The 115343-nt window shown below is 51.2% G+C and carries 104 protein-coding genes, 3 tRNA genes and 1 other RNA gene (2 of these 108 cut by a window edge); 45 read left to right on the forward strand and 63 right to left on the reverse strand.

The window, feature by feature from the left end; all coding sequences use genetic code 11:
* Nucleotides 1-136, forward strand: the 3' portion of a protein-coding gene (locus tag CPA45_RS01375) for a helix-turn-helix domain-containing protein (protein WP_096649625.1). 452 nt of this gene lie to the left of the window's left edge; only the last 136 of its 588 coding nucleotides appear in the window; its start codon lies beyond the left edge, outside the window; the stop codon is at nt 134-136.
* Here CPA45_RS01375 and nfo read toward each other — a convergent pair.
* Both nfo and CPA45_RS01385 read right to left on the reverse strand, forming a co-directional pair.
* Nucleotides 106-966, reverse strand: coding sequence for a deoxyribonuclease IV (nfo, locus tag CPA45_RS01380; protein ID WP_096649627.1), 861 nt, complete (start codon nt 964-966; stop codon nt 106-108). The two genes, CPA45_RS01375 and nfo, sit on opposite strands and share 31 nt — an antisense overlap.
* 40 nt (nt 967-1006) lie before the next feature.
* Nucleotides 1007-1774, reverse strand: coding sequence for a glycerophosphodiester phosphodiesterase family protein (locus CPA45_RS01385; protein WP_096649629.1), 768 nt, complete (start codon nt 1772-1774; stop codon nt 1007-1009).
* Nucleotides 1775-1932: 158 nt separating this feature from the next.
* On the opposite strand from CPA45_RS01385, the gene CPA45_RS01390 reads away from it, so the two are divergent.
* From CPA45_RS01390 to CPA45_RS01415, 6 genes are all read left to right on the forward strand, one after another.
* Nucleotides 1933-2910: an NADPH:quinone reductase gene (locus tag CPA45_RS01390; RefSeq protein ID WP_096649631.1), complete on the forward strand. Its 978-nt coding sequence runs from the start codon at nt 1933-1935 to the stop codon at nt 2908-2910.
* A gap of 208 nt (nt 2911-3118) precedes the next feature.
* Nucleotides 3119-3310: a Clp protease/crotonase-like domain-containing protein gene (locus CPA45_RS01395; protein ID WP_244287509.1), complete on the forward strand. Its 192-nt coding sequence runs from the start codon at nt 3119-3121 to the stop codon at nt 3308-3310.
* 171 nt (nt 3311-3481) lie between these two features.
* Nucleotides 3482-5344, forward strand: a complete 1863-nt coding sequence (locus CPA45_RS01400; RefSeq protein ID WP_096649633.1) for an SLC13 family permease — start codon at nt 3482-3484, stop codon at nt 5342-5344.
* 158 nt (nt 5345-5502) lie between these two features.
* On the forward strand, nt 5503-6261 hold the full coding sequence (locus CPA45_RS01405; RefSeq protein ID WP_078090264.1) for a DeoR/GlpR family transcriptional regulator: 759 nt from the start codon (nt 5503-5505) through the stop codon (nt 6259-6261).
* A 233-nt stretch (nt 6262-6494) separates the two neighbouring features.
* Complete coding sequence (glpK, locus tag CPA45_RS01410; RefSeq protein WP_096649635.1) at nt 6495-7979, forward strand: glycerol kinase GlpK; 1485 nt, start codon at nt 6495-6497, stop codon at nt 7977-7979.
* 646 nt (nt 7980-8625) lie between these two features.
* Nucleotides 8626-8850: a hypothetical protein gene (locus CPA45_RS01415; protein ID WP_096649637.1), complete on the forward strand. Its 225-nt coding sequence runs from the start codon at nt 8626-8628 to the stop codon at nt 8848-8850.
* Nucleotides 8851-8949: 99 nt separating this feature from the next.
* Here the strand turns inward: CPA45_RS01415 and CPA45_RS01420 are convergent, their stop codons facing one another.
* The 11 genes from CPA45_RS01420 to betI form a co-directional block, all read right to left on the reverse strand.
* Entirely contained in the window at nt 8950-10599 is a 1650-nt protein-coding gene (locus tag CPA45_RS01420; RefSeq protein ID WP_096649639.1) for a glycerol-3-phosphate dehydrogenase/oxidase, read from the reverse strand.
* Between the two features lie 127 nt (nt 10600-10726).
* Nucleotides 10727-12466, reverse strand: a complete 1740-nt coding sequence (locus tag CPA45_RS01425) for an ABC transporter substrate-binding protein (protein WP_096649641.1) — start codon at nt 12464-12466, stop codon at nt 10727-10729.
* An 80-nt stretch (nt 12467-12546) separates the two neighbouring features.
* Nucleotides 12547-12819 (reverse strand): DUF2160 domain-containing protein, encoded by a 273-nt coding sequence (locus CPA45_RS01430; RefSeq protein ID WP_096649643.1) that lies wholly within the window; start codon nt 12817-12819, stop codon nt 12547-12549.
* A 12-nt stretch (nt 12820-12831) separates the two neighbouring features.
* On the reverse strand, nt 12832-13725 hold the full coding sequence (locus tag CPA45_RS01435; RefSeq protein WP_096649645.1) for a carbohydrate ABC transporter permease: 894 nt from the start codon (nt 13723-13725) through the stop codon (nt 12832-12834).
* 1 nt (nt 13726) lies between these two features.
* On the reverse strand, nt 13727-14614 hold the full coding sequence (locus tag CPA45_RS01440) for a carbohydrate ABC transporter permease (protein WP_096649647.1): 888 nt from the start codon (nt 14612-14614) through the stop codon (nt 13727-13729).
* A complete protein-coding gene (locus tag CPA45_RS01445) occupies nt 14607-15707 on the reverse strand; it encodes an ABC transporter ATP-binding protein (RefSeq protein ID WP_096649649.1) in 1101 nt (366 codons plus the stop codon). Before CPA45_RS01445 ends, CPA45_RS01440 begins: the two co-directional genes overlap by 8 nt.
* Nucleotides 15700-16797 carry an ABC transporter ATP-binding protein gene (locus tag CPA45_RS01450; protein ID WP_096649651.1) on the reverse strand — a complete coding sequence of 366 codons (1098 nt, stop codon included), beginning with the start codon at nt 16795-16797 and terminating at the stop codon, nt 15700-15702. The genes CPA45_RS01445 and CPA45_RS01450 overlap by 8 nt, the downstream gene beginning before the upstream one ends.
* Before the next feature lie 582 nt (nt 16798-17379).
* Nucleotides 17380-19866 carry an acyl-CoA dehydrogenase gene (locus tag CPA45_RS01455; RefSeq protein WP_096649653.1) on the reverse strand — a complete coding sequence of 829 codons (2487 nt, stop codon included), beginning with the start codon at nt 19864-19866 and terminating at the stop codon, nt 17380-17382.
* 342 nt (nt 19867-20208) lie between these two features.
* On the reverse strand, nt 20209-21882 hold the full coding sequence (gene betA, locus CPA45_RS01460) for a choline dehydrogenase (protein WP_096649655.1): 1674 nt from the start codon (nt 21880-21882) through the stop codon (nt 20209-20211).
* 74 nt (nt 21883-21956) lie between these two features.
* A complete protein-coding gene (gene betB, locus CPA45_RS01465; protein WP_096649657.1) occupies nt 21957-23426 on the reverse strand; it encodes a betaine-aldehyde dehydrogenase in 1470 nt (489 codons plus the stop codon).
* 10 nt (nt 23427-23436) lie between these two features.
* Nucleotides 23437-24060, reverse strand: a complete 624-nt coding sequence (gene betI / locus CPA45_RS01470) for a transcriptional regulator BetI (protein ID WP_208858445.1) — start codon at nt 24058-24060, stop codon at nt 23437-23439.
* A gap of 386 nt (nt 24061-24446) precedes the next feature.
* Between betI and CPA45_RS01475 the strand changes: the two genes are divergently transcribed.
* From CPA45_RS01475 to CPA45_RS01495, 5 genes are all read left to right on the forward strand, one after another.
* Nucleotides 24447-24523 (forward strand) — tRNA-Met (locus tag CPA45_RS01475).
* A gap of 46 nt (nt 24524-24569) precedes the next feature.
* Nucleotides 24570-24666: signal recognition particle sRNA small type (gene ffs, locus CPA45_RS01480), an RNA gene on the forward strand.
* 139 nt (nt 24667-24805) lie between these two features.
* Nucleotides 24806-25564 (forward strand): DUF3750 domain-containing protein, encoded by a 759-nt coding sequence (locus CPA45_RS01485; protein WP_096649661.1) that lies wholly within the window; start codon nt 24806-24808, stop codon nt 25562-25564.
* Between the two features lie 80 nt (nt 25565-25644).
* Nucleotides 25645-26043: an antitoxin Xre-like helix-turn-helix domain-containing protein gene (locus CPA45_RS01490; RefSeq protein WP_096649663.1), complete on the forward strand. Its 399-nt coding sequence runs from the start codon at nt 25645-25647 to the stop codon at nt 26041-26043.
* An 11-nt stretch (nt 26044-26054) separates the two neighbouring features.
* Nucleotides 26055-26732 (forward strand): RES family NAD+ phosphorylase, encoded by a 678-nt coding sequence (locus CPA45_RS01495; RefSeq protein ID WP_244287510.1) that lies wholly within the window; start codon nt 26055-26057, stop codon nt 26730-26732.
* Nucleotides 26733-26744: 12 nt separating this feature from the next.
* Here the strand turns inward: CPA45_RS01495 and mntR are convergent, their stop codons facing one another.
* Complete coding sequence (gene mntR / locus CPA45_RS01500; protein WP_096649667.1) at nt 26745-27221, reverse strand: manganese-binding transcriptional regulator MntR; 477 nt, start codon at nt 27219-27221, stop codon at nt 26745-26747.
* A gap of 153 nt (nt 27222-27374) precedes the next feature.
* Between mntR and CPA45_RS01505 the strand changes: the two genes are divergently transcribed.
* The 3 genes from CPA45_RS01505 to CPA45_RS01515 are packed head-to-tail and all read left to right on the forward strand — an operon-like array spanning nt 27375 to nt 30062.
* Nucleotides 27375-28289 (forward strand): metal ABC transporter substrate-binding protein, encoded by a 915-nt coding sequence (locus tag CPA45_RS01505; protein ID WP_096649669.1) that lies wholly within the window; start codon nt 27375-27377, stop codon nt 28287-28289.
* Between the two features lie 6 nt (nt 28290-28295).
* Entirely contained in the window at nt 28296-29114 is an 819-nt protein-coding gene (locus CPA45_RS01510; protein WP_096649671.1) for a metal ABC transporter ATP-binding protein, read from the forward strand.
* A 9-nt stretch (nt 29115-29123) separates the two neighbouring features.
* The gene (locus CPA45_RS01515) at nt 29124-30062 is read left to right on the forward strand and encodes a metal ABC transporter permease (protein ID WP_096649673.1); all 939 of its coding nucleotides are present in this window, start codon (nt 29124-29126) and stop codon (nt 30060-30062) included.
* A gap of 16 nt (nt 30063-30078) precedes the next feature.
* Here the strand turns inward: CPA45_RS01515 and CPA45_RS01520 are convergent, their stop codons facing one another.
* Nucleotides 30079-32064, reverse strand: a complete 1986-nt coding sequence (locus CPA45_RS01520; RefSeq protein ID WP_096649675.1) for a monovalent cation:proton antiporter family protein — start codon at nt 32062-32064, stop codon at nt 30079-30081.
* A 273-nt stretch (nt 32065-32337) separates the two neighbouring features.
* On the opposite strand from CPA45_RS01520, the gene CPA45_RS01525 reads away from it, so the two are divergent.
* Both CPA45_RS01525 and CPA45_RS01530 read left to right on the forward strand, forming a co-directional pair.
* Nucleotides 32338-33759, forward strand: a complete 1422-nt coding sequence (locus CPA45_RS01525) for a bifunctional enoyl-CoA hydratase/phosphate acetyltransferase (RefSeq protein WP_096649677.1) — start codon at nt 32338-32340, stop codon at nt 33757-33759.
* A 6-nt stretch (nt 33760-33765) separates the two neighbouring features.
* Entirely contained in the window at nt 33766-35028 is a 1263-nt protein-coding gene (locus CPA45_RS01530) for an acetate/propionate family kinase (RefSeq protein ID WP_096649679.1), read from the forward strand.
* A 37-nt stretch (nt 35029-35065) separates the two neighbouring features.
* Here CPA45_RS01530 and CPA45_RS01535 read toward each other — a convergent pair whose 3' ends face one another.
* The gene (locus CPA45_RS01535) at nt 35066-36460 is read right to left on the reverse strand and encodes a GntP family permease (RefSeq protein WP_096649681.1); all 1395 of its coding nucleotides are present in this window, start codon (nt 36458-36460) and stop codon (nt 35066-35068) included.
* A gap of 207 nt (nt 36461-36667) precedes the next feature.
* Between CPA45_RS01535 and CPA45_RS01540 the strand changes: the two genes are divergently transcribed.
* Nucleotides 36668-38014: a Na+/H+ antiporter family protein gene (locus tag CPA45_RS01540; RefSeq protein WP_096649683.1), complete on the forward strand. Its 1347-nt coding sequence runs from the start codon at nt 36668-36670 to the stop codon at nt 38012-38014.
* 75 nt (nt 38015-38089) lie between these two features.
* Here the strand turns inward: CPA45_RS01540 and CPA45_RS01545 are convergent, their stop codons facing one another.
* The 4 genes from CPA45_RS01545 to CPA45_RS01560 form a co-directional block, all read right to left on the reverse strand.
* Entirely contained in the window at nt 38090-38818 is a 729-nt protein-coding gene (locus CPA45_RS01545) for an RNA methyltransferase (protein WP_096649686.1), read from the reverse strand.
* Between the two features lie 168 nt (nt 38819-38986).
* Nucleotides 38987-40630 carry a chaperonin GroEL gene (groL, locus tag CPA45_RS01550; protein WP_096649688.1) on the reverse strand — a complete coding sequence of 548 codons (1644 nt, stop codon included), beginning with the start codon at nt 40628-40630 and terminating at the stop codon, nt 38987-38989.
* Nucleotides 40631-40688: 58 nt separating this feature from the next.
* On the reverse strand, nt 40689-40982 hold the full coding sequence (locus tag CPA45_RS01555) for a co-chaperone GroES (RefSeq protein WP_016913703.1): 294 nt from the start codon (nt 40980-40982) through the stop codon (nt 40689-40691).
* A gap of 229 nt (nt 40983-41211) precedes the next feature.
* Entirely contained in the window at nt 41212-41712 is a 501-nt protein-coding gene (locus CPA45_RS01560; RefSeq protein WP_096649689.1) for an FxsA family protein, read from the reverse strand.
* Between the two features lie 272 nt (nt 41713-41984).
* On the opposite strand from CPA45_RS01560, the gene CPA45_RS01565 reads away from it, so the two are divergent.
* The gene (locus CPA45_RS01565) at nt 41985-42746 is read left to right on the forward strand and encodes an SDR family NAD(P)-dependent oxidoreductase (protein WP_096649691.1); all 762 of its coding nucleotides are present in this window, start codon (nt 41985-41987) and stop codon (nt 42744-42746) included.
* Nucleotides 42747-42930: 184 nt separating this feature from the next.
* Here CPA45_RS01565 and CPA45_RS01570 read toward each other — a convergent pair whose 3' ends face one another.
* Together CPA45_RS01570 and CPA45_RS01575 are read right to left on the reverse strand one after the other, a co-directional pair.
* Complete coding sequence (locus CPA45_RS01570) at nt 42931-43923, reverse strand: hypothetical protein (RefSeq protein ID WP_096649694.1); 993 nt, start codon at nt 43921-43923, stop codon at nt 42931-42933.
* 283 nt (nt 43924-44206) lie between these two features.
* Nucleotides 44207-44291 (reverse strand) — tRNA-Leu (locus CPA45_RS01575).
* 365 nt (nt 44292-44656) lie between these two features.
* On the opposite strand from CPA45_RS01575, the gene CPA45_RS01580 reads away from it, so the two are divergent.
* Nucleotides 44657-45157, forward strand: coding sequence for a ComF family protein (locus CPA45_RS01580; RefSeq protein WP_096649696.1), 501 nt, complete (start codon nt 44657-44659; stop codon nt 45155-45157).
* 32 nt (nt 45158-45189) lie between these two features.
* Nucleotides 45190-46164 carry a serine/threonine protein kinase gene (locus CPA45_RS01585; RefSeq protein ID WP_096649698.1) on the forward strand — a complete coding sequence of 325 codons (975 nt, stop codon included), beginning with the start codon at nt 45190-45192 and terminating at the stop codon, nt 46162-46164.
* A gap of 111 nt (nt 46165-46275) precedes the next feature.
* On the opposite strand, the gene CPA45_RS01590 is transcribed toward CPA45_RS01585, so the two are convergent.
* Entirely contained in the window at nt 46276-46863 is a 588-nt protein-coding gene (locus CPA45_RS01590; protein WP_096649700.1) for a hypothetical protein, read from the reverse strand.
* Nucleotides 46864-47198: 335 nt separating this feature from the next.
* On the opposite strand from CPA45_RS01590, the gene folE reads away from it, so the two are divergent.
* On the forward strand, nt 47199-47750 hold the full coding sequence (folE, locus tag CPA45_RS01595) for a GTP cyclohydrolase I FolE (RefSeq protein ID WP_096649702.1): 552 nt from the start codon (nt 47199-47201) through the stop codon (nt 47748-47750).
* Between the two features lie 153 nt (nt 47751-47903).
* Nucleotides 47904-49361 (forward strand): NAD-dependent succinate-semialdehyde dehydrogenase, encoded by a 1458-nt coding sequence (locus CPA45_RS01600; RefSeq protein ID WP_096649704.1) that lies wholly within the window; start codon nt 47904-47906, stop codon nt 49359-49361.
* 89 nt (nt 49362-49450) lie between these two features.
* Here the strand turns inward: CPA45_RS01600 and purH are convergent, their stop codons facing one another.
* The 8 genes from purH to ppa all read right to left on the reverse strand — a co-directional run bounded on the left by purH (nt 49451) and on the right by ppa (nt 58351).
* Nucleotides 49451-51031, reverse strand: a complete 1581-nt coding sequence (purH, locus tag CPA45_RS01605; protein WP_096649706.1) for a bifunctional phosphoribosylaminoimidazolecarboxamide formyltransferase/IMP cyclohydrolase — start codon at nt 51029-51031, stop codon at nt 49451-49453.
* Nucleotides 51032-51079: 48 nt separating this feature from the next.
* Nucleotides 51080-51403 (reverse strand): DNA-binding transcriptional regulator Fis, encoded by a 324-nt coding sequence (gene fis / locus CPA45_RS01610; RefSeq protein WP_096649708.1) that lies wholly within the window; start codon nt 51401-51403, stop codon nt 51080-51082.
* Nucleotides 51400-52440 carry a tRNA dihydrouridine synthase DusB gene (dusB, locus tag CPA45_RS01615; RefSeq protein ID WP_096650205.1) on the reverse strand — a complete coding sequence of 347 codons (1041 nt, stop codon included), beginning with the start codon at nt 52438-52440 and terminating at the stop codon, nt 51400-51402. The genes fis and dusB overlap by 4 nt, the downstream gene beginning before the upstream one ends.
* 98 nt (nt 52441-52538) lie before the next feature.
* Entirely contained in the window at nt 52539-53450 is a 912-nt protein-coding gene (gene prmA / locus CPA45_RS01620) for a 50S ribosomal protein L11 methyltransferase (protein WP_096649710.1), read from the reverse strand.
* A gap of 144 nt (nt 53451-53594) precedes the next feature.
* Entirely contained in the window at nt 53595-54935 is a 1341-nt protein-coding gene (accC, locus tag CPA45_RS01625; RefSeq protein ID WP_096649711.1) for an acetyl-CoA carboxylase biotin carboxylase subunit, read from the reverse strand.
* A 30-nt stretch (nt 54936-54965) separates the two neighbouring features.
* The gene (gene accB / locus CPA45_RS01630; protein WP_096649713.1) at nt 54966-55427 is read right to left on the reverse strand and encodes an acetyl-CoA carboxylase biotin carboxyl carrier protein; all 462 of its coding nucleotides are present in this window, start codon (nt 55425-55427) and stop codon (nt 54966-54968) included.
* A gap of 322 nt (nt 55428-55749) precedes the next feature.
* Nucleotides 55750-57648, reverse strand: coding sequence for a protein-disulfide reductase DsbD (dsbD, locus tag CPA45_RS01635; RefSeq protein ID WP_244287511.1), 1899 nt, complete (start codon nt 57646-57648; stop codon nt 55750-55752).
* Between the two features lie 172 nt (nt 57649-57820).
* Nucleotides 57821-58351 (reverse strand): inorganic diphosphatase, encoded by a 531-nt coding sequence (ppa, locus tag CPA45_RS01640; protein WP_044627994.1) that lies wholly within the window; start codon nt 58349-58351, stop codon nt 57821-57823.
* A gap of 243 nt (nt 58352-58594) precedes the next feature.
* Between ppa and CPA45_RS01645 the strand changes: the two genes are divergently transcribed.
* Complete coding sequence (locus tag CPA45_RS01645; RefSeq protein ID WP_096649717.1) at nt 58595-60310, forward strand: bifunctional protein-serine/threonine kinase/phosphatase; 1716 nt, start codon at nt 58595-58597, stop codon at nt 60308-60310.
* 137 nt (nt 60311-60447) lie between these two features.
* On the opposite strand, the gene CPA45_RS01650 is transcribed toward CPA45_RS01645, so the two are convergent.
* Nucleotides 60448-61707 carry a 6-phosphofructokinase gene (locus tag CPA45_RS01650; protein WP_096649719.1) on the reverse strand — a complete coding sequence of 420 codons (1260 nt, stop codon included), beginning with the start codon at nt 61705-61707 and terminating at the stop codon, nt 60448-60450.
* A 166-nt stretch (nt 61708-61873) separates the two neighbouring features.
* Nucleotides 61874-62542, reverse strand: a complete 669-nt coding sequence (gene rnt / locus CPA45_RS01655) for a ribonuclease T (protein WP_078087459.1) — start codon at nt 62540-62542, stop codon at nt 61874-61876.
* Nucleotides 62543-62733: 191 nt separating this feature from the next.
* Here rnt and CPA45_RS01660 point away from each other — a divergent pair, with 191 nt between their 5' ends.
* From CPA45_RS01660 to CPA45_RS01670, 3 genes are all read left to right on the forward strand, one after another.
* The gene (locus CPA45_RS01660; RefSeq protein WP_096649721.1) at nt 62734-63954 is read left to right on the forward strand and encodes an argininosuccinate synthase; all 1221 of its coding nucleotides are present in this window, start codon (nt 62734-62736) and stop codon (nt 63952-63954) included.
* A 52-nt stretch (nt 63955-64006) separates the two neighbouring features.
* Nucleotides 64007-64327, forward strand: coding sequence for an HlyU family transcriptional regulator (locus tag CPA45_RS01665; RefSeq protein WP_096649723.1), 321 nt, complete (start codon nt 64007-64009; stop codon nt 64325-64327).
* 96 nt (nt 64328-64423) lie between these two features.
* Entirely contained in the window at nt 64424-65557 is a 1134-nt protein-coding gene (locus CPA45_RS01670; RefSeq protein WP_096649725.1) for a DUF294 nucleotidyltransferase-like domain-containing protein, read from the forward strand.
* 40 nt (nt 65558-65597) lie between these two features.
* On the opposite strand, the gene CPA45_RS01675 is transcribed toward CPA45_RS01670, so the two are convergent.
* From CPA45_RS01675 to CPA45_RS01690, 4 genes are read right to left on the reverse strand one after another with little or no spacing between them, the layout of a single operon-like run.
* Nucleotides 65598-68375 carry a sensor histidine kinase gene (locus CPA45_RS01675; RefSeq protein ID WP_096649727.1) on the reverse strand — a complete coding sequence of 926 codons (2778 nt, stop codon included), beginning with the start codon at nt 68373-68375 and terminating at the stop codon, nt 65598-65600.
* Nucleotides 68376-68377: 2 nt separating this feature from the next.
* Nucleotides 68378-68587, reverse strand: coding sequence for a hypothetical protein (locus CPA45_RS01680; RefSeq protein ID WP_096649729.1), 210 nt, complete (start codon nt 68585-68587; stop codon nt 68378-68380).
* Entirely contained in the window at nt 68584-70647 is a 2064-nt protein-coding gene (locus CPA45_RS01685) for a 3'-5' exonuclease (RefSeq protein ID WP_096649731.1), read from the reverse strand. Before CPA45_RS01685 ends, CPA45_RS01680 begins: the two co-directional genes overlap by 4 nt.
* Complete coding sequence (locus CPA45_RS01690) at nt 70644-71018, reverse strand: response regulator transcription factor (protein WP_096649733.1); 375 nt, start codon at nt 71016-71018, stop codon at nt 70644-70646. The genes CPA45_RS01685 and CPA45_RS01690 overlap by 4 nt, the downstream gene beginning before the upstream one ends.
* A 607-nt stretch (nt 71019-71625) precedes the next feature.
* Here CPA45_RS01690 and CPA45_RS01700 point away from each other — a divergent pair.
* Genes CPA45_RS01700 through CPA45_RS01715 form a run of 4 tightly spaced genes read left to right on the forward strand, consistent with a single transcriptional unit; the run spans nt 71626 to nt 75765 of the window.
* A complete protein-coding gene (locus tag CPA45_RS01700) occupies nt 71626-73302 on the forward strand; it encodes a carbon starvation CstA family protein (RefSeq protein ID WP_096649737.1) in 1677 nt (558 codons plus the stop codon).
* Nucleotides 73303-73346: 44 nt separating this feature from the next.
* On the forward strand, nt 73347-73649 hold the full coding sequence (locus CPA45_RS01705) for a cory-CC-star protein (protein ID WP_096649739.1): 303 nt from the start codon (nt 73347-73349) through the stop codon (nt 73647-73649).
* 50 nt (nt 73650-73699) lie between these two features.
* Nucleotides 73700-74707, forward strand: a complete 1008-nt coding sequence (locus tag CPA45_RS01710) for an ArsA family ATPase (RefSeq protein WP_096649741.1) — start codon at nt 73700-73702, stop codon at nt 74705-74707.
* Nucleotides 74707-75765 carry a tRNA-queuosine alpha-mannosyltransferase domain-containing protein gene (locus tag CPA45_RS01715; RefSeq protein WP_096649743.1) on the forward strand — a complete coding sequence of 353 codons (1059 nt, stop codon included), beginning with the start codon at nt 74707-74709 and terminating at the stop codon, nt 75763-75765. The genes CPA45_RS01710 and CPA45_RS01715 overlap by 1 nt, the downstream gene beginning before the upstream one ends.
* A 52-nt stretch (nt 75766-75817) precedes the next feature.
* Here CPA45_RS01715 and CPA45_RS01720 read toward each other — a convergent pair whose 3' ends face one another.
* From CPA45_RS01720 to CPA45_RS01780, 13 genes are all read right to left on the reverse strand, one after another.
* Nucleotides 75818-76888, reverse strand: a complete 1071-nt coding sequence (locus tag CPA45_RS01720; RefSeq protein WP_096650206.1) for a carboxysome shell carbonic anhydrase domain-containg protein — start codon at nt 76886-76888, stop codon at nt 75818-75820.
* Between the two features lie 29 nt (nt 76889-76917).
* Nucleotides 76918-77556, reverse strand: coding sequence for an endonuclease III (gene nth, locus CPA45_RS01725; protein WP_096649745.1), 639 nt, complete (start codon nt 77554-77556; stop codon nt 76918-76920).
* Nucleotides 77557-77587: 31 nt separating this feature from the next.
* Complete coding sequence (locus tag CPA45_RS01730) at nt 77588-78289, reverse strand: electron transport complex subunit E (protein ID WP_096649747.1); 702 nt, start codon at nt 78287-78289, stop codon at nt 77588-77590.
* Nucleotides 78286-78921 (reverse strand): electron transport complex subunit RsxG, encoded by a 636-nt coding sequence (rsxG, locus tag CPA45_RS01735; RefSeq protein WP_096649749.1) that lies wholly within the window; start codon nt 78919-78921, stop codon nt 78286-78288. The genes CPA45_RS01730 and rsxG overlap by 4 nt, the downstream gene beginning before the upstream one ends.
* Complete coding sequence (locus CPA45_RS01740; protein ID WP_096649751.1) at nt 78918-79967, reverse strand: RnfABCDGE type electron transport complex subunit D; 1050 nt, start codon at nt 79965-79967, stop codon at nt 78918-78920. The genes rsxG and CPA45_RS01740 overlap by 4 nt, the downstream gene beginning before the upstream one ends.
* A complete protein-coding gene (rsxC, locus tag CPA45_RS01745; RefSeq protein WP_096649752.1) occupies nt 79964-81625 on the reverse strand; it encodes an electron transport complex subunit RsxC in 1662 nt (553 codons plus the stop codon). The genes CPA45_RS01740 and rsxC overlap by 4 nt, the downstream gene beginning before the upstream one ends.
* Nucleotides 81612-82214, reverse strand: coding sequence for an electron transport complex subunit RsxB (gene rsxB / locus CPA45_RS01750; protein WP_096649754.1), 603 nt, complete (start codon nt 82212-82214; stop codon nt 81612-81614). Before rsxB ends, rsxC begins: the two co-directional genes overlap by 14 nt.
* A 5-nt stretch (nt 82215-82219) precedes the next feature.
* A complete protein-coding gene (rsxA, locus tag CPA45_RS01755; RefSeq protein WP_096649756.1) occupies nt 82220-82801 on the reverse strand; it encodes an electron transport complex subunit RsxA in 582 nt (193 codons plus the stop codon).
* Nucleotides 82798-84405, reverse strand: a complete 1608-nt coding sequence (locus CPA45_RS01760) for a sensor domain-containing diguanylate cyclase (RefSeq protein ID WP_096649757.1) — start codon at nt 84403-84405, stop codon at nt 82798-82800. Before CPA45_RS01760 ends, rsxA begins: the two co-directional genes overlap by 4 nt.
* Nucleotides 84406-84512: 107 nt before the next feature.
* Nucleotides 84513-86549, reverse strand: coding sequence for a methionine--tRNA ligase (gene metG, locus CPA45_RS01765; RefSeq protein ID WP_096649759.1), 2037 nt, complete (start codon nt 86547-86549; stop codon nt 84513-84515).
* A gap of 152 nt (nt 86550-86701) precedes the next feature.
* Nucleotides 86702-86983, reverse strand: coding sequence for a hypothetical protein (locus tag CPA45_RS01770; RefSeq protein ID WP_078087484.1), 282 nt, complete (start codon nt 86981-86983; stop codon nt 86702-86704).
* A 127-nt stretch (nt 86984-87110) separates the two neighbouring features.
* Nucleotides 87111-88292: a 1-acyl-sn-glycerol-3-phosphate acyltransferase gene (locus CPA45_RS01775; protein WP_096649761.1), complete on the reverse strand. Its 1182-nt coding sequence runs from the start codon at nt 88290-88292 to the stop codon at nt 87111-87113.
* Between the two features lie 59 nt (nt 88293-88351).
* Complete coding sequence (locus tag CPA45_RS01780) at nt 88352-89290, reverse strand: recombination-associated protein RdgC (protein ID WP_096649763.1); 939 nt, start codon at nt 89288-89290, stop codon at nt 88352-88354.
* Nucleotides 89291-89477: 187 nt separating this feature from the next.
* Here CPA45_RS01780 and CPA45_RS01785 point away from each other — a divergent pair, with 187 nt between their 5' ends.
* The 8 genes from CPA45_RS01785 (at nt 89478) to CPA45_RS01820 (ending at nt 100493) form a co-directional block, all read left to right on the forward strand.
* Nucleotides 89478-89933 carry an acyl-CoA thioesterase gene (locus CPA45_RS01785; protein ID WP_096649765.1) on the forward strand — a complete coding sequence of 152 codons (456 nt, stop codon included), beginning with the start codon at nt 89478-89480 and terminating at the stop codon, nt 89931-89933.
* Nucleotides 89934-90083: 150 nt separating this feature from the next.
* Complete coding sequence (gene gyrA, locus CPA45_RS01790; protein ID WP_096649767.1) at nt 90084-92789, forward strand: DNA gyrase subunit A; 2706 nt, start codon at nt 90084-90086, stop codon at nt 92787-92789.
* Nucleotides 92773-93876 carry a 3-phosphoserine/phosphohydroxythreonine transaminase gene (gene serC, locus CPA45_RS01795; protein ID WP_096649769.1) on the forward strand — a complete coding sequence of 368 codons (1104 nt, stop codon included), beginning with the start codon at nt 92773-92775 and terminating at the stop codon, nt 93874-93876. Before gyrA ends, serC begins: the two co-directional genes overlap by 17 nt.
* 5 nt (nt 93877-93881) lie before the next feature.
* Entirely contained in the window at nt 93882-94973 is a 1092-nt protein-coding gene (gene pheA, locus CPA45_RS01800) for a prephenate dehydratase (RefSeq protein WP_096649771.1), read from the forward strand.
* On the forward strand, nt 94970-97261 hold the full coding sequence (locus tag CPA45_RS01805; RefSeq protein ID WP_422821995.1) for a bifunctional prephenate dehydrogenase/3-phosphoshikimate 1-carboxyvinyltransferase: 2292 nt from the start codon (nt 94970-94972) through the stop codon (nt 97259-97261). Before pheA ends, CPA45_RS01805 begins: the two co-directional genes overlap by 4 nt.
* Nucleotides 97251-97940, forward strand: coding sequence for a (d)CMP kinase (gene cmk / locus CPA45_RS01810; protein ID WP_096649773.1), 690 nt, complete (start codon nt 97251-97253; stop codon nt 97938-97940). Before CPA45_RS01805 ends, cmk begins: the two co-directional genes overlap by 11 nt.
* A 183-nt stretch (nt 97941-98123) precedes the next feature.
* A complete protein-coding gene (rpsA, locus tag CPA45_RS01815) occupies nt 98124-99800 on the forward strand; it encodes a 30S ribosomal protein S1 (RefSeq protein ID WP_078087492.1) in 1677 nt (558 codons plus the stop codon).
* A 321-nt stretch (nt 99801-100121) separates the two neighbouring features.
* Nucleotides 100122-100493 carry a histone-like nucleoid-structuring protein, MvaT/MvaU family gene (locus tag CPA45_RS01820; protein WP_078087493.1) on the forward strand — a complete coding sequence of 124 codons (372 nt, stop codon included), beginning with the start codon at nt 100122-100124 and terminating at the stop codon, nt 100491-100493.
* 80 nt (nt 100494-100573) lie between these two features.
* Here CPA45_RS01820 and CPA45_RS01825 read toward each other — a convergent pair whose 3' ends face one another.
* The gene (locus CPA45_RS01825) at nt 100574-101407 is read right to left on the reverse strand and encodes a helix-turn-helix transcriptional regulator (protein WP_096649775.1); all 834 of its coding nucleotides are present in this window, start codon (nt 101405-101407) and stop codon (nt 100574-100576) included.
* A gap of 370 nt (nt 101408-101777) precedes the next feature.
* On the opposite strand from CPA45_RS01825, the gene CPA45_RS01830 reads away from it, so the two are divergent.
* Nucleotides 101778-102113 carry a hypothetical protein gene (locus CPA45_RS01830; protein WP_096649777.1) on the forward strand — a complete coding sequence of 112 codons (336 nt, stop codon included), beginning with the start codon at nt 101778-101780 and terminating at the stop codon, nt 102111-102113.
* A 46-nt stretch (nt 102114-102159) separates the two neighbouring features.
* Here CPA45_RS01830 and CPA45_RS01835 read toward each other — a convergent pair whose 3' ends face one another.
* The 6 genes from CPA45_RS01835 to pilB form a co-directional block, all read right to left on the reverse strand.
* Nucleotides 102160-103032 (reverse strand): DNA replication terminus site-binding protein, encoded by an 873-nt coding sequence (locus CPA45_RS01835; RefSeq protein ID WP_096649779.1) that lies wholly within the window; start codon nt 103030-103032, stop codon nt 102160-102162.
* Nucleotides 103033-103048: 16 nt separating this feature from the next.
* Nucleotides 103049-103282 (reverse strand): DNA gyrase inhibitor YacG, encoded by a 234-nt coding sequence (yacG, locus tag CPA45_RS01840; protein ID WP_078087497.1) that lies wholly within the window; start codon nt 103280-103282, stop codon nt 103049-103051.
* Between the two features lie 15 nt (nt 103283-103297).
* On the reverse strand, nt 103298-103894 hold the full coding sequence (coaE, locus tag CPA45_RS01845; protein WP_096649781.1) for a dephospho-CoA kinase: 597 nt from the start codon (nt 103892-103894) through the stop codon (nt 103298-103300).
* Nucleotides 103895-104003: 109 nt separating this feature from the next.
* Complete coding sequence (locus CPA45_RS01850; protein ID WP_096649783.1) at nt 104004-104849, reverse strand: prepilin peptidase; 846 nt, start codon at nt 104847-104849, stop codon at nt 104004-104006.
* Nucleotides 104850-104904: 55 nt separating this feature from the next.
* A complete protein-coding gene (locus CPA45_RS01855; RefSeq protein WP_096649785.1) occupies nt 104905-106131 on the reverse strand; it encodes a type II secretion system F family protein in 1227 nt (408 codons plus the stop codon).
* Nucleotides 106132-106139: 8 nt separating this feature from the next.
* Nucleotides 106140-107897: a type IV-A pilus assembly ATPase PilB gene (pilB, locus tag CPA45_RS01860; RefSeq protein ID WP_096649787.1), complete on the reverse strand. Its 1758-nt coding sequence runs from the start codon at nt 107895-107897 to the stop codon at nt 106140-106142.
* 233 nt (nt 107898-108130) lie between these two features.
* Here pilB and CPA45_RS23135 point away from each other — a divergent pair, with 233 nt between their 5' ends.
* The 4 genes from CPA45_RS23135 to CPA45_RS01880 all read left to right on the forward strand — a co-directional run bounded on the left by CPA45_RS23135 (nt 108131) and on the right by CPA45_RS01880 (nt 110268).
* Nucleotides 108131-108535, forward strand: coding sequence for a pilin (locus tag CPA45_RS23135; RefSeq protein ID WP_279628785.1), 405 nt, complete (start codon nt 108131-108133; stop codon nt 108533-108535).
* Between the two features lie 167 nt (nt 108536-108702).
* A complete protein-coding gene (locus CPA45_RS01870; protein ID WP_096649788.1) occupies nt 108703-109170 on the forward strand; it encodes an anti-virulence regulator CigR family protein in 468 nt (155 codons plus the stop codon).
* 90 nt (nt 109171-109260) lie between these two features.
* Nucleotides 109261-110076 (forward strand): inositol monophosphatase family protein, encoded by an 816-nt coding sequence (locus CPA45_RS01875; RefSeq protein ID WP_096649790.1) that lies wholly within the window; start codon nt 109261-109263, stop codon nt 110074-110076.
* Nucleotides 110077-110191: 115 nt separating this feature from the next.
* Nucleotides 110192-110268, forward strand: a tRNA-Pro gene (locus CPA45_RS01880).
* A gap of 169 nt (nt 110269-110437) precedes the next feature.
* On the opposite strand, the gene CPA45_RS01885 is transcribed toward CPA45_RS01880, so the two are convergent.
* The 5 genes from CPA45_RS01885 to ppnN all read right to left on the reverse strand — a co-directional run bounded on the left by CPA45_RS01885 (nt 110438) and on the right by ppnN (nt 114113).
* On the reverse strand, nt 110438-110848 hold the full coding sequence (locus tag CPA45_RS01885; protein ID WP_096649792.1) for a hypothetical protein: 411 nt from the start codon (nt 110846-110848) through the stop codon (nt 110438-110440).
* 233 nt (nt 110849-111081) lie between these two features.
* Nucleotides 111082-111384, reverse strand: a complete 303-nt coding sequence (locus CPA45_RS01890) for a hypothetical protein (RefSeq protein WP_096649794.1) — start codon at nt 111382-111384, stop codon at nt 111082-111084.
* A gap of 202 nt (nt 111385-111586) precedes the next feature.
* Nucleotides 111587-111790, reverse strand: coding sequence for a hypothetical protein (locus tag CPA45_RS01895; protein ID WP_096649796.1), 204 nt, complete (start codon nt 111788-111790; stop codon nt 111587-111589).
* Nucleotides 111791-111904: 114 nt separating this feature from the next.
* Nucleotides 111905-112630: a sulfite exporter TauE/SafE family protein gene (locus tag CPA45_RS01900; protein WP_096649798.1), complete on the reverse strand. Its 726-nt coding sequence runs from the start codon at nt 112628-112630 to the stop codon at nt 111905-111907.
* Between the two features lie 100 nt (nt 112631-112730).
* Nucleotides 112731-114113 (reverse strand): nucleotide 5'-monophosphate nucleosidase PpnN, encoded by a 1383-nt coding sequence (gene ppnN / locus CPA45_RS01905; RefSeq protein ID WP_096649800.1) that lies wholly within the window; start codon nt 114111-114113, stop codon nt 112731-112733.
* A 159-nt stretch (nt 114114-114272) separates the two neighbouring features.
* Here ppnN and CPA45_RS01910 point away from each other — a divergent pair, with 159 nt between their 5' ends.
* Entirely contained in the window at nt 114273-115175 is a 903-nt protein-coding gene (locus CPA45_RS01910) for a LysR family transcriptional regulator (protein WP_096649802.1), read from the forward strand.
* A 62-nt stretch (nt 115176-115237) separates the two neighbouring features.
* Here CPA45_RS01910 and gcvP read toward each other — a convergent pair whose 3' ends face one another.
* Nucleotides 115238-115343, reverse strand: partial view of an aminomethyl-transferring glycine dehydrogenase gene (gene gcvP / locus CPA45_RS01915; protein ID WP_096649804.1) — the 3' portion only. It continues 2789 nt past the right edge of the window; the window shows 106 of its 2895 coding nt (coding positions 2790-2895); its start codon lies off the right edge, out of view — the gene reads right to left on this strand; the stop codon is at nt 115238-115240.

Consider the following 115343-nt stretch of genomic DNA (forward strand, 5'->3'; position numbering starts at 1 on the left):
TTGGCAAACGCTGCGCGTAGGCGAGGGGCTGCGTTTTTTCGCTGACAGACCCCACGCTATGCGCAATAGCTCTGCAACCCGGCTACGTTTTCACGATGTGATTCACTATCTGCCTGGGGCGACTTCCGGTGCTTGAGTACGCAGCCAGTTAATTTCATCAGCCCATATGTCGGGCTCAATGGTTTCTAAAATCATGGGAATGCCGCTAATGCGCGTATCCTGCATGATGGTGGTAAACGCATCTAACCCGATATTGCCTTTGCCCAGGCTGTGGTGGCGGTCAACACGGCTGGCAAATGCGCTTTTGGCATCGTTTAAATGCATGCCACGTAAAAATTCAAAGCCGACGACACTGTTAAGTTCATTTAAAGTGGCTTGGGTTGCTTCAACGGTGCGCAAGTCATACCCAGCAGCAAAGGCGTGACAGGTATCAATACACACGCCAACGCGGGTTTTGTCATCGACCTGTTCAATAATTTCCGCCAAGTGCTCAAAACGCCAGCCAAGGTTAGTGCCTTGGCCAGCGGTGTTTTCAATCACTGCTGTAACGCCACTGGTGTGTGTTAATGCCTCGTTAAGCGACTCGGCAATTCGTTTGAGGCAGTCAGACTCGCTGATCTTATTTAAATGGCTGCCAGGGTGAAAATTTAGCAGCGTAAGGCCCAGTTGCTCGCAGCGCTGCATTTCGTCTAAAAACGCTGCACGGGACTTTTCTAGCCCCTCTGCTTCTGGGTGGCCCAGGTTTATCAGATAGCTGTCGTGGGGCAAAATTTGATGAGGCCCAAAACCGTAGGTTTTACAGGCCTGTTTAAACGCTAAAATGGCCTCGTCGGTCAGTGGTTTACCTTTCCACTGGCGCTGGTTCTTAGTGAACAGAGCAAACGCGGTTGCACCGATTTCCACGGCGCGAGTAACGGCTTGGTCTGCACCACCCGCTGCACTGACATGGGCGCCAAGATATTTCATCGTTTTCCTTACTTTCATGGGCTGCAGGTTTATTGAGCCATTAACCGTTCTGACGCCGGTGCCCCAGGTAACGTAAGAAGGCCTCGGGTTCATCGGTGATAGCGCTGCTAACTCCCCACGTCCAGTGGCTATCAAAGGCGCTGGGATCGTTGGGGGTATAACACAAAATCTGGTAACCATCCCGGCGCATAGCATCTGCCTGGGTGCGCTTTAAGCGCGGCCAATGTGAATGAATGCTATAGGCCCCTACAGCTTCACACTGATTTCGCCAGTCTTTAGGCGTACTACCAAATAGCACACCAAGAGCGAGTGATTCTTGGGGGGCAAAGTGGCGGCAGTGGGCAAGGGCAGTGCGATCAAATGACGATACTATCAGTCTTTCGGCAGGCAGGGCCGATAACACTTGTGGCATCACGGTATCGACAAGAGCGATGGGGTCGCGGCCTTTGTTTACCTTGATTTCTAGATTTACCCCCATGTCCAACTCATTAAGCAGTGCAAGCATCGCTTCTAGGCTTGCCATCCTTTCGCCTGTAAAGGAATCACCAAACCAGCTGCCGACATCTAAGCATTGGGCTTGTTGCCAAGTCATTGTAGCAAGCTCGCCACGGCCGTCGGAGCAGCGGTTAACATCGCTATCGTGCCAAATGACCGGGGTGCCATCGCCTAGTAACTGCACATCTAGCTCTACCCAAGTTGTGCCCGCTTCATAGGCAGCTCTAACCGCAGTTAACGTGTTTTCTGGCGCAGCCGCCGAATAGCCACGATGTGCTATCAGCGCGGGTAAGGTGATTGCTGGGTGCGTCATGCCACAACCTTTTAAGGGATTAGTAAAGTGCTAAAAGTTTAGCATGAGTGCATGACACGAATATTGCCTCCTCATATTGGCTACTGCTTGATTTATCGCGCGTGAAGCGGTTGGATAGCGGTACAAGACATGTCCAATAAGTCACAGGAGCTTTGAGTATGGCTAAGCGCATTGAATTTTCAAAAACTGGCGATTCAGATGTACTGGAGTGGGTCGATGTTGAGCCAGTAGCGCCAAGTGCCGGTGAGGTGCGCATTGCCAATAAGGCAGTGGGGCTGAACTTTATTGATATCTATGTCCGTACTGGGCTTTACCCGGCCCCTTCAATGCCTTCAGGCTTAGGCACTGAAGGGGCGGGTGTAGTAGATAGCGTGGGCGAGGGTGTTACTCACTTAAAAGTTGGCGACCGCGTGGCCTACGCTCAAGGCCCTCTGGGGGCGTACGCTGAGCTGCATACATTGCCTGCTTCCAAAGTGGTCAAGCTGCCTGACTTTATTGATTTTGATACCGCCGCTGCCAGTATGCTGAAAGGGTTAACGGTGCAATACCTACTACGCCAGACCTATGAATTAAAAGGTGGTGAAACCATTTTGTTCCACGCCGCGGCCGGCGGTGTTGGTTCTATTGCCTGCCAGTGGGCTAAAGCGCTCGGCGTTAAGTTAATCGGTACCGTTAGCTCCCAGGAAAAAGCTGACCTGGCCATGGCGAACGGTGCCTGGGCAACAATTAATTACACAAAAGAGAACGTCGTAGAGCGGGTACGTGAGCTAACCAATGGTGAGATGTGCGATGTGGTCTACGACTCTGTGGGTAAAGATACCTGGGAGACGTCACTGGACTGCTTAAAGCCACGGGCGTTGATGGTGAGTTTTGGTAATGCCTCTGGCCCTGTAGAAGGTGTGAATATCGGTATTCTTAACCAGAAAGGAGCGCTGTTTGTGACAAGGCCGAGCCTGAATGGCTACGCTGATACCCGCGAACGCCTGGAGATGATGTGCCAAGACTTCTTCGCCATGATTGAGAGTGGTAAGCTGAAAATTGATGTTGCAAACCGCTATCCGCTGAAAGAGGCGGGTAATGCTCAAGATGCGCTACAGAGCCGCAAGACTACTGGCTCAACCATTCTTCTTCCCTAGCTGGGGCACTCCTTCTGGCATTCAGTGGCACCCGCTTCCTCATTGGCGCGGGTGCTCTGACGCTATTATCAGATGATGGTTGATCTGCTGTGCCAAACAGGAGCTCGCGTGGTGCAGTCGGCGGTATGACCCCAGCTTGTCGATGATATTGTCAGCCACCGCTGAGTGAGCGAACCGCTGCCAGCCGGATGCGTTAATGAATGCGGCCATGACTCACGCAGCACGCATTGCTGCCCAACCGCCAAAAGCAGCCCGTTTAACCAAGCGGTTGATGAAAATAGCGGCGAATATGGCGCTAAAAGGCTTTTTGGATGCTTGCGCAGTTTTCCAGGGCATGTGCCATAACGAGCCGGAACATCTTGAGGCGGTGGAGCGATTGTTGGCTAGTATGAAAAAATAATTTAGCTATCTTGCCCAACGTTGTTGAAGCCTGGCTATGCCAGGCTTTTTGTTTACTGCTTGGCAGGTGTAATTGTTTTCCGCAGCTTTCCGGTCGTATAGTCGTTGTCTACTGCGTGGCTGAATGCAGGGTGTGTTCAGTGAGCTGCGTAACATATGGAGATGGCAATAGATGGCAATGGAAAATATAGGGCTCACCCCCAGCACGCTCGTGTTTATTGTATTGGGTTTAACCTTAGCCGCCTTTATGTGGGGGCGCTTCCGCTATGATTTAGTGGCACTCACGGCACTGCTTGGCTCCGTGATGCTTGGATTAGTGCCCTCCGAGTCTGCGTTTATGGGCTTTGGGCATCCTGCCGTTATTACAGTGGCCGCTGTGTTAGTGATTAGTCGCGGTTTTGAACGCTCAGGCGTCGTGGATATTATTGCCAATCAAGTGCTGAAAGTAGGCGAACGGCTGCTGCTGCAGCTTTTAGTACTGGTAGGTACCGTTGTGGTGCTTTCCGGGGTAATGAATAACGTAGGTGCCTTAGCGCTATTACTACCGGTGGCAATGCGCCTTGCCCGAGAGCACAACACCTCACCCTCACTGCTGTTAATGCCTCTAGCATTTGGTTCACTATTGGGAGGGTTAACTACGCTAATTGGCACGCCGCCAAATATTATTATTTCCGCTTACCGTGGCAGTGTGACGGGCGAGAGTTTTGGTATGTTTAGCTTTTCACCGGTGGGGATTGTCGTAGCGCTGGTCGGCTTGGTTTTTATTGTACTGGTAGGCTGGCGCTTAACCCCAGCGCGCAGTGGACAGGCCTCAACCGATGAGATGTTTGATACCGCGAATTACTTAGTGGAATTAAAGGTGCCCGAAGCGTCAAAAGCCAATGGGCTAACACTTCAACAATTACGCGATGAGCTGGAAGAGACCATACCGATATTGGCTGTAGTGCGCGATGACGATCGGCGGGCGGGCTATAACTTCCATAGCGTGCTTCAGGAGGGCGATATCTTACTTCTCGAAGCTGGCCCTGATGAGTTGAAATTACTCGAAGATAAGGTGGGGTTAAGTGTTGTTGCTGAACCAGAAGAGGATCCCGAGGAAGAAAACGAGGCCGCTAATCGTGACCAGTTGAATGAGCAGAGTGGGAGCGATAAAAAAGCAGCAAAGCCCGTAGATACAGAAGGCCTACAACTGATCGAAGCCGTTGTGCGTAGCGATTCGAGAATGGTCAATCGCAGTGTTCGCCAACTGAGGTTACACCATCAATTTGGGCTGCATTTAGTCGCCGTAGCGCGGGATGGTGGACGCCTAAAGCAGCGTTTAAAGGATATTCGCTTTCAAACCGGTGATGTACTGCTACTACAGGGCAGTGAGAATGAAATTTCAGAAAGTTTGTCATCCCTCGGGTGTTTACCGCTGGCCAATCGTGAGCTGCATTTAGGCCAACCCCGCAAGTTGGCAATGTCGATAGGCATTTTTGCGTTAGCCATTGTGGCCATGCTGTTCGACTTATTGCCAGCGGCGGTTGCGATGAGTACGGCGGCATTAATCTCGTTACTCATCGGCGTGCTGCCGCTGCGGGAGGGTTATCAGGCAATTGATGGCCCGGTGATTGTGCTACTAGCTGCAATGCTGCCAGTGGGAGAGGCGCTGGAAACCAGCGGTGGTGCCGCGATTATTGCCAGTGGGCTGCTTAAGTTTGGCGTTGAGTGGCCGATTATCGTTTCGCTCGCAGGACTGTTTATTCTCTCTATGTTGCTCTCCAACGTGGTGAATAATGCAGCTGCTGCGCTGTTAATGGCACCTATAGCGGCCAGTTTGGCAAGTGGCTTTGAGGTGTCGTTGGATCCCTTTTTGATGGTCGTTGCGGTAAGCGCATCCTGTGCTTTTTTAACACCTATTGGTCATCAGTCGAACACGCTGGTACTGGGTCCCGGTGGTTATCGGTTTGGCGATTACTGGAAATTGGGGCTGCCGCTGTCTTTAGTGGTTCTGGTGGTCGCGATCCCAATGATTCTGTTCATATGGCCGCTTTGATGCTGACGTTAGAAGCCTGATACGGGCGGTACTACATTCAGCGTCCTATCTATATGTGCGGTGTTTTACTCAGTGCTGTGATTTTCGCATTAGTAGCTAGCGAAAATTTTGCTACTCTAGACGCGCAAAGATTAACAAATAAAGAACAGGCCGGGCTTATGAATCAACAATTTCGTCAGGATGCTATTGTCGAGCTAGTTCGCCAGCACGGCTATATGAGTATCGAGCAGCTCACAGACCATTTCTCTGTAACACCACAGACAATTCGTCGTGACTTGAACACACTTGCCGACGATGGGCGTGTGCGGCGGGTTCATGGCGGGGTGGGTATTGAATCAAGCACCGTCAATACCGCCTACAGCACGCGTAAAACCCTTCATCTTGAAGAAAAAGAGCGTATTGCCCGCTGTTTGGCGCAGCATATACCTAACCACTCCTCCTTGTTTATTAACATTGGCACCAGTAATGAAGTCATTGCTCAAGCGCTATTGGAGCACCAAGGCTTGGAAATTATCACCAATAACCTGAATGTGGCTGCCATTCTTCAGCATAAAGAAGATTTCACGGTAATTATTGCCGGTGGGCAGGTGCGTTCCAGGGATGGCGGTATTATCGGCGAGGCAACCATCGACTTCATCAATCAGTTTAAAGTGGATTACGGCATCATTGGTATTAGCGGCATTGATGAAGATGGCTCGCTGCTGGAATTTGACTACCAGGAAGTACGTGTTGCTCAAGCTATTATCGCCAATTCCCGGCGTATCTATTTAGCGGCCGATTACTCTAAGTTTCACCGTAACCCAGTGGTGCGCCAGGGCAATATTTCTCAACTGGATGCTCTGTTCACGGACCGTAAGCCACCTGAGGCTATTCTGCGGCTGCTTACCCAGCACGATGTGGCACTGCATATTGCATAGTGCTTATCTAGCGTACTTATATTCACAGTGCTTGTTCATAGCAGCTATGCAGAGCTATTCGCTTGTGGATTACGGTGGTGTTCGCTAACGACCTTGTAGCCCGGTTGTGTAAGAAAGATTGTGATACGAGATTCGCACTTGAGCCTGAGATGCGGCTGGAGTAGCCTTGGATGATAACAAAGCGAAAGTAAAAAAATAAATTCGAAAGAACCCTACAACAAAGCGAATATGATATGACCTCTTTTATTCTCGCCATCGACCAAGGTACGACCAGCTCTCGCGCTATTCTCTTTGACCGCCAAGGGCAAATTGCCGCTGTTTCACAGCAGGAGTTTCCCCAGCATTTTCCGCAAGATGGTTGGATTGAGCATAACCCAGAAGATATTTGGGACTCTGTTTTAGCAACCTGTAAAGACGTGTTAGTGAAAGCGAATGTGAGCGCTTTGCAGGTTGATGGCGTAGGCATCACCAATCAGCGGGAAACAACGGTGGTGTGGGATCGCAAGACGGGTAAACCTCTCTACAATGCTATCGTGTGGCAAGACCGGCGTACCTCTGAACTATGCCAGTCGCTGCGTGACCAAGGCCATACGGAAGGCGTTCAGGCTAAAACAGGATTGCTCATTGACCCTTACTTTTCGGCTACCAAACTCGCTTGGATATTGGACAATGTAGAGGGTGCCCGAGAGCGTGCTGATCGCGGCGAATTAGCTTTTGGTACGGTCGATAGCTTTCTGATTTGGCGTTTAACCTGTGGTAAACGGCACGTTACGGATGCCACTAATGCGTCACGCACCGCACTATTTAATATACACACCCAGCAGTGGGATGAGTCTCTGCTGAAGCTGTTTAATGTACCAGCGAACATGCTGCCGGAGGTGAAGGACTCAAGTGACGATTTTGGTACACTGGATGCGTGTTGGCTGGGAGAGCCGTTGCCCATTGCCGGGGTTGCTGGCGATCAGCAAGCTGCACTGGTAGGGCAGGCCTGTTTTCGGCCAGGTATGGGTAAAAGCACTTATGGCACCGGGTGCTTTATGATCGTTAACACTGGTGAAACGCCTTCTCTATCGCGCAATCGTCTATTAACGACGATTGGCTACCGAATAAACGGTAAGCCCACCTATGCAATGGAGGGCAGCATTTTTGTAGCTGGTGCTACAGTGCAGTGGCTGCGTGATGGCTTGAACCTATTTGCAGATGCCTCCGAAACAGAAGCACTCGCTCGGGGAACCCGTAGTGGGCATAGCGTGTATCTGGTGCCAGCGTTTACTGGCTTGGGGGCTCCCCACTGGGACCCGAAAGCCCGAGGGGCTATCTTTGGGCTTACCCGAGATACTGGTATTGCTGAAATTGTAGCAGCGGGGCTACAAGCAGTCTGTTATCAAACCCGTGATCTTCAGCACTGTATGAATGATGATATGGATGCTTCACCGGGTAAGCTACGTGTCGATGGTGGCATGGTAAAAAACAGCTGGGTGATGCAGTTTTTGGCCGATATGCTTAATGTGCAGGTAGACAGGCCTACCATTCTTGAAACAACAGCGCTGGGGGCGGCGTATCTTGCTGGCTTACGTCTGGGCTGGTACGAGACTCTCGAAGAGATTGAGCAGCTCTGGCGGTGCGAGAGAAGCTTTACGCCGAAAATGGATGAGGTCAACCGGGAACAGCTCTACCAAGGCTGGCTAGATGCTGTATCACGGGTGCGTTCCAGTTAATTATTTAATTAATTACTGCTAACTACTTGGTTTAACGACAGGTCGTGGCTCTTTGTTGCGGCCTTTTTACATCTTTTGTCGAGTAGATGAATAATTGATTGGCTGTATAATCTCAGCAGTTTTTACTGGTGTAGAGTTATTTTCCAACTAATAAATTTAATTTTTAAATTTATTTCTCTTCTGGCAATTTCTTTTCTTTTGGCGCTTACCGATTTAACTCGCCAAAATGCACTAAAATGTAACAAAAGATAGGCGTCTGGCTAGTCTCCTGAAAGTATTTAACATCAATGACGCTTAATCTTTGTTGATGTAGTCGAGCTACAACCCCACCTGCTGCCAATGACGCATTGTTAGCTTTGCTGCAGTGAACCATAGTGGAGTCATGGATCAGGGAGGTGTGTCGTTATCCCGATATAACTACCTGGCCCCTTGCTACAACCGAGGCACTACCGTTTTACCCAGGTGCCAAAGGCGAAGGTCTTGCAACGCTTGTGACCGTTTCGCAGTTACCGAACTGAGCACTTACCCGGCTCAGCATGAGTAGCAACGTCACCATTCGTCGTTAAATAAGATGGCTGCTTGATTATTGACTAAACGAGTTTCAACAATAGCAAGCAGCGGCTGACCATACCATGAGGGATTGACCATGAACTGCACAGAATTGAGCCAACAAGCCGACCGTATCGCTAGCACATTCAGTAAGCAGGACTTAGCCAAGCTGGTTCTAGCCCTGAAAAGCAATCGTGAGTCGCTTCAACATGCGGTTGAAGTTATCGATACCATCGATAGCCGTATGGGCTACACATTAGAAGAAGCGTGGGATGAAGTATTGGCAGGCGACTCTCAACTGCTAATTGAAAACGAAGAGTAGCGTACGAACTAACTTGTTATACTTATTGCCCCCTCATTATTAATGAGGGGGCTTTTTATGGTTAATTTATAGTGTCTGTAACGTTAACTCTATTGTCGTTTAATCAATTTCTACCGGCGGCGAGCTATAGGGGCGAGAGGTATCGCGGTTCTCAGCAAAGTAGGTGTCAAAGTATGTTTCTGCATCGTCGCCAAACAGCACTCGGCATGCTTCTTTTAAGCCTTTGGAGTGCCTGAGCTGTTCATGATGAACCACCAGTGAGACCTTGGCTCTGCGACGTAGAAAGTCCTCTAGCTGTGTGATCATCTCATGATCTCTAGCATGTTCCAGTTCGCATCGAATGTACTCCGTGCCTTCGATAAGGATATCTGCTTCCGCGGGATCCTGACGAATTTTTTCTAACATGGGCATCGCTTGTTCAGCGTAGCGTCGCCACAGCCTTGAAGAGAGGGGCTCGGTAGATGTAGGTGCGGTCATCGCATCTAAATTCATTCGTCTGGCCTGGTCCATAAACTGTTGCTTAACAGGTTCAGGTGGCTCGCCATACCAGCGGTAGTCAATATCAGTTAAGTGGACGCCTAGCCGAACCACCTCGTCGGCAATTTCATCGCCCACGTTCAAACAGTCAGTCAGTTTGCCGCCAAAAATACTGATGTGGGCGCTATCAGGGTTGGTATCGATGACGTGTTTGCGAGATAGTTGAAGAAAATCGCGGTCACTGCCTTGGTCTGCCTTGATGGCCAGTGGGCGAACGCCGCAACGTGTTGAAATAATATCGTCTTGGGTAAGCGGTTTTTCTAGCGTTAGCCGCTTATTGATATTTTCCAATACGAAGGCTGTGTCCTCCGCTGTGACATCCACTTCTGGGTGCTCCATATGGGTATCTGTGGTACCGATACAGGTGCGGTTACCCATGGGGATAACAAAAAATAGCCGCCCATCGTCGGCGAAAAATGCCAATACGCGCTTGGTACTTGTTAATTGAGGGACAATTAAGTGGATGCCCTTGGAGTACATGTGTTGGTGAGTGGTTTTCTGCCCTGTTAACGCATTGTGTTGATCTACCCAGGGGCCAGCAGCATTAATAAGTACTTTTGAGCGTATGCTAAACGTGCTGCCATCCATAACATTGCGTGCTTGTGTTAGCCAATACTCCCCCTCACGCTCGGCCCCAAGTGACTCAACATAGTTAGCGGCAACGGCGCCGTAGTTAAGCGCATGGCGAACAAAGTTAAACACAAAGCGGGCGTCATTATCGTGCAGATAGGCATCGGAATACTCAAACCCACCCACTGAGCCATTAATGTCAATAATGGGCTCTTCTTGCTTGATCTTTTTAGGAGAAAGCAGACGAGGAAGCTTGGTAAAGCCATTCCCCATCAGCCAGTAAAGCCAAGTTCCCGCCCATAAGTAGCGTGGGGAGTGACGAAAACCTTTAGTAATCGTAGTGAGAAAACGTATTTCTTGAACGGTAGATGGGTAGCTTTTTATGAGATGGTTGCGGCTTTTGCACAGTTTTCTCACCAGTGCAAAATCTTTACTTTCCATATACTTAATGCCACCCCAAACTAAATTTGAGGAGTGCATGCTGGTGCTGCCTGCGAAGTCACCACGATCAATAAGGGCAACTTTAGCGCCTTTGCCAGCCAGTGCTGCAGCAGTTGCAGCGCCATTGATGCCGCCACCAATAATTAGTGCGTCAAATTCGTCAGTGTGCAATTTCTCAATATTGCGGTTACGCAGTTTCATAGCGGTTCCAATTAACAAAGAAAAAGCCCCGTGTTGGATGCGGTCTCAACAAATGCATAGGCACAATGCCCGCTTACCGCTGATGAAACCCTCCAGAAGAGGCGGGCCTTAGCCCGCCCAGCATAGGTTAGCGTGTGCCTGCTTCCATCCATGCTTCCATCATTTCATCGTAAGGAACGGTGGTTCCCTGCGGCATTTCATTGTCGAGCTTAGGTTTCGGTGAACCTTCCTGGTCAAGCCAGTATTGGGGATCGCGCTCTTCGTTTAGCACGGGAGCGTAGCTATCGAAGACGTTTGCGCGGGCGAGGCGGTTCATGGTGTTATCCATATCGGCTGCCAGCTTATCCAGGCCTTCTTGCGGGCTAACTTCGCCACTCATTACAGGGGCTAGGTTTTGCCACCATAGCGGTGCCATGCGCGGGTAGTCGGGGACGTTAGTGCCGGTAGGGGTCCAGTTGGATTCGTTAGGGCTACGGTAAAACTCTACTAAGCCACCTAGTTTGGGCGCCATTTCACTCATTTGATCAGAAAAGATATCGGATTCACGGATCGGCGTAAGACCAGCCATCAGCTTCTCTAGCGATGTCGTCTTAGCAACAGTGAACTGGGCAAACAGCCAAGCGGCTGACCGGCGATCTTCTGGAGTTGAGTCAAAGAATGTCCACGATCCCACATCCTGATAGCCGACCTTCATGCCTTCTTCCCAGTAAGGCCCGGTGGGGGAAGGGGCCATACGCCACAGCGGATTACCTTCATCGTCGGTCACAGCAACTGCAGGGTCGGTCATGTCAGCGGTGAACGCGGTATACCAGAAAATTTGCTGCGCAATGTGGCCTTGGGCAGGCACCGGGCCCGCTTCACCAAAGGTCATGCCTTGTGCTTCTTCAGGGGCATAATCACGTAGCCAGTCTACGGCCTTTTGCATGGCGAAGACGGATGCTGGAGAGTTAGTGGCACCACCACGGCTAACGCTAGCACCTACTGGTTGGCTGTCCTCATTTACGCGAATACCCCAGTCATCCACTGGATTGCCAAAGGGCACTCCGGGGCTACCCATACCAGCCATGGAAAGCCAAGAATCGTGGAAGCGCCAGCCAAGAGATGGGTCACGGCGGCCATAGTCCATATGACCATATACCCGGGTACCATCAATTTCACCGACGTGTTCAGTAAAGAATTCGGCGATATCTTCATACGCCGTCCAATTAGTTGGGACACCTAAGTCATAGCCGTAAATATCACGAAACTGCTCCTGCAGGTCTTCACGTTGGAACCAGTCGTAGCGGAACCAGTATAAGTTGGCGAATTGCTGTGCAGGTAGTTGATAAATATTGCCGTCTGGCCCTGTGGTGTATTGCAGGCCAATGAAATCGTCGAGATCCAATGTGGGAAGGGTAAGATCAGCCCACTCGTTATCCATCGCTTCAGAGAGGTTAATCGTTGTGCCGTAGCGAATATGGGTGCCGATAGAGTCAGAATCATTGATGTAACCATCGTAGATACTGTTACCGGACTGCATCTGATTCTGCATCGTATCGACTAAGTCACCTTCGCCGATAATATTGTGGGTGATGTTGATACCCGTAAGCTCGCTAAATGCAGGTGCCAGCACTTCGCTTTCATATACGTGGGTTGTGAGACCTTCAGCAACGGTCTGGATATTCATGCCACGAAATGGCTCGGCTGCTTGGGCAAACCATAGTAGCTCTTCAATCTGCTCTTCCCGGCTAAGCGTCGAGTTCTGGAAGTGTTCATCAACCAGACGCTCGGCAATAGCCCGTGCATCGTGCTCGTCGGCAAGTAGCGTGCCCGAGGCGAGCATAAGGCTAGCGGCGAGGGTAGTGAGTTTGAATGTTTTATTACGCATGTTGACCTCGTTTTATTGTGGTCTTCCCTGGTGTTGTAACCGTCCCTGATACCGTCGTAACGCTGGGGCTTGCGTGACTGCTAGCCCCAGCGCATTAACACCAGCAGCCATAAAGCTGATAGTGCTAGTGCAATCCAGATTGAAAGCGTCGTAAAACCGATAACGCCTAAGTGAATAAATGCGGCGGATAACAGGCCAATAAATAGCCGGTCACCCCGGGTAGTGCTAATTGGCAGGAAGCCTTTACGCTCAATAGTGGGCGATAAGATTTCCCATAGCGTCATACCCGCTAGCATCGCTGCAATAGATGAAAAGAAAATGGCAGTTGGGGTTGTCCATACCATCCACGTCATAGCAGCTACTCCTTAGGTGCGGCCCAGGGCAAAGCCCTTGGCAATATGATTACGAACGAAATAGACCACCAAAATACCGGGCACAATAGTAAGCACCCCAGCCGCTGCTAACGTTCCCCAGTCGATGCCCGATGCCGTTGAGGTGCGGGTCATAATCATTCCTATTGGCTGGGCGTTAGTGGCGGTTAATGTTCGTGCGAGCAGAAGCTCTACCCATGAGAACATGAACAAGAAAAACAGCGTGACGCCGATGCCTGAGCGAATCATAGGAATGAAAATTTTGATAAAGAAGTGCGGAAAGCTATAGCCGTCGATGTAGGCGGTCTCGTCAATTTCTTTAGGCACGCTGCTCATAAAGCCTTCTAAAATCCAGATAGCTAGCGGGATGTTGAACAGGCAGTGGGCGAGCGCCACTGCAATATGGGTATCAAACAAGCCGACTGAGTAATAGAGCTGGAAATAGGGCAGCAAAAACACGGCGGGCGGTGCCATTAGGTTGGTCAGCAGCCAGAAGAAAAGATGCTTGTCGCCGATAAAACGGTAGCGACTGAAGGCGTAGGCCGCGGGTAGTGCGACACAGATAGTGATGAGCATGTTCATGGAGACATACATCATTGAATTGACGTAGCCCATGTACCAACTGGGGTTGTTGAAGATGCGCAGGTAGTTGTCGAAGGTTAAGTTCTGAGGCCACAGCGTCATGGAGCCAAGAATTTCGCTATTTGTCTGGAGTGACATGTTGATCAGCCAGTAAATTGGCAGAATCATCAAGAACAGGTACAAACTTAGCAGCACTCGCGAGCGTAACCTGCTGCGAGCATTTCGCTTGCGTCGCTGTGCTGGGGTAGTGCGGCTGAAAATGGTGTTGTATTTTTCACCTTGCTGGGTGTTTTCAATACGGTACATATCATGCTCCCCCGTGCGGGTTTTTGTCTTTTTGCATGTGCATGATGGTGGTGTAGAACACCCAGCTCACTAGCAATATGACTAGGAAGTAGATGATCGAGAATGCGGCCGAAGGTCCTAAATCCTGCTGTCCGATAGCCATAGTTGCCAAAGATTGGCTTAGAAACGTGGTGGAGCTTCCTGGGCCGCCGCCGGTTAGTACAAAGGGCTCGGCGTAAATCATGAACGAGTGCATAAACCGCAATAGCACGGCGATCACCAACACATTGGTAAGCTTTGGTAACTGGATATAGCGGAATACGGCCCATTTTGAAGCGCGATCAATACGTGCTGCCTGGTAGTAGGCCTCTGGAATAGAGCGTAGGCCGCTGTAGCAGAGCATGGCCACCAGCGGCGTCCAGTGCCAAACATCCATTAAAATGATGGTTGCCCAAGCATCGCCGGCATTGCGGGTAATATTGTAATTAATGCCTAGCTCTCGAAGGCCCCAGCCCATTAGCCCAATATCGCCCCGAGTGAAAATTTGCCAAATACTACCGACCACGTTCCAGGGAATAAGTAATGGCAGGGTAATTAAGATCAGGACCGCCGACGCTTGCCAGCCGCGTTTGGGCATAATTAACGCAATACCAATACCCAGTGGTACCTGAATGGCCAATATCGTTAGCGAAAAAAGTATTTGCCGAGCAAATGCAGCGCGTAGAGCAGAGTCGTTCAAGATACTTTCAAACCACTCGGTGCCAGTAAAGAAACGTGCGTTTGGCCCTAGTACGTCCTGTACTGAGTAGTTAACCACGGTCATCAGCGGAATGATGGCGGAAAATGCGACGAGCACCAGCATGGGGAGTACCAGCAGCCATGCACGGTTATTTTGTACCTTGTTATTCATAACCGGTCTCCACCAAGTATTCGTCGATATAGAGGCTTATATGCTGGATGGGAAATTCAGCAAAGGCGTTGCTACCCAACGGAGCATGCCCTTCGGGAAGGCGCGCTTTGAATAGCTGACCTGCTAATGTGAAGCTCAGTAACGAGTAAGTCCCCAGGTCCTGCAGAGTAACGATCTGTATGGGCAGGGCATTTCGCGACGGGGTATCGGACACCACGATAAATTCAGGGCGGATACCAAGTTTGATATTGCTAGACGATGCTGAGGCCACATGCCGGGTTATCGCACTCTCAACAGGCAGTGGTTGATCACCAAACATAACGCTCCCGGCTTGGTGAGAAACCTCCATAAAGTTCATGCCGGGGCTACCAATGAAGTAGCCAACAAAGGTGTGAGCCGGTTTTTCAAATAGCTCGCGGGGAGTACCAAATTGCACCACTTGACCGTCATACATCACCGCTATTTTGTCGGCGAAGGTAGAGGCCTCAAGCTGGTCATGGGTGACGTAGATCATCGTGATATTGAAGCGCTCATGAATCTCTTTTAGCTTGCGGCGTAGTTTCCACTTGAGCTGTGGGTCTATCACCGTAAGTGGCTCGTCAAAGAGAATTGCTGAAACGTCGTCACGTACTAAACCGCGGCCCATGGATACTTTCTGTTTTTCATCGGCGGTGAGGTTTTTGGCTTTGCGTGATAGTAGGGGGGTCAATTCCAGAATATCTGCGACTTCCCGAACTTTGGTGTCTAGACGGTATTCAGGAGTGTTCATGTTGCGTAGGGGGAAAGCTAAGTTGTCGTACACCGTCATAGTGTCGTAGATGACAGGGAACTGAAACACCTGTGCGATATTGCGCTCTTCAGGGGGGAGTTCGTTAACCCGTTGGCCATCAAATAAGACATCACCCTCTGAAGGTTCAAGCAGTCCCGAAATAATATTTAGTAGCGTTGACTTACCGCAGCCTGATGGGCCAAGCAACGCATATGCCCCCCCTTGGTGCCATACATGATCCATCTGGCGAATGGCGTAGTCGCCGTGGCTGGCTGGGGTTTTACTATAGCTATGGGCAAGCCCTTTTAGGGTAATTTCAGCCATGGGCAGCACCTCCTTGACTGGCAGGCACATGCACAGTGCTACCCTGCTTATCGAAGGCATAAAGCTGATGGCTGGGAAAATAGATCTTAATCGGATCGTTAACGCTAAATGTGTGAATTCCCGCTAAGTGAAGGACAAGCGGAAAACTTTCATGCCGAACATGCAAGAAGGTTTCAGAGCCACTTATTTCCGCAACATCGACGTTAACTGGCAGCTCAATATCACTAGCTGATTTAGGCGAAAGGCTAATATGTGATGCACGGACGCCAAAATCATACGCTCCTGCTGCCAAGCTCTGTAAACCACTATCACAAGGGAAGCTTAAAGACGAATCGAAGGAGATAGCTGCTGCATTCAGTGTTCCTGGCACAATATTGATGGGAGGCTCTGAGAACATTTCTGCGCTGTGGCGACTCTTAGGGATACGATAAACCTGGTCGGTGGGGCCGTATTGCAGAAGCCTTCCTTCGTGTAGCACAGCTGTATTACCGCCGAGTGCCAGCGCTTCGTTCGGCTCTGTGGTGGCGTAAACGGCAATGCAATTACGTGCTTTGAATAGCTCGCGAAGCTCGTCACGCAGCTCCTCACGCAGCTTGTAGTCTAGGTTGACTAATGGCTCATCGAACAGGATGAGGTCGGCGTCCTTGACTAGGGCGCGGCCCATAGCAGTACGCTGCTGTTGCCCACCCGATAATTCTTGCGGGTAACGGTCGAGTAAATGCTCAATGTGAAGCATCTCAGCAATTTGGCCTACACGCTGTTCAATCTCCTTTTTCGGTGCTTTCGCAAGCTTGAGAGGTGAGGCGATATTGTCTCGCACGGTGAGGCTTGGGTAGTTGATGAACTGCTGATACACCATAGAGACGTTTCGCTTGCGTACGGAAACACCGGTGACATCTTTGCCATCCATAAAAATTTTGCCCTGTGAAGGCTGTTCCAAGCCTGCCATTAAGCGCATTAGCGTGGTTTTACCCGCTAATGTGCGCCCCAATAGCACGTTGAAGGAACCCGGCTCAAGCGAAAGGTCAATCCCACTTATATGGGGTACCCCGCCAACGACGTGGTCGATATTTTGCAGGTGTAAGGACATGCCGATCTCGCTAGCGTCATTGTTATTGGATAAAAGCTGCTGATGAATACGCGCGTATAAACGGTTATTGTCAATCGCAGCGAAGGTTGGAGAGCCAAGTAGTGGCGTCTACCATGGTGCTGCCAGTTAGCGTTTATTGGTTTTGAGCGGTGTTCGTTTGTTTTCAATAACGAAAGGCTAGTTGATCACTTTCGAACTCGCAACGCTTTTTTTTCGATTTTTATACGCTTTTAGGCGTATGCGAGCTTAGCGTTGGGTATATGAACGTAATGTGATAGTGAAATGAAGCCGGAGTAGGTACCTAAAATATAGATAACACACGCAGGTAGAAAAGTGCTCGTAGGCAGAGAGTAGCGCAAAGGTTGCTAGTGAGGGCTGCTTTGATCAAAGTGCTTTAGCCACAAACCCTAGCCACAAGCCCCAACAAAGAACTTTAACAAAGCCTTCTGAAGAAAAGTGTTATGAAGCAAAGCGCATGAATTGTGTGTTGTGTAGAGGGGGCTCGTCGTGCATTTTTTCGTTTTAGAAAGTTTAGACATAAAAAACCGGCCTCGAAAGGCCGGTTTGTTGCTTACTAGCGGATTACTTGATGCCAGCTTCCTCTGAGGTCGGCTTGGCAACTGGCTTTACGTTATGATCAATCAGGGTTGATTTATCTGTCGCAAAAGCATCGTAAGCGAAGTCATCTACCGTCAACATTTCAAGCACTTCAGCTTCAAAGGTGCGCATGAACTGAGCATCTTCTTCGCTAATTAGGCCTTTTTCCAGGCCAGCTTCTACACGTGCTTCTGGGTGTAGCGCGGTCTGTGGCAACTCGCCTTTGGCATAGGCTTTATTGACGGTGCGGTAGATTTTTTCTGCGCGCTCGTACTCTACCAGCAGGGCGTTGTAGCGGGCCAGTGGGTTACGCTGCTCGCCGTCATCTTTATCCCAGGTATTAACAAGCAGTTTGGTACGCAGAGCGCTATGGCTAGAGACGCGTTGTGCAATATCTCTTGCTAAGTCGTCATTTGGCTTATCCCAACGACGACCGGTGGGCATGGTAATAGCATTCAGTACTTTACCCAGGGCACGATTTGGCAGGTTATCAAAAATTTCAACAAACGCCTGTTCCGCACGATGGAGCAGGAAGCGGCAGCTGTAGTGCAACAGTGCTTCTTCGCCTTCTACTTTGTCACCTTCTTTCCACTGCTTGAGCACCATGGATGCCAAGTAGAGGTTGGAAAGCACGTCGCCCAGGCGGGCAGAGAGCATCTCACGCTTTTTAAGTTCAGAGCCAAGACTTGCCATGGCTGCGTCGGCACATAGCCCAAAGCTAGCGGAGAGCCGGGCAATATCCTGCGCATAGATGGCAGCTGGGCCATCGAAAGGCACGCTGGCTTTACCCAAACCAAGCCCTAAGGTGAAGGCGCGCGCAGCATTGCCGAAAATAAGACCTGCATGGCCAAAGAAAGCCTTATCAAACGCTTTAATGTCGTTAGCATCTTTTGCTGCTAGCTCTTCAAGCACGTAAGGATGGCAGCGAATAGCGCCCTGACCAAAGATCATCAGGTTGCGGGTCATGATGTTGGCGCCTTCCACTGTGATCGCTACTGGGTTGGCACTGTAGCCGATGCCCAGATAGTTGCGCGGCCCCAGGGTCACCGCTTTACCGCCGTGTACATCCATTGCATCGCTTAGCAGCACGCGTTGGAATTCGGTTAGCTGGCTTTTCAAAATGGCTGAAGGAACGGCTGGTTTCTCGCCATGGTCAATCAGGTTAGCGGTTTGATAAACAGTGGCTGCAGAGATGTAAGCCAGCGAGGCCATACGGGCTAGTGGCTCTTGGACACCTTCCATTTCAGCTACGGGCACGTTGAACTGACGGCGTACACGGGTGAAACCACCGCTCCAGCCCAGCGCATAACGGGCGGTGCCGGTAGCGCCGGATGGCAGGGTAATGCAGCGACCAATGGAGAGACACTCCACCAGCATTCTCCAGCCTTGGCCGATCATATCAGGGCCACCGATAATGGTATCCAGCGGTACAAAGACATCGTTGCCTTTAATCGGGCCGTTCATGAACGGGCTGCCGATGGGGTGATGGCGACGACCAATCTCCATACCTTGGGTGTCGCGGGGAATGAGCGCTAGAGTAATGCCGCGGTCTTCCTCATCACCCAGTAGTTTTTCAGGGTCAAATAGACGAAACGCTAAGCCAACAACAGTCGCGATAGGCGCTAGCGTAATCCAGCGTTTTTCGAAGTTAAGGCGTAAACCTAACACTTCCTCGCCGTTAACAACCTGTTTGCAGACTACGCCGGTATCCGGCAGCGACGTGGCATCAGAGCCAGCGCGAGGACCTGTTAAGCCAAAGCAGGGGATTTCACGACCATCTGCCAAGCGGGGTAGGTAGTGGTCTTTCTGTTCTTGGGTACCATATTTAAGTAGCAGTTCGCCTGGGCCAAGCGAGTTAGGTACGCCTACGGTGACCATCAGGGTTTCATTGGCAGACAGTTTCTGTAGCACCATGGACTGCGCTTTGGCGGAAAAGCCAAGGCCGCCGTACTCTTTCGGAATAATCATCCCGAAGAAGCCCTCTTTCTTCAGGAAGTCCCAAAGTTCCTGGGGCAAGTCGGCGCGCTCTTTAGCAATATCCCAGGCATTGCACATGCCAGTGGCTTTGGCGCACTGGTTATCTAAAAAGGCTTGCTCATCTTCGCGTAGGCCGTCGTCTTTAAAGTTGAGCAGTTTATTCCACTGGGGCTTGCCCGAAAAAAGCTCGCCATCCCATGAAACGCTGCCAGCTTCCAACGCAGTACGTTCGGTGGCTGAGACTTTTGGTGCAACCTTTTTAAAGATGGCAAAGATTCGTGGCGTTAACCACTTGCTGCGTAAGGCGGGTAAGCCTGCAGCAGCGACCACGAGCGCGCCAATCAACAGCAGTATGCCGGTGAAAGAAGCACCGAATAGTACGCCAGCCAGGCCGAGAACGCCGAGGACGGCAAGCGCTGGTATAGCGCCTGCTTCCCGGCGCATTACGATGAGCAAGCCAACAATGGCGAGCACGATAAGCAGTAGGGGTAGCATATAACCTCTCCGTGAGTTGATCGTTCGTGTTTTGTTAGTTACTTAAGCATTTAAACGATTGTTTGAATTTTGGCAGATGCACGCTACTTAGCGCAAGCTTTTCGCTCATTAGCCGGTTGCCTTCCATGTTCTGCTCCGTCTACCTCCTTTGACGATTCTTCTAGGTCTTGTTTTAAGCTCTTTGCTAAGTTTTTTTCACAGTCTTGTGCTTAATCATGGATCTTGTAATCACTACTGTAGCGTATTGGGGTAGGGGATGTGCTCTGCACCGGTAACAAGGCAGAAAAAAACGCCACAGCAGTAGTGCGCTGTAGCGTTTTTTTGGGGGCTATAAAGGGAAGCTTATCGATGCTTTGCAGGTGCGCCGTTAGCAACGTAGTAATCGACATTGGCCCTGGGTAAGGGATCACGGCCACGAATGCAGTCAGCGATTTTTTCCGCCAGCATAATGGTCGGTGCGTTCAAGTTGCCAGTAGGAATAACGGGGAATAGCGATGCATCGACAACCCGTAAGCCTTCAAGGCCATGTACTCGGCCTTGGCCATCAGTGACGGCCATCTCATCTTCGCCCATACGGCAACTGCCGCAGGGGTGGTAGGCGGTTTCTGCATGCTGTTTAACAAAGTTGTCGAGCTCTTGGTCGCTTTGTACGTCGGGGCCAGGTGATACTTCACGGCCACGATATTTATCAAAGGCGGGCTGAGCGATGATCTCGCGGGTTAAGCGAATGGCATCCCGGAACTCTTGCCAATCCTTTTCTTTCGCCATGTAGTTAAACAGGATACTGGGTGCCGCATGGGGGTCTTTCGATGTTAGGCGAATACGCCCACGGCTTTCAGAACGCATAGAGCCAACGTGAGCTTGAAAGCCGTGGGCTTGCACCGCGCTTTTGCCGTTGTAACTAATCGCGATAGGTAGGAAGTGGTACTGTAGATTCGGCCACTCTTCTGCGTCACTACTGCGGATAAAACCGCAGGATTCGAATTGGTTGCTGGCGCCTACGCCAGTGCCTTTAAATAACCACTCGGCACCGATTTTGGGCTGGTTGTACCATTTAAGCGCCGGGTAGAGCGAAATTGGCTCTTTGCATTCGTACTGAATGTACATTTCCAGGTGGTCTTGCAGGTTCTCACCTACGCCGGGCAGTTCATGAACGACAGAGATGCCTAGCTCCTTGAGCCATTCTGGATTACCCACCCCAGAGCGTTGGAGGATTTGCGGTGAGGCAATAGCACCGCCGCACAGCACTATTTCGCGGCGGGCGCGAGCTTGCTGTATCTGACCTTTTTGCTCATAACGCACTCCGGTGGCCCGTTTTCCATCGAACTCGATCACGTCAGTAACTGCGTGGGTTTCGATGGTCAGGTTACTGCGCTGTTTGGCAGTATCCAGGTAGCCGCGAGCAGTGGAGGCACGGCGGCCCTTGGGAGTGACGAAGCGGTCCATGGGCCCAAAGCCCTCTTGCTGGTAGCCGTTCACGTCTTCGGTTTCTGGATAGCCTGCTTGTTTGCCTGCTTCGATAAAGGTGCGATAAAGAGGGTTATTACCCGCTTTTGGGGTGGTCACGCTGACTGGGCCATCACCACCATGGTAGTCATTTGGGCCAATGTCGCGTGTTTCGGATTTCTTGAAGTAGGGTAGGCAGCTTAGATAATCCCACTCCTCTAGGCCTGGCTGCTTGGCCCAGTTGTCGTAGTCCAGCGCGTTGCCACGGATATAGCACATGCCGTTGATTAGGGAGGAGCCGCCCAGGCCTTTGCCGCGCCCACACTCCATGCGGCGACCATCCATATGCGGTTCGGGGTCAGTTTCAAACGCCCAATTATAGCGTTTACCCTGTAGCGGATAGGCTAGGGCTGCTGGCATTTGTGTACGAAAGTCAAAGCGATAATCAGGGCCGCCAGCTTCTAGCAGCAGCACGCTGACATCGCTGTCTTCGGTCAGGCGAGTGGCCAGCACGTTACCTGCTGAGCCAGCGCCGATAATGATGTAGTCAAATTCACGTGCTTGAGACATGGTGATTTACCGAGACTCTTGGAGAAGGGCTGGTAGGTGCATCAGCTTCAGGGTTGCAATAAAACAGATTGAAACTAAAACACCGACGCAAACGGCCCCATCTCGATCTGTACAGACTTGGTTTGGGTATAGTGGTTGAGTGTTTCGACGCCGTTTTCACGGCCAATACCGGACTCTTTATAGCCACCCACCGGCATTTCAGAAGGGGATTCGCCCCAGGTGTTAATCCAGCAGATACCGGCTTCCAACTGGTGGATCACACGGTGAGCACGGTTCAAGCTTTCGCTGAATACACCTGCTGCCAAACCGTATTTTGTGTCATTGGCGCGACGAATAACTTCCTCTTCGTTGTTAAACGCCAGTACCGACATTACCGGGCCGAAAATCTCTTCTTTTACGATGCGCATATCATCAGTGCAGTCGGTGAAGATGGTGGGGGCTGCCCAGGCGCCATTGGCCCAGTTACCGGTGTTCCACTCCTCGCCACCAGCGAGTACCCGCGCTCCTTGCTCTTTACCTAGGGCAATGTAAGAAAGGACTTTTTGCTGATGCTCAAAGCTTACCAATGGGCCAAAGTTAACGCTTGGGTCCATAGGATCGCCTGCCTTAATACGCTTAACGCGTTCAACCAGCTTTGCCTCAAAGGCTTCTTTAACGCTGCTCTCAACGAATACACGGGTACCGTTAGTACAGATCTGGCCGCTGGAGTAGAAGTTGGCCATCATGGCGGCATCCGCAGCGCGATCAAGGTCGGCATCGGCAAACACAATAAGTGGTGACTTGCCGCCCAACTCCATGGTGACGTCTTTTAATGTAGAGCCACCGGCGGCGGCCATAACTTTTTTGCCAGTACCAACTTCACCGGTAAACGAGACTTTAGCAATGCCTTCGTGTTCTGTAAGCATTGCACCTACGCGGCCATCGCCTTGCACTACGTTAAAGACACCATTAGGTAGGCCAGCTTCAGTGAAAATTTCTGCCAGCTTAATCGCAGAGAGCGGCGTCACTTCGCTAGGTTTAAAGACAATCGCGTTACCTGCGGCTAGGGCAGGAGCGGCTTTCCAGCAAGCAATTTGGATAGGGTAGTTCCAAGCACCGATTGCGCCGATTACGCCTAGCGGCTCGCGGCGGGTGTAAACAAACGAGCTGTCACGCAGAGGGATTTGGCTTCCTTCAATCGCGGGTGCTAAACCCGCGTAGTATTCAAGCGCATCGGCACCGGTGACGATATCGACGCTAGCGGTTTCGCTGATGGGCTTGCCTGTATTACGGGTTTCAAGTTCGGCAAGTTCGTCATTGCGCTCTCTTAATAGCGCAACGGCGCGCAGCAGGATGCGCGAGCGCTCCATACCGGTCATTGCTGCCCACTCGCGTTGGCCGTGTTTAGCAGACTTAACAGCGTTGTCGACATCCTGCTGGCTAGCCTGGCCGATGGTCGCGAGCAGGCTGCCATCAAAAGGGTTGGTAACGGTAAAAGTTTCGCCGGAAGTGGCGTCTACCGGGCGACCATTAATATAAAGGGGCTGTACGTCGTGATCTGCCATGTTGGTCTCCTTAGTGAATATCGGTAGTAGATGCTTCTTCTAGGCATCCGTGATGTGTCAGTAACTGATTGAGATAGGTATGTGCAAGATGGCGCGCCTCTGCTGCGTCGAGGCCTTCTGGTGTCAGTGCCCCACGAAGCCATAGACCATCAATCATCGCGGCTAACCCTCGCGCCGCGTTGCGAGCATCGTGACGTGGCATAACACGTTGGAACTGATGGCATAAGTTGGTGTATAGGCGGCGGTCGTTAACGTATTGCAGGCGCTGGAGAATGGGCTTATGCATGCTGCTAGCCCAGAAAGCAAGCCAGGTTTTGGCCGCGGGGCCGGTTACTTGCGTCCGGTCAAAATTGCCTTCGATGATTGCCCCGATATGGGCGCGTGGCGAATTATCTTCGAGGGCGTGGCGGCGGGCTGATACGGCGCCACTAAGATCCGTTAGAATTTGGCGCATAGTGGCTTCCAGCAGGCCGTCCTTGCCTCCAAAGTAGTGGCTGATAATGCCAGCCGACACGCCGGCGTGGCGTGCAATACGCATTACGGTCGCTTCGGCGAGGCCAACCTCGTCAATGGCCGCCATAGTGGCCTTGATTAACTGCTGGCGGCGTATTGGTTCCATTCCCACCTTAGGCACAGCTATCTCCTAATGACGTTGAATGCCCTTCAGCACCTGAATCTTCAGTGTCTAAATATTGAAAAAGTATGATTGGGCATCATAGTGATGGGTTCATGATGGCACTTTTTTATTGAACGTTCAATCAATAAAAAGTTCACCAATATCTCTGCCTATTCCCCTAGGTAAGTTCTTCTAGGTAAGTTCTTCTAGGTAAGTTCTTCTGGGTAAGTTCTTCTGGGTAAGTCCCTTTAAGTAAGCGCTGTCAGTAAGTTCTTAAAGCCAGTTCTTTTAAGCAAGTGACCTGAAAAGGCTGGCGTTCAAATAACAGGTCGTGATTGCTCACCCATTCGGGCTTGCCTTTTGCATCTAATATAGGCATACTCTGCACCCGCTGATGCCGAAAAGGCTACGTAGCTCAGCTGGTTAGAGCACATCACTCATAATGATGGGGTCCCCTGTTCAAATCAGGGCGTAGCCACCAATCAGCGCCAATACGCCTATTTAAATGCGTATGACTACGGTGGCCCCTTAGGTCCTCCCGCAACGCTAAACTGCGAACCCCGCCAGGCCCGGAAGGGAGCAACGGTAGTGGTGGCTGCGTGTGCCGGGATGTGGCTTTTGGGGCCGCCTCCATTTCTAGTCTCCCAGCGTTACCTTATTACTCTCTCCTCTGGCACGTCGACCTTAACTCGTTGAGGTGTCGACTGGTGTCTGGTTATGCTATCACGTTACTAATAGATGGCTACTCGCTACGGATCATACGATGAAAACACTCCTGCGACTGCTCCTTGGCTGTGCGGCGCTTTTGGCGTTGCTATTGGCGGGCCCTGCATGGATGCTGGCGAGTGGGACAATTGCAACCGATGTGCACTGGTCTAGTCTTGATCGTTCATCTGCTGGGTTAGCGCCCACACCTGAAAGTTCGAGCGAAGCCGTGGTGCAGGTATATGCCGCTAATGCCTACAATTGGCGAGGTGCTTTTGGGGTGCATCCTTGGATCGCGATTAAGGCGGAAGGAGAACCAGATTACCGTATTCTGCAGGTGATGAGCTGGCGCCGGCCGACTGTGGTTGCTGTCATTGATACGCCTGACCGTGCTTGGTTTGGCAATGCTCCTATGCTGCTTGCAGATTATAGAGGTGATACTGCAAGTACGCTTATTCCCGAGATAATCGCTGCCACGGAGCGTTACCCTAGTGCTGAACGCTACCGCGTGTGGCCAGGGCCCAATAGCAATACTTTTATTGCTTGGATTGCTCGAGAGGTTGAAGGATTTGATGTGGCGCTACCGGCCACCGCGGTAGGTAAAGACTTCCTATTTGATGGTGTGTTTGCGCCTGCGCCCAGCGGAACGGGTTACCAGCTTTCGCTTGGTGGTATGTTTGGTTTTCTGCTGGCGAAAGAAGAGGGTGTTGAGGTTAATTTGCTAGGCTTGAGCTTTGGCATTGACGTTATGCGGCCTGCTTTGAAACTGCCCGGGATAGGGCGGCTAGGGATGTCTGCGCGCGTGTTGGGGAGCTGATTGGTTATGAGGCGGCGCCATGTGTTTGCAAACACTTATTTGTTAATCTAGTATTTATGGATAGGTGACGAGGATAGGCTATGCAAATTGCAAACGATATTTCCCAAAACAGGGCTGCTGCTGCAGCGGGCTTGAAAGCAGCAGTACGTATTCTGGATAAGTGGCGAGCAACTGGCGAGCAGGGTGAAGCGATTTTACGCGTTTCGCATAGTACCTACGCACGCGCTCGGCGGGGAGATCTTGCTGAAATCAAGCTGGATAGCGATCAGCTTACCCGGATCAGCTACTTACTTAATATCCACGCTACGCTACGGATGATATTTGATAACCCTGAAAACCTTTATGGGTTCGTCAATATGGTCAACCAAAACCCCTACTTTAATGGCCGTACACCGCTAGAAATCATGGGGTCTGGAGATTTTGCGGCGCTTTATGAAACCTTTAAGCGTATTGATAGCCTGCGGGGAAGTCAGTGGTAAAGGCTGCTGACTTGCCGACATTGTCAGCTGGGAAAGCTACCGGCTATCGCTTGGTTAACAGTAAATTCCCACCTATTGACCTGTTCGATGATGTGGCGGATGCAGAAGAATTTGCCGCACTTCACGCATTGCAGGCATTAACGAATCCACGTTTACAAAATGAAATCGGTAACTTGGCACTGTTGCCAACGGGGCAAATTCCTTTTGGAATTCGTGGCTGCTCTTATGCGGTTGCACCGTTTACACATGTGAATCCGCAGGGGTCGCGCTTTAGTGACGGCAGTTTTGGTGTGCTCTATTTTGCCGATACGTTTGAAACTGCTATTGCTGAAGTAAAGCATCATCAGCAGGTGTATTGGCAAAATGTCCCCGGTTTGCACTACGAGCGGTTTGTCTTTCGCGGCTTAAAAAGCACTTTTGATGAAGGTGGCTTTTACGATGCGCTCACGTTACCCATTGAGCATGCTATTTATGCACCCGATGATTACTCTATCTCGCAGCCATTTGGTGCTGAGGTCCGTCAATCTTCGGGTGGGTTGCGCTACCATTCTGTTCGTCAGCAGGGCGCCAGCTGTTGGGCGCTTACTACGCCAAGTGGTGTGGCTGACATCATCCAAACCACCCACTTGGAAATGATTTGGAACGGCGCTATCACCCAGGTAAACCATCTGCGCTTTTCCCGACGATGATGGTAGGCGAGATTAGCTATTCTGCTGCTCCGTAAAGCGCTGCATGATAGCCAGGGTTTCATCGCTTACGTGGTGCTCCATGCCTTCTGCGTCAATGCGCGCGGTGCTGTCATTAACGCCCAAAGCACGCAAAAAATGCAGCACGACATTGTGGCGCGCTCGAGAGGTTTCCGCCATTTTCTGCCCCTCTTCCGTTAGAAACAGAGAGCGATAAGGCTTACTGGTAACTAAGCCCAGATCATTTAAGCGGCGAATCATTTTCGATACTGTCGCTTGGCTGACTGCCATGCGACTAGCGATATCCGCCGCGCGGGCTTCTCCACGATGGCGCAGTAGGTCGCCAATCAACTCAACATAATCTTCGATTAGCTCAGTTTCATGGGCATTACGTACCGTTTCATATTGCCTTGCATGCTGCTCCAAGGGAGGCAGGGCATCGCCGCTGAGGCTCGGTGGTGAAGAAGTGCGCTGCTGTTGGTGATCACTCATTGGCAAATTTTATCAAGGTTAGTGGAAACGTTGATTGGTGATAGTAGCTTATTTTTGTGCATGATTGTTAGCCAAGGCTAAACTGTTTGCACAAAGCTTTTTTATTGAGCTAAAGTAATAGTGAGTCGAATCCTAGCATAGTGGAGGTAAGTAATGACCAAGCGGTGTATGTGGATGGTGTTGGGCGCGTCCTTGGCCTGGGGGAGCAGTAGTGCTCAGGCAGATGAGCTGCTCGAATCGCCAATTAGCGTTGCTGTTACCTTTTCTGTGCTGGGAGACTTGGTCGAGAGAGTGGCGGGCGACGATGCGCGAGTAACAGTATTAACGCCTGTTAACGCCGAGGTGCATGAGTGGGAGCTAACGCCTGATAATTTTGCGGCGTTAGAGAATGCTGACTTGGTTTTCTACAATGGCTACCAGCTTGAGCAGTGGATGCGTCAAGTAGAAGCAACGGTGAGCGACAGCGTCCCAGTGATTGCTGTGGCGGAAGCATCGGGCTACCCGACTCAGTCCATTGTGACAGGGGAAATGGAAGGCGATGTAGATCCTCATTTATGGATGGATCCCCGCGCTGCTGCCGCTTATGTACAGGTGATTGCGAATGCTATAGAGGATTTGCTACCGCACCAGGCAGAAGCGATTCAACAGCGTGCCGTATCGCTCAAAGAACAGTTGCATGAGTTGCATGTCGAGCTGCAAGAAGCGCTAGAGATTATTCCTGAAGAGCGGAGAGTACTGCTTTCAAGTGAAGCTGCCTTCCTTTACTTCTCTGATGCTTATAACTTCAAGCATGATGGTATTTGGGGCACCAACGCTGAAACCGAAGGCTCTCCACGCCAGCTGATGCGCATCATTGATATGATTAATGAGCGTCAACCGGCTGCGCTCTTTTGGGAAAGCACCATTTCTGACCGATATGTGTCCAGTGTCGCGCGTGATACAGGATTACCGGTTGCCGGGCCGCTCTATGTTGACTCATTAAGCGAACCATCCGGGGAAGCGGGTGACTATTTTGCCATGTTGCGTCATAACGTAGAGTTACTGCGCCGCCACCTTGCTGTTGAGTAAATCATCATGAAGCCCCTGTGTGAGAGTGCCCCGGCTGCTATTGATATTACGAATCTTTATGCCGCTTATCATCGTCAGCCGGTGTTAGAAAATATCAACTTATCGTTTCCAGCAGGAAAGTGGACGGCTATCGTGGGGCCTAATGGGGCTGGTAAGTCGACGCTTTTTCATGTGCTAACGGGCGGGATGTCGCCCCTACGTGGTCGTGTGAAGGCGTTTGGGGAGCCAATCGCGTTTCATAGGAAGGCCGGTAACATTGCCTATATGGCGCAGAGAGAAGCCATTGAGTGGGATTTTCCTATCTCTGTATGGGAAACCGTCATGGGGGGGCGTTATGGGCATATGCGCCACGATCCCTTATGGCGGCGGCTCCTGCCTGCTCGTTGGTATGCGGCTAGCCACCGGGACGCAGTGCACAAGGCGCTAGAGGACGTTAACATGCTGGCGCTTTCAGATCGTCCCATCGGTGCGCTTTCCGGAGGGCAAAAAAAGCGTGTGCTTTTGGCCCGCGCACTGGCGCAGCAGGCAAAAATACTACTGCTAGATGAGCCGTTGGCGGGTGTGGATCCACCTAGTGAGCAGCTTATCCTGGATGTTTTAAAGCGTGAGCGGGCTTCGGGCCGCACCGTCATTATGGTGACCCATGATATGCCTGGTGCACGTCGCTATGTTGATCATGTTGTATTAATCAATCGGTTCGTACGAGGCTCCGGCTTGCCCGAGGAGATGCTGAGCACTACCAAGCTGGCTGAACTAGCCGTTAGCGCGATTGAGCAAACGAATACTGACCAAACGCTTCGCTCCAGTGCTTTAGCGTTAAGGTAAGGATAAGGCATGACCGAGATGTTGATGGGCCTAGAGGTCTTTAGTGATGCGTTGGTCAGCGGTTTAATCGCTGCGCTGATGATGCTGGTAAACTTGCTTCCCGAAGAGATATCGAAACCATTCCAATATGCATTTATGCAGCGGGCGCTACTGACGTCTATTATGGTCGGTGCTATCTGCGGCATGCTTTCGTGTTACGTCGTATTAAAGCGGTGGTCGCTCTTGGGCGATGCTATTTCCCACGCCGTGTTACCTGGTGTTGCGTTAGCGTACTTATTAGGGCTGCCCTTTTTTATCGGCGCTTTTGTCACTGGGGCATTAACATCGCTGGGTATTGGTGCCATTGAGCGTCATACGCGGATTAAATCCGATGCGGCGATGGGGATTATGTTCACTGGAGCATTTGCGCTTGGCATTGTGCTTATTAGTAAAATCGCCTCTAGCACCCATTTAATGCATATCCTGTTTGGGAATGTGCTAGGTGTACAGCAGTCTGCGCTGTTGTTGACACTTGTAGCCAGTGTAGTTGCGCTGTTGGTGGTATGGCTCGCATTTAGGCCGTTGATGCTATACGCATTCGACCCTACCCAGGCGCAGGCGCTTGGCTTTAATACAGGCATCATTCACTACGGATTAATCCTGCTACTTACGCTGACTATAGTAGCAAGCCTGGAAACGGTTGGCATTATCTTGGTAGTGGCCATGCTAATCACTCCCGGTGCGACCGCCCATCTATTAACAGATCGGTTTAAAACGATGTTGCTACTATCGATGGGCGTAGGCGTCGGGTCTGCCGTGCTGGGCTTATACCTCTCGTTCGCGTTTGATGTGGCTTCAGGCGGTACGATTGTGCTTGTGGCAACGGGTTGCTTCTTTATGGCGCTACTCTTCTCTCCCAAGCACGGTGTGCTAATGCGTTTATGGCGCCACCGCCAAGTTGAGGGGTGACGTTGAAGGGGGCCGCTCATTTGTTCCCCGAAAGTTCAGATAAGCGGCGCTCAGCTTCCTCTAGCGCTTCGGGAGTGCCCAGTAAAACAAGTACATCCCCAGCTTTTAATTTTATTTCAGTGTCGGGATAGCGGAGACGCTCTTGGTCACGAACGAGAGCTGTAACCGTCACCGAATGTGAAAGGAAATCGTAGCTTCCCAATGTACTTCCAAGGCAGGCGCTTTCGGGCTCAAGTAGTACTGAGTGGAGGCGCTCGGTTTTTCCATCACTTTCTTCATCAAGCAGTTCTACGCTGCTTCTAAATAGCTCTTTGAGCATTGGATAGCGCTTAATACGCTGCTCCTGTAAGCGTTGAGTGACGCGCCACATTGGAACGTTAAGTGTCAGGAGCGAGTGCATGGCTATTACCATGCCACTTTCAAGTGTTTCAGGGATAACTTCGGTTGCCCCCGCTTTACGCAACTCGTCCGTACCAGTGTCGTCATAAGTACGAACCACAACGGGTAGATCAGGGCGTGTGTCCCTGGCCTGGTGTAGTGTACGTATAGTGGCGGTACGATCATCGTGGCTAATAATCAGTAGAGTTGCATTGGCTAAACCAATGCTTTCCAAGACCACTGGGTCTGATGCATCCCCATAGAATACTGGATGGCCTGCCAGCCTTGCTTCTTTGACGATAGAAGGATCCATATCAATAGCCACAAAACGAATGGATTCGCTCTCCAAAAAACGGCTAATAACCTGACCTGTGCGCCCATAGCCACAGATAATGACATGTTCACTATAAGTGGAGTGGGAGTCAGGGGTTGGGGCATCCACCTCTTGGTAGCGCGCTCTTGTTTTAAACAGCCATGCTGCCAAGGGTTGGTTGTAGCGAATTAGGAAGGGAGCCACAATCATAGAAAACAGCACAGCAGTAAGTGTGATTTGAGCTGGCTGTGTCGCGATAATAGTATGATCTAGCCCAATGGAAAGTAGAGCAAAGCCAAATTCTCCGCCAACCGCTAATGTTAAGCCGGTGCGAAAGGCAGTGTGCGAATCAATGCCGGAGTAACGCACAATTAATGTCACAATAATCGTTTTTATGATGAGGAGTGCTGCTGCTCCAAGTAAGGCCTTGTACCAAATCGAAGGGAGCAGTGCAGGCTCAACGAGCATTCCAATACTGATAAAAAAGAGGCCAAGTAATACATCACGAAATGGCCGAATTGTGGTCTCAACCTGATGCCTAAACTCCGTTTCGCCCAACACCATACCGGCCAGGAATGCACCAAAGGCCATTGATAGTCCCAATGAATTAGTTGTCCAGGCTGCAATCAGTGAGACGAATAAAACGGTTAGTGTAAAAAGCTCTGCAGAGCGGCGCTTAGCTACAATGTGAAAAAGAGGTTTTAACAAGTAGCGCCCTGAAATAAGTACTATACCCAAAGCTGCTATGGCCTTGAGTAGGGCAATGCCTAGAGCGCCACCTATTTGTGAGGCAGCAGCGGAGCCAAGTACAGGAATAACCACTACAAAAGGCACCGCGGTGATGTCTTGAAACACAGACATGGTCGTGCCAAGCCGCCCATGACGTGTTTGGCTCTCGCCTTGTTCAGCCAGCTGTTTGCTAATAATAGTGGTGGATGACTGTGTAAATACTGCCCCGACAATAAAAGCAGCCACTAATGGAAGCCCTATGGCCCACGCTAGTAAGGTGATGGCCGCTGTGGTGAGCACCACTTGAGCGGTGCCTAAGCTGAGTATCGTATGCCTGAGCGTGTATATTTGTGGCAGAGGAAAACTTAAACCAATAGTGAACAAAAGAAAGACGATACCGAACTCCGCTATCATCGGGATATAAGTTGTTTCAATAGCAGGGCCAGCAGTGTGCGATCCTAGAATGACCCCGACAAACAGATATGCCAAGCTTGGCGGAATTCTAAAACGCTGGAAAAGCAGAACAACGAAAACAGTGACCCCTAATAATATCAGTGTCTGCACCAGCGTCTGTTCAAGCATCTACGAAATATCCTTGAATAAGCAATAAATGAAAAATGTGTTCTAAGACCTACGTCTTGAGCCTACTGTTTTTACGTGAGCCATTCGCCAAGGTGGATGTAGGGGCAATGCTCTGATTATCGCATCAATATGCAGGGCTAATAAGGTCTTTGATCACTATAATCTAATGGACTATCCAGCATGGCGGTATCAGTGCCGTGCTTAACCTACTACATTGATACAGATAAACCTCTTATACAGTCTGCTTTCCATTCGAACTCAGGGAGCCAGTAAATGGCAACACATTCCACCGATATGATTGAAAATCGTACGTTTGATGAAATGAATGTGGGAGATACGGCGTTTTTGGAAAAACGCCTAACCATGGATGATATCAAGTTGTTTGCTGTTATGTCGGGGGATATTAACCCCTCGCATGTAGACGCTGACTATGCCAAAAGCAGCTATTTCCAAGAAGTAATTGCCCATGGGATGTGGGGGGCTGCGCTGATCTCAACGGTGTTGGGAACCGAGTTGCCTGGGCCGGGTACTGTTTATCTAGGCCAAACATTGCGCTTTAAGTCGCCTGTTCGCCTGGGGGATGTGCTTCATGTGGCGGTCACTATTGTTGAAAAACAGGCGCAAAATCATCACGTCACTTTTGCTTGTGAGTGCCGCAATCAAAATGGCGATATTGTGATTGCAGGTGAAGCTGAGGTACTGGCACCTACTCAAAAAGTACGCCGCCCCCGGGCAGAACTTCCCACTATCAGGCTCAATGAGCGAGGACGTTTGCATGAGATTCTTACTGCCGCTGATCATCCTTCGCCGTTGCGTATGGCGGTGGTTCACCCCGTAGACGAGGGCTCTATTCGAGGCGCCGTGGAGTCTGCAACGCTGGGGTTAATCATACCTGTGCTTGTTGGGCCGCGAGCTAAAATTGAGGCGGCAGCTGATGCCGCTAACGTGGATATTAGTGAGTTTGAGTTAATTGATACGCCGCATAGCCACGCAGCGGCTGCCAAAGCAGTTGCACTAGCGCACGCAGGTGATGTGGAGGCGCTGATGAAGGGGTCGCTACATACGAGTGAGTTACTCCGGGAGGTGGTGAAGCGCGAGGGTGGGCTACGTACAGAGCGTTGCCTAAGCCATGTGATGGCTTTTGATGTGCCCACTTACCCACGGCCACTATTTATCACTGATGCAGCAATTACTATTTATCCTACGCTGGAGCAGAAACGCGACATTATTCAAAATGCCGTAGAACTGGCTCATGCACTGGGGAATGATAACCCTAAGGTCGCTATTCTCTCTGCAGTCGAAACTATTAATCCAAAGATTGTTTCTACTCTGGATGCGGCAGCGCTCTGCAAAATGGCGGATAGGGGGCAGATTACCGGCGCTACTCTGGATGGTCCCCTTGCTTTTGATAATGCTGTATCGGAGTCTGCGGCAAAAACAAAAGGTATTAATTCACCCGTGGCAGGTTGTGCAGATATCTTGTTAGCGCCCGACCTGGAGTCGGCCAATATGCTAATGAAGCAATTAAGCTACTTGGCAGATGCGACCGGTGCTGGGCTGATTGTTGGTGCGAGAGTCCCCATTGTACTGACTAGCCGCGCTGATGATGCCTTAACGCGCATGGCATCTTGTGCATTGGCTCTGCTGTTGGCGGACTATCAGCAGCAACAGAGCAATGTTTTAAAGGGTGAGTAAGTTCGTATGCAAATAATGGTTATAAATAGTGGCTCGTCGAGTATTAAGTTTGGACTTTTTGAGGCGCCAGATGCAGGACCATTACCTCTTGAAGGGGTAGTGCTAAAGGTTGAGGGAGTCTTTTCAGGCATCGGTAGTCCTGGGCGGGAGGCGGTTAGGTTGAAAGATGGCCATGGCAATCTGATGCCGATTGATGGCTTGCTGCCAGCCTCTACCCATCTTGACGCGTTGACAGCGCTGATTGCTTGGATGGAAGCGGATAGTGCCCATCCGATAGCAGCCATAGGGCATCGGGTAGTCCATGGTGGCCGCGACTACCAAATGCCTATTAAAGTAACGTCTTCTCATCTTGCTGCGTTAAGCGAGCTAAGTAGTTTGGCGCCTTTGCATCAGCCCCATGGACTGGCTCCCATCGAGCATTTGATGCAGCGTTTTCCTGATGTTGCCCAAATTGCCTGTTTCGACACGGCGTTTCATGCTGAGCAACCTTCGGTCGCACGGCATTTTGCCTTGCCTCGTGAACTCACCCAAAAAGGGCTGATTCGTTATGGCTTTCATGGCTTGTCTTATGACTATATTAGCCGTGTGTTGGACGACTACTTGCCCTTTGACGAGTGCAAAGAGCGCGTCATTGTGGCTCATTTAGGTAATGGCGCTAGCCTATGTGCGCTGCATAATAAGCGCAGCGTAGCATCGACGATGGGGTTTACTGCTTTAGAAGGGCTGCCTATGGGGACGCGTTCTGGTAGCGTTGACCCTGGCCTAGTGTTACACCTCATCCAGCAAGAGGGTATGTCACCTGAAGAGGTGGAAGCCATGCTCTATAAGCGCTCAGGGTTACTTGGTGTTTCGGGCATTAGCGGCGATGTACGCGAATTGCTGGAAAGCGGTGCCCCTGAAGCGGAGGAGGCGCTATCTCTTTACGCCTACCGAATCGCCCGCGAGATTGGTAGTTTAGCCGCTGCTTTAGGCGGTGTTGATCAGCTGGTGTTTACTGCTGGCGTAGGCGAAAACGCCGCTTATGTGCGCGAAAAAGTTATCACCCAATGCGAATGGCTTGGGGTAGCGTTAGACCGTGATGCGAATGCTGGCAATGAGCATCGTATTTCCTCAGCTCACAGTACTTTGGGTGCCTGGGTAATTCCTACCGATGAGGCACGTATGATGGCTTGGTATTGTGCGCAGCACATACGTGAGCACTCGCAAAGACGGCCTAAAGTAGCGGTAAAGTGCCTAGCACGCTTGGTTAAGCGTGCTAGTAAAGGCTAGGTGTTTTTCATATTGAAAACCTTAGATATTGAAAACCTTAGAAGCTACCGAACAGAGTGCCCAGAGTAATAACACTAACTAGCGCCGCTATGGGAAGCACAATCGTTACCATTGCTAAATTTCCATAGGATTGTCGATGCGTTAAGCCGCAGATGGCAAGTAGAGTGATAACGGCGCCGGAGTGGGGGAGGGTGTCCATCCCCCCTGCCGATAGTGTCGCAACCCGATGCATCAACTCTGGGCTAATGCCCGCCTGTTCAGCCATCGCTAAATATTCGCTGCCCAACGTTTCTAAAGCAATGGACAGCCCGCCCGAAGATGAGCCGGTAATCCCTGCCAAAACGCTCATTGCCAGTGCCTCAGACACTAAAGGGTTGCCTGGCGAGACATTCAGGACCGCATCGCGAATAATCACGAACCCGGCAAGGCTTGCTATTACCGCTCCGTATCCCACTTCGGATGCTGTATTGAAAATAGGTAATAGCGAGCCAAAGCAGCCTTTATTAATCGTCTCTTTAAGGTTTTTCCAACGACGCCAGTGGCTAATGATCAGCCAAGCGGAAGCGCTAAGTAGGGCGATCAAAATAGCCCAAAGCCCTGTTTGCCTGCTGGGCGTGACATTTTCAAAAGTGTCACTAATGAAGCTGAGATCCATCGCGGGAAAAACACCATAGGTGAATAGTGCATTAAGGCCGATTACCAGTACTAGAGGGATTAGCGCCATGGCTAAAGGCATGCTGGGTGCTTTTTCAACCTCATCGGATGTTTCTGCTTCCCGTTCGCTATGTGTGCCGTAGCCTTCGCCGTTAGCGGCTGCCTTTTTGACGCGAGATTGCAGGTAATAAATACCTAGGCCCAACATGATTAAGCCAGCAATGATGCCTAGGCCAGGTGCCGCAAAACTGTTGGTGCCAAAGTAAGGAATGGGAATCGCATTCTGAATGGAAGGCGTGCCTGGCAAGGCTGTCATGGTAAATGTAAACGAACCGAGTGCAATAGAGGCAGGAATCAACCGTTTCGGAACGTTAGCTTGGCGAAACAGCTCACGGCTAATGGGGTAGATTGCAAATGCAACAACAAATAGTGATACCCCGCCATAGGTCAGCACAGCACAGGCTATTACTACGGTTAGCACCACATGATGGGTACCTAAGCGTTTAACAATGCCGCTTGAGATGGACTGGGCGGCGCCTGAATCTGCCATCAACTGACCAAATAGCGCGCCGAGTAAGAACAGGGGAAAGAACTGGATAACGTAGTTACCCAGGGCTTTCATAAATGTATCGGTATAGATGGGGAGTAAAAAAGCAGCATCTCCTGATAGTAGTACCGCCAGAGAGGCCATCAGCGGTGCTAAAAGCAGAACCGAGATACCTCTGTAGGCTAAAAACATCAGTAGAAGTAATGAAACAATGATCGCGAGCATGCCCATACAGGCTCCTAAGTGGCTTTGTATAAAACCTAAATTAGCGGATGTTGAAAATAATCAAGGCGTGAATAGTAGGGAGCATGTTGCAAAGCAGCAATGGGGTTGAGACTAAAGTGTTATTCCTTATCTTTAGCCTGCTTAAGTGTGTTCCATCTGTTAAAATTCGCTACTTTCAGTGGTCTCGACCTTCTAATAGCTCTGGGTATCTCCATGAATGCAGTAATTATTGCAGTGCTGGTAATGGTGGCGCTGTCACTTTTACGTGTGTCTGTTGTGTTTGCGCTAGTAGTAGGGGCGCTGGTCGGCGGTTTGGTAGGTGGTCTGTCACTCGATGAAACACTCAGCGCTTTTAATGATGGCGTGGGAGGCGGCGCACAGGTGGCGCTAGCCTATGCAACATTAGGCGCTTTCGCGGTTGCTATTTCTCGTTCGGGGTTGCCCGACATGTTGGCCAACCGGTTAATTACTATGCTGGGTAAAGAGGCATCAGCGGTTCATCAGGCACGAGTGAAAATGGCTTTACTGGCAGCAGTGCTGTTAGTGGCGATCTCCTCACAAAATGCGATTCCAGTGCATATTGCCTTTATTCCAGTGCTGATCCCGCCGCTACTTGCGGTTATGAACCGGCTTCAGCTTGACCGTCGGGCTGTTGCCTGCGCGCTCACCTTCGGTTTAACGGCACCCTATATGCTATTACCTGTAGGGTTTGGGGCGATTTTTTTGAACGATATTTTACTGGCCAATTTGAATAGTGCGGGCGAGCCTCTGGGTCTGGAAATTACCCGGGGGATGGTGCCGATGGCGATGGCGATACCGGTTGGAGGGATGGCGATTGGTTTGTTCGTGGCGCTGTTGTTTAGTTACCGTGGGCGGCGCGAGTACGCCAGTAAAGAGTTGGTGGCTAGCAATCACCAGCAGGCACCGGCGCCTGCCAAGCCACACGTGCTGGGGTTGGTGATGACGGGTGTTGCTATTGTGGCGGCGCTTGGTTTACAGCTGTACACAGGTTCGATGATCCTCGGGGGATTAGTGGGGATTGGTTTGCTATCGTTAGGTGGTATTTTTAGGTGGCGAGAGGCGGACGACCTGTTCACCAGTGGTATGCGTATGATGGCGTTGATCGGCTTTATTATGATTTCAGCGGCGGGCTTTGCAGAAGTAATGAAAGCAACGGGGGATATTGAGTCGCTGGTGTCTGGGGCCTTTGAGATATTTGGTGATAACCGTGGCTTAGCCGCTATGGTAATGCTGTTAGTGGGGCTGTTTATTACTCTAGGCATTGGCTCATCTTTTTCGACAATTCCTATTATTGCTGCCATTTTCGTACCGCTGGCTATACAGTTTGGTTTTTCACCTATGGCTACTGTTGTACTGGTGGGGACGGCGGCAGCGCTTGGGGATGCGGGTTCGCCAGCGTCTGATTCAACGCTTGGACCAACCTCTGGGTTGAACGTGGATGGTCAGCACGACCATATGTGGGACAGCGTGGTGCCGACTTTCTTACACTACAATGTACCGTTAATTGCTTTTGGTTGGCTGGCAGCGATGTCGCTGTAATTGCTTGTTGGAGGTATGCGCAGAAGGGCAGCCAATGGCTGCCCTTCTTTGTCTTCTGCGATTAGCATTTACGACTTAAGGTAGGTGCGATTCAAATGCGCTGAGCAACCCACGCAGCAAAGAAAGCTCCTTACGGCTTGGTTGGGCGCGGGAGAATAGCGCTTGAAGCTGCTCCTCTGTGCGTGCATGAGGCTGAGTTAGAAAACCGCTTTGCTGCATTAAGCGCCCGAGGTGCTCCTGGAAGTATATAAACTGCTCACGGCTAGGAGGGGTGGCTTCCAGTGGTCGTTGGTAGGTAAAGTCGTTACCATCGCGTTTGCGCCAGGCGCGATGTACTTCATAGGCTAAAATCTGTACCGCCTGGGAAAGATTTAGGATGCCGTATTCAGGATTAGCAGGAATGCTCACCTGGTGAGTGCAGCAACGTATTTCATCGTTGGTTAGCCCTGACCGCTCGCGGCCAAATACCAAGGCGACCGGTGCATGGGCAGCATTCTCAATCACCTGCTGGGCCATTTCGTCAGGCTCATCAAAGTGCGGTAACGGTAAGCTGCGTAGCCGCGCACTGGCGCCCACTACTTGAACACAGTCACTTACGGCTTCTGCAAGTGTACTCACGCAGCGGGCATTTTCCAGCACATCCGTTGCGCCTGCTGCAAGGCGGGTGGCTTCTTCGTCGGGAAAGCTACGGGGATTGACCAGAACTAGTTCGGTTAAGCCCATGGTTTTCATTGCCCGGGCAGCAGCGCCAATGTTGCCAGGATGGAAGGTTTGCACCAGCACGATGCGGATATTAGAAAGCACGGTAATGAAGACCTAGAAGCTGCCGATAAAGGCGCTGATGGTAGCATGCTTTGACGGAATGAGAAGAGGCGAGTAAGTGGCGGCTGTTGATCAGGTAATATAAAAGAACCCCGCACGTGGCGGGGTTCTTTAAGACGTTAAACGTCAGAGCGTAGGCTCAGGGGTGCATCACATCATGCCGCCCATGCCACCCATTCCACCCATACCGCCCATATCCGGAGCGGCATCTTTCTCTTCAGGGTCATCTGCGATCATGCACTCAGTGGTGATCATCAGGCCAGCAACAGAACCCGCGGACTGCAGTGCAGTACGGGTTACTTTAGCTGGGTCCAGAACACCCATTTCGAACAGGTCGCCGTACTCACCAGTTTGTGCGTTATAGCCGAAGTTACCTTCGCCATCTTTCACACGATTGATAACTACAGCTGCTTCTTCACCTGCGTTGGTAACGATCTGGCGCAACGGTGATTGCATAGCGCGCAGCGCCATGTTGATACCGTGGTTCTGGTCTTCGTTTTCGCCAGTCAAGCCTTGTACTTTGGCCATAACACGAACCAGTGCGGTACCGCCGCCAGGTACAACACCTTCTTCTACGGCAGCGCGAGTTGAGTGCAGGGCATCTTCAACGCGGGCCTTTTTCTCTTTCATTTCTACTTCAGTGGCCGCGCCAACGCGAATCACAGCAACACCACCTGCCAGTTTGGCAACGCGCTCTTGCAGCTTCTCTTTGTCGTAATCAGAAGAGGTGTCTTCGATTTGCGCACGGATTTGGTTAACACGCGCTTCGATATCGCCTTCTGCGCCAGCGCCATCAATGATGGTGGTGTTCTCTTTAGACATTGTCATGCGCTTGGCAGTACCCAGGTGATCCAGGGTGGCTTGCTCAAGTGTCAGGCCTACTTCTTCAGAGATAACGGTGCCGTTAGTCAGGATGGCAATATCCTGCAGCATCGCTTTACGACGGTCACCAAAGCCAGGTGCTTTTGCAGCAGCTACTTTAACGATGCCGCGCATGTTGTTTACAACCAATGTTGCCAGGGCTTCGCCTTCGATGTCTTCAGCGATAATGGCAAGCGGTTTACCTTGCTTGGCTACGGCTTCGAGCACCGGCAGTAATTCGCGGATATTGGAAATTTTCTTGTCGACGAGCAGGATGTAGGGATCTTCCAGCTCAACGGTCATCGTGTCTTGGTTGGTAACGAAGTAGGGCGACAGGTAGCCGCGGTCAAACTGCATACCTTCAACTACTTCCAACTCGTCTTCAAAGCCACGACCTTCATCTACGGTGATGACGCCTTCTTTACCCACTTTTTCCATCGCTTCAGCGATGATTTCACCGATGCGCTTGTCACCGTTGGCAGAGATAGTACCTACCTGGGCAATGGATTTGGTGTCGGTGCAGGGCACAGACATAGCCTGGATCTCTTTAACAGCAGCGCTCACGGCTTGGTCGATGCCGCGCTTCAGATCCATTGGGTTCATACCAGCGGTTACGCCTTTTAGGCCTTCCGCAACAATTGCTTGAGCCAGAACGGTCGCAGTAGTGGTGCCGTCGCCTGCAGCGTCAGAAGTCTTGGAAGCAACTTCCTTGACCATCTGGGCGCCCATGTTCTCGAACTTGTCTTTCAGTTCGACCTCTTTGGCAACAGAAACACCGTCTTTAGTAACGGTCGGGGCGCCAAATGACTTGTCCAGCACCACGTTGCGGCCTTTCGGGCCCAGGGTAACTTTTACGGCGTTGGCCAGTACGTCAACACCACGCGCCATACGTTTGCGGGCATCATCGGAAAATTTAACTTGCTTAGCTGACATGTTCGTTACTTCCTAAAAGTAAAATTAAAAAAATGAAGTAAGCTGCCGAGGTCGGTGATTAGCCTTCAACAACCGCCAGGATATCGGCTTCGCTCATGATCAGAACTTCTTCGCCGTCGATTTTCTGCTTCTCAACGCCGTAGCCATCTTTGAAGATGACGGTGTCGCCAACTTTAACATCCAGCGGGCGAACGTCGCCGCTTTCAAGAATACGGCCATTACCAACAGCCAGGATTTCGCCGCGAGTGGGTTTTTCCTGCGCATTACCAGGTAGCACGATGCCGCCAGCGGTTTTCTGCTCTTCTTCCACGCGGCGAATTACGACGCGATCGTGCAAAGGACGGATATTCATGCTCACGTTCTCCTGATTATCGTCAAGCCCATATGGGCAATTAGCTTAAAAATAACTCCCGTGGACTACCGTCCGCGAGAAGTGAAGGCCCATGCCTTCATGTTAATGGCGAAAGCGTCTACTTTCGCCGAATTTGTCTGCTGCCTCAAAAGTGGGGGCTGCTTAGCACCTTTCAAGGGGGGAGTAAGAAAAAATTTACGCATCAGCAGTTTTTATATCAGCTTGGTATTTAATGTCGTCGGGTAGACTCGTCGCGACTAATAAAATCACCTTCAAGAGGGCCGTCTTGACGCTCAGAGTCGTGTGCAGAATGGTGCTCATTATGCCGTTCATGTTGCTGCTGGTAGGTAGTGTTGGCTTGGTATTGAGGGTTACTGACGGTTTTGAGCCCAAGCCACTTAAGGGCTTTCAGCATAAGCTGGCGAGCGGTGGGTAGTAGACACGCGATCCCTAGCGCATCTGAAAGAAAGCCGGGAGCAACCAGAAGCGCACCACCAAAAATGAGTGCAGCACCTGTTAATAACTCTTTGGATGGGATCTCGCCAGCCTGCATGCGTTGTCTTGCGCGGGCAATGGTAGAGACACCCTCTTTGCGTACAAGATATAGTCCGACGAAACCAGTACCCAATACTAATAGTAGTGTCGTTAAAAGGCCTATATGGCTGCCTACGAAGAAAAGCAGTACAAAGTCGAATAGAGTGAATAATGATATAAACAGGAGAATGGGCATGGTGGGCTCCATGATAAACGTAATCGTTGGATATGGTGGCGGAACGGAAGATAACAAGTAGTACTGCCAACCATGACATGAGCGAGCCACTAATAAACACTCGATTTTTGCGCAGTCTTTTCTATGCTGCATTGCACAATAATGCTAGTGTTTCTATAATAACCACCGCCGGGCGCGGAGACGAACTGACAAGGCGCTGTATGAGTATTTGTGTAAGCGTTAATGTAAATGTTTATCACAAGTATTAGGTGCTGCTTATCGAGGAGAGTGACATGCAGTTGACTGATAAAGTGATTGCTATAACAGGTGGTGCGCGAGGTTTGGGATTTGCGATAGCTCAGAGGCTAGGTGCGCGGGGAGCAAAGGTGGCGCTATTGGATCAAAGTGCTGCAGCACTAGACGAAGCTGTCTCACTGCTGTCATCCCAGAGTATTGAAGCACAGGCATTTGTGGTTAACGTAGCCGATGAAGAGTCAGTCCAGACTGCCTTCGCTGATGTTGCCTCCCGTATGGGCGCCGTAAGTGGTTGTGTAAATAATGCGGGTGTCACCGATGACGCACTTCTTATCAAAGCTAAAGACGGTAGCGTCGAAAAACGCATGTCACTATCGGCCTGGCAAAGAGTATTAAATGTAAATTTAACCGGCGTTTTTCTGTGTGGCCGCGAAGCAGCTACTCAGATGGTCGAGGCTGGTCATCAGGGGGTCATCGTCAATATCTCTAGTATTTCTAGGGCTGGCAATATGGGACAAAGTAACTATGCGGCTGCTAAGGCGGGTGTGCACGCGCTCACGGTAACATGGGGTAAGGAGCTTGCACGTTATGGCATTCGTACGGGGACCGTGGCGCCAGGGTTTGTTGCAACGGATATGACGGCCTCGATGCGTCCAGATATGCTAGAAAGAATCGCTGACAGCGTACCCCTGAAGCAGTTAGGTGAGCCGGATAATATTGCGCAAAGTGTTGCTTTTATTTTTGAAAATGACTACTTCACCGCACGGATTATCGAGTGCGACGGTGGGTTACGGCTTTAAACTACTCATTTGGGCTGCTCATTTAAACTACGCAATAGAAACTGAAGCTAGAGACACGCTGGTGGTTTTGCTACCAATGTGTCTTTAACTGGTTGGCTGTTCTAGAGAGGTAGAGCTGAAAAGTAGGGCTGAAAATAAGGGCGGAGCTTAAAATGGGTGTGGGGCTTAAAATAGATGCAAGCCTCTAGAATTGCGCATAGTCTCGGCTAATTTCTCGTTGGAAATACATCTCTAGACGTAGTGTCATCGCCCAGCGAGGGTCGTAGCTTACTTCGCGCTGAAAGTGCAGCTCTGGAATTACATCGGCAAATAGAATGCCTTTGTGTATGTCTCGGCGGTAACGAGTTTGTAGGTAATAGTTGGTCATGCGGGGGTTTGAGGTACTTTCGCCGATGGCGATAGCGGAGTAGCGCAGTGCACTGCGGTTATTTAGCCGATGGTTAAGCTCTGCAGTTTCACTGTATTCAAGCGTGTCTTCCTCCTCTCGCCACTGAATCGTAGTAATAAAGCGTAAATGCTTGCTTGCTGAAACGGGGCGACCGATGTCCCACTGCGTGCGTGCTGAGTAGCCTTCATTGTTAAACCAAGAGAGCCGGTTAAGCGACTCTAGTTGCCAGGGGCCATCACCAATATCCCATAGGCGCTCGCTGGTTAAGCGGACATATGGATCGAGCGGTACTCTTAAGCGTACGCCTGCCCCAATTCGGTTACTCCAGTTTTCTCGTTTATCGCGACTCTCAAGCCAATCTAAACCAAGAGTGGATGAACGCCGATCACGCTGATCGTTATATAGCCGGCCTGACCCTTGGTCGGCTAGAGTGCCTTGAGACTCTTCCGGATCGCTCTCGATGATCAAGCGCAATCTCTCTTCGGTGGTCGGGAGGTCGATTCTGTAGCGTATGCTGATATTGTCGCTAGTTCCTTCACCCTCCATCCAGTCAATTTCCTGGCCAAGGCGAAGGTAGGAGTCATTATTGGTGGAAGTTGCCTGCTCGCCGCCAAAAAAAGCATCAATATTGCGTGACGTATTATCTACCCAACTGCCAACACGGGCACGAAACGGCTCTAGCTGCTCTTCTGCCCACGCAGGTAAATCGCTATCCTCTTCTTCGGCGTGGGATTGTAAAGATAAAGTGGTAAGTGTGCCTAAGCAGAAGAGGGTAATGATCTTTTTCATATCAACATCTCTGAGTAGAAATTTTATATTGTTGGCTAGCTTGGGCGTGTTATTAACCTCAGAAATGGGGCTAGGCAAGCATGCAGCTGAGTGGTGACAGAACCATTTCGTGGCTGAAGCCTCTTCTGTGTGTAGAAGGGGATGGTAGCTAACTTAACCTAAAAAAGGGCAGAGAGTCAGCAGGTTGCGAGAATTTAAAAAGCAAAAAAAATTCGGCTAGCCAATGGCTGCCGAATTTTTTTTGAGTTGGTACCTGAATAAGTGTTTACTCAAGTACCTAAATTGGTGCGGATGGGGAGACTCGAACTCCCACACCTTACGGCACTAGAACCTAAATCTAGCGTGTCTACCAATTCCACCACATCCGCCTGAAGACGAGGCGTATATTAACAGGATCCTGTTTAATGTCAATACTTAATGCATTGCGCTTCTTAAGCTGTACTTCTTAAATTGTGTTTCTTAAACATAGGGGTAAATCATGTCTGTGGCCTGGTGGGCGAGGAGTGTGGCGAGTGGCACAGTGAATTGGGTGAACAGTTGGCTGGGGAGGGGGCTGCCTGGCTATTGTGCTTTTTGCCTTTCCCCGGAGCCGCTAGAGAGTGGCTGGTGTCGTGAATGTTTTAATGAATTGCCTTGGAATAGGCATGCGTGCGTACAGTGCAAAGAGCCGCTTGGTAGGCATACGTCAAACCTGTCGCCAAATCTATCCAATGAACGTTGTGGTCACTGTTTAGTGAGTCCTCCTGCTTTTAAGGTGACGACAGCTGAGCTTCTATATGAAGGGCCTGTCATCGAGCTAATTTATGATTTTAAATTTAATGGTTCACCGCGAGCGGGTGCGTTACTCGTTGAGTTAATGCTAGCGAATACCCCTGCTCATTTGGGTAGTGCACTGCTACCCGTTCCTATGTTCCAGGCTCGGGCCAAAAAGCGCGGTTTTAATCAGGCAAGCTGGCTTGCAAGCCAGCTAAGTAAGCGACTAAATGTACCTGTCGTCAGTGCTCGGTGTACCAAGCAGTTGCCTTCCCAGCGCTCCTTGAACCGCCGTCAGCGCATGGTAAATATGGTCGGGGCATTTCAGGTGGTGGGTCCTCTGCCACACCACGTCACGATTATCGATGATGTTGTGACCACTGGGGCAACAGGGCATGCGTTAGCACAGGCGGCGCTGGATGCAGGGGCAATGCACGTAGATATATGGGCCGTTGCCCGTACGCCGCTGGATAGGAATTGATAGAATGGCACTTTCTTTTTAAGGAGCAGTGTATGCCCCACCCCTTTAGCGCACTTTCACCCAACATGGTGATGTCTGCCATAGAGTCCATCGGTATCTGGCCTGCTGGCGAGCCATTCGCGCTTAATAGTTACGAAAACCGAGTGTTAATGTTTCGTGATGACGAGGGTGGTCGCTGGGTGGCGAAGTTCTATCGTCCTGATCGCTGGAGTAATCAGGCAATTCAGGAGGAGCATGATTTTTTACAGGAGCTTCATCAGGCGGGGGTTCCCGTGGTGGCTCCTTGGCGAGACGAACAAAACATCTCACTGCAAGAGTTCCAGCAGTTCCGGTTTGCGCTATTCCCTCAATGCCCAGGACAAGCCCCTGAGTTGGATAACCCCTCCCATCTTTTTGCGCTAGGAGAGGTATTGGGGAGGCTTCATAACGTGTCGTGTAAGAAGGATTTTCAATACCGAGCGCGGTTATCGTTTGAGCAAGGTATTTTGGAAGCTGAAGCGCGTGTGTTGGGGAGTCAGTGGCTCAATAAGCACCAGCAGCGTGCCTATCAGCAAGTAGTGCAAAAGATACTGCGACAACCCGGGGGGCGTGATGTTGATAGCGCAAAAGTGATACGCACGCACGGAGATTGTCACTTAGGCAATGTGTTAGGCCGTGAGGAGGCTTTTACGCTAGTCGACTTTGACGACTGTATTATGGCGCCCGCCATTCAAGATATTTGGATGTTGCTACCAGTGAATGACCCCACTAGCTGGCGAGCTCAGTTAAGCGAGATTGTTGAAGGGTATGAAGAGACACGGTCATTCCCAAGCGAAGAAATATCACTCATTGAGCCGCTCAGGGCTTATCGACTAATTCGCCATACAGCGTGGCTTGTCTCCCGTTGGGATGACCCGGCTTTTCCGCGCGCATTTCCATGGCTTGCGGAAGGAGGCTATTGGGATCAGCATATCCGGCAGTTGGAGCAGCAATCTCTCCAGCTTGAAAAGCCTGTTTGGCTAGCGTAGCCACTCATTCTAGATTGACTGACCCTGAGCCTTTAAAGCCCTTATCAGTATATGAAAGGGCTTATTTAATAGGGGAAGCGTTAGAAAGAGTAACCGAGTTGAGCTGCTGGTTTATTCTGCCGTTGCTGAGGTGTCCCCACTGCTTTCGCTGGGGGCTGGTTGCTCAGATGGAATTGGGTTGGCTACCCCTTCACCATTAGCCTGCCGGCGGATGGCATTTATTTCAGCTGAAGGATTGTCTTGAGCATAAATACTGACGCTTTCGTCCAGGGTTAAAGTAAACGCATCGCCTGGAGATAGTGTGCACGCTTCGCTATCGCACGCTAGCCCATACTGACCATCTCCTGAATAGGCACTGGCATTAAAGGAGCCAGAGTAAATAGCACTTTCTGCATCGTTGGTTTCGATGCAAGTCGCGTCTTGGGTGGTGATACGGACTCGGTCGCTGCTTAGCTGAGCATTGGCCACAAGTACACAGTATTCTGGTAGCTCATGAGTGGCATCATCTGCATGAGCAGGGTGTAACAGAATATTTGTTAGGCGTGTTTGCTCCTTATCGAGGTGTAGGCTTTCAATAACTTCAACCCCGACAGTAGCGCCTGATGGTAGGCTAAAAATAGCGTCCTCTGCATACAAAGGTGCAGCCAATGTTGAGCCAACGATGGCAGTTAACCAGAAAGGTAGAGATTTAAATGACATGTAGAGTGCTCTTTAAATTTAACGCTGCGTAAGCAGAAATAGTAAATCATCATAGCACAGCTCAAATAGGAGCGAATGGGGGTGCGCGGCACTCTGCCACAGTGGAGATAGGTGCGGTAGAATAGTGCGATACGAGATTTATTATTGTGCAAAGGTTGTGGTGCGTATAGTTTTTGTAAATTAGTGACGTGCAAATCTATTACGCCAGTGAACATCTGTTTATGAATCTTTGCTTACACGCATCAGATTACAAATTTTAATTTGTACGCATTATGGCTCGCGGGCGAGAAATCACTGCTTCAAAGCGAGTACGCACAGTTTGGATGAGGCTTAACATGACCGACGACATCGCCCTGCACTACCGCCAAATTATTACTGCGCTAGGGGAGAACCCCGACCGTGAAGGGTTGCGTGATACGCCGAAACGGGCGGCAAAAGCAATGCAGTTTTTAACGGCAGGCTATCAGCAGTCGCTAGAACAGATTATTAATGGTGCGGTATTTGAATCACAGACTGATGAAATGGTGTTAGTCAAAGATATCGAGCTCTACTCGATGTGCGAACACCATTTACTGCCATTTATAGGGAAATGTCATATCGCTTACTTGCCTAGTGGCAAAGTGTTAGGACTCTCTAAATTCGCACGAATTGTTGATATGTTTGCCAGGCGTATGCAGATTCAAGAGAACCTCACTCGAGAAATTGCTGAAGCTGTACAGCAAGTAACCCAAGCAAGAGGGGTAGCTGTAGTGGTTGAAGCAAGGCACTTATGCATGATGATGCGAGGTGTGGAGAAGCAAAACTCTAGTATGACATCGTCCATGATGCTAGGCAGTTTTCGCACTAACCAAGCGACCCGGCAAGAATTCCTAACGCTGATCAGCTAATGTGGCACTTTGCAGTATAGGGGATGGTGGCTGTGCTCGATTTCTACTAGCAGTGCCTTCTTTGTTGGCAAACACTTGGTCAAATGTGCTTTTTCGTCTTAGCATGAATGAGTCAATGAGCCCACGAGGCCATCATTCGGTTAGGAGTCTGTCATGGAAGCGCTGAAAGAAACACAGCTGTATTGCCCCTTTGCCTATATCGACGGCAGTTGGGTGGCCGCCGACAGCGGTGAGCAAATCAACGTTATAAATCCGGCAACGGGGAAACCGGTTGGTGACATCCCGCGACTAGGCAAGGCTGAAACAGAGCGGGCCATTGATGCTGCAGATGCAGCCTTGCCGGCATGGCGGGCGTTAACGGCACAGGAGCGCGCTGACTTGCTGCTTAAGTGGCATGACCTAATGCTTGAGCATCAGCACGATCTAGCGCTTTTAATGACGTATGAGCAGGGAAAGCCGCTTAAAGAGTCGGCAGGGGAAATTGCCTACGCTGCAAGCTTCCTCCGTTGGTTCGCAGAAGAGGCTAGACGCGTTTATGGTGAGACGATTCCTGCTGCTAAGGCCACTCAGCGTATCGTAGTGACTAAGCAGCCGGTGGGCGTAGTGGGGGCCATCACTCCGTGGAACTTCCCAGCCGCTATGATTACACGAAAGGCGGGTGCTGCTTTGGCAGCCGGTTGCACGATAGTCGTTAAGCCCGCTAGTCAAACACCGTTTTCGGCCACGGCACTTGCGCTGCTCGCTGAGCGAGCAGGCATCCCACGTGGCGTTTTTAATGTTGTGCCGGGAAATGCGTCTGAAATAGCCAAAGCGCTTACACAGTCACCTAAAGTCCGCAAAATCACCTTTACAGGGTCAACAGAGGTGGGGCGTAAGTTGATGGCCCAAGCGGCCGAGCATGTGCAAAAAATCTCGCTGGAGCTTGGTGGTAACGCCCCATTTATTGTTTTTGAGGATGCTGACCTGGATGCCGCTGTGGAAGGCGCGATGGCTGCCAAGTTTCGCAACGCAGGCCAAACCTGTGTGTGCACCAATCGTTTTCTAGTGCAATCCAGCGTAATTAATGCCTTTTGTGAAAAGCTTGCTGTGGCCATGAATAGCGAGCTCAGGGTAGGTGATGGCACTAAATCTGATGTCAATATCGGGCCGCTGATTGATGAGAACGCTGTTAAAAAAGTAAGTGAGCATGTCCAGGATGCTATCGATAACGGCGCCGAGCTTCTGTTGGGTGGCCACCCCCATCCGCTAGGCGGTAATTTTTTCACTCCCACACTCATCAGTTTTGCCACCGATAAGATGAAAGTGGCACACGAGGAGACCTTTGGTCCCTTGGCGGCGGTGTTTCCTTTTGATGATGAAGAAACAGCCATTGAGATGGCTAATGACACCGAATATGGCTTAGCTTCCTACTTTTACTCACGTGACTTGGCGCGTGTTTGGCGTGTCGCTGAAGCGCTTGAGTACGGTATGGTAGGCATTAATACAGGACTTATTTCCAATGCGGCTGCACCTTTTGGCGGTGTAAAAGCCTCTGGGCTTGGTCGTGAGGGTGGACATCAAGGATTGGAGGAGTATTTAGAAACCAAGTACCTGTGTATTGATCTAGGTTAATTGGTTAGACCTAGTCGCCTAAAAAAGCCCTCATTGGCGCTGCGCCAATGGGGGCTGGTCTTTTAAGCAAACTGCCTAGTACCCAGTGCTTAGTGACGGAAATGACGCATTCCGGTGAACACCATGGCAATGCCAGCTTCATTGGCGGCATCAATGACTTCCTGGTCGCGCATAGAGCCTCCGGGTTGAATAACCGCAGTAATGCCGGCTGCGGCAGCTGCATCAATGCCATCACGGAAGGGGAAGAACGCATCAGATGCCATAACGGAACCAGGGACTGACAAGCCTTCATCGGCTGCTTTGATCCCAGCGATTTTGGCAGAGTAGACGCGGCTCATTTGCCCAGCGCCTACACCAATGGTTTGTCCTGCTTTTGCATATACAATGGCATTAGACTTGACGAATTTGGCGACTCGCCAAGCAAAAGCAAGATCACGTAGTTCTTGTTCTGAAGGTACTCGCTTGCTTACTACCGTTAGCTCTTCACGAGTAACCATTCCCTGATCGCGTTCCTGCACCAGTAGGCCGCCATTAACGCGTTTAAAATCAAAGGCAGGCTGCTCTTCTCCAGGCCAGTAGGCGCTGACATCCAGGAGACGCACATTTTGCTTTTCCGCCACAATGGCGGCGGCCTCATCGCTTACGCCAGGTGCGATAATTACTTCAACAAATTGACGATCAATAATGGCGCGCGCAGTCTCGGCATCTAGCGCTACATTGAAGGCGATAATGCCCCCAAAGGCGCTGGTTGGGTCTGTGGCAAATGCTTTCTCGTAGGCTTCCAAAGCACTTTCGCCAATGGCTACGCCGCAAGGGTTGGCGTGTTTGACAATAACGCAGGCGGTCTCATCGAAGGCTTTAACGCACTCAAAGGCGGCATCCGTATCGGCCACATTGTTAAAAGAGAGCGGCTTGCCTTGCAGAGTTTTTGCGGTGGCGACGCTAGGCTCGCTGGCCGTTGGGTCAATGTAAAAAGCCGCCTGTTGGTGTGGGTTTTCACCATAGCGCATGTCTTGCTTTTTCTGTAGCTGCAGGTTGAAGGTGCGTGCGAAAGAGGCATCTTCGCTACTCACTTTGCGGCCTAAATAGTCGGCGATAGCGCCGTCATAGCTTGCCGTATGCTCGAAGGCTTTGACGGCTAAATCAAAGCGTGTTGCATGGCTCACCTGACCGCTATTACTAGCGAGTTCATTAAGGACGCGCGCATAGTCATCTGCGTTCACAACAATTGTCGTATAGGCATGGTTCTTGGCGCAGGAGCGAACCATGGTGGGGCCACCGATATCTATGTTTTCGATAGCATCTTCTAGTGTGCAGTTGGGGTTGGCAACAGTAGCGGCGAAGGGGTAAAGGTTGACCACCACCATATCGATTGGCGTAATGTCATTCTCGGCCATAACTGCGTCGTCTTGGCCGCGACGGGCAAGAATGCCGCCATGGATTTTCGGATGTAAGGTCTTAACGCGTCCGTCCATGATTTCTGGAAAACCGGTATGCTCAGAAACCTCTTTCACGGGGATGTTGTTTTCTTGTAGTAGACGAAAAGTGCCGCCCGTAGAAAGCAGCTCCACGCCGTGCTGGCTCAAGCCGCGGGCAAATTCAACGATGCCGGTTTTATCAGATACGCTTAAAAGTGCGCGGCGGACGGGGTTAGCGGTGCTATCAGCCATAAGGATGCTCGTGTGCAGAGTCAATAATTAAAAAACAACAACGCCCCTTTATGGGGCGTCACCTTCAATGAGACCGTACTGTTTTAGCTTTTTACGCAGTGTGCCTCGGTTGAGGCCCAGCGCGTCGGCGGCGCGGGTTTGGTTGCCATCCGTGTGTTCCATGACGCAGGCGAGCAGAGGCGCCTCTACTTCGGCCATCACCATGGCGTACAGGTCGGTTGCCTGGCTGCCATCGAGATGCTCGAAGTAACGGCGCATAGCGGCTTCTACTGCCTCGCGTAAGGGTTGAGGAGGGGTGCTTTGTACAGGGTCAGCCAGCGTGCCGTTTAGGCGCGGGGAGAATTCACTGGAAAGCAGGTCGCGTTCGGTCATGCAGCATGGCTTCCTTTGGCTAGCAGACGCGTGGCGGCGTCATGCGTCATGGCGTTATTAATCCAATCAAACTGCGATTCGGGTGAGCTAAGCGTATTAAACTGCTGCTTGAGTGTGCGTTGTTGGATATCGGAAAAGCGCTGATCATCGCTGAGATACCAACCGACGTGTTTACGCGCAATGCGAACACCCATAATGTTGCCGTAAAAAACGTGCAGCGCTTGAACGTGATCAGTTAGCACGCGGCGTCGTTCATCCAGGGTTGGCGGTGCAAGTCGCTTGCCATGGGTTAAATAGTGGTCAATTTCTTGAAATATCCACGGGTTACCCTGAGCGCCGCGTCCAACCATGACGGCATCGGCTTTTGTATAGCTGAGCACATCGTGTGCTTTTTCTGGGTCGGTAATATCGCCATTGGCAATAACCGGTATTGTTAGCTGCGATTTGATGTTCGCAATCGTGTCGTACTCAGCCCATCCAGTATAGCGCTGCTCGCGGTGACGTCCATGCACGGCTAATGCCTGAATGCCTGCGGCTTCAGCAAGCTTGGCAATGCGCAGGCCATTATTCGACTCTGCGCACCAGCCAGTACGAATTTTAAGTGTGACTGGGATATCCACCGCTGCAACGACCGCTGTTAATATCTCTGCAACCAATTTTTCATCACGCATTAATGCAGAGCCTGCCGCTTTGTTGCACACCTTCTTTGCTGGGCAACCCATGTTGATATCGATTACCTGTGCACCTAGCTGTGCATTCAATCGAGCGGCAGTTGCTAGCATTTCTGCATCGCCACCAGCAATTTGAACTACTCGTGGAGTGGGCTCTCCCTGATGGTCCATACGTAGTTGAGATTTGCGTGTATGCCAAAGCGCTGGGTCAGCGGTGACCATCTCTCCCACTACCCAGCCAGCACCAAGCCGTCGGCAAAGCTGGCGAAAGGGGCGGTCAGTGACACCTGCCATAGGTGCTAACATTACCCGGTTAGGTAATTGGTAGGGCCCGATTTTAGGTGGGGAAGTAGTCAATAAGGTCATAGTGCTGCGCTGTGGGTCTACATAAAATCGGCGAGTAGGCATTTCAAGGGGGCGTATGATACGCCTACTCTGCAGTGTGGTGAAGGGCGTTAGCTAGATTAAGCTGGTCGCATCCCAGATAAACGTACCCAACCATCACGAATCGTCGGCTCTTCCATAATAAGCCCTTGGGCTTGATAGGCTTCTAATACGTCGTCTGCTTGGTTGGCTAGAATGCCGGATAAGGCGAGACGCCCGCCAGGGGCAACGTAGCCAGCAATCATTGGAGATAGCTCTACAAGCGGTCCTGCCAGTATGTTGGCAGTTACAATTGGATAGTGACCATCCGCTAATTGTTCAGGGTAGTAGAGTGCAAGTTGATGATCTGGAATGTGGTTGCGCTCTGCGTTATCGCGGCTTGCTTGCAGCGCCTGTGGGTCTATATCGGTAGCATCTGCGTGGTGCGCGCCTAACTTAAGGGCCGCAATGGCAAGTATGCCAGAGCCGCAGCCCACATCTAGCACGGCTCTATCTTGTAATTGGCCTGCAACAGCAAGGCTGTCTAACCATTCAAGGCAGAGTGCGGTGGTCGGATGTGTACCGGTGCCAAAAGCTAGGCCGGGGTCAAGGATCAGGTTAACGGCATCCGCTTCTGGGGGTTCATGCCAGCTGGGTACAATCCACAGCCGCTCGCCCATCCGAAGAGGCGTGAAATCGTCCATCCACTCTCTTTCCCAGTCTCTGTCAGCTAGCAGCTCATACTCAATGGTGGGGCAGGGGTCGCTAGGTAACTGTTCTGCCCATGCTGCCTCTATCCGCTCTAGCATCTCGTCAACTCTTTCCAGGTCGTCGTAGAGGCCTGTTAGGATAGTGTCTTGCCACAGCGGCGTTGTGCCACGTTCTGGCTCAAATACAGGGTTATCATGAGCGTCTTGTAAGCCAATGGCTGTTGCGCCTTCTGCCAGCAGCAGCTCTTCCAGTAGTTCGGCTTGCTCGGGGGCGACGTGGGCTTTGAGTTGAAGCCAGGGCATTATGCTCTCCGCAGCGTGGGGTGATAATTCGTACAACTGTAAGATAATTCGTACAACTATAAAAAAGTAACGGGGTGGCTGTAGCCACCCCGCTTAGCAGTACTTACCTGGTGTTATCAGCTTTAGTGGTGCCGGCTACTTATGTTAGCTGCTGAGCTTCTTCTCAAGGTAGTGGATGTTGACACCGCCTTGGCGGAAGTAGCTGTCACGTACTAAATCTTTTTGCAGATCAATATTGGTTTTAATGCCCTCAACGAGCAGTTCGTCTAGGGCATTGCGCATGCGTGTTAGCGCAATATCTCGGTCTGCCCCCCAAGTAATCAGCTTACCAATTAGAGAGTCATAGTGAGGCGGTACGGTATAGCCAGTATACAAGTGGGAGTCCATTCGTACGCCTAGGCCGCCCGGCGCATGGAAGAGCGTGACTTTGCCGGGTGAGGGCATAAAAGTACGCGAATCTTCAGCGTTAATACGGCACTCAAAGGCATGCCCATTGATCTGCACATCCTCTTGGCGAATTGACAAAGGAAGGCCTGAGGCAATGCGTAGCTGCTCTTTAACGATATCGACACCAGTCACCATTTCGGTTACCGGATGCTCTACTTGAACGCGGGTATTCATCTCTATAAAGAAGAACTCGCCATCTTCGTAGAGGAACTCAAACGTACCAGCGCCACGGTAATTAATTTCAAGGCAGGCTTGGCGACATGCCTCTAGTACCTTGGCGCGTGCAGCGGGGTCGATACCTGGGGCGGGTGCCTCCTCCAGCACCTTTTGGTGGCGACGCTGCAACGAGCAGTCGCGGTCATAAAGGTGAATGGCATTGCCCTGGCCGTCAGCAAGTACTTGGACTTCCACGTGACGTGGCTTCTCAAGGAATTTTTCCATGTACACCGTGCCGTCGCCAAAAGCGGCGTGCGCTTCGGTGCGAGTAACGGTAATTGCTGACAGCAGATGGCCTTCAGTATGTACCACGCGCATGCCGCGACCACCGCCACCTGCTGCTGCTTTGATGATGACCGGGTAGCCGATGCGGAGTGCTGTGGCCAGATTGGTGGCGTCGTCCTCACCAAGGGGGCCATCTGAGCCAGGCACGGTGGGTACCCCGGCTACTTTCATCGCTTCGATAGCGCTGACTTTATCGCCCATCAAGCGAATCGTATCGGCGCGTGGGCCGATAAAGGTGAACCCGGAGCGCTCTACTTGTTCAGCAAAATTGGCGTTTTCAGATAAAAAACCGTAGCCAGGGTGAATGGCGCTTGAGTCGGTGACTTCTGCAGCACTTATCAGCGCTGGAATATTCAGGTAAGACTGCGCAGAAGAAGCAGGGCCAATGCACACTGCTTCATCGGCCAGCCGAACGTGCATTAGTTCACGATCAGCTTTGGAATGTACTGCTACAGTCTTAATCCCTAGCTCTTTACAGGCCCGTAGAATACGTAGGGCAATCTCGCCGCGGTTCGCGATAAGTACCTTGTCCAGCATGGGAGAATCCACCCGTGTTGATATGAAAGATTAAGCGATGACGATCATAGGCTGATCGTATTCCACCGGCTCGCCATCTTCCACTAGGATGGCCTCTACCACGCCGTCGCGGTCGGCTTCGATTTGGTTCATCATTTTCATCGCTTCGACGATGCACACCGTATCACCTTTCTTAACGGTATCGCCTACTTCCACAAAGGACTTCGCGCCAGGTGCTGGGCTGCGATAGAAGGTGCCTACCATCGGGGAGTGAACGGCTTCACCGTTATAGCTGACACCTTGAGGCTCAGGAGCAGCCGGTGCAGCACTAGCGCCTGGAACTTGCTGGAAGGGGGATTGTTGAGGGTATTGAGGCATTGGCTGAGGCTGCCAAGTAACCCCGTTAGGATGACGACTGATACGCACTGACTCTTCGCCTTCCTGAATTTCTATCTCACTGATGTTGGATTCTTCGAGCAACTCAATCAATTTTTTAACTTTACGAATATCCATATCGTTAGCCCCAATATAAGTGTGTAAAAGTTTTACAAGCTCGTCAGATGAAGAAGCGATGCTTGTGCTACGGCGCTTTGAGAGCGCAGTAAACCGCATTTGAAAATGAGGAGAACGCTGCACGATGTCGAACGTTACCCTTTGCTCAGCCTAAAAAGGTGAATTTTTTAGCTAATATGGGTGCGGAGTGTGCCGAAAAAGTACAGGCATGTCTAGTAGTGGTCAAGACATGCCCTTTCATTGTGAATTAAACAACTGTTTGACGACGTTCGCGACACAACGGCAAAAAAGCGCTGCCAACGCGAGATAATGCTGCCCGTTACTAGCCTTGTTGCCAGCGCTTGAATGAATCTAAGTGGTTAGCCAGTTCTGCTGCGTTAACCTCACCCTGAATGCGTGCATCACGAATCTCTTCACCCTCAGCAAAAAACAGCAGGCTTGGTGGGCCGAAAAGGCTAAAGTTGTTCAAAAGCTCGCGACTCTTTGCATCCGTTCTAGTGACATCGACCGCGATAAGCTGAAATTCGTTCAATGCAGCGCTTACGCGAGAATCGGGATATACCTCGCGCTCCATCAGCTTGCAGGAAATACACCAGTCAGCGGTAAAGTGTACAAACGCGGGACGTTGATTTTGTTCGGCTTGGGCGATAGCGGTTTCTAAGCCGCTTAGGGAATCTACTTTTTGAAATGAGAGAGCTTGAGATATAGCGTCCGGTGAGCCACCAGAAACCATGAGTGGGCGAAGAGGATTACTACCTCCCTGAGCTGCTCCAATAACCAGTGCAACACCCCAGGCGAGTAGCATGAGACCTAGCGTTTGACGTGCTCGCGGCCACCCTAGGGGTTGGTTGGTGTTGAGTGCACCTAAGGCCAGTGCGCTTCCAATAGCAAGTGCAGCCCAGAGCAGTAGCGCTACTGAAGGCGCCACTAGTCGTTCTATCATCCAGATAGCGACACCTAGCAGTAGTAGTCCAAAGGCTATTTTTACCCCATTCATCCAAGCCCCGGTTCTAGGCAGTAAAGTAGTGCCAAAGGTACCTACTATTAATAGAGGGATACCCATGCCTAGGCCTAAAGCAAATAAAACGGCGCCTCCCATCAATGCATCACCTGTGGTGGAGATAAACACCAAAGCACCTGCTAAGGGAGCAGTAACGCAAGGGGAAACCACCAGCACTGAAAGTGCGCCTGCAAGCGCAAGCCCAGCTGGGCCACTTTGTTGGGCGCGGGCTTGCCAGGCATCCACCTGGTTTGCAATGCGGGGAGATACGCGCAAACTAAAGGCGCCAAACATAGCCAGCGCAAATAGCGTAAATAGTAGAGCGAAGCTGATTAATACCGGTGCGGACTGCAAATGTGCCTGAAGATTCAGTCCTGCTCCAAATAGTCCCATTAAAATGCCGACCACGGCATAGGTGGATGCCATACCCAGCACATAGCTTGCAGATAGTAGAAAGGCGCGCGGCTTGGTCGGGTTTTGACCGACTACAATAGATGACAGTATGGGGATCATCGGCAAGACACAGGGAGTGAAGGTAAGACCGATGCCTGCAAGGAAGAAGAGACCAAGTGCGAAAGGCAAGCTTGCCTCGCTGATGAGTGCGCTAAAACGGCTATCTTGGCTCTGCGGGGCGCTAAAGTCCGTGTTGCCATTAGTGTTGGTTGGCTCTGCTGGCTCGTTTGACTGGGCAGAAGAGTCAGCCTCCCAGTTAGCAAACGCGATCGGAGGTGATGCTTCCGGAGCTTCGAGCATAATGCGCTCAGGTGGATAACACAGCCCGGCATCGGCACAGCCTTGGAAGGTAAACTCAATATCGAGAGGGCCGCTAAACGGTGTTGAAATAGGTATTTCAAAAACTAAGCTATCACGAAAGATGTATGTATCACCCATGAACTCATCATTGGTAAAGGTACCTTGTGGTATCAAGGGGTCTTCTAGGGTAACGCTGCTGTTTTGACTGGCAACAGCAAGTTGGTGACGGTAGAGGTAATATTCATCAGCAATATTGACGCCGATGTAGAGTGACTCGCCGTTATGCCAGGCGGTAGGTTGAAAAGCCTCGAAGACAGGTAAAAAGTCGCTCTGATTGCTGGAAGATGAGAACCACTGAGCCTGGGCCAGTACAGGTAGCCAACAGAGTAACAAAAACAGGCTAAAACGTTTGATGGGTAACACGATATATCCTTGTGCAGTCTTATCGGGGTATTTGAGAGTCAGCATATCGCACCTCTCAATGCCTGCGTAGTCGCTGCGGTGTCGTGACGCGGCACTTTTATATCGAGTTAAGCAAGGATCGCTTAATGCTAAGCGCAAAAAGGGCTGCCATATGGGCAGCCCTCAGCAAAAAAAGCGCTTACCTGGAAGAAGGTTTAGGCGCTTCTTAGGCTAGCCGTTAAGCTTTTTTGTAGGCAGCTGCGGACTTTTCAATGGCTTTGCGTGCAGCTTCAACGCCTTCCCAAGACTCGACTTTCACCCATTTGCCTTTTTCTAGGTCTTTGTAGTTTTCGAAGAAGTGTGCGATCTGCTGGCGCAGTAATTCAGGAAGGTCGGTAACCTCCTGAACATCGTCATACAGCGTGCTGAGTTTCGGATGCGGTACGCAAACGAGTTTAGCGTCTTCGCCTGCTTCGTCGGTCATGTTCAAAATGCCTACGGGACGAGCGCGGATAATGCTGCCGGGTGCTACCGGATGGGGGGTTACTACTAGGGCGTCTAATGGGTCGCCATCATCGGCCAGTGTATGAGGAATAAAGCCGTAGTTGGCTGGGTAGAACATGGGGGTGGCCATAAAACGGTCAACGAGCAGGGCGCCCATGTCTTTATCGATTTCATACTTGATCGGCGCATGGTTGGCAGGAATTTCAATTGCCACATAGATATCGTTAGGCAGATCTTTTCCAGCAGGGATGTTATCGAAATTCATCATTAGTTCCTTGGCTTATGTAGTGCGGTGGCTAAGCGGCTGATGCATTGCATTAATGGCGAAGAATTATACGAACATGACTGCTGGATTACCAATGCGACATAGGTGTGTGCAACTGATTGATACTGAAAAAGACCTCATTGAAGTGCGTGCGAGACGTTTGGCGGGCATCGTTTCACTCTGTCAGCGTGTATCATAGGCGCTGGGTGGTTCCCATATAAGAGGTAAGCCTAGGAGGATGAATTGGCCCACGCCCAATTGTTAATCAGTTACGGTCAAGCCTTTGTTGCCCCAGATCGGCGTCAACACCGCAGCTCTATGTCGGTACGTTTACCTGAGAACCCCCTTTTGATTGCTAAAGGTGGCTGTGCGGTCATTAGTGACTCAATCTCGCGTAATACGATAGCGAAGCAGGCGGGGGATTTAAGTGTCCGAGGTTTTTTAGCCGACTACTACTCTACGCCTGATCACTGGGATACCAAAACCTCGGCTACACGTGTGTTGCGTGCACTAAACGGTTGGTGCTATAGCCAAAGTCAGCATGTCAAAGAGGGTAGTTTTGTCTCTTCTCTCTCAGCTATGGTGTTCCGTGGGAGAGAGGCGCATCTATTTCACATGGGCGATACACTGGTATTTCGCTTGCGTGGGGCTGAGTTTGAACAGCTAACCCGAGATCACGTGACAGACATTGGCGGCTATCGGTACCCCTCCCGGGCACTAGGGATGGATGGTAGTGTCGATATTGACTACACCCAGCTTGCACTCAAGCAGGGAGATCTTTTTTTATTCACTACCCAAGGAGTCCGGGGAACGTTACTCCCTTCGGACTATGTGCGCCTGATTCGGCAAGATGCCAGTGATTTAGATGCTGCATGTGAGCGTCTTGCCAGCGAGGCGAAGCAGCGTGCGCAGGAAAGGGGCTATGGTGGTGATCAGTTCTGCTTTCAACTTGTGCGTATTGATGAATTACCGGATGAGGCAAAAGATCACCCAGGATTAATTTATGGTGACTTGCCCATACCGCCGGAGCTTTCTGTAGGCGAGCGCCTTGATGGATTTGAAGTGCAAGCGGTGTTGTCGCGTAATGCACAATCAAGGGTGTACCGAGTGCGCGATGTGCACTCAGATCGTGACGTAGTCATGAAGGCACCAAGTCCAGAACTTTCCCTGCGCAATGCTTACTTAGAACACTTTCTGCTACAGCAGTGGGTGGTAGAACGCGTTAAATCGCCCTTTGTGGTGAAAGTCGTGGAGCCTTCGCGGCCGCGCCGCTATCTCTACTATTTAATGCAGTATATTGAGGGTGAAACACTACGTCAGTGGGCGGAGCGCCACCCCCAGGCGAGCTTGATACAGCGTTTGGACATTGCTAATCAGCTTGGCAAGGCGGTACAGGCGTTGCATCACCGCGATATTATTCACCAGCAGATTACCCCCGATAATATTCTAATCGACGCCCATGGCAAACTAGTGCTCGCTGATTTTAGCGCTTGTCATATGCGTGAAGTGGATGGGCATCGTAATTCTGGTGAATTGCTGCGTCAAATTGGTTTCAATGAGCACTCTGCCCCAGAATACGCCCTGGGTGACAGCGTGGGACGACGCAGTGACCAGTATTCGTTGGCGTCTACGGTTTACTGGTTGCTAACCGGCGCGCTGCCTTACATTTTGACGCCTAACCGCCTGCGCAGCCATACCGATTTAGAAGAGCTTAGCTATCGCAGTGCTCGGACGACCAATCCAGAGATAACCCCTGAGTTGGATGATGCCCTGCGTAGGGCGCTGGACCCGCAGCGGGCGTTGCGCTTTAGGCGGATGTCGGAGTTTCTTCACGCGTTAAGAATGCCGCTAGGGCGGCAGCCTGCTCGGGAGGAGGTTCGCCAAGAACCCCGGCGTTTCTGGCAAGGTGTGGCGGGAATATTGCTGTTATTGCTAGTGCTGTCTTGGTTGTTGAGATAATTTGTTGAGATGAATTGTTGAGATGAGCTTTTAAGATGAATTAGCCGCGATGAGCAGTACGTGGTACAAAAAAACGGGGTGATGCAGCTGGCATCACCCCGTTTTTTTGTATCGCTAGTATAAAGCCAAATAAGCCCTTACAGCGTAAATGTAGGCAGCTTTTGTTCGGCCTTGGCGAGCTTGAGCTTAGCCACTTTGGGTAGGCCATTTTCAAAGGGGGGGAAATCTTCGCCTTGGATCAAGGGTGACAGGTAGTCTCGGCATGCCTGGGTAATCTCAAAGCCGTTTTCGCTAATATAGTCGCGGGGCATGAATTTTTCCTGGTTGGCGATTTGCGCCAAGGGGGCGGAAATCACATCCCACTGGTAGGGTACTTGAGAGATGCGACGAATCGCCGGCATCATTGAGTTTTTACCCGCCAGTGCCAGGGTGACAGCTTCACGGCCAACAGCATAGGCCTGTTCTACGTCAGTTTTAGAGGCTAAATGGCGTGCCGCGCGTTGCAGGTAGTCGGCGACTGCCCAGTGGTATTTATAGCCCAGGTCTTGCTTGATCATGCCCGCTAAGGTTGGTGCAACACCACCGAGTTGACGGTGACCAAAGGCATCGGTATTGCCTGCATCGGCGAGGAAAGTACCATCTTCGTAGCGAGCGCCTTCAGATACTACGATAACGCAGTAGCCATACTTAGTGACGCTCTCTTCTACTCTCGCCATTACGGCACTGCGGTTAAAGGCGATTTCCGGAAAGATAATCAGGTGGGGTGGCTCACCCGCACCTTCTCCCGCCAGACCGCCTGCGGCTGCAATCCAGCCTGCGTGGCGTCCCATCACCTCCAACACGAAGACTTTTGTGGAGGTTGCACACATTGATGCAATATCCAGCGAGGCTTCAAGGGTAGAGGTGGCGATATATTTGGCGACACTACCAAAGCCTGGGCTGTTGTCGGTAATCGGTAAATCGTTATCCACCGTTTTAGGCACGTGGATAGCGGTCAGTGGGTAGCCAAGCTTTTCAGATAACTGTGAAACTTTTAAGCAGGTGTCAGCGCTGTCGCCGCCGCCATTATAAAAAAAGTAGCGAATATCATGGGCCTTGAAGACCTCGATCAAGCGCTCGTACTGCGCACGATGGGTGTCGATATCCTTTAGTTTGTAGCGGCAGGAGCCAAATGCACCACCGGGTGTATGACGCAGGGCAGCAATGGCTTCATCGCTTTCCTGATTTACGTCGATGAGGTCTTCCGTTAAGGCGCCGATAATGCCGTTATGTCCGGCGTATACCTTACCAATCTGATCGGGGGCCTGCCGGCATGCTTCGATAACACCGCAGGCGCTGGCATTGATGACGGCGGTAACGCCACCGGATTGGGCGTAAAAGGCATTATGCTGAGCCATGGAAACGTCTCATCTCCTGAAAAAGGATGTATGAAGCACGTGCTAGAGTGCTTAATTACTCAAATATTCGAGGTTTTTTCATGGAAAACAGAGACGCTCTCCATGAAAAACGTATAAAGAGAGTTGCGAAGTTTAGCGCAAAGCAGTCCGCGCTGCATCAGGTGGGCTAATCGCCGTCATCTAATTCCTGTTCCTGCTGGGCGAGTCGCCAGCCGCCCAAATCCTTGTAACGGTTTACCATGGCACAGAATAGCTCGGCAGTTCTCTCGGTATCGTAACGGGCAGAGTGGGCTGCTTTATTGTCGAATTCGATACCCGCCGCGCGGCATGCCCGGGCAAGCACCGTTTGGCCGTACACAAAACCAGCCAGTGTCGCCGTATCAAAGCTGGAAAATGGGTGGAAGGGGTTGCGCTTCACATTACATCGATTGGCGGCTGCGTTTAAAAAGCCGTGATCAAACGCTGCATTGTGGCCTACCAAAATAGCCCGCGAGCACCCATGTGCCTTGATCGACTTACGAATAGGGCGAAAAATTTCCCCCAGCGCTTCTGATTCTGTCAGTGCTACTTGGCGGCGCAACGGATCGTCCAGGTTAATGCCGGTAAAATCTAGCGCAGACTGCTCAACGTTCGCCCCTTCAAAAGGATGAATATGGTAGGCGTAGGTAGCATCGGGTAATAAATTACCGTCTGGGTCCATGGTGAGCGTAACGGCGGCAATCTCTAGTACGGCATCATTTTGGGCATTAAACCCACCCGTTTCTAAATCAATGACAACCGGCAGGTAACTGCGAAAACGTTGGGCCATTAATTCGCGGGCAATTGCCTCGCTCATGCAGCTCTCCTTAGTAAAGCGAGTAATCAGTCAGGATATGAATGATGTGATTCTAGCAGCTTTACCCCCAAGGCGTCGTTGACGGTATTCGCTGAGCATAGAGAGCGTTATACTCACGTTTTGTGTTAACTCATAGCGTACAGTGCGCTATGTATACTGGTGAACTGCTTTCTCTACACAAGGAGTAAAGAATGTCCGATGTCAAAAAGGTTGTGCTGGCGTATTCAGGCGGCCTGGACACATCCGTAATCGTTAAGTGGTTGCAAGAGACCTACAACTGCGAGGTAGTGACCTTTACAGCCGACATCGGTCAGGGCGAAGAAGTCGAGCCCGCCCGTGCAAAAGCGCAAGCGCTGGGCGTTAAAGAGATCTACATTGAAGACCTCCGTGAAGAGTTCGTTCGCGACTACGTCTTCCCTATGTTCCGCGCAAATACCATCTATGAAGGTGAGTACTTGCTGGGCACCTCCATTGCTCGCCCTCTGATTGCCAAGCGCTTGATCGAAATCGCCAACGAAACCGGCGCAGATGCAATTTCCCATGGCGCGACGGGTAAAGGCAACGATCAAGTGCGTTTCGAGTTGGGCGGCTACGCGTTAAAGCCAGGCGTTAAAGTGATTGCTCCTTGGCGCGAGTGGGATCTCACTTCCCGCGAGAAGCTGATGGCTTATTGCGAAGAGCACAATATTCCGGTCGATTTTTCTAATAAAAAGAAAAAATCGCCGTACTCCATGGATGCCAACCTACTGCACATCTCCTACGAGGGCGGCATTTTGGAAGACCCGTGGGCAGAAGCAGAAGAAGATATGTGGCGCTGGAGCGTTTCTCCAGAAGCCGCGCCGGAGCAGCCCACCTATGTGGAGCTTACCTTCGAGAAAGGTGACATTGTTGCCATCGATGGTGAGGCGCATAAGCCCCATGAAGTGCTTGAAAAGCTCAACAAGCTTGGCGGTGATAATGGTATTGGCCGTTTAGATATTGTTGAAAACCGTTATGTGGGTATGAAGTCTCGCGGCTGCTATGAAACACCGGGCGGCACCATTATGCTGCGTGCTCACCGCGCCATTGAATCGCTAACGCTTGACCGTGAAGAAGCTCACCTAAAAGATCAGCTGATGCCTAAGTACGCAGAAGTGATTTACAACGGTTATTGGTGGAGTCCCGAGCGTCGTATGCTGCAGGCGGCGATCGATGAGACTCAGAAGAACGTGTGCGGTGTCGTACGCATGAAGCTCTACAAAGGCAACGCGACCGTGGTTGGCCGTAAGTCTGAGCAATCGCTATTTGATGAGTCTATCGCCACCTTTGAAGATGATGCGGGTGCATACAATCAAAAAGATGCTGAAGGCTTTATTAAGTTAAATGCGCTGCGTTTACGCATCGCAGCTGGTAAAGGGCGCCAGCAGAGTTAAGTGTGTCCAGCGGCCAGTGAAGGCTGGCCGCTTTTATTGCAGGGGAGAACTTATGCTAAAAAAGTTACTTTCAGGTCTATTTGGAGGCGGGGGCAAGAATGCCGCAGAGAGTAGTGCAAAGGCCGCCGAGCCAATAGAATATAAAGAGTACTTGATTGTCTCGCAGCCTGATAACCAAAGCGGGCAATACAGAGTGAGCGGTTGGATTCGCAAGCTAGATAGTGATGGTACCGTCCAGGAGCATCGGTTTGAGCGCTCCGACATGCTGCCCGGCCGTGAAGCCTGTGACGCGATGATGGTCACAAAAGCGCAGCGTTACATTGATGAAGTGGGTGAAACAATGTTTGCTCCTGATCCGAGGCGTAAAGAGTAAATTTAGTAATTTAGTCTGCTAGCTTATTTTGCTAATTTAGTTCATTAATCTAGCCTAGCTATCTACTGAGCTTAACGACAAATTAAGGAGCGGCGAATGCGTGTTGTATACCAAGCCTCGCCCTGGCGCTCCCTGATAGATATGGATGGCCAGTTGGATACGTCGGCACTGATGGCGCCATTACAGGATGTTTTCTGCAAACTATCCTCACCGCACACCTCTCTGGCAGAAGCTCATGCCTGCCAACTGCCGCTTGTCGAGGCGTTGGTGCATTACGACATTCCTGCTTGGCGTATTAGCCAAATCATTAGCGACCACAATACGTGGCTTTATCGCCAAGCCATTGCGCTATCGTTAAATGAGATGCATGCCCAGGGGTGGGGGCCCCCTCCCGTCGACTACTGCGTGGTAATGTTGGGATCTGCCGCACGTTATGAGAGCCTGCTCGGCCCCGACCAAGACAATGCGCTTATAATTGACGACTACCCTGATGCTCGCCATGTTGAAATTGATGGCTACTTTCAAGCCCTGGGAGAGCGCTTTACCCAGCGCCTTGATGAAGCGGGTATTCCCTTGTGCCGTGGGCACGTGATGGCCCGTTGGCCTATGTGGCGGAAACGGCTCAGTGAGTGGCGCTTGCAGCTGGAGATCTGGAGTGCTGACCGCCGGGTAAAGCGTGTGCAGCAAACCAATATTTTGCTCGATTTTTGTCCAGTGGCCGGTAACCCAGCGCTTGCTGTGCAGTTGGCAGAAAATATTTCCTCCACACTGCCAAGGGCTTCGCTGTTTATGAGCGAAATGGCAGATCTGCTTGATGAGCTGCCGGTTGCCTTGGACCGTTTTGGGCGCATTGCTGCTAGCCCAAGCCTGGAAGCGGCGCCTCATGGCCATGCTATTAACCTAAAGCAGCAAGGGCTATTGCCACTCATTAGTGCGGCGCGTTTACTCTGTGTGCGACATCAGCGGCGAGAAATTGGTACTCGCGAGCGTTTGGTTGCGTTGAGTCACTTTACTGATGAGTTGGCCGTCGCTCAATCTGAGTTACTGCTAACTGCATTTGAGCGTCTTCAACAATGCTTGTTGGATCAGCAGCGTTATAACAAAGCATGTGGTCAAGCTGCTGATGGCTGGATAGACCTTCGCCGTCTGCGCGAAGATCAAAAGCTGCTCTTGAAGTTTGATCTCCAGCAGATTAGAGCGTTTGTTCAGCGTGTTAAAAGCCAGCATTGACCAGTCCGGTAGCTATTTATCTGGCCCAATAGGGACGCTGTTAGGCTGAGCCGTTATCTTTAACCAAGTGGCTATCTTTACCACTATTGTCATCTGGTGCTGCAGGCAATTCCAACGTTAAGCAGGCCCCGCCTAAATGCTTGGCATCTTCAACCCAGAGTCGCCCTCCAAGGTGGGCAATGATGCCTCGGCTAATGGGCAAACCTAAGCCACTGCCTTTGGGCCTGCCCTGGGGAATGTCGCCGTCTTGTTGTATTTGATGGAACTTCTCAAATACCCGCTCTCGCTCTTCGATGCCAATGCCCGGTCCGTTATCCTCGACACTTAAACGGAAATGACGGCGGTGGCGATAGAGCGCTAAGCGCACTTTTGGCTGCTGGCGGTCAGCGAATTTACCTGCATTATCGAGTAGATTAATAATGACTTGCTCTAATCGGTCGTGGTCGCCAATGACCATGGCAGGGTCAACCTCAATAGTGACTTCTAAAGCAATGCCATGCTCCTCATGCAGATGGGCAATAGCATTGATGCTATGACGGGCCAGTGCTGCTAGATCAAGGGGCTTTGGGTTAAGTGTTAAGCGACCGCTTTCAAGGCGGGCCAGGTCGAGGATTTCTTCGATTAAGCGGGATAGCCGCTGACTTTCATGCACGATGACGCCGAGAAAGTGCTTGCGTTTTTCATCGGGAAGTTGGCCGCTATCACGTAGGATTTCGGCAAAGGCACGGATGGAGGTCAGTGGGGTGCGCAGTTCATGACTGACCATGGCCACAAATTCATCTTTCAGCCGGTCCAGTTCGCGTAGTCGTTCATTAGCACTGCGCAGCTCTTCTCCAATTTGAGCCAACTCCTGAGACTTTTGCTCTAGGCGACGGTTGTACTCAATAGTCTGGGAGGTGGTGTCTAGAATGCTAAGAATGGCTTCTATATCCAGCGCTTCACCGCGTACCACCGAGTTAATCAGTACGCGTGCCGACGCGCTGCCTAATGCTCCCGCAAGTGCCTGCTCAGACCGTGTTATTAACTCGGGCGGAGCGGTTTCATCAGGCACAAAAGTGTGTTTGCTGCCACTGTGGCGAAATACGCGTTGAGTGGTTTGTACTCCCAAATAGCGAATAAGTAACTCTTTTAGTGCCCCTTGGGTGGTTTGCCCACGCCACAGAGAGGTAGTTTGCAAATTAGGATGCATCGCCTCGGTGAACAGTGCAGCTTGAGTCTGTTCAAGAGGTGATGGGCGTGTAAACAGGGAAACGCCGACCAGTAGCCCTATGTTGGCGAGCATACTCCATAGTAGGGAGTGGCTATAAATATCCCAATTTTCTAGCCCGAACAGCCCGTAGGGCATAAGCCAGGCAATGCCCCACGGCCCTTCGGTCAGCAGGGTAGTGCTAAGCCAGCCTGATTGGGCAAAGCCGGGCAGTAAGAGTGTGTAGCACCAGACTAGAAAGCCAGCAATTAAGCCTAGAGTAGCTCCTTGGCGAGTCGCGCCACGCCAGTAAAGACCAATCAGTAGTGCAGGGGCAAATTGTGCGGCGCCAGCAAAAGAGACGAGGCCAATAGTCACTAGGCTATAGGAGTCACCGATTAACGCATGATAGAGGTAGCCAAGCAGCAGGATTAAGACGATGGCGATGCGTCGGATGCCTAGCAGCCAACCGGCAAGTTCGCCTTTGGTGCTTAGGTGGAGGCGCTTCGAGCGAAGCAACAACGGCATAACTAGTTGATTGCTAACCATCGTAGAGAGCGCAATAGTCTCAACAATCACCATACCTGTGGCGGCGGAAAGCCCACCAATGAATACCAATAATGGCAAGCCCTCTAACCCGGCCGAGAGTGGTAGGGTAAGCACGAAGCTGTCAGGATCGCCCGCGCTTACACCTAACAGTAAACCTGCTAGAGCGATGGGAATGACGAACAGGTTAATTAGTAGCATGTAGAGGGGAAATAACCAGCTGGCTCGGGTTAAATGCTGCTCATCAACATTCTCCACCACCAACACCTGGAACTGCCGAGGTAGCGTTAAAAACGCAAGGAATGCGAGGGCCAACATGCCAACCCAACCGGTTGCTCCGCCAGGTACGCTATCCAAACTCATGCTATTCATCAAAGCTGGGGTAGCGGCCACTTCGGCAAATAGCGCCGCAGGTCCTTCAAACATGACGAAAACCACAAATATTCCAACGGCCATAAAAGCCACCAGCTTGACCAGCGACTCCAAGGCGATAGCGGCCACCATGCCTTCGTGGCGCTCGCTGGCATCAAGGTGGCGGGTACCAAATAGAATGATAAAAACTGCTAATACAAGCGCAATCCAGAGGGATTTATCCATCCAAAAACGCTCATCAATCAGGGTGGTATCGGCGGTATGGGGATAGTTAATGAGCACCGCGTGGCTAACGGTGATGGCTTTTAACTGCAAGGCAATATAAGGCGTAATACTAATAAGTGCCATGAGCGCTACAAGCGCCCCTAGGGTGGTGTTTTTACCGTAGCGGGCGCTAATAAAGTCAGCAATGGAGGTTATTCGTTGCCGTGCGGCAATGCGCACCATTTTACGAATCACCGAGGGAGCCAATAGCATCGCGAGCGTAGGGCCGAGGTAGATAAGTAAAAAGCTGGGGCCATGTTCAGCCGCCCGACCTACGCTGCCATAGAACGTCCAGGCTGTGCAGTAAACAGCAATGGAAAGCGCATAAACGGTTGGCGAGCCAATCAATGAGCGGCCCTGCTCGGCTCGCCGGTCACCCCAAGCGGCAACTACGAATAGCAGGGCTAAGTAGCCAAAAGCGGTGCCAAGAATAATGGGATCTGTGCGCATGATTAGCGTCCCGCGCGATGTTCCATTAGCCAAGCGGTTAACCCAATGACCACAGCCCAGGCGATAAACAGATAAAGTGGTAGCCAGCCCACGCTAAACGAGGGCAAGCGGTCTACCACAATAATCAGTGGTGGGCAGAACAGCAGTAGGGTAATGGCCACTAAGGCTATTAAGCGTTCTGCTTTACGCGACTGTGCGCCTGAAGGTTTCATGAGGCACTGGCATCCTGTCGGTCAAACGCATTGGCTTGCAGCGTCAGTAGCTGCTCTAGGGTATCAATGCCGCGAGCTTCCAGGCGAGGCAGTAGCGCTAGCCATAGCTCAGCAGTGACTCTGGCATCACCTAATGCAGTGTGGCGGGTGCCGGGAGGGAATGCCAGGTCGTAGCGCTGAGCAAGACTATCCAGGTCGTGCCCGTCTAACGCTTCATCCAGTGCCCGTGAAATGAGCAAGGTATCGATCACCGGGATATCAAATGCAACACCTTTGTGGCTAATGGCCAGAAGATCGAAGGCGGCATTGTGGGCCAATAAGACGGCTTCTCCTATGTACTCACGGAAATGGGTGAGCACGATATCCAGCGGTGGTGCGCCAGCAACATCAGCATCGGTAAGGCCGTGAATAACGGTGCTTGCCGGTGGAATCGGCCGCTTTGGGTCGACTTTTTGATCAAACACGTCGCTGGCTAGCAGGCGTGCGTTGACCACTCGACAGGCTCCCAGGCTAATAACCGTGTCCCCTCGGCGCAGCTCAAGCCCGGTGGTTTCGGTGTCAAAGGCAACCACATCTAAGCTGCGTAGCGAGCGGTTGGCTAATGCCTCATCGGGCGGGGGGAGGTCGGCGATGCCGAAGTCATGGAACTCTGGGCGTGGCGGGGCAGGCTCTCTTGGGGCACCCACTCGCTCTATGGCGGGAAGTGGCATGCGCAGTCGTGCATGTAGCCCGTCATCATCCGCTAGGCTCCAGATATCGCTGGCGTGCTGGCGCAGCACATCTGCGACCTTTGGGGTTAACGGTAGGCTGGTAAGAGGCTGATGCTGCCACTCGGCTAACTCATGCTCTGGTAGTGCTTTCCCTCGCCAAATCAGATCTAAATAAACGCGTTTATTACCCAAGCATATTTCACCCTCGAAGCCACTGTCGGGAAGATGGGCGCTTAGCTGTTTTACCAGCGAGTCAAAAAGGGCGATTAGCGCAGGGGCATCACCTTTAAACCAAGCAGGCATACCCACGGGGGTGATTAACCGATGCTCTGGGTCTAGCCGCTCATCCAGGGCTTGCCAGAAGTCATTTGACCACATCGGGGTTAAACGCTCTCCTTGATGCTGAAGGTCATCTAGCAACTGACCGATTTTGGCAACATTATCGCCTAAGGTGGTGCCTTCTTCATGGATAACGCGCTCAAAGCGCTGGCGAAGAGTTGATGTGTCCGTATCGTTCTGGTGACGTAATTGGATGAGGGCGTCGGCGGCACTCGTTAAGCTTGCTGTGTGCTGACGAAGGGGGGTAAGCATGTTGGCTAATTCGGCACGCACGCCCATTTCGTTAGACCACGAAGCTGTGGCATCGCTAAAGGTCAACAGGGTTTCGCCATCGCTGCCTGGTACGCGACGCAGGATGACTTTAAGCCAACGGTTATCACAAGGGGTGAGCAGCTCTCTGGGCGAACCGTCATTGGGTAGTTGACTAAGCGCATGTTGTAAACTGCTAACCGGCAGTAGGGCTTCCAACCGTTTACCTAAGCCTAACCCGGTATTGCCGATAAAAAAGTCTTCCGCCGCTTGGTTAAATAGCATTAGTCGTCGATGTTGGTCACATAATAGCAGCGGTGTTTCAAGAACTTGTAGAAGGGTTTCAAGCTCTTGACGGATGCGGGCGGCACTTCGTGCGCCGTCTGCATGAGCAGTTGCTAGACGGCTGCGGTCAACACGCCAGCTTTCGCGCACACGGCGTAGGTCTGGGCCAAGTGCTTTGAGCCAGCCTTCCGGTGGGTGTTCGTCCCGTGCATCTGGGTTGGCAACTAAGCGGGCCAACTGTACTTGAAGGTGGCGAAGTGGGGTAAAAAGCATACGTTCAAGCAGTAATCCCACCAAAAAAATCGTGACCCCGCCGGAAAAACTACCTAGCCATAAGGCCAGCCGTGTTATGCCCGTTGGTGCCAGCTGGGCATCTAGCCAAGCCGCAAAAATCGCACCCCCTAATAGGCTAATGCCGCTGAGAATAAGCCACAGGCCAATCAGGCGTTGACGTTTCGGCAGTCCGCCTCTTGTCATGGCTGATCCTCAGCCAATAGCGCTTTGACTTTTTCAACCAGAGATTGGGTCGAGAAGGGTTTAGTAATGTAGTCATCAGCGCCCAGGGCCATGCCCTTTTCCCGTTCTACATCACGCCCATGGGCGGTGAGCATAATAATCGGCAACTGGGCGGTGGCATCTTGGCTACGTAGGCGCTCAAGTACATCAAAACCGCTCATGCCCGGCAGGCTAATGTCCAGTAGCAACAGGTCTGGCGAGGCAACGCTAACTTGCTCCAACGCCTGTTCACCATCTTCTGCGGTGACCACCTCAAAACCTGCCTGCTCCATGAGAAATTCTAATGACAGAACAATGTTAGGTTCATCGTCGACCACAAGCACTTTGGCCATGCATCTCTCCCTGATCGTATTGTAGTTTGGGTTATACAAGGAGTTTAGGTAGGCTCAGCGTCGCAGCCAAGACGACCTTCGACGTGTGCGGCGCAAGAATTTTTACAATGGGCCTAGCCTGCGCGTTGCTTTGGGCCTAAAGGCCCAAGCCATAGCCATACTTGAGAAATAATCAGTAGGGGCAGCAGCCATAGCGGTGCTCCCGTAGTGTATACGAGCACCTGGAAAAGAATTAGGCCGGTAGCACCGCCCAGCATACCAATTATTAAGAGCGTGGAAAGACGTGTACAGGGACCTCGAGAGGTAAACCGAAATAGGTAACCTGTAGCCGCCCCGAGTAGTAAAGCGCACAAAAATAGTAGTGGTAGGGTAGGCATGTGACTCTCATAGGCTGGGTTCTTTACCACCCAGGTTAGCCTTTATATGGCAGTTGCGGCTCTACAACTTTGGATTTAATTCAAACAAACAAGCAAGCTTCTTCATGGACTTAACTGCTTTGCCGTACCACTATGTTTAAGTGAAAGGTATGTTTAAGTAAAAAGGCATAGTCAAATGCAATGAAGCAGGTCGCATATTATTACTAATAATTAACAAAGGAGCTGCGTCCATGAGTGCTATCGTCCTACTGGTGGTAGGCCTTACCGCAATGGCCTTGGGGTATTTTGTATACTCTAAGTTCATTGCGGAGAAGATTTACCAATTAGATCCTGACTTTAAAACCCCTGCCCATGAATTCGAAGATGGCGTCGACTATGTACCCACTAACCGCTTTGTGCTGTGGGGACACCACTTCACTTCCGTCGCCGGTGCCGCCCCCATCGTTGGGCCTGCTATTGCGGTTATATGGGGCTGGGCGCCAGCTTTTTTATGGGTGGTGTTTGGCACTATTTTCTTTGCTGGGATACATGACTTTGGTGCCATTTGGGCCAGCGTACGCAATAAAGCTAAGTCGGTTGGTGCACTAACGGGCGATGTTGTGGGTAAGCGGGCGCGCAGTATCTTTATGATTGTTATTTTCTTAGTGCTGCTGATGGTCAACGCTGTTTTTGCCGTGGTTATTGCTGGGCTAATGATGAACTTCTCGAGTGCTGTAGTGCCGGTGTGGGGTGCCATCATTGTGGCGTTGATTATTGGTCAGCTAATTTATCGGCGTGTTCTGAGTCTGCCGCTGGTTTCTATTATTGGCGTGGCGGCGCTTTATGTCCTGATTGGTATTGGGCCATCAGTGCCCATTCAGATGCCCGCTGAAGTTGCCGGTATGTCGGGTAATGCGGTGTGGATTTTGATTCTGTTTGGCTATGCGGCGATTGCGTCACTATTACCAGTGTGGATGCTTTTGCAGCCACGAGATTATATTAACGGCCTGCAGCTATTTATTGGTTTGATTATTCTCTACGGTGCCTTGGTACTGCTAAACCCAACACTGGTGGCTCCCGCCTTTAACAGCGATGTGCCAGCAGGCACGCCATCGTTAATACCCTTGCTGTTTGTGACAATTGCCTGTGGTGCTATCTCGGGCTTCCACGGTTTGGTCTCCTCGGGAACAACGTCTAAGCAACTTAATAAGGAAACCGATGCGCGCTTTGTAGGCTACTTTGGTGCGGTAGGCGAAGGCATGCTGGCGCTAGCGGCTATTTTGGCTGCTACGGCAGGCTTTGCCACGTTAGGCGATTGGCAGGCAATGTATAGTGCTTTCGGCCAGGGTGGAGTTAATGCCTTTGTTGAGGGCGGTGCCTTTATTATCCATAACGGTTTGGGCTTACCTGAAGTCACTGCAGCCACGCTGTTAACCGTAATGGCCGCTTTGTTTGCGGGCACCACTATGGATACTGGACTTCGCCTGCAGCGCTATATTTTCCAAGAGTGGGGGGATATTTATAATCAGCAGTGGATGAAGAAACCTGCCATTGCCACAGGCTTAGCGGTAGGCAGCTGTCTCTTACTAGCGTTTGGTGCCGGCGGTGCAGATGGCTCCGGCGGTTTAATTATTTGGCCTCTGTTTGGAACCACTAACCAGCTACTGGCAGGCCTAACTCTGTTGGTCATTACCGTTATGCTGGTGCGCTTGAAGCGCCCAATGTGGTACACGCTGGCGCCACTTTGCTTCTTACTGGTAATGACAATCCTGGCGCTACTTATTCAACTGCGTACCTTCTGGAATCAAGGCAATATGTTCCTACTGGTACTGGATATCGTGGTGTTGGTTGCAGCCATTATGGTGGCTATGGAGTGTGCGGCAGCGCTGAAGCGCTCCCGTGCAGAAATGGCAGCACAGCATGATTAACCAAACCGCCAACCACACCCATGAGATAACCGGGAGGTAGTGTTATGCGCGATGGCTCAACGCCTGGGTCATCGTCGCGTCGTGATAAATTACGGGCTTGGTTAGACCAAGCCCGTTTTTTTACCGAGGAGGTTTATAGCGCTCGTTATCGGGGAGCTATCGCTCGGGCACGGCGTGACGAAGATGACTTATTCATGCTGCTGGTGTTCTCTGAAATGATGGGACTTGAAAACCCCGCTGGTTATTACACCTTGGAGCTTCAGCCGCTGCTCTTGGAGCGCTTCCATGACTGGCACCAGCGCATGGGTATGGAGCACTCGCCATTAGATCATTTCCGCTGCTGTTGATAGCGGCTGGATAGGCAAGCAATATGCGATGCCATTAATTGGGGATTACCATGCAAGCAGTTCTTAACCGCCGCCTGCTCTGGGTAGGTGGCAAAGGCGGTGTGGGTAAAACTACTGTCGCTGCCTCTTTAGCGGTGCTCGCCGCGAGCCGTGGAAAACGGGTGTTAGTGGTTTCGACAGACCCAGCACATAGCTTGGGCGATGTGTTTGACCGCGCACTATCAGATACTCCGCGTCGTTTATTGCCTAACTTGGATGCCATGGAAATTGATCCTGATATCGAAGTTGAGGCGCACTTGGCACGGGTTGTGAAGCAAATGCGCCGTTACGCTGCTCCTGAAATGATGCAGGAACTAGAGCGCCAAATGCGCCTCACCCGGCAGTCGCCGGGGACCCAGGAGGCTGCCCTGCTTGAACGGCTAGCTCGGTTAATGATTGATGACAGCGCACCCTATGACCTGATCATCTTTGATACCGCGCCTACGGGGCATACTTTGCGGCTATTAACGTTGCCAGAGGCGATGGCTGCCTGGACCGATGGGTTACTAGCGCATAACCGCAAGTCGGCGGAGCTGGGCAAGGTGTTGGATCATTTAACCCCTAAGCGGGGGCGTGATGTGGCAACACCCTTTGATGACCCAACGACAGATCCGTTGGACGATTTAGATGAGCGCACCCGGGATGTGGCAAAAACATTAATCGAGCGGCGGCGGTTATTTCACCAGGCAAGAAGGCGCATCGAAGATTCGAAAGCATGCAGTTTTTTATTTGTGATGACACCAGAGCGGCTGCCGATCTTAGAGACAGATCGCGCGGTGCGGGCGCTAGAGGACGTTCATATCCCGGTCGCTGGTATACTGATTAACCGCCTTATTCCAGTAGAGGCCGATGGTGACTTTCTCCAGGCGCGCCGAGAGCAGGAAGCAAGCTACCTTGCGCGTATTGATCAACTGTTTGAGCGCTTGCCGCGCCCAACGCTGCCTTGGCTACCCACCGATGTACAGGGAATTGATGTGTTAGAGATGTTGGCGAAAAAACTTGAGCAACAAGGATTCTGATGCGGGTACTTTTACTATCTGCTTATGAAGCGGTGAGCCACCGTTACTGGGCGCAAAGCCTAATGGCAGAGCTTGATGAGCTATCCTGGACACTATTAACCCTACCACCGCGCCACTTTGCGTGGCGGATTCGTGGTAACCCGCTGAGCTGGTGGCTGAAAGAGCATGAAACCCTCAGCCAGCCCTATGATGTCGTGTTGGCTACTTCAATGGTGGATATTGCTACACTCGTTGGGTTATTTCCCCAACTAGGGCGGGCCAGAAAAATTGTTTACTTTCACGAAAACCAGTTTGCCTACCCGGAGTCCAGCGAGCAGATGCCCCAGGTAGAGGCGAAGATGGTCAATCTTTATGCAGCGCTTGCAGCGGATGTGCTCGTGTTTAATACAGCCTATAACCGGGACTCCTTTTTTGAAGGCGCACGCCAGTTCCTAAAAAAAATGCCAGAGAATTTGCCTGCCGCCAAGCCGTTGGAAAAGCTACGCCAGCTGGCAAAAGTACTTCCAGTACCAATAATGCCGCTAGACAACGCTTCCCTGACGAATGCAAACCCGCGCCGCATTATTTGGAACCACCGCTGGGAGTACGATAAAAACCCAGAAGATTTTTTTGCAGCACTGTTCAGGCTAAGTGAGCAGCGGGTGCCGTTTGAACTGGCGGTGCTTGGCCAGCGCTTTCGTGATGTGCCACCGATTTTTGTCGAGGCTGAACGGCGTCTTTCCGAGCAGACGATTAGCTGGGGGCCGCAGCCAGAGGCGGAATATCGTTCACTGCTTAATGGTGGTGGCATTGTGGTCTCCACCACTTGGCACGAGTTTCAAGGGCTGGCAATTATGGAGGCCGCCCAGCGTGGTGCGTTACCGCTCGTGCCAGATAGGCTTTGTTTCCCGGCGCTGTACACCGAGCATTACCGCTATGACGGTACACCAGAAGGGCTTTATCAACGGTTACACACTTGGCTCACAAAGCCTGATTGCCAGCCACCGCTGGTTGATACTCAGCAGTGGCAGTGGCCACACTGGCGTAGCGCTTATCGCAAGCTACTCGCCGAAAGCTAGGTATCTGAAAGCTAAGTATCAGAAAGCTAAGTATCAGAAAGTGAGCAGCCGATTAATCAAGCGAATCTAGTCGGCGGGTGGGCCAGTGCACGACCGCCGTATGGCGGCGCATCTTTTGTGCAAGTACAGGGTGCTCACGCCGTATCACTTGCTCTGCAAAGTCTGATAGAAAGCGTGACTTCATTTCTGCCCGTGCACGGTCTACACCGCTGTGCTGATAAGGGGTTGAGGCAAGCAGCATAAAGCCATCATCAGGAATCCGACCTGCACGCATGTTGGCATCAATGATAGTGGCGGCGGTGCCAATTGGTTCGGCTAAATCTGGCCCATAGGGGCCAATAATCAGCGCAGTGTTGGGTAAGTGCAAAAAGTCGAAGCCTCGCCCTACGCAAATAACCCACTCACGGTGCTCAATGTCCAGCTCTCGCTTTACGCCTTGTAGCTCGCTAACGTGGGCAACGTTGCCCTCTAGTAGAGGCAGCAAGTCTCGCTGAATATCCCTAGGCATGTTGGGACAAAGGCTGGCAAGCATGGGGCCAAGCGCTTCGCGGGGCAGGGTGACTAAGTCGCGGCTGTCCAGTACATCATCCTGCTGGCCGTGAAGAATCAATGCGTCGCTGTCGGTTTCAAAGCCGCATACCAGCGGATAAACCTGCTGATGGTCGCTGCCAAACAGTTGCTCTGCCTGCTTAGCGATAGCGTAGGCATGCGCTTTAGCGGCTTCGGTATCGCAGTTGAATCCGGCGCAACCCCGCGTCCGCTCACCGCTTGAAAAGTGATAAGTAATCAACATCAGTGTGGCGTGACCCGCTTTAGCGGTATCGAGCACTGAGTCGGTTAGTAGCTCCCCCAAATAGGGCCAGCCTAAATCAAAAATACCGCCTAAGTTTCTGAACGGGGTAATAATGCCTAGCGGTGTGCGGGTTGCATGGGGAATATGGATGCGACCATCCATGCACTTCATGACCACAATAGAGGTGGGGTGCTGTGCCATATAACGTTGCCGGGCTAGCCAAGCACCAGGGCTGCAAAAGTGTTCAGCGTGCTGTTTGGAGAGGCCTAACAGCGCCTCAATGCGCTGGGCGATAGGCTGGTTATGGAGCAGTTTGGCAGGCGTAGGCATCAGCATCCTCGCATTCTTGGCCTGGTCGTCTAACCAAGCTCGGTTTTCTCTTTATAGTCGCACAGATCTTCGATAATACAGCTACCGCAACGCGGTTTGCGGGCAATGCAAGTATAGCGCCCGTGTAGAATCAGCCAGTGGTGGGCATCTTGTTTAAATGCTTTTGGGACATGGCGCAACAACTTCTGCTCAACCTCTACGACGTCTTTGCCCTTGGCAATGCCGGTGCGATTGGAGACCCGGAAAATGTGGGTATCCACCGCAATGGTGGGTTGACCGAAGGCAGTGTTGAGAATCACATTTGCTGTTTTTCGCCCAACACCGGGTAGGGCTTCTAGCGCTTTACGGGTTTGTGGTACTTCGCCACCGTGTTGATTAACCAGCAGGTGGCAGGTCTTCATTAGATTTTCAGCTTTGGTATTAAAAAGCCCAATGGTTTTAATGTGGCGCTTTAGCTCATCAATGCCAAGGTCAATGATGGCTTGGGGGGTGTTGGCGACAGGGTAAAGTTTAGCGGTAGCTTTGTTAACACCAACATCGGTAGCTTGCGCAGAGAGCAGTACTGCCGCCAGCAGTTCAAAGGGAGTACTCCAGTTTAGCTCGGTAGTGGGGTGCGGGTTTTCCGCCTGTAGGCGTGCAAAAATTTCATGACGCTTTTGGGCATTCATGGAGTCTTCTCTTGGTTTATTTGGTGATGTCTTATTTGATCGTGCCGGTAACCCTTACTCGCCGTTCGGTACGGGGCGTTACTGTAGCAGGGTGCGCGCGGCTAGCACGGTATTGATCAAGCGCATTTTTTAATGCGATCAATAGACCTGCAACAAAAAAAGCCCCTGGCGGTAGTACGAAAAATAGAAACTGGTAATTATCGATAAGGATCAGCTGCCAGCTAGCGGCGGTAGGACCAAACAGCAGTGCCATGCCACTGAACAGCGTCCCCTGGCCAAGTAGTTCGCGTATTGCGCCCAGCACGATCAAAACTACGCCAAAGCCAAGCCCCATCATAAAGCCATCGACAGCGGCAGGCAGTACCGGCTGGCGTGAGGCGAAGGCGTCAGCGCGTCCTAAAATAGCGCAATTGGTGACAATCAGCGGAATAAAAATCCCCAGCACTTGGTAAAGGTGGTAGGCATAGGCAGCCATCAACAGTTCGGCACAAGTAACAAAGGCGGCAATGATCATGACAAACGCCGGTAGCCGCACTGCGCTGGGTATCTGGTAGCGAAGAAGTGAAATCGTTGTGCTGGCACCAACCATCACTAGCAGTGTCGCAACTGCCAGCCCAAGCGCATTGACCACGCTGCCGCTGACCGCTAGTAAAGGGCAAAGGCCTAGCAGTTGAACCAATGCAGGGTTATTGGACCATAGCCCCTCGCGGGTGAGCTGACGCCATTGGCTCATGGAGTTAGCTCCTCAAAGGTGATCGGGAGTTCGGTCTCTGCAGCGTATACAAGCGTTCGGTGTACCGCATTGACGATGGCGCGCGGTGTAATAGTCGCACCGGTAAAGGCATCGAACTGGCCTCCCTCTTTGTGCACTGCCCAGTCTTCCTGCGCAAGGCTAGCTAAGCTTAGCCCGTTGAATTGAGTTATCCAATCGCTGCGCTGGCGCTCGATACCGTCGCCGAGTCCTGGGGTTTCCTGGTGCTGAGTAACCCGGACACCGGTTATTCGGCGCTGTTGGTCGATTCCCACGAGTAGCCTTATCTCACCGTTGTAGCCTTGGCGCGTGACTACCGGCAGGATAATGGCACTGCTGTTACCACTGTGAATCTGCCAGCCTTGAGTAACACTGCGATGCCCAAGCTGTGAGGGGTTAGGTAACTCGAACACACTTTCTAAAACGTCTTGGACCGGTGTGTTAGCCAGTGTCGTAGGTAGCACCTCTTGCAACTGGCGGTGTTGATAAGCTAACTGGTGGGTGGCAATTCGCTCGGCTGTGAGTGATCGGGTAAGTGCAACGCTGCCAGCAGTAACCAGTGAGAACATGCCGAGAGCAAAAGCGCCGCGTAGCATCGCTTGGCGTGGTGTCATAATGGCCCCTCTGGCATTGACTTATCAGCGGTTTTGGAGTGACCGTTGGGGCGCGGTACGGTGTAGATATCCAACAGCGGCACACATAAGTTCATAAGCAGCACAGCAAATGCTACGGCATCGGGATAGCCGCCCAGGGTGCGAATAATGATTACCAGGGTGCCTATGCCAGCACCATAAATAAGTTTTGCGCGCTTGCTGGTAGCTGCAGAAACGGGGTCGGTTGCGATAAAAAATGCCCCAAATAGTGTGGCACCAGTCAGTAGGTGAAACAGCGGTGAGGCAAAGTGGCTTGGATCGCCTGCATAGAAAAGTGCTGCTATTAGCGTCATGCTACCCAGCATGGCAACGGGTATATGCCAGCTAATAATACGTTTAATGATCAGTACAAGCCCGCCTGCCAACCAAGCAAGCGCGACGTTGCGCCATGCGCTGAGCGTGCCTTCGGGAAGTGGCTGACTCGCCCAGAATTCGCTGGCAAGCACGGCCTGTCCTTTGTGCTTGAAGGCATCGAGAGGCGTGGCACCACTGAGCGCATCAAGCTTAGTAGGGGGCAGTGTGCCGATGACTTGTGCCCATAGTGTTTCGTTGAATAGTGTTTCGGCGCTAAAGGACTGGGGCGGCGACCAGAGTGTCATATACGTCGGAAATGACACCAGTAGCAGGGCATAGCCCACCATGGCTGGATTAAAAGGATTATGGCCCAAACCACCATACAACTGTTTAGCCACCACGATAGCAGCAAACACGCCGACCGCAATGAGCCACCAAGGGCTGGCGGGGGGGAGGCAAGCACCTAATAGAACACCGGTAAGCAGTGCGCTGGAATCTCCGAGTGCTGGCCTCACTGGGCGCTGGCGCAGGATTAATATCAGTGCTTCAGCGACCAGCGCAAATAGCCCTGCTAGCAGCACATTACTAACAACACCCAACCCAAAATAGAAGGTCATAGCCCCAATGCCCGGCAGAGTGGCTGCTATTACCCAACGCATTAGGTGGGCGGTTGATGGGGCAGCGCCAACCTGGGAGGCGTGCATCATGCTCATGGAGTTTCCTTTTGGGTCGTGCTGGCGCGTGCCTTAGCAAGACGAGCATCCGCCGCTTTGAGATTTTCCTGGGCGGTAGCAAGCTGTGTTTCTAAATCATCAAAGCGCTGTTTAGGGTCCTGCTCGGCGGCCCTGGCCAGTACTTTTTCGGCTTTTTTAACCGCAGCTTTGGCAGCGGCTTGAGCAATTCGAAGGCTGCGCAGGTCCACCTCAGGCGTTGCATGATTGCCCGTACTCCCTCCAGCAGGCTTTTGATGTTGGGCGAGCCTTGCCTGGCGGCGGGCCTGCTTCTCAGCTTCTTCCCGTGCTAAACGTGCTTGACGGAATTCAAAGCGATGCTTGGCGTGCTCGGACTTGGCGGTTTCTATCTGCTTAAGGCGGATACGCTGCTTTGCCAAGCGATAATCCTCAACGAGCGGAATAAAACTAGGGCACACATAGCTGCAGGCACCGCATTCAATACAGTCAAACAGGTTTAGTTTTGCTAGTGTGCTATCGCTCTCAGCCCGGGCATACCAGTGCAGTTGTTGGGGCAGTAGTTGGGCAGGGCATACGTGTTCGCAGGCGCCGCAGCGAATGCAGGGTGACTCCATAGGCGCTGGGGGGAGCTCTGTAACAGAAGCAGCAATCAAGCAGTTAGTGGTTTTGGTAACGGGTGAGTTCAATGTGGTAAGTGGGGTACCCATCATTGGGCCACCGACAATCACTTGATGTAGCCGGTCAGGCATTAAGCCCACACTATTCAGTAGGGTGCCAACCGGTGTGCCTAGACGAACCCAGTAGTTGCCCGGTGCACTAATTGTCTCGCCGGTTAAGGTGACAATACGCTCAACCAATGGCTTGCCATCGCGCACGGCATGAAGAGCCGCCAGCAGAGTGCCAGGATTATGGCAAAGTGCGCCTATATCAGCGGGTAAGCCGCCGCTAGGCACATCACGGTCGAGGACTTTTTTAATTAGCTGGCGTTCGCCACCGCTGGGGTAGCGGGTTTCAATGACCTTAAGCACGATGGTGGCAGGATGTTGAATTTGGGGTAGCGCTTGCTTTAAAGCGCTAATCGCCTCGGGTTTGTTATCTTCGATCCCAATAATGATTCTTTGAGCACCACATAGTCTGGCAATTAGCTGGGCGCCTTCCAGTACGTCGTTTGGGTAGCTGCGTAGGATTAGGTCGTCGGCAGTGATATAGGGTTCGCACTCAGCGGCGTTAACTACCAAGGTATCAATAGGGTGATGTTCCGCTACCTGCGCTTTAATATAGGTAGGAAAACCTGCCCCCCCAAGACCTGCTAGCCCGCCACTATCCAGCCTTTCCAGCAGTTTTTCAGGAGAGTCGGTTCGCCAATCAAGCGGGGGTAGTGTTTGCCAGCTATCATGCCCATCCGCCTCGATGGTAATTGCTTGGTTGCTAATGTGCGTAATAGTGCCGCTAATACTGGCGTGGAGGTGAGCAGAAATCATGCCGTTGCGCTGGGCGATTAAGCTGCCCACTTTAACGTCGTCGCCCACAGCCACACAGGGAGTGGCTGCGTTACCTGCATGCTGTTTCAAAGGCAGCGTCACCAGGGCCGGTAGCGGAGCGGCTTGCAATGGAGCTTGATTCGAATGGGTTTTACGCTCGGGCGGGTATATGCCGCCAGGAAATTCATAGGCGGGCATGCTCACTCCCGGTGTAGGAACGGTCACTGGCAATGATCATCGTCGCGCTAACTAACGGTTGCCATTGGGTGAGTGGCTTGCTTCTCGGCAGCATATCAATGCAATCTACGGGGCAGGGTGCAACGCATAAGTCACAGCCTGTGCACTCATCTTCGATCACAGTATGCATCTGTTTGGCGGCACCAATAATGGCATCGACCGGGCATGCCTGGATGCACTTGGTGCAGCCAATACACTCCGCTTCGCGAATAAAAGCGACGCTATCTTCCGTGGCCGCTTCACCATCTAAAGGCGCTGCTTCCTGGCCTAATAGATCCGCCAAGGCGTGTATGGTGGCGTCGCCACCGGGAGGGCACTTATTAAGCGCATCGCCTTGGTTAATTGCTTCGGCGTAGGGGCGGCAGCCTGGGTAGCCGCATTGTCCGCACTGAGTTTGGGGCAGCAACGCATTAATTTGCTCAACCAGCGGGTTTTCTTGGCTTTTGAAACGTTCGCTCGCCATACCCAGAAGTGCTCCAAAGACAACTCCCAAGCCCGTTAGTACGCCTACAGCACTCAGGATGCCCCACCACGAAAATGTCTCTCCCATAGCGGCTACCCCTGAGTCAGGCCGGAAAAACCAAGAAAAGCTAGTGACATTAAGCTGGCCGTGATCATCGCGATGGCTGCGCCTTTAAAAGGAGAAGGCACATCGGCGCTAGCCAAACGTTCACGCATGGCTGCGAATAGCACCAGGATCAGCGAGAACCCCAGTGCTGCGCCTAGCCCATAAAGCGCCGTGTGAAAAAAGCTTAGCTCGCGGTTGAGAGATAGTAGCGCTACTCCAAGAACGGCACAGTTGGTGGTGATCAGCGGCAGAAAAATGCCCAACACCTGATGCAGCAGTGGACTTAACTGGCGCACCATTATTTCAGTGAACTGTACGACGGCGGCAATAACCACAATAAAGCTGATAGTGCGTAGATAGGTAATATCAAAAGGCACCAGCAAGCCGTGATACACCACGTAGCTGGCAGCGGAGGCAAGGGTCAGGACAAAGGTGGTGGCCAGCGACATACCCATGGCCGATTCCAGTTTGTTGGACACACCCATAAAAGGGCAAAGCCCTAAAAACTGTACCAGTACAAAATTGTTGACCAATGCTGTACTAACCAAAATCAAGAAGAGTTCATTCATGGCGGCGTATTGTGCTCACAAACTGGCTCATTGGCTAGTGTCGTTGCATAAAGACGTACTTGGTGCCGTCCCGCTTTTTTTGCTTGGTAGAGTGCCTGGTCGGCGGTGCTCATTAGCACTGAAGGCGTCAACTGAGTATTAATCTCTAGCGCACTAATGCCGATGCTAAAGGTAACATGGGGAGCCACTGGTGAAATCTCATGCGGATAGGAGAGCGAATCAATAGTGCTGTTAATTAGCAGTGCTAGCTGGTGAGCTTTGTTCGCTGGCATTTCCGCGAGCACAGAGAACTCCTCTCCACCAGTGCGTGCAATGAGCACGCCATGTTGCTTGGCAAATTCATCCAGCTGCTGGCCAATGGTAGTCAGGCAGTGGTCGCCTTTCGGATGACCATAATGATCGTTAAATAATTTAAAATGATCGATATCTAACATCATCACCGCAATGGGTGTGTGATGTGTTGTGGCTCGTTCCACAGCGTTCTGTAGTTCTTGATCGAAAAGGCGACGATTAGGCAACCCCGTTAAGGTGTCGTGGGTGGATAGGATGCTTAGCTTTTCATTGAGTTGACGCTGGTGATTGAACTGCTGTTCAAAAGCTCTGGCCAGAAGGCCAATCTCATCGCCGCGACGGAGCAGTTGATGCTGTGGCGAGAGTTGTTTTCCCAGCTGCTCGGTAAAGAGAGTGAGCGCGCGAAGGGGGGATAAAATCATTCTTTGTAATAGCACCAGTACAGCGACGATGATTAGTAACATCATGACGCCTGTCCACTCCAGCACGTAACGTAAAGAACGTAGGCCTGCTAAATACCGAACGCGCTGTAGGTGGCTGCTGATTGCAATAGCGGTACCGGGCTGGTAGGACTGAAGCAGGCGCTCTGCAAGTACGGTATTACCCATAACAGTTGAAGTGGTGAGCGATGCGGGAAGCGCTGTCATAGAGTGAACGGTAAGCGACAATTGCATGCCAGTCAGTTCACTGAGCATTTCCAGCCAAGCGTCATCCATCGGCCGTACTTTGAACAGCCATCCAGCTGCTGGGCCGCTTGCATCGGTACGAAGAATAGGACTGGCAGCGACTAATGAAGGTGATGGGTGGGTATAAAGCAGGCTTAGATCTTGATCCTGGGTGCTAGCGTTTTGAATGAAGCGCTGCATTGACTCTACGAAGGGTGTCATCCAGTTGCACTCGAGCGTTGGCGCTACACAAGTTTGTAGTTGCCCTGTCGTAGGATTTAAGCCACTGAGATAATGCACCTCACCATCGGCGTTAAAAAATGCCATTAGTTGATAGCGCAGTTCTTCAAACATCTGCTGGCTGAAGTTAACCTCGCCGTAGCGGGGATAGTTGCCCTGAGTAAATTCGTACGTATCGTCCCAAGTCGCCCAGTCTCGAGTCTGCGCTAAAAGCTGTTGTTGATTAACCTCGATGCTACGTTCAAGCCGGTCCATCTCATTGACAACGACAACTTCCTCCTCCCGTTGAAGAGCTGGGAACAAGATAAAGCGGGTAACAAGGCAAAGCGCTATAACTGCAACCAGAAACACTACAGTAAGGGCAATTAAAAAGCGAAAACGCAGGGAGTTGGTGAAGCGATTAGCCATGGGGCATCTCAGGTAAAAGTCTGGTGAATATTATTATTTTTGTTATGAATAAGAAAAGGGCAGACGCGAAAAGCTTCTGCCCTTTTGGTTACTGCCGCTATCCGATTTTACATTACGCGTTGCCCAGGCTCTGCACCTGCATCAGGAGAGAGTAGGTAAATACCTTCATTATTTGCCGAAGCTAGCACCATGCCTTCTGACAAGCCAAAACGCATTTTACGCGGCGCCAAGTTGGCTACCATCACCGTTAAGCGGCCTTCTAATGCTTCCGGTGAGTAGGCTGAGCGAATTCCCGAGAATACGTTGCGGGTTTCTCCGCCCAGATCAAGGGTTAGCTGAAGCAATTTATCTGCGCCTTCGACGTATTGCGCTTTGGCAATACGGGCAATGCGCAGATCTACTTTGGCGAAGTCATCAAAACCAATTTCTGGTGCGATAGGGTCTTCTGCCAATGGGCCTTTGGGGGTGTTTTTTAGTTTCTGCTCTTCCACTAAATCCTCCTTGGATGCGTCGATCATGGCGTCAATCTTATCGCGCTCCACGCGTGTCATCAGCGGTTTAAACTTATTGATTGGGTGGTTGACGAGTATGTCGCCGCGGCTTTCCCAAGCTAGAGAATCTAGTTTAAGGAATTCCTTGGCTTGTTCGGCCATAACCGGCACTACCGGAGCAAGGTATACCATTAGTTGACGGAACAGGTTGATGCCCACCGAGCAGATCTCTAACACTTCTGTATCGCGGCCATCCTGTTTTGCCAGTGCCCAGGGCTCTTTTTCAGCAATATAGGTATTGGCTTCATCCGCCAACTCCATAATTTTGCGCATTGCTCGGCTAAACTCACGCGCCTCATAAGCAGTCGCAATATCTTCACCGGCTGCGATAAAGCGGGCTACCATCTGGGGCTCGGCACAGTGTTCTGACAGGGTGCCATTGCCGAGTTTTTTTACGAAACCTGCACAGCGACTGGCAATGTTAACCACTTTGCCTACAAGGTCAGAGTTCACTCGTGCAGCGAAATCTTCAAGATTGAGATCTAGATCATCTACCTTAGAGGTTAGCTTCGCTGCAAAGTAGTAGCGCAAATACTCTGGGTTTAGGTGCTCTGCGTATGTGGCGGCTTTAATAAAGGTGCCACGTGATTTTGACATCTTGGCGCCATCAACGGTAAGAAAGCCATGGCAGTTAACCGCAGTCGGGGTGCGCAGCTCGGCGCCGTGGAGCATGGCAGGCCAGAACAGTGCATGGAAGTAGACAATATCTTTACCGATAAAGTGGTAAATTTCAGCATTTGATCCTTTTTGCCAAAAGCTATCAAAATCAATGCCTTCACGATCACAAAGATTTTTAAAACTTGCTAGGTAACCAATCGGCGCATCAAGCCAGACATAGAAGTACTTGCCGGGAGCGTCTGGAATTTCAAAGCCAAAATAGGGGGCGTCCCGGGAAATATCCCACTCGTTAAACCCTGATTCGAACCACTCCATAAGCTTATTGCGGATTTGCGGCTGTACGTGACCGTCGTTAATCCACTGCTGAAGAAACTCTGCAAAGTCAGGCAGCTTGAAGAAGTAGTGGGTCGAACTGCGCATCTCAGGGGTTGCACCTGAGATAGCTGAAACTGGATTGATCAAATCCGCAGGGGTATACGTAGCGCCACACTTTTCGCAGTTGTCACCATACTGATCGTCTGCGCCGCATTTAGGGCAGGTGCCTTTAATAAAACGGTCCGCGAGAAACAGCCCTTTTTGAGGGTCAAACATCTGTTCGACATCACGGGTAGCGATATGGCCTTTATCGCGCAGGCGCTTGTAGATCAACTCGCTAAAATAGCGGTTTTCATCGGAATGCGTGGAGTGGTAGTTATCAAACCCAACACCAAAGCGGGCAAAGTCTTCTTGATGATCTTGGGAAACACGTTCGATCAGTGCCTCTGGCGTGATGCCTTCCTGCTCAGCACGCAGCATGATGGCGGTGCCATGAGCATCATCGGCACATACGTAGTAGCACTGCTGACCACGACTTTTTTGAAAACGCACCCAAATGTCTGTCTGGATGTACTCAAGCAGGTGACCAAGGTGAATAGCGCCATTCGCGTAGGGGAGAGCGCTCGTCACCAAAATGTTGCGCGGGGCAGTGTTGGACATGGTGAATGATACTTCCATTTGGGTAATAACAAATAAATACGGCGAAGGGTAAATGCGCTTCGCCGGTAACGTAAATTGGTGCGTTAAGGCTATCTTATCTAAAGACCATTTTAATTAAAGACAAGTCCTGCTTGCAGACGGCCTAAAGCGTACTAGTAAAGCGCTTGCTCCTCTTGTACGACTTCGCGCAGCACGTCTAGAAACAGTTTGTCAGCATCTGAGTGTTCTGCGGGGTCTTCAGGAATGTGCACGCTTGTGGTGTCGGATATTTCGTTGGCGATGCGTGCCATTGCCGCAGGGCTGTTGCCTTCGGTCAGTTGCTGGCGGGCGATAGACAGAGACTGTTCAAGAATTTTGGGGTCTTGTAGCAGCTTGCGTATAAAACCGCGTAGCTCATTAATAATACGTGTTTTTTGAATTTCTGTTGCGGACATTAGGACTCTCCTTAAGACCGCGCTTGGTGAAACTGCCAAGCGGAGCAATTATTGTTTTGACCATAGCACTTTTTTGGCTGCCGGGCATGTTCTGCGCGGCAGGAGGTCGTTGGCTATTCAGTTGCTGTTAAAGGGTTAATCGCCCTGCTTTATGCTTGACCGGGTTGGCATACTGCTCAAGCCAATAAGGCCTGAGGTTTTCGGGCACCTTGGCTAGACGTTCGTTGAAGCGCTCTCTATCTTGCCGAGTGATGGCTTTGCGCGCTACCAACTCAGGGGCTTCGCCCAGTGCCTCAAGAGCTAAGTAGTGACTGGGGAATAAGCGGTAGCCGCCAATCACCTGCCGATCTATTTCTGCAGCAACTTCCCCAGGAGTAGCCATGTCGGAACTCACTGGGCTGCCAAACTTAAGTTGCACGCGCCCTTTTGAGCCGGTAATGCCCGAGACAATTGAGCGTATATCTTCATACTCACTTTTTGAGTAGCTGCCGAGAGTCGCGATATCGTGCAGCTCTTGGGCTTTTTGCAGATCGCAGGGGTCGTACTCATAGCTGATAGAGACGGGTACCAGCTTCAGTTCTGCAATGGCTTCACCAAAGACTATATCGCGCTCTGCATTGCGCTTTGCCATGATCAGCATCTTGATGATGGCTGGGTCGGTATGGTCAATACCGTTTTTGGCGCGTCCTTCCCGCTGGGCCATCCATATAGAGTGATGGTCAGCGGTGATAGAGTGACGAATGTAAGCTGACAACTGCTGGTAAGCTGCCAGCATGGCGCGTTTGCCACGTGCGCTGCGCGGCACAATAAAGCTTTTATTAAGCCGCATAAGATCGGTAACGTAGGGCTTTTTCAGCAGGTTGTCGCCAATCGCGATGCGCACCGTATCTCGGCCTGCTTGGTACAGAGCGTAATTAACGAATGCAGGGTCCAGCGATATATCGCGGTGATTACCAATAAATAAGTAAGCACTGTGGTCATCAAGCTTATCGAGCCCAGCAACATCAAAAGCATCCGTGGTGGTGCGAATCATCCGCTCCATGTAGCTGGCAATGCGCATTTGAAAATCACGCACGGTAGTAACGCCTTTTACCTCACGGCGCACGGCGTAACCCGCTAGACCGCGTGCGATAGGTGGTGCCCATTTGGCTAGACGCGGTAGGCGAAATTGCGTCAGCGCATCTAGTAGTTCGCCATCATGGGAAAGACGCGCAAGAACGTCTTTTACCTCGTGATCCATATAGGGCCGAATGTCGGCCCAGGGGTCATTAGCGGGGTCAGCGTTGGGTGCGTTATTGTGTAGAGTCATGCGATCCGTTGGGTGTTAAGCAGAAATAAGTCGATGTTCAGCAGCAGCGTAGGTACCGGTTAGGCTTCTTGCTGCGCAGCAGGTTCCCGCTGTGCTTCACCGCCGAGCCACTCTAACAAGCGGGTAACGTCGTCAGATAGCGCCTGAGCCATTAAAATAAAGTCGGTTTCCAGGCGTGCCAGGGCGTCATCACCATCGTCGGCGTGGTCAGCCTCTTCAATGAGAGCGTCGCCAAAACGCAGTGACTTAAGGGCTAAATCATCGTGGAGTACAAAGCTTAATCGGCCTTCTAAGCTGATGGCGAGTTTACTTGCTTGGCGGCCGCTTTCGAGCAGTTGCTGAATTTCATCACTATCTAAGTCCACTTGGCGCGCTTTCAAAACACCATCGTCGCCTTTGGCTTTTAGTTCGACCTGATCCCCCAGCTGTAAGTCGCTCGGGCGGCTGGCAGGGTCGCCAAGCCATGTGGTCATGGCGCGTATGGGAAGCATTTGTGATGAGATTGGTGTGGCTTTTAAACTGCCAAGGGTTTCACGTAGCAAGTCGAGAATATCTTCAGCACGAGTACGAGAACTTGCATTCACGCCAATCAAATGGCGGCGAGTGTCCCACCATAGGTCAATTTTCTGGCTGCGTACAAATGCACGCGGAAGCAGAGCTTCAGTTACCTGCTCTTTAAGCGCAGTTTTCTCTTTACGCGATACTTTACGACCTTCGCTGGCTTCAATGTCAGCGACTTTTTCATCGACCTCTTCCTTGACTACTGAGGCGGGCAGTAAGCGCTCCTGGCGCAGTGCTGAAATCAGCCGATGTCCCTGGATTTCGTGCAGCAATTGCCCACTGCCTAAACGGCCTGCAGGCGCGGTCCAACCAAGGCGCCGGGCATCGGCATTTCCAAGGGGCTTGGCTGCATGGGTATCTAGTGCGCTTGCTAACGCTGAACTGTCCAGCTCAGGGGCGCCATGAAGGCGATATAAATGCAGGTGCTTAAACCACATGTCACCAATCCTATTCAAAAGGTGGCACATTATGGCGAAAGCAAACCCTTCCTGCCAGCATCTCTGGGAATGTCGTAGCATTGCAGTCGTTTTAAACTTGTGTTTGATTGAGGGGTGGTTTTATTGGCGCAAGTGTTAGTCGTTCGGCCATCGTGGTCGCTTAACGTATTATTGATTAGGAGTAGCTATGTCTGTCTCAGTTGCACAGTCTGTCTCGGTGGCACAGGTGAGTATGCGAGTGCGTGGCTATCACTTAGATGGCTACGGCCATGTTAACAATGCACGCTATCTGGAGTTTATGGAGGAGGGGCGTTGGGCCTTTTTTGATGAACATCCACGCCTGATTAAACAGCTGTATCAGGCAGGGCAGGCATTCGTAGTCGTCAACTTAAATATTGATTACCGTGCGGCGGCTGTGGAAGGAGACGACCTGCGCGTATTAACTGGCATTATTGGGGTGAGTGAGCGCAGTGCGGTTTGCCATCATTGCATTATCCGTAAGGATGGTACTCTCGTCGCCCAGGCAGACCTCACCTTTGTGCTGCTAGATATGCAGTTAAATAAGGCAGCCCCCATCGAGGGAGAAGTGAGGGAGGCGCTTGTATCTCTTGTAGTTAACAAACAGGCATTTTCTGCTCAATAATCTAAGGCGGCACCCCTGACTGCCCTTGGTGCTTATGCAGTGGTATGATGTCCAAGTATCTGCGCGCCGCTCTGTTGTAAGATTAAGGGCGGTATTTTTAAGCGCTTTCAACTCTCGCAGTGCCAATGCAGTGCAAAGGATCTGACTTTCATGGGTGACATCGCCAGAGAAATCTTGCCCGTCAATATTGAAGACGAGCTCAAACAGTCGTACCTCGACTATGCGATGAGTGTCATTATCGGTCGCGCACTCCCTGATGTGCGTGACGGTCTTAAACCGGTTCACCGGCGCGTGCTGTTTGCCATGCATGAACTGGGTAATGACTGGAATAAACCGTACAAGAAGTCGGCGCGTGTCGTCGGCGATGTCATCGGTAAATACCACCCGCACGGTGACAGTGCGGTTTATGACACTATCGTCCGTATGGCCCAGCACTTCTCAATGCGCCATGTACTGGTTGATGGCCAAGGTAACTTTGGTTCCATCGATGGCGATAGTGCAGCCGCAATGCGTTACACAGAGGTGCGCATGGCGCGCCTTGCTCACGAGCTTTTGGCGGATCTTGAAAAAGATACTGTCGACTGGGTAGACAATTACGACGGCACTGAACGTATTCCTGAGGTCATGCCGACGAAAGTCCCCAACCTGTTGATTAACGGGTCATCGGGTATTGCGGTGGGCATGGCCACCAATATTCCACCGCACAACATGCGGGAGGTAATTGATGGGTGTCTGGCGTTAATCGACGATTATACGCTCACCGTTGATGACCTCATGCAGTACATTCCCGGGCCTGATTTCCCCACCGGCGGCATTATTAATGGTCGTGCAGGTATTTTAGATGCTTACCGCACCGGGCGTGGGCGTATTTATGTGCGCGCCTGCCACACCATTGAACATGATGATAAGAGTGGTCGGGATCACATCATTATCTCTGAGCTGCCTTATCAAGTGAATAAAGCGCGGCTGATTGAAAAAATCGCTGAGCTGGTCAAAGAGAAGAAGATTGAAGGCATCGCTGAGCTGCGTGATGAGTCTGATAAAGATGGCTTGCGTGTAGTGATCGAGGTCAAGCGCGGTGAGTCTGGCGAGGTGGTGGTTAATAACCTGTTTGCCCAAACACAGCTGCAAAATGTGTTTGGTATCAATATGGTTGCCTTGGAAAATGGCCAGCCGCGCACGCTCAATCTTAAAGAGATGCTCGAAGCCTTTATTCGCCACCGTCGTGAAGTGGTTACCCGCCGCACGTTGTTTGAGCTGAGGAAAGCTCGCGAGCGTGGTCATTTGTTAGAAGGCTTGGCAGTTGCCATCTCTAACATCGATGAAGTCATTGAGTTAATCAAGGCCTCTCCTAATGCGGCAGAAGCCCGTGAGAAGTTGTTAGCGAAAATCTGGCAGCCAGGGCAGGTCACGGCAATGCTAGAGCGTGCTGGCGCGACTTCTTGCAAGCCTGAAGATCTCGATGAAGGTTTTGGCCTTAACCCGTCAGCAACGGAGTACCGTTTATCGCCAGCTCAGGCTCAGGCGATTCTGGAGCTTCGCCTGCATCGTTTAACCGGTCTTGAGACCGAAAAACTGCTGGATGAGTACCTTACGATTCTAGAGAAAATTGCTGAATTCACGGCAATTTTGGCTTCTCCTGAGCGTTTGATGGAAGTGATTCGTGAAGAGCTGCACGCTGTGCGTGAACAGTTTGGTGATGACCGTCGGACTGAAATTCAAGCCAGCCACTTGGATCTTTCCATTGAAGATCTGATTACCGAAGAAGATATGGTGGTGACTGTATCCCGCTCTGGCTACGCGAAGACTCAGCCGTTGTCAGACTATCAGGCCCAGCGCCGTGGTGGCCGTGGCAAGTCAGCCACTGCCATGAAAGACGAAGATGTCATTGAGCACCTGTTAGTGGCATCTACCCACGATACCGTGTTGCTATTCTCGAATCGTGGCAAGGTTTACTGGCTGAAGGTTTATGAAATGCCCAATGCGAGCCGTGGTTCGCGTGGTAAGCCTCTGGTGAATATGTTGCCGCTTGAAGAGGGTGAGTCAGTCAACGCCATTCTACCTGTGCGCGATTATGACCCAGAGCACTACATCTTCTTCGCCACGGCAAACGGCACTGTTAAGCGGACTAGCCTTGAGCAGTTTTCACGTCCGCGTAGTGTTGGCTTGATCGCCATTGACCTCGAGGAGAACGATCGCTTAGTAGGGGCTGCCATTACCTCCGGCTCGGATCACGCTATGTTGCTCTCATCGAATGGCAAAGCGATCCGCTTTGAAGAGGGCAATGTACGGGCTATGGGGCGCACGGCACGTGGTGTTCGTGGTATGCGCTTGGCGGATAGCGCCGAAGTAATCAGCCTGATTATTCCTAAGAGCCAGCAGATTGACGCTGAAGCGGATACAGAGGCTGATGCCGATGTGCAGGCTGAAGTGCAAGAACAAACCCAGTCAGAAGGTCAGATCTATATCTTGACCGCCAGTGAGAATGGCTACGGCAAGCGTACTCGCTTGGAAGAGTTCCCGCTGCGTGGTCGTGGTGGTCAGGGTGTCATTGCCATGCAAACCAGCGAACGTAATGGTGCGTTGGTAGCTGCTATGCAGGTTTATGATAGCGATGAAATGATGCTGATTACTGACCGTGGCACCTTGGTGCGTACCCGCGTAGAAGAAGTGTCCACCACGTCACGGAACACCCAGGGTGTGATGCTGATTCGTTTAGGCAAAGAAGAAAAACTCGTAAAAACCGTTCGCGTTGATGAGCCAGTAGAAAGCGACTTTGAGGCGCTTGAAGAGGGCGAGTCAAGTGAAGTTGAAAATGGCGCACAGGAACCGGGTAGCGATGACACGTCATTATAACTTTTGTGCAGGGCCCGCGGCCCTGCCAGCTGCCGTGCTTGAGCGCGCGCGCAGTGAGCTGCTGGACTTTCACGGACGTGGTTTGTCCGTAATGGAGATGAGCCATCGTAGCGATGACTTCATTGCTATTGCTGAGCGCACTGAAGCCGACTTGCGGCAATTGCTGAGTATCCCCAGTAACTACAAGGTGTTGTTCCTCCAGGGTGGGGCCAGTATGCAATTCGCTATGCTGCCAATGAACCTGTTGGGTAAAGGGGGGAGTGCTAATTTTATCCAAACCGGTATTTGGGGTAAAAAAGCACTCGGTGAAGCTAAGCGGTTAGGCTATAGCTGCCATTTGGCGGGCTCCAGCGAAGCAAATGGTCACGTCGCGGTTCCTGAGCAGCATACGCTAGCGTTAAGCCGTGATGCGGCCTATCTGCACTATACGTCGAATGAGACCATTGGTGGTTTAGAGTTTAATTATACGCCGCAAGCTCAGTGTGCAGATGGCTCTGTGGTACCGCTGGTCTGCGATATGTCGTCGAATATTCTGTCTGGCCCGATTAATGTCGCTGATTTTGGCGTTATCTATGCCGGTGCTCAAAAGAATATCGGCCCTGCAGGTTTAACACTGGTTATCGTACGTGACGATTTGCTTGGTAATGCGTTGCCTGGCACACCCTCTCTGTTTGATTACCAGCTGCTTGCAGAAGCCGGTTCTATGGTGAACACGCCGCCTACCTATGCATGGTATTTGGCAGGGCTTGTCTTCCAATGGCTAAAGGATGACATGGGTGGCCTTGACGCAATGGACGTCCTTAATCAGCGCAAAGCAGATAAGCTTTACGCAGCGATTGATGCCAGCGGCTTTTACAGCAATCCCATTGCGCCTCCTAACCGCTCACGTATGAATGTGCCTTTTGTGCTAGCAGATGCTGCATTAGATAAAGTGTTCTTAAATGAAGCTGATGAGGCAGGTCTGCTGAACTTGCAAGGTCATCGCAGCGTTGGTGGTATGCGTGCCAGCTTATATAACGCCGTGACTGAAGAAGCGGTCGATGCGTTAATCGCCTTTATGGCGGATTTTGAACAACGAAGGGGCTAACCATCATGTCCGATACGCCGATTGTTTTGGACGAATTACGTCAACGTATCGACCAGCTAGATGGCGATATTCTGCGCTTGATTAGTGAGCGAGCGAGCTGTGCCCAGCAGGTCGCCCAGGTTAAGCTTGCCCACGACAAAGATGCGGTGTTTTACCGGCCCGAGCGCGAAGCGCAGGTGCTGCGCCGCATTATGGCGCTTAATTCAGGCCCGCTGGATGCAGAAGAAATGGCGCGGCTATTTCGTGAAATCATGTCGGCGTGTCTCGCCCTTGAGCAGCCTATTAAAGTTGCTTATCTCGGTCCTGAGGGCACTTTTACTCAGCAAGCGGCGCTTAAACACTTTGGCGAAAGTGCGATTAGCCTGCCGATGGCTGCCATTGATGAAGTGTTCCGTGAAGTTGAAGCTGGGGCCGTGAACTACGGTGTAGTCCCCGTTGAGAACTCGACGGAAGGTGTCGTTAACCATACCCTCGATACCTTCATGGATTCTTCAATCAAGATTTGTGGTGAAGTAGTACTGCGTATCCACCACCACTTGTTGATTAGCGAAACAACGCGCAAGGATAAAGTGTCGCGGATTTACTCTCACCCACAATCATTCGGTCAATGTCGTAAGTGGTTGGATGCGCATTATCCCCATGCCGAGCGGGTGCCGGTTTCGTCAAATGCGGAGGCCGCAAAGCTTATCAAAACGGAGTGGCACAGCGCCGCCATTGCCGGTGATATGGCCGCTAAGCTATATGGGCTTGAACGTATTGCCGACAAGATTGAAGACCGTCCAGATAACTCGACGCGTTTCTTGATCATAGGTAATCAAGATGTGCCTATGTCAGGTGAGGACAAAACCTCGATAGTGGTTGCTATGCGTAACCAGCCAGGGGCGTTGCACGATCTGTTAGAGCCTTTCCATCGCCATAAAATCGATTTAACACGTATTGAGACACGCCCTTCGCGTACAGGTGCCTGGAACTACGTGTTCTTTATCGACTTCAAAGGTCATCGTGACGAGCCTCAAGTGGCAGCGGTGCTGGAAGAGGTCAAACTGCGTGCCTCTGAGTTACGGGTGCTGGGCTCTTACCCCCAGGGCGTGCTGTGACAAAACGGGTATCAAGTGGTAGCCCGCAGGTGGTGTGTCATGAGCCGCGATTGCTTATTGTAGGGCTTGGCCTGATTGGTGGCTCCTTGGCTGCGGCGCTTCGTGTGTCGGGCTTTAAGGGGCAGATTACTGCCTGTGACCCAAACGCAAACGAAGTGGCCCTTGGCGTGGAAATGGGGTTGATCAACGCTGGTGGCACACAGCTTTCTCAGTTACTTGATGGTGTTTCCATGGTAGTACTGGCAGTGCCAGTGCTCGCCATGGAGAGAGTCATGCAGGAGTTGTCAGAAGGACTTTCTGCTGCGGCAACTAACGTCGTGATCACCGATGTTGGGAGTACTAAAGCGACCATTCGTGAGTGCGCGGAACGAGTATTTGGCTGTGTTCCGCCTAATATAGTACTTGGCCATCCTATCGCTGGCTCTGAAAAAAGTGGCGTGGCGGCGGCTACCCCGGCGCTTTACGCTAACCATAAAGTCATTCTTACCCCTGAGCCCAACGTTAATGCCGAGGCGTTGGCGCGAGTAAAGGTGTTATGGCAGGCCTGCGGTGCTGAGGTGCTGCAGATGAGCGTTGAGCGACATGATCAGGTGTTGGCGCGTACCAGTCATCTGCCTCATTTGCTGGCCTTTTCCCTGGTCGATACGCTTGCTCGGCAGGATGAGCGGTTAGATATTTTTCGCTACGCAGCCGGTGGTTTTCGCGATTTTACCCGTATTGCCGGTAGTGATCCGGTGATGTGGCGGGACATATTTATTGCCAACCGCGATGCTGTTTTGTCCTCTTTGGATGATTTTGAGGCGGGCTTGGCACGGCTGCGGCAGGCTGTTGAGAGTGGTGATAGCGATGCTCTTATTGCCACTTTTGATCGTGCCAGCCATGCGCGGCACTATTTTGATACGTTACTGAACAAAACTAGTTATCAGGCGGAGTATCACATGCAACCACAGGGTAAAGTTACCTATCGGGTGAGTCCCGGTGGCCAGGCGCAAGGTCGCTTGCGCGTTCCGGGCGATAAATCCATGTCTCACCGTTCCATTATGCTGGGTGCTTTGGCAGAGGGTGTGACCGAGGTAAAAGGGTTTCTTGAAGGTGAAGATAGCCTGGCAACACTGCAAGCATTCCGCGAGATGGGAGTCGCTATTGAAGGTCCTCATCAAGGGCGAGTGACAATCCATGGTGTGGGAATGCATGGGCTAAAAGCGCCAGCTGGTCCACTTTACGTGGGTAATTCCGGTACTGCTATGCGCTTGTTCGCGGGCTTGTTGGCAGGCCAAGCGTTTGATAGCGAGTTAACCGGCGATGAGTCTCTGACTAAGCGGCCTATGGGGCGTGTGGCTGACCCGCTGCGCTTGATGGGGGCTACCATCGAGACTGCAGAGGGAGGGCGCCCGCCACTAAGCATCAAGGGCGGCGCACCACTAAAGGGTATTTTTTACGATATGCCGATGGCTAGTGCCCAGGTGAAATCTTGCCTGCTCCTGGCGGGCTTATACGCTGAAGGTGAGACTCGAGTGCGTGAGCCGGCGCCTACTCGTGATCATACCGAGCGTATGTTAAACGGCTTTGGTTATGTAGTGTCCCGTGAAGGTGATACTTGCTGGTTGCAGGGGGGGGGGAAGCTCACGGCGGGTCCTATTGATGTGCCTTCGGATATCTCTTCCGCTACCTTCTTTTTGGTGGCAGCAGCTATTACCCCGGGGGCTGATATTACGTTAGAGCACGTAGGTATTAACCCCACCCGTATTGGCGTGATTAATATTCTTACGTTGATGGGCGCAGATTTAGTATTAGAGGATGAGCGCGAAGTTGGCGGCGAGCCGGTGGCGGATATTCGCATTCGCTATGTGCCTCTGAAAGGCATTGATATTCCGGTTGATCAGGTGCCGTTAGCTATTGACGAGTTTCCGGCACTGTTTGTCGCCGCCGCTAATGCCCAAGGCACCACTCGACTGCGCGGGGCTGAAGAGCTGCGTGTTAAAGAGTCGGATCGCATTCAGGCAATGGCGGATGGCCTGGCGGTTTTGGGAGTGGAGCATACGGTTGTCGAAGATGGTATCGACATAGTCGGTAACGGTAACGACCAAGTGGCCAGCTATGGTGGTGGTCGAATTGATAGTCTGGGGGATCACCGTATTGCCATGTCATTTGCCATCGCAGCGCTGAGGGCTAGTGACACGATTGTGATCGATGACTGTGCCAATGTAGCCACCTCATTCCCTGATTTTGTTGCGCTAGCTCAGCGTATCGGAATGAATGTTAGTGTGGAGAGTGCTAATGACGTTTGACGTGCCATTGCTGACCATTGATGGCCCTGGTGGGGCGGGGAAAGGGACTATTAGCAGCTTAATCGCAGAGCGTTTGGGTTGGCATCTGCTAGATAGTGGTGCGCTCTACCGGCTTACCGCTCACGCTGCAGTAAAGCATGGTGTTGCCTTAGACAATGAAGTAGCACTAGCGGAATTGGCTGCACAGCTGGATGTGGCTTTCCCTGTTGAGGAGGGGCAGCCACGCACGCTATTGGAAGGCGAAGATGTTTCCCAGGCTATCCGTACGGAACAGGCTGGCGAACGGGCTTCTCAGGTGGCGGCGCTACCCAAGGTGCGCGAAGCGCTATTTCAGCGCCAGAGAGATTTCTGCAGGCTGCCTGGCTTAGTAGCCGACGGACGGGATATGGGAACAGTAGTGTTCCCAGAGGCTCAGTTAAAGATTTTCCTGACAGCAAGTGCGGAAGAACGGGCCCATCGTCGGTATCAACAGTTGCAGGAAGCCGGGGTGGATGCTAGTCTTTCGAGTCTTTTGAAGGAGATTCAGGCGCGCGATGCACGCGATACGCAGCGCAGTGTGGCTCCACTCAAGCCGGCAGATGATGCCATAACGCTTGATACCACATGCCTGAGCATACCGGAAGTGGTTGATCGACTGACCGATCTACTTGCCCAGCGTGGCATGGCTAGCGGCATTTGATTCTCCCTTGCGGCGTTTTTGGAATGGTGTCACGACGTGGCAGGGCGATATTCCATATCAGTGAGCCCGGTCAGGTCTAACCAGCGTTAACACCTCCAAAAGCTGAATGACATTAGGCCCGCACTTGCTGGTGGTGCGGAGAAGGCATTTATGCCTCAACAACGTTGATCACGTAGGAAAACCATGAGCGAAAGCTTTGCTGAACTGTTTGAACAGTCTCTTAACGACATCAATATGGAGCCAGGCGCGATTGTCGCGGCTCAGGTTGTCGACATTGATGGTGACTGGGTTACCGTCAACGCTGGTCTAAAATCTGAAGGTCAGATTCCAGCGTCACAATTCCGCGATGAACACGGTAATCTGAACATCGCAATCGGTGACGACGTTCATGTTGCACTTGAAGCCGTAGAAGATGGCTTTGGTGAAACACGTCTGTCCCGTGAAAAAGCCAAGCGTGCAGAAGCTTGGAAGATTCTGGAAGCAGCCTTCGAGAAAGACGAAATTATCAAGGGCGTGATCAACGGTAAAGTCAAAGGCGGCTTCACCGTCGAAGTTGATTCTATCCGTGCCTTCTTGCCTGGTTCTTTGGTTGACGTTCGTCCGGTTCGCGATACTGCGCACCTGGAGAACAAAGAGCTAGACTTCAAAGTCATCAAGCTTGACCCTAAGCGCAACAACGTCGTTGTATCACGTCGTGCCGTGCTTGAAGCAGAGAACAGTGCTGAGCGCGAAGCGCTACTGGCTACTCTGCAGGAAGGTCAGCAGATTAAAGGTATCGTTAAGAACCTGACTGACTACGGTGCCTTTGTTGATCTAGGTGGCGTTGACGGCCTGCTGCACATTACTGACATGGCTTGGAAGCGTATCAAGCATCCGTCTGAAATCGTTGCTGTTGGCGACGAAATCAACGTGAAAGTGCTGAAGTTTGATCGTGAGCGCAATCGTGTTTCCTTGGGTCTTAAGCAACTGGGCGAAGATCCGTGGGTCAACATTAAAGAGCGTTACCCGGAAAACACCAAGGTTCACGCTGTTGTCACTAACCTGACCGATTACGGCTGCTTTGCTGAGCTGGAAGAGGGTGTTGAAGGTTTGGTTCACGTGTCTGAAATGGACTGGACCAACAAAAACATCCATCCGTCTAAAGTTGTCCAAGTGGGCGACGATGTTGACGTTATGGTTCTGGACATCGACGAAGAGCGTCGTCGTATCTCCCTGGGTATCAAGCAGTGCACTGCTAACCCGTGGGAAACCTTCAACACCGACTACAACAAGGGCGACCGCGTTTCTGGTACCATCAAGTCAATCACTGACTTTGGTATCTTTATCGGCCTTGAGGGTGGTATCGATGGTCTAGTTCACCTGTCTGATATCTCTTGGACAGAAACTGGTGAAGAGGCAGTTCGCAACTTCAAGAAAGGTGACGAAGCAGAAGCCGTTATTCTTTCTATCGATCCCGAGCGTGAGCGCATCTCTTTAGGTATTAAGCAAATGGACTCTGATCCCGTTGCTGAATACCTGTCTGTTAACGACAAAGGCAGTATCGTTACTGGCCGTGTTGTTGAAGTAGACGCTAAAGAAGCTCACATTGAGCTGGCAACTGACGTTATTGCTGTTCTGAAGGCGTCTGAAATCAGTGCTGATCGTGTTGAAGATGCACGCAACGTGCTGAACGAAGGCGATAGTGTTGAAGCGCGCATTGTCAGCGTTGATCGCAAGAGCCGTCAGATCAGTCTGTCGGTAAAAGCGAAAGAGCAAGACGATACTCGTCAGAACCTGAAGAAACTGCGTGAGCAAGAGCCAGAAGCTGGTGGTCCGACCACTATCGGTGATTTGATCAAGCAGCAAATGGGTCAAGACTAATTTACTAGTCTTTATCTATAAAGCGCCGCCCTACAGGGCGGCGCTTTTTTTATGGTGTATGCTAGTGATCTGGGTTAATTCGTACTGCTCTATGTTGCTGTTTATTGGTTGCTAATTTAATAGCTAAACTCTTTAAGCGTTACGTAAGTGTGAGAAATTGATTAGTAATTATCACAAAATCAACTAGACTAGTTGTCAATTAGCTCTTTTAGAGCAATAATGTGCCCGCATCCTGAACTAGTAGGTATTGAGCCTGCCCAACTGAATACCTCGCATCATTTAATTTATGCTACGTTAAATCTTAGCTACAAAGGAAACCCTATGTCACTTTTAAATGAATATATCCAGAAAGAGCAGCAGCTGAAACAACTGCAAGAAGAGCTGCAGCGCTTGGAAGGTGATCAGCGCTTAAAAAGCGAGCTAGAGTTTAAGGCTAAGCTTGAAGCACTAATGAATGAGTTTGGTAAGCGCCCTGCTGATGTTATCGCTTTGTTAGACCCTTCATCAGACCAGCGCAGTGCAAAAGCGCCAGCAGCATCTACCCGCCGCAAGCGTCGTTTGAAAATTTACAAGAACCCGCATAATGGTGAGGTTATTGAGACCCGTGGTGGTAACCACAAAGGACTGCGTAGCTGGAAAAATGAGCATGGAGACGAAGCTGTCGAGTCCTGGCTGGTTCGTATGGAAGACTAAGTAATTTAAACCGGCATTTCTACCTAGAAGTGCCGGTTTTGTTTTTGAGTATTGCTGGGACTTCCAGCGACTCACGATGTCTATGCTAGTAAGGGCATTTGCAGTTCTAGGCGGTCTGAGTGCCACAACACTCGAGGTGCTTCACCGCTTATATGGAGCTGACATTGATGCTTGGTTAACTGTATTAGTGTCGCTGTCATCGCTTGCGATAATTCTGAAAAGTCGTCGAAGTACGTTTTACTGTAGTGGTGAGGCGGCATAGCCACGCGGCGGTATGCTACAGGTAAGGCTAGGTAATCAGCGCTAGTGTTACTCTTTAAATAGAGTCCGATATCGGTGCGTGTTTGGTTCGGTGTTGTCTCATTCCCAAGTGCTTTGACTTTCTCAGGCAGCAGGTCTGGCAGTGCAATTGCGGGAATAGAAGGCCCTGTAGTAGCCTGTAGGCACTCCAAGTGATTAGCATGATGTTTGATTAACCCTAGTCCATGAATTTGCTCTGGGGCCTTGTAGAGGCGCATCAGAACGGTTTGCTGTAGCGGGCTTCTCTCGATAGAAGTTTTAAAATGACGCTTAGGCGGTGGTAGATGGCGCATGTGCTTCAATGCATGCCGATAGCAGCGTGGTGATAGCTGATAGCGGCGATGAAAGGCCCGTGAGAAAGAAGAGTGATTAAGATAGCCGCAACGTAGCGCAATTTGCGCTATATTTTGTTCGGTGAGAGAGAGTAAGACAGCTGCGCGTTCAAGGCGTCTCCTCTCCCGGTATGCGCTTGGCGATACACCAAAGCAGTGGCGGAATTGACGCCGTATCTGAGATGACGAATACCCAAGATGGTTAGCAAGGCCTTCGATACCATATGATTGATCGAGAGTGTCCTGCAGCCAGATCTCAGCTCGTGTCATTGCGGTGAACATTATCTGGCCTCCTGTGCTTGTGATATACAGACGATTGCTTGTTTTGCCTGTAGCACCTTCCCGGTGCAGTATTGGGTCAATGCGCTGATAGGTGACAAAGCGCTGTTTTTCTACCAGCTAAAGTGGCCATTCTGTGAGCGGCCTTAAGTTGATGCAAAACTGCAAGCGCTGCCTCTGGTGTTGAGCTATTGATACTCTTAACAGCTGTATTTACTAGATATTAACGCTGCAGCACTCTCTTTATGCTGCCAAGAGGAGGCAAAGGCAAGTTTGCTCTATTGGTTTACGCGTTTGTGCATAGTTTTTTGTGAAAAAGGCCTGTTTCAATAGGCGTAACGACCATTTCATGTAAGGTGTAAATGAAATATCAATGAAATATCAAAAGGTTCAAAAACAGCTCGATGAGCGTGAAAAGCTGCGTAAATTCCGCGAGCTAGACGATGCTTTTGCGCAAGCTTTGCGTCAGTTGGATGACCCTAATAACAGTATGGATATTCCTACAGGGAAGCCGGTGAGATCGCTGGCAGACCTTGAGGCTGATGACCAGGCGGTGCTTGCTGAGGAAAACGATAGGGTGTTTAAAGAGCGCTTCAAAGCACTGATTGGTGAGTATGGTTTGTCTGATCGTGAGCTAAGCGAGTTGATACAGACGCTACTTACCTATGAGCGTTGGGAATTGCAGACGGTTCCTGTCATCAAAAGCTAGGGCTTCTAGGCTCCACGGTTACTAGGTTCCAAGGTTAATCGATTTATTATCGATAGCGGTAAATACGTAAGCTTGGTAGAAATGCTTCCTGCTCGAGTTTTTCATCGCGCCGTTTAGCCCTGGTTCGCTGGGTAGGTGGCTCAAGGGGCGGCATTTTTATGTGGGGCAGCTGAGGTTGCTTGCTAGGCACAATAAGTGGAAGGGCAACATTCATTGCGCGCCGGGTATGGCCATCTTCTAAAGGTTCGCTGAAAAACAAGTTAGCCCGCATCAGTGGCGCTTGTGATTGCACCTGGGCTAGTGGCTCGGAGCTTGGAATGCCAGCTAGCTTGCGCAGTTGGATGCGAATGTGAGGCGCGTCAGTGTCCAGCTTTAAAAGCTTTTGTTCAGCCTCCTGAGTTGTTAATTTTTTTATCGAGCGGCCGCTGCTATACCACGCAAATCTAACTCTGGATACTGGAGCTGGAGCAATAGGAATATGCCGCCAGCACTGTTTAAGATGCAGTCTAGCTAAACCACCCTGGCGTAACAGGTTGCCAATTTCAGGGTGGCGTTTAGGTAGGCGTAATTTAATGTCACTGACTGATGATGGGTGCGCCTGCTTAATATGCTGCAACAGCTCGCTGATCTGTGCTTTGACTACATTAATCGCTTCAAACTTGGCTATTAGCGGCGCATCAGCTGAGATAAGTGCAATATAGTTTTTTGTTTCTCGGCCATCTTGGCCCTGCTGATGCCACATATCAAGTAATGCTTGTCGCAGCCAACAAGAGGCGTTTGGCGGTGTATGGAAGTGCCATGTAGGCGCCTGTTGCTGCTCATAATGAGTTGCTGCCTGATCGATAGCGGCTATCAAGTCGTCAAAACGAACATCAAGTTCATGAAGTAAATGATAAACAGGAAGGGCGCTATTGTTCATGGCTGCGGACTCTTAGCTAGGAAAGCGGGGCGTCTTTATCTGCTTGGGCGAGCAGCGTGTCTAGATCGGCTTCATCCATGGCAGATTCACCCGAAATACGGTGAGACTCTTCTGCCCATGCACCTAGATCAAGTAGCTGGCAACGTTTGCTACAAAAAGGGCGAAAGATGCTCTCAGGGCTCCAGGCAACGCGCTTGCTACATTGCGGGCAGGCTACCTCTAGTGGTGCGTCGTTGGCGGGTGTTGGCATAATGCTCTCCTTGAATTATAGAAGGCCGGATTGGTAATGCTGATTCAGCTGCGTGACCTGGTGCAGCATCGAGGCGTGGTCCCCGCTGTTATCAATGATATCGTCGGCCTTTGCTAGGCGCTCTTCACGGGGTAGTTGGGCGGCGAGGATAGCATGCACCTGTGCCTTACTCACGCCATCTCGCTGAAGTGTTCGCTTAAGCTGAAGATCGACAGGCACATCGACGACGATAGTGCGGTTAACCAGTGCGTCTTGGCCTGACTCAAACAGCAGCGGTGAAACAAGCAATACATAGGGGGACTGGCGCTGTAAACGTTCAAGATGCAAAAGGATCCGCTCGCGAACTTGTGGATGGGTCACTGATTCCAGCCATTGGCGCTCTGTGGGGTCATCAAATACAATACTGCGTAGGGCCGCTCGGTTCAGCGTGCCGTCGGAATTGAGTGCTTTATTTCCGAAACGTTGAGCAATGGCTGTTAACGCTGGTTCGCCTGGGGCAACCACCTCTCTTGCTACATCGTCGGCATCTACCCATCCGATGCCCAGTGAGCCAAATGCTCGGGCCACTGTCGATTTTCCAGAGCCAATGCCGCCCGTTAATCCAACGATCATGGTTACTCCCTGATGGTGGTGCTATTAATGATGCAATAGCCATTAAATAGCCGTGTAAAAGTTATCACTAACGTTACCGTTATTATACGTAGTGGCAAGGGTGTGAAGATTAATAAAGCAACGATGTATAAAGTGCCATCAATTCATTGCCTGCCAGTAGGCAAGCCCAGCCTGCCAAAGCTAAGAAGGGACCAAATGGTAGCGGCTGACCGCGTAAATGCGGGGAGCATACTTGAGCTACTAGTCCAACAATAGCGCCAATGCCTGCCGATAGCATCAGCAGCAATGGCAGCATGGGCCAGCCTACCCAGGCGCCCAAGGCGGCTAGCAGCTTGAAATCGCCAAACCCCATGCCTTCTTTACCGGTCACAAGCTTAAATAGCCAGTAGAAACTCCAGAGTACTAAGTAGCCTGCCATTGCACCGATAACGGCGCTTGGCAGCATAAGTGGGTGGAAGAGTAGCTGGTAGAGTAAGCCTGCCCAAAGAAGCGGCAGCGTTATAATATCTGGCAGCAGATATGTTCGAAAGTCGATTACTGCCAGGGCAAGAAGCGTTAAGCAGGCAGCATAGATAAATAATGCATTACCAGTGGCGCCATGAAGAGCTAGTACAGCAACCGCCAGAAGCCCGCCCATGAGCTCCACCAGTGGGTACTGCGCGCTAATGGATGTTTTGCAGTGAGCACACTTGCCGCGTCGTTTTACCCAACCCAATAAAGGAATATTATCGTGCCATACGATAGGGTGCTCACATCGCGGGCACATTGAGTTGGGGGTCGCTAGATTAAAGCGAGGTGTCACCTCAGCGGAAAGCTCAAGAGACGCGCGAGCTTCATTGCGCCAGCTACGCATTAGCATCACGGGCACTCGAGTAATCACAACGTTTAAAAAACTACCAAAACATAGCCCAACCATTAGCGTGAACAGATACCAAAGCATTGATGGGGCGTCCATAAAATTCCTAATAATTAAACTGTTGAATAGTTGAGATAAAAGCGTGCCATAAACGTTATAGAGCGGTGCCAATCTCAAAGATAGGTAGATACATTGATACAACAATGCTACCCACTAGCATGCCCAGCACAACAATAATCACTGGCTCCATTAGTGAAGTAAGCGCATCAACTTTATTTTCGACTTCTTCCTCATAGTAATCGGCGACACGGTTAAGCATGACATCTAAAGAGCCGGCTTCTTCGCCGATGCTAACCATCTGCACTGCAAGAGCAGGAAAGCGGTTGGTCATGCGCATGGCAAAATGGAGTTGCTGGCCTGACGTGACGTCCTGGTAGACTTCGTGAATTGCGTGGCTATAGACACGGTTATCCGCAGCGCCTGCAGCAGTTTCAAGCCCCTCCACCAGTGGTACGCCAGACGAAAACGTTGTTGCAAGGGTGCGGGTGAGCCGCGATACGGCTGACTTATGCATAATATCGCCTATCACCGGTAGGCGGAGTACCAAGCTATCTAGCTGATATGCAAGGCGGGAAGAGCGCTTTGCAACGATTTTAAGTAGTACTAGGTTACCTCCTAATAGGCTTAGGGCATAGATCCAGTACTGCTGTGCTAATACAGAAAGATTGACCGTAAACTGTGTAAGCACTGGGAGCTCAGCGCCAAAGCCCTGAAACATGCTTTCGAACTCTGGCACCACTTTGATAAGCAGTAGCATGGTCACTGCTACCCCAATTGTCATTACCGTGGTGGGATACCAGAGGGCTTTTTTGACACGGTTTTTAAGTGATTCCACTTTCTCTTTGTAGCTGGCAACTCGCTCGAGCATTTGGTCTAGAGCACCCGCTTGTTCGCCCGCATCGACCAAGTTCACAAACATTCGGTCAAACTGCTTGGGGTGCTTAGCCAAGGCACTTGAGAGGCTGTCGCCTGCGGAAACGTCTTCCATAACCTGCTGGGTAAGCGCTACCATGGCTGGCTTCTTTAGGCTTTCAGAGACCGCCTGCAGTGCTTGCAGGATGGGAATGCCTGCGCGCACCATGGTGGCCATTTGCCGAGCAAAGATCATAATATCAACATTGGTTATTTTGCCGCGCCCACTGAAACTGCTGCGCCTTTGAATTTTCGTTGCAGTAATCCGCTGTTTCGCCAACTGCTCGATAATATCTTCTTTTGTGCGGCCAATAAGTTCGCCGCGCATGGGTCTGTCCTGAGGGGCTTTGCCAACCCACTTCCAGCGATGCAGAGGAGTTTTATTTACCTGACGTTTAGCCTTAGCCATATCACCGCTTACTCCTTGCTGATTCGATTAACCTCTTCCAGACTGGTGCTGCCATCCAAAACACGGTTTAGGCAACTTTGGTGAAGGCTTGCATAGCCCTCCCTACGTGCTAGCTGGTCGATTTCAAGAGCGTTGCCATCACGCATGATGAGTTGGCGCATATCATCGGTAATGGGTAGCACTTCATATATGCCGATACGGCCTTTATAGCCTTGGGTGCAGTGCCGACATCCTTTGGCTTGGTAAATGGTGGCGCCGCGAATTTCTTGTTGGCTAAAACCAGCCTTGCGCAGAGCTTCAGTAGGAAGGTCGGCAGGTGCTTTACATTGATTGCAGAGCTTGCGGGCCAAACGTTGGGCAATGATTAGGCTAACCGAGCTTGCGATGTTATACGAGGCAACGCCCATATTTGCTAGGCGGGTAAGGGTTTCTGCTGCGGAGTTCGTGTGCACAGTTGAGAGCACTAAATGGCCGGTCTGCGCGGCCTTGACAGCTATTTCAGCGGTTTCCAGGTCGCGGATTTCCCCTACCATCACCACGTCTGGGTCTTGGCGTAAAAACGCCCGCAAGGCACTGGCAAAGTTTAAGCCAATCTTGGGTAGTACATTCACCTGGTTAATGCCGGTTACTTTTATCTCCACTGGATCTTCAGCAGTACAAATATTACGCTCGATTTTATTAAGGATGTTGATGCCGGTATATAGTGTAACTGTCTTACCGCTCCCGGTAGGGCCGGTCACTAAGATCATACCTTGAGGCTTTGTAAGTGCACTTTCATAAGCGATCTGCTGGTCAGGGCTAAAGCCTAGCTGTTCAATGCTCAACTGTGCTGAGCTAGGGTCTAAAATACGTAGTACGACCTTTTCGCCATATACGGTGGGCAATGAGTTAACCCGCAAGTCTATTGAGTGGGTATGGGAAAGCTGCAGCTTTATTGCCCCATCCTGAGGTAGGCGGCGCTCTGAAATATCTAGTTTTGACATAATTTTAAGTCGTGCGGCAATACGGTGGCGTAATGCAAAAGGCGGGCGGGCAACTTCTATAAGGATACCATCGATACGAAAACGTACTCGGTAGAGGTTTTCATAGGGTTCGAAGTGAATATCTGATGCACCGCGGTTAACTGCATCCACCAATATTTTATTAACGAGCTTAACGATCGGTGCGTCTTCGCTGTCATTGGCAGCGATGCCGGAGGCTGTTTCTTCACTCTCAGTATTTTGAGCGATATTGAGTGCATTAACCGCATCGATATCATTCTTAATATTATCCAGCATGCTACGCTTGTTCAGCGCTAAGTACTGAATTAATGTGCTTTTTAATTGGTTTGGTGGGGCTAGCACGCCATCTATACTTAATCCGGTGGAAAACTGTAGTTCATCAAGTTGAGTAAGAGTGGCCGGATAAGGAACTGCAACGGTTAACTGATAGCCGTGGCGCATTAGGGGAAGAATACCCCACTTTTCAAGAATTCTGACCGGGTAATCCTTAGCGGGTGGTAAGGCGTTAAGACTTATTGATTCTAAGTCAATTACCGGTAGCCCATATTCCCAGGCGGCTACCAAGGCGGCTGCGTCGGCATTTACCAGCCCGCTTTCTACCACGTGTTGTAATAGTGAGATACCTAGCTCAGCAGCAGTAGAGTTAGCATCTGCCGCTTGAGCATCGGTTAGTAAACCATGCTTAATCAGACGTTCGGTAACGCCTACTAGGCCACCGTTTAAGGTCGTGTTGTTTAGCGTGGATTCATGGGTGGATTGATGCATTGGCATCTCTAAAGTATAGAAAATATACTGCTCTTTTTACCATAGATACTTGCTTTGGGGTACTTGCGTGACTTGAGATTAGAAATCTTAATAGCCATCAATAAAAGTAAAAATTGTATGCCGTGCTTAGTTGCCAATCCTTAAGGGGTAAGTTACTGTGGAATTGTGCTTGGCTAAGTAGCATTAGCTGATTTTATTGCGTTAATGACGACTCATTACGGCAGGGACTCCTGATGATGAAAGCAACCCAATCTCACCACACTCGGCGTTTTAAGCAGCAGGGTTTTACTCTTATCGAGTTGCTAATTGTGGTGGCAATTGTTGGTATTTTGGCTGCGGTAGGTGTGCCGCAGTATGGAAATTATTTAAATCGCGCTGAGCAAAGCGCTTGTATTGGTGAGTTAAGCGCGTTTCGCTCTCTAGCTGTGACGGCTTCAGTTTCGAGTGATGATATAGCCGATTTTGACTTCCAGTCATGTGATATTGGTACTGAAACAGAGATAGACGAGGTAGCAAGCCGGTTTGATGGCACTGCAGGTGAGAACCCTGATGACATTGTAATTACTACTGTGAACCGTAACCAGGCTGTTACAGTGACAGGAGGAGGCAGAATTGGCGGCAGTGTAGATACTCCTTGAGGTAACATATAACCTGTTAGATAGCTGCCTCATCGGTGGCTATTTTTGTTTTATTCTTGAGTTTGTTGTTAAGTGTTGTTATGCCTCGCCCGAATATTCTTGCTTTGTTCACACTGCCTGCTCATTTGCTCTCTACACTCTATGTTCCTGTCATCAAGGAGCGAGCTATGAAACCAATTATCATTGGCACCAGTTTGTTGTTAAGTGCATTGCTTTGGCACTCTGCTGCTTTGGCGCAACCTGCTCATGCGCCGGCCCATGGAGCGCGGGATAATAGCTCTGAGCGCCACCGTGGTAGTGACCGTCAAGAGCGCCGCGACCATGAAAGCCGCCACCGGGATGAGCGCCGCTCAGACCGCTACGTTGATTTACCACGAATAAATGAGCGTGAATTGCTGCGCTTACTGCGCCAGTACGATGCCCCTCGTGCTGAATCACTGCCTCCAGGGATTCAGCGGAATTTAGAGCGTGGCAAACCGTTACCTCCAGGTATTGCCAAGCGCTTTGATGGCCAGCTAGCCTCGCAGCTTCCCCGTTACCCTGGTTATGAGTGGGAGCGAGTGGGGGCTGATGTGGTGTTGATTGAAGCCGCGACCAGGATAGTGGTGGACGTTCTGGTGGATGCATTGCGATAAGCTGTTGGTGAGTGGGCGGGTCTGTCATGGCAATGCCATCGGTCCGCGTTTATGCTGCAAGGATAAACGCGGATCAATTGAGGAGCATTAATGGCAGCTTATACCCTAGAGGCACGGCTTGCGCTGGCAATCACGATTGCTGAAGAGGCTGGGAGGATGATTTGCGAGGCCCGCCAGGAGCAGAGCTTCAGTCAGCGGCTTAAATCTGGCGTTGAGCTAGTCACTGATGTAGATGTCGCCGTTGATAAATTGATCAGTCAGCGTCTAGATGAGCACTTTCCCGGCGAGGCAAGGCTCAGTGAAGAACTAAGCCCAGAGCGCGCATTGCACATGCCTGCTGAGCAGCTATGGGTTATCGACCCCATCGATGGCACGGTTAATTTTGCCCAAGGCCTGCGCCATGTGGCAGTGTCTATCGGCTGGGTGGAGCAGGGGGTAGGTAAAATCGGTGTTGTACACGCGCCTTTTTTAGGAGAGACCTTTAGTGCTGCACAGGGATTGGGCGCTTTTTGTAATCGGCGGGTGATTAAGCCCAGCGGTGCCGAGTCTCTGGAAAGTGCCTTAGTGGGCACCGGCTTCCCGTACCAAAAAGAAGCTCGTAAAGGGCTTTTGCCTCGCTTAGAGGCAGTATTAACTCACTGCCAAGACATTCGCCGTAATGGTGCCGCCGCGCTGGATTTATGCGATGTGGCTTGCGGGAGACTGGATGCCTACTACGAAACGGTTTCACCATGGGATTTCGTGGCGGGGTGGGTAATTGCTCGTGAAGCGGGAGCACAAGTAGGCCGTTTGGTAGATGTGCCTGAGGATATTTCCGAAGACCTCTATCCTGAACAGTTGCTGGTGACCACGCCCAAGATTTATGAGGCTATGGCTTCCCTGTTAAAAGAAGCCGACCGTGCGTGACGGCAACCAATTGAAAAGAAAGCGCAAAAAGAGCTTTTCATTTGACGCATAAAGCGCTAGTATACGCACCGTCTTGAGGCAAACGTGAGCAATAAGCGTAAGCTAATAAAGACATCGGAGTGTGGCGCAGCTTGGTAGCGCGTTGCAATGGGGTTGCAAAGGTCGCAGGTTCGAATCCTGTCACTCCGACCAAGAATTTATAACGAAAATCGCCGCTTACGGATCATGCCGAGCGGCGGCTTTTGTTTGTGTCGAAAAAATTTGAGAAAACTCTACGTTTTTTTGTAGTGTAAATGCGCGCCAGTTTTGGCACAGCGCTATAACAGTAGCCCTTCCCATAATTTCGGGGGAAGGGCTACTGTTATTCGTGCGGTCCGATCAGTGCTTGGTAGTCAGCTTTGGGCAGGTCTTGCAGGTTCATGTAGCAGACATGTACGGCCATTTCCGTCAGTTTGAACGTTGCCAGCTCGTCAATCAGAGAAAGGGCCAGGTCGTAGTTGGTGAGACTGGTGGCGATACCTGGTGTCCAGTGATGAGCCTTGATGGCTCTGGCAATGAGTACGTCTCGATCAGAGGTGAGTGAGAAGGCTGAGCTCTGGTAGACTTCGCGCCAGTGATCGCAATAGCAGGCGACAACGAACTCTCGGAAGGTGTTGGTCAGTATTTTATGAAGTGCTGATCGGTTCTCTATTCCTGATTCTGGCAGGTTGCTGTGCTCTCGCTGTATCTGCTCAAGATGATCCCAACGCTTATGATAGGCAGCCTTGTCCAACACGTTCTCCTTATCCCTAGTTTAGAAGATAACAATATATCGGTGTTACCTAGCTTCGCTCAACTCCTCTTTGGCCTGAGGTGCGAGTTATCGCCGTGAACGAAGAGTGCATTTCTCGTGATATCTAGACCCTACTGACGTATGGCTGAGAGCGAAGGTAGTGGCACTAACTTCTACTCCTAATGTTGTTCTATGCTGGAGATGCCAGTCGCTCAGGTATAGGTACAAGCATCCTATTTCTTACCGAGTGCATGAAGTATCGTAGCTGCCATGATACATGCGAGCGCGGGGAGGATGACGTCCAGAGCAGAGTCGAGTGTCCAGCCGCGCCAGACTCCTTCAAACATGCCTACAGGTAGGGTTTCGCCCCATTCCCAACCCCGCTGGATCCCGAGTTTGTACTCATGCTGAGCAATCTCTCGGCCGAGAAGTAACGCAATCGCAATAGAGCCTGACACTTTAGCGGAGACAAAGGGTAGCAGCATTAACTGAATCATTAGTGCAACGAAGATATGCTCCAGGTGTGTGTAGTTCATCGGTGATTTCCTAAAAGTGCTTCTGCCCATTAACAATATTTGTGCTGCCCATTTGTACGCTGAAGAGAAATCTAGGCTGCTGTTGCATAGCGCTGTCTGTATGCAACGTGCCAACTTATATGGCGGCGGTACGTGGTGTTAGGGCGACGAGCAAAGAATAGAAAAAGCCCTGCCGGTAGCAGGGCTTAAAGCATAGTGCTTTTTAGTTGGCCTGGGCTTTATGGTCTGCCAATGCGGCGGCTACAGCTTCTTCCCATTGTCCTTCGGTGATTCCCCAGTGCTCCATTTGAGCCTGGTCGGCTACTCCTTCGGAGACAGCGTCAAGTTCTTCAGGGGTGCTGCTTTCAAAGCAGTGCTTGGCAAAAGCTTTTGTTTGGCCGTCCTTGAGCTGATCAATCATTTGCATACTGGCTCTCCTTTTCCTTGATGAGTACGCTATACCGCTCGTGGTGTTGATTAGTGTAGTGGGTTAGTGGCAACTCTGCTTGTGCTGCTCATGGCTCGCTCTGGGGCTTCTATTTTATAATGTGGCATCAGCAATAATTTTTAACGCGATGCCCGCAAGCAATAGCATGATTAAATTATCGAACCAATGATGGGGTAAGCGCTTCCCCAGTTGGGAGCCTAAGGGCATCGCTACCAGTATTGTCAGTAGTGCTGCAAGGCTATAAAGGGTGCGCTCAAACGTTAAGATGCCCGTGCTTAGTAGGGCGGGGATTTGTACGCAGGTAATCGCTGCAAAGAAAACCGAAATAGAGCCGATAAATACTTGGCGTTCCAGGCGCATTGCATTGAGAAACGTTACTGATGCCGGTGCCGACATACCCGCGGCGCCTTGTAGAATCCCTGCTAATAGCCCGACCGGCAGAACGATACGCTCGGCAAGAGAAAATGGCAGTACCATTTTACGCTTTGCTAGTTTAATAGCTAAATACATCACAATAGCAGCCGCGACCCCTAGGGAAAGAAGGGTCGGCGATAGCACGACTAATCCCCAGGTGCCAAGCACAATGCCCAGCCCTCCTGCGATAGAAAACGTAGCCAAAAATCTGAGCGGTAAAAGATGGCGGCGGTACTGCCATACCTGCAGTACATTACTAAACAGATTCGGCGCCACTAACACGGCAATGGCCAGCTTAACGTCATAGAGCATCGTCAACACGGGAATAACGATAACAGGCACCCCAGAGCCAATGGCGCCCTTAATAACTCCTGCGACTAGCAGCGTGAGTAGAGCAATAATCACGTTTGTGTTCCTGTGGTGGTAGGCTCAGCAAAGTTGGAGCCTACCGGTTTCAATACGCGAATGAAGACAGGTCGCTTAAGGTGTGTCTGTTGAGCTGGGGTTACTTAAGCACATAGCAAGGCGTGTAGGGCTGTCCATCTAGCTTCATACGACCTTGGGTCACAAACGAGCTTAACAGCTCATCTAAGCGCTGCATTAGTTCGGGCTCAGCGGTCAGTTCAAAGGGGCCGTGGGCCGCAATGGCGCGAATACCCTCCTCTTTAACGTTGCCTGCCACAATTCCTGAGAATGCCCGCCGTAAATTTGCAGCTAGTTCATGGGTAGGTTGCTGGCGGTGTAAGGCGAGACCGCGCATCGCTTCGTGGGTAGGCTTAAAGGGTGCCTGAAACTCCCGGGCAATGGTCAAGCGCCAGTTGTAGTAAAACGCGTCCTGGTGCTTGCGTCTAAAGTCAGTTACTTCATCAATTCCGGCACGCATTTTTCGTGCAACCGCCGTGGGATCGCCAGTAATGATGGTGTAGTAGCGGCGAATATCTTCGCCCAGGGTGTAAACCAAAAATTCGTCTATTTTCTGAAAATAGGCTGCTGCATTGGCGGGGCCTGAGAATATAAGTGGGTAGGGGGTATCGTTGTTGCTGGGGTGAAGCAAAATGCCCAATAAATATAAAATCTCCTCTGCTGTGCCGACGCCGCCGGGGAAGACAATAATGCCGTGGCCAAGACGCACAAAGGCTTCCAGGCGTTTCTCGATATCCGGCATAACCACCAGTTCATTCACGATGGGATTGGGTGCTTCAGCGGCAATAATGCCAGGTTCTGAAATGCCCAGGTAGCGACCATCTTTGCGGCGTTGCTTAGCATGGGCAACGTTAGCGCCTTTCATCGGACCTTTCATAGCGCCAGGCCCGCACCCGGTGCAAACATCCAAGTCGCGTAGCCCTAGGTGGTAGCCAACGTCTTTGGTGTACTCGTACTCTTCCCGTGAGATGGAGTGTCCTCCCCAGCAAACTACTAGGCTAGGGTCGCGGCCAAGCTTTAAGGTGCCAGCTTTGCGCAGAATGTGGAACACAGCATTGGTGGTGCCTTCAGCTGTGTCCAAATCAAAGCGTTTATGGTGCTGGATTTCATTGTAGACATAGACAATATCGCGAAGCACAGATGATAAATGCTCACGGATACCGCGAATCATACGGCCATCGACAAACGCTTCTGCGGGTGCATTAGTCAGTTTGAGACGAATGCCGCGGTCTTGCTGCAACACCTCTATATCGAAGTCTTTGTAGGCCTCCAGTATGGCTATACTGTCATCGGTGGGGCTTCCACAGTTAAGTACCGCCAGAGCGCAGCGGCGCAATAGATCGTGTAAGCCACTTTTGGATGTGCTTTTAAGGCGGTTAACTTCATGCTGTGAGAGGACTTCAAGGCTCCCCTCAGGTGAGATAATGCTTGAAATCGTTGCACGAGGCGCTGGCAGTTGTGTCATTAGTATGGCCTTCCCTGATAATAGTAATCACAATTTTCATACTATCATGCTGTTACAGTCGGTTCAGCTGATGAATGGCGCGTCCAGCACGAGGTTGAGGTGTGCTACTCTATAGCCACGTTGAGAGTAGATGATGGCTAAACTAAATGGCGTTTGATTATGTTTAATGCCCTGTATTTTCGGACATTTATTACGTTAGTGGAAACCGGTAGTTTCACACGAACGGCACGCCGTTTAGAAATGACGCAGCCAGGTGTTAGCCAGCATATTCGTAAACTGGAAACCTATCTTGATAAAACGCTAATAGAGCGAAAAGGCCGAAGCTTTACGCTTACTGAGTCAGGGCGACGCGCCTATGACTATGCACTAAAGTTGTTTGCTGAACATGAGCAGTTTCGCCACGGTTTAGATGATGATTCGCTAGATAGCGGCGAATGCCGTATTGCATCACCTGGCAGCGTCGGGTTGATGTTTTATCCCTATATCCTTGGTCAGCAGCAGATGCACCCGAACCTGACCGTTAACTACAGTTTTGCGTTTAATCATGAAATTGTTAACGATCTGCTAGAAGGGCGCTATGACATTGGAATTGTCACTGAGCAGGTTAACCACCCAGATCTTACCTGTACCCTGTGGCATAAAGAGCCGCTCTGCTTAGTGGTTCCTGCTGATTTTGCTGGTAGTACACTCTCTGACCTAATGGGGATTGGCTTTCTCAATTACTACGACGGTGTTAATCACGCTAATGCGCTGCTAAAAGCTAATTACCCCGATGAGTTTCGCTCGATGACGCATTTTCGTTATCAAGGGTTTACCAATGAAGTTAGCATGGTGCTGGATGCAGTGGCGCGGGGATTGGGCTTTACTGTGGTGTCTCGTTTAGTACTGGAAACCTCCCCGTGGCAACGCCAGGTAAAAGCATTGGCGTTACCTCAAGCCATCAACGAAGAACTTTACCTGTTACGCCGCCGGGACTCGGTGTTGCCCAAGCGGTACGAAAAGCTACTTAGTGGGTTTCACCGCCAGCGGGAGCAAGAAAAAACGCCCCCAGCACCTGAATAACAGGGCCGATGGGGCGTTAATTTACGCTAATGAAAACACGCTAATGAATAAGCGGGGCAGTGTTAACCGCGGTATTCATCAATGCTAGGGCATGAGCATATCAACTGACGGTCACCAAACACATTATCTACGCGGTTCACCGATGGCCAGTATTTAGCCATTGCGACT

This window comes from Vreelandella nigrificans, from assembly GCF_002374315.1.
Taxonomy (GTDB): domain Bacteria; phylum Pseudomonadota; class Gammaproteobacteria; order Pseudomonadales; family Halomonadaceae; genus Vreelandella; species Vreelandella nigrificans.

Coding starts and splice junctions, on each gene's coding strand:
- CPA45_RS01555 (WP_016913703.1), bottom strand. CDS start 40,982: ATGAATATCCGTCCTTTGCACGATCGCGTCGTAATTCGCCGCGTGGAA.
- CPA45_RS01730 (WP_096649747.1), bottom strand. CDS start 78,289: ATGAGCCAATGGCGTCAGCTCACCCGCGAGGGGCTATGGTCCAATAAC.
- CPA45_RS01390 (WP_096649631.1), top strand. CDS start 1,933: ATGGCTAAGCGCATTGAATTTTCAAAAACTGGCGATTCAGATGTACTG.
- prmA (WP_096649710.1), bottom strand. CDS start 53,450: ATGCCCTGGCTTCAACTCAAAGCCCACGTCGCCCCCGAGCAAGCCGAA.
- CPA45_RS01820 (WP_078087493.1), top strand. CDS start 100,122: ATGTCACTTTTAAATGAATATATCCAGAAAGAGCAGCAGCTGAAACAA.
- CPA45_RS23135 (WP_279628785.1), top strand. CDS start 108,131: ATGATGAAAGCAACCCAATCTCACCACACTCGGCGTTTTAAGCAGCAG.
- purH (WP_096649706.1), bottom strand. CDS start 51,031: ATGGCTGATAGCACCGCTAACCCCGTCCGCCGCGCACTTTTAAGCGTA.
- rpsA (WP_078087492.1), top strand. CDS start 98,124: ATGAGCGAAAGCTTTGCTGAACTGTTTGAACAGTCTCTTAACGACATC.
- CPA45_RS01855 (WP_096649785.1), bottom strand. CDS start 106,131: ATGGCTAAGGCTAAACGTCAGGTAAATAAAACTCCTCTGCATCGCTGG.
- CPA45_RS01890 (WP_096649794.1), bottom strand. CDS start 111,384: ATGAACTACACACACCTGGAGCATATCTTCGTTGCACTAATGATTCAG.
- CPA45_RS01850 (WP_096649783.1), bottom strand. CDS start 104,849: ATGGACGCCCCATCAATGCTTTGGTATCTGTTCACGCTAATGGTTGGG.
- CPA45_RS01560 (WP_096649689.1), bottom strand. CDS start 41,712: ATGCCCATTCTCCTGTTTATATCATTATTCACTCTATTCGACTTTGTA.
- CPA45_RS01425 (WP_096649641.1), bottom strand. CDS start 12,466: ATGCGTAATAAAACATTCAAACTCACTACCCTCGCCGCTAGCCTTATG.
- yacG (WP_078087497.1), bottom strand. CDS start 103,282: ATGCCAACACCCGCCAACGACGCACCACTAGAGGTAGCCTGCCCGCAA.
- CPA45_RS01685 (WP_096649731.1), bottom strand. CDS start 70,647: ATGACAAGAGGCGGACTGCCGAAACGTCAACGCCTGATTGGCCTGTGG.
- CPA45_RS01415 (WP_096649637.1), top strand. CDS start 8,626: ATGAACTGCACAGAATTGAGCCAACAAGCCGACCGTATCGCTAGCACA.
- groL (WP_096649688.1), bottom strand. CDS start 40,630: ATGTCAGCTAAGCAAGTTAAATTTTCCGATGATGCCCGCAAACGTATG.
- CPA45_RS01530 (WP_096649679.1), top strand. CDS start 33,766: ATGCAAATAATGGTTATAAATAGTGGCTCGTCGAGTATTAAGTTTGGA.
- CPA45_RS01590 (WP_096649700.1), bottom strand. CDS start 46,863: ATGTCATTTAAATCTCTACCTTTCTGGTTAACTGCCATCGTTGGCTCA.
- CPA45_RS01490 (WP_096649663.1), top strand. CDS start 25,645: ATGCAAATTGCAAACGATATTTCCCAAAACAGGGCTGCTGCTGCAGCG.
- CPA45_RS01830 (WP_096649777.1), top strand. CDS start 101,778: ATGAAATATCAAAAGGTTCAAAAACAGCTCGATGAGCGTGAAAAGCTG.
- CPA45_RS01835 (WP_096649779.1), bottom strand. CDS start 103,032: ATGAACAATAGCGCCCTTCCTGTTTATCATTTACTTCATGAACTTGAT.
- CPA45_RS01875 (WP_096649790.1), top strand. CDS start 109,261: ATGGCAGCTTATACCCTAGAGGCACGGCTTGCGCTGGCAATCACGATT.
- CPA45_RS01670 (WP_096649725.1), top strand. CDS start 64,424: ATGCGTGTTGTATACCAAGCCTCGCCCTGGCGCTCCCTGATAGATATG.
- CPA45_RS01570 (WP_096649694.1), bottom strand. CDS start 43,923: ATGAAAAAGATCATTACCCTCTTCTGCTTAGGCACACTTACCACTTTA.
- rnt (WP_078087459.1), bottom strand. CDS start 62,542: ATGAGCGAGGCAATTGCCCGCGAATTAATGGCCCAACGTTTTCGCAGT.
- fis (WP_096649708.1), bottom strand. CDS start 51,403: ATGACCGAACGCGACCTGCTTTCCAGTGAATTCTCCCCGCGCCTAAAC.
- CPA45_RS01700 (WP_096649737.1), top strand. CDS start 71,626: ATGAGTGCTATCGTCCTACTGGTGGTAGGCCTTACCGCAATGGCCTTG.
- cmk (WP_096649773.1), top strand. CDS start 97,251: ATGACGTTTGACGTGCCATTGCTGACCATTGATGGCCCTGGTGGGGCG.
- CPA45_RS01485 (WP_096649661.1), top strand. CDS start 24,806: ATGAAAACACTCCTGCGACTGCTCCTTGGCTGTGCGGCGCTTTTGGCG.
- CPA45_RS01775 (WP_096649761.1), bottom strand. CDS start 88,292: ATGACTCTACACAATAACGCACCCAACGCTGACCCCGCTAATGACCCC.
- accB (WP_096649713.1), bottom strand. CDS start 55,427: ATGGATATTCGTAAAGTTAAAAAATTGATTGAGTTGCTCGAAGAATCC.
- rsxA (WP_096649756.1), bottom strand. CDS start 82,801: ATGAATGAACTCTTCTTGATTTTGGTTAGTACAGCATTGGTCAACAAT.
- CPA45_RS01400 (WP_096649633.1), top strand. CDS start 3,482: ATGGCAATGGAAAATATAGGGCTCACCCCCAGCACGCTCGTGTTTATT.
- CPA45_RS01535 (WP_096649681.1), bottom strand. CDS start 36,460: ATGGGCATGCTCGCGATCATTGTTTCATTACTTCTACTGATGTTTTTA.
- pilB (WP_096649787.1), bottom strand. CDS start 107,897: ATGCATCAATCCACCCATGAATCCACGCTAAACAACACGACCTTAAAC.
- rsxC (WP_096649752.1), bottom strand. CDS start 81,625: ATGCCCGCCTATGAATTTCCTGGCGGCATATACCCGCCCGAGCGTAAA.
- CPA45_RS01565 (WP_096649691.1), top strand. CDS start 41,985: ATGCAGTTGACTGATAAAGTGATTGCTATAACAGGTGGTGCGCGAGGT.
- CPA45_RS01760 (WP_096649757.1), bottom strand. CDS start 84,405: ATGGCTAATCGCTTCACCAACTCCCTGCGTTTTCGCTTTTTAATTGCC.
- CPA45_RS01870 (WP_096649788.1), top strand. CDS start 108,703: ATGAAACCAATTATCATTGGCACCAGTTTGTTGTTAAGTGCATTGCTT.
- CPA45_RS01710 (WP_096649741.1), top strand. CDS start 73,700: ATGCAAGCAGTTCTTAACCGCCGCCTGCTCTGGGTAGGTGGCAAAGGC.
- CPA45_RS01705 (WP_096649739.1), top strand. CDS start 73,347: ATGCGCGATGGCTCAACGCCTGGGTCATCGTCGCGTCGTGATAAATTA.
- CPA45_RS01525 (WP_096649677.1), top strand. CDS start 32,338: ATGGCAACACATTCCACCGATATGATTGAAAATCGTACGTTTGATGAA.
- CPA45_RS01690 (WP_096649733.1), bottom strand. CDS start 71,018: ATGGCCAAAGTGCTTGTGGTCGACGATGAACCTAACATTGTTCTGTCA.
- CPA45_RS01665 (WP_096649723.1), top strand. CDS start 64,007: ATGCTAAAAAAGTTACTTTCAGGTCTATTTGGAGGCGGGGGCAAGAAT.
- mntR (WP_096649667.1), bottom strand. CDS start 27,221: ATGAGTGATCACCAACAGCAGCGCACTTCTTCACCACCGAGCCTCAGC.
- CPA45_RS01910 (WP_096649802.1), top strand. CDS start 114,273: ATGTTTAATGCCCTGTATTTTCGGACATTTATTACGTTAGTGGAAACC.
- CPA45_RS01450 (WP_096649651.1), bottom strand. CDS start 16,797: ATGTCCTTACACCTGCAAAATATCGACCACGTCGTTGGCGGGGTACCC.
- dusB (WP_096650205.1), bottom strand. CDS start 52,440: ATGACCTTATTGACTACTTCCCCACCTAAAATCGGGCCCTACCAATTA.
- CPA45_RS01455 (WP_096649653.1), bottom strand. CDS start 19,866: ATGCTACCCCTACTGCTTATCGTGCTCGCCATTGTTGGCTTGCTCATC.
- CPA45_RS01600 (WP_096649704.1), top strand. CDS start 47,904: ATGGAAGCGCTGAAAGAAACACAGCTGTATTGCCCCTTTGCCTATATC.
- CPA45_RS01715 (WP_096649743.1), top strand. CDS start 74,707: ATGCGGGTACTTTTACTATCTGCTTATGAAGCGGTGAGCCACCGTTAC.
- CPA45_RS01420 (WP_096649639.1), bottom strand. CDS start 10,599: ATGAAACTGCGTAACCGCAATATTGAGAAATTGCACACTGACGAATTT.
- CPA45_RS01825 (WP_096649775.1), bottom strand. CDS start 101,407: ATGTTCACCGCAATGACACGAGCTGAGATCTGGCTGCAGGACACTCTC.
- glpK (WP_096649635.1), top strand. CDS start 6,495: ATGACCTCTTTTATTCTCGCCATCGACCAAGGTACGACCAGCTCTCGC.
- CPA45_RS01740 (WP_096649751.1), bottom strand. CDS start 79,967: ATGAGCATGATGCACGCCTCCCAGGTTGGCGCTGCCCCATCAACCGCC.
- CPA45_RS01510 (WP_096649671.1), top strand. CDS start 28,296: ATGAAGCCCCTGTGTGAGAGTGCCCCGGCTGCTATTGATATTACGAAT.
- coaE (WP_096649781.1), bottom strand. CDS start 103,894: ATGATCGTTGGATTAACGGGCGGCATTGGCTCTGGAAAATCGACAGTG.
- CPA45_RS01430 (WP_096649643.1), bottom strand. CDS start 12,819: ATGACGTGGATGGTATGGACAACCCCAACTGCCATTTTCTTTTCATCT.
- pheA (WP_096649771.1), top strand. CDS start 93,882: ATGTCCGATACGCCGATTGTTTTGGACGAATTACGTCAACGTATCGAC.
- CPA45_RS01540 (WP_096649683.1), top strand. CDS start 36,668: ATGAATGCAGTAATTATTGCAGTGCTGGTAATGGTGGCGCTGTCACTT.
- CPA45_RS01440 (WP_096649647.1), bottom strand. CDS start 14,614: ATGAATAACAAGGTACAAAATAACCGTGCATGGCTGCTGGTACTCCCC.
- CPA45_RS01405 (WP_078090264.1), top strand. CDS start 5,503: ATGAATCAACAATTTCGTCAGGATGCTATTGTCGAGCTAGTTCGCCAG.
- CPA45_RS01515 (WP_096649673.1), top strand. CDS start 29,124: ATGACCGAGATGTTGATGGGCCTAGAGGTCTTTAGTGATGCGTTGGTC.
- nfo (WP_096649627.1), bottom strand. CDS start 966: ATGAAATATCTTGGCGCCCATGTCAGTGCAGCGGGTGGTGCAGACCAA.
- CPA45_RS01780 (WP_096649763.1), bottom strand. CDS start 89,290: ATGTGGTTTAAGCACCTGCATTTATATCGCCTTCATGGCGCCCCTGAG.
- CPA45_RS01520 (WP_096649675.1), bottom strand. CDS start 32,064: ATGCTTGAACAGACGCTGGTGCAGACACTGATATTATTAGGGGTCACT.
- CPA45_RS01385 (WP_096649629.1), bottom strand. CDS start 1,774: ATGACGCACCCAGCAATCACCTTACCCGCGCTGATAGCACATCGTGGC.
- rsxB (WP_096649754.1), bottom strand. CDS start 82,214: ATGGGAGAGACATTTTCGTGGTGGGGCATCCTGAGTGCTGTAGGCGTA.
- CPA45_RS01660 (WP_096649721.1), top strand. CDS start 62,734: ATGTCCGATGTCAAAAAGGTTGTGCTGGCGTATTCAGGCGGCCTGGAC.
- CPA45_RS01435 (WP_096649645.1), bottom strand. CDS start 13,725: ATGTACCGTATTGAAAACACCCAGCAAGGTGAAAAATACAACACCATT.
- betA (WP_096649655.1), bottom strand. CDS start 21,882: ATGTCTCAAGCACGTGAATTTGACTACATCATTATCGGCGCTGGCTCA.
- ppa (WP_044627994.1), bottom strand. CDS start 58,351: ATGAATTTCGATAACATCCCTGCTGGAAAAGATCTGCCTAACGATATC.
- CPA45_RS01505 (WP_096649669.1), top strand. CDS start 27,375: ATGACCAAGCGGTGTATGTGGATGGTGTTGGGCGCGTCCTTGGCCTGG.
- ppnN (WP_096649800.1), bottom strand. CDS start 114,113: ATGACACAACTGCCAGCGCCTCGTGCAACGATTTCAAGCATTATCTCA.
- accC (WP_096649711.1), bottom strand. CDS start 54,935: ATGCTGGACAAGGTACTTATCGCGAACCGCGGCGAGATTGCCCTACGT.
- metG (WP_096649759.1), bottom strand. CDS start 86,549: ATGTCCAACACTGCCCCGCGCAACATTTTGGTGACGAGCGCTCTCCCC.
- CPA45_RS01395 (WP_244287509.1), top strand. CDS start 3,119: ATGACTCACGCAGCACGCATTGCTGCCCAACCGCCAAAAGCAGCCCGT.
- CPA45_RS01585 (WP_096649698.1), top strand. CDS start 45,190: ATGCCCCACCCCTTTAGCGCACTTTCACCCAACATGGTGATGTCTGCC.
- CPA45_RS01770 (WP_078087484.1), bottom strand. CDS start 86,983: ATGTCCGCAACAGAAATTCAAAAAACACGTATTATTAATGAGCTACGC.
- dsbD (WP_244287511.1), bottom strand. CDS start 57,648: ATGCTGACTCTCAAATACCCCGATAAGACTGCACAAGGATATATCGTG.
- betB (WP_096649657.1), bottom strand. CDS start 23,426: ATGGCAGATCACGACGTACAGCCCCTTTATATTAATGGTCGCCCGGTA.
- nth (WP_096649745.1), bottom strand. CDS start 77,556: ATGAATGCCCAAAAGCGTCATGAAATTTTTGCACGCCTACAGGCGGAA.
- serC (WP_096649769.1), top strand. CDS start 92,773: ATGACACGTCATTATAACTTTTGTGCAGGGCCCGCGGCCCTGCCAGCT.
- folE (WP_096649702.1), top strand. CDS start 47,199: ATGACCGACGACATCGCCCTGCACTACCGCCAAATTATTACTGCGCTA.
- CPA45_RS01445 (WP_096649649.1), bottom strand. CDS start 15,707: ATGGCTGAAATTACCCTAAAAGGGCTTGCCCATAGCTATAGTAAAACC.
- CPA45_RS01680 (WP_096649729.1), bottom strand. CDS start 68,587: ATGAAACCTTCAGGCGCACAGTCGCGTAAAGCAGAACGCTTAATAGCC.
- CPA45_RS01650 (WP_096649719.1), bottom strand. CDS start 61,707: ATGGCTCAGCATAATGCCTTTTACGCCCAATCCGGTGGCGTTACCGCC.
- CPA45_RS01720 (WP_096650206.1), bottom strand. CDS start 76,888: ATGCCTACGCCTGCCAAACTGCTCCATAACCAGCCTATCGCCCAGCGC.
- gyrA (WP_096649767.1), top strand. CDS start 90,084: ATGGGTGACATCGCCAGAGAAATCTTGCCCGTCAATATTGAAGACGAG.
- rsxG (WP_096649749.1), bottom strand. CDS start 78,921: ATGACACCACGCCAAGCGATGCTACGCGGCGCTTTTGCTCTCGGCATG.
- CPA45_RS01785 (WP_096649765.1), top strand. CDS start 89,478: ATGTCTGTCTCAGTTGCACAGTCTGTCTCGGTGGCACAGGTGAGTATG.
- CPA45_RS01895 (WP_096649796.1), bottom strand. CDS start 111,790: ATGCAAATGATTGATCAGCTCAAGGACGGCCAAACAAAAGCTTTTGCC.
- CPA45_RS01675 (WP_096649727.1), bottom strand. CDS start 68,375: ATGCGCACAGATCCCATTATTCTTGGCACCGCTTTTGGCTACTTAGCC.